This is a genomic window from Gordonia sp. B8661-1, assembly GCF_059427765.1.
In genome coordinates, this window is record NZ_JCAHRL010000011.1 from 1 (window position 1) to 115,343 (window position 115,343).

At 66.8% G+C, this 115,343-nt stretch carries 99 protein-coding genes, 1 tRNA gene and 2 riboswitches (1 of these 102 running past the window's edge); of the genes, 54 read left to right on the forward strand and 46 right to left on the reverse strand.

The genetic code is table 11. The features are described 5' to 3' along the window. Positions 1-129 precede the first annotated feature (129 nt). A complete protein-coding gene (locus tag AC4JJG_RS18850) occupies positions 130-555 on the forward strand; it encodes an HAD family hydrolase (protein ID WP_495405801.1) in 426 nt (141 codons plus the stop codon). Positions 556-635: 80 nt separating this feature from the next. Here AC4JJG_RS18850 and AC4JJG_RS18855 read toward each other — a convergent pair whose 3' ends face one another. Genes AC4JJG_RS18855 through AC4JJG_RS18865 form a run of 3 tightly spaced genes read right to left on the reverse strand, consistent with a single transcriptional unit; the run spans position 636 to position 4,792 of the window. Continuing rightward, on the reverse strand, positions 636-1,835 hold the full coding sequence (locus tag AC4JJG_RS18855; protein ID WP_495401975.1) for an acyl-CoA dehydrogenase family protein: 1,200 nt from the start codon (positions 1,833-1,835) through the stop codon (positions 636-638). Positions 1,836-1,874: 39 nt separating this feature from the next. Continuing rightward, positions 1,875-3,977 (reverse strand): acetate--CoA ligase family protein, encoded by a 2,103-nt coding sequence (locus tag AC4JJG_RS18860; RefSeq protein ID WP_495401974.1) that lies wholly within the window; start codon positions 3,975-3,977, stop codon positions 1,875-1,877. Next, entirely contained in the window at positions 3,974-4,792 is an 819-nt protein-coding gene (locus AC4JJG_RS18865; RefSeq protein ID WP_495401981.1) for an SDR family NAD(P)-dependent oxidoreductase, read from the reverse strand. Before AC4JJG_RS18865 ends, AC4JJG_RS18860 begins: the two co-directional genes overlap by 4 nt. A 245-nt stretch (positions 4,793-5,037) precedes the next feature. Between AC4JJG_RS18865 and AC4JJG_RS18870 the strand changes: the two genes are divergently transcribed. Then, complete coding sequence (locus AC4JJG_RS18870; RefSeq protein WP_495401973.1) at positions 5,038-5,661, forward strand: TetR/AcrR family transcriptional regulator; 624 nt, start codon at positions 5,038-5,040, stop codon at positions 5,659-5,661. A 21-nt stretch (positions 5,662-5,682) separates the two neighbouring features. Here the strand turns inward: AC4JJG_RS18870 and AC4JJG_RS18875 are convergent, their stop codons facing one another. Next, entirely contained in the window at positions 5,683-6,288 is a 606-nt protein-coding gene (locus tag AC4JJG_RS18875; RefSeq protein ID WP_495401972.1) for an NUDIX hydrolase, read from the reverse strand. A gap of 425 nt (positions 6,289-6,713) precedes the next feature. Between AC4JJG_RS18875 and AC4JJG_RS18880 the strand changes: the two genes are divergently transcribed. Next, complete coding sequence (locus AC4JJG_RS18880; protein ID WP_495401971.1) at positions 6,714-7,463, forward strand: enoyl-CoA hydratase/isomerase family protein; 750 nt, start codon at positions 6,714-6,716, stop codon at positions 7,461-7,463. A 28-nt stretch (positions 7,464-7,491) separates the two neighbouring features. Next, positions 7,492-8,898, forward strand: a complete 1,407-nt coding sequence (locus AC4JJG_RS18885) for an MFS transporter (protein WP_495401970.1) — start codon at positions 7,492-7,494, stop codon at positions 8,896-8,898. 110 nt (positions 8,899-9,008) lie between these two features. On the opposite strand, the gene AC4JJG_RS18890 is transcribed toward AC4JJG_RS18885, so the two are convergent. Continuing rightward, positions 9,009-9,218, reverse strand: coding sequence for a KTSC domain-containing protein (locus AC4JJG_RS18890; protein ID WP_495401969.1), 210 nt, complete (start codon positions 9,216-9,218; stop codon positions 9,009-9,011). A gap of 553 nt (positions 9,219-9,771) precedes the next feature. Beyond that, positions 9,772-12,117 carry an FdhF/YdeP family oxidoreductase gene (locus AC4JJG_RS18895; RefSeq protein ID WP_495401968.1) on the reverse strand — a complete coding sequence of 782 codons (2,346 nt, stop codon included), beginning with the start codon at positions 12,115-12,117 and terminating at the stop codon, positions 9,772-9,774. Between the two features lie 189 nt (positions 12,118-12,306). On the opposite strand from AC4JJG_RS18895, the gene AC4JJG_RS18900 reads away from it, so the two are divergent. The 6 genes from AC4JJG_RS18900 to AC4JJG_RS18925 all read left to right on the forward strand — a co-directional run bounded on the left by AC4JJG_RS18900 (position 12,307) and on the right by AC4JJG_RS18925 (position 18,086). Then, a complete protein-coding gene (locus AC4JJG_RS18900; RefSeq protein ID WP_495401967.1) occupies positions 12,307-12,885 on the forward strand; it encodes a TetR/AcrR family transcriptional regulator in 579 nt (192 codons plus the stop codon). Between the two features lie 122 nt (positions 12,886-13,007). Next, a complete protein-coding gene (locus AC4JJG_RS18905; RefSeq protein WP_495401966.1) occupies positions 13,008-13,970 on the forward strand; it encodes an acetoacetate decarboxylase family protein in 963 nt (320 codons plus the stop codon). Next, positions 13,967-14,659, forward strand: a complete 693-nt coding sequence (locus tag AC4JJG_RS18910) for a type 1 glutamine amidotransferase domain-containing protein (protein ID WP_495401965.1) — start codon at positions 13,967-13,969, stop codon at positions 14,657-14,659. The genes AC4JJG_RS18905 and AC4JJG_RS18910 overlap by 4 nt, the downstream gene beginning before the upstream one ends. Before the next feature lie 120 nt (positions 14,660-14,779). After that, positions 14,780-16,249: a lipase family protein gene (locus AC4JJG_RS18915; RefSeq protein WP_495401964.1), complete on the forward strand. Its 1,470-nt coding sequence runs from the start codon at positions 14,780-14,782 to the stop codon at positions 16,247-16,249. Positions 16,250-16,388: 139 nt separating this feature from the next. Then, entirely contained in the window at positions 16,389-16,721 is a 333-nt protein-coding gene (locus AC4JJG_RS18920) for a nuclear transport factor 2 family protein (protein ID WP_495401963.1), read from the forward strand. 48 nt (positions 16,722-16,769) lie between these two features. Further along, positions 16,770-18,086 (forward strand): low temperature requirement protein A, encoded by a 1,317-nt coding sequence (locus AC4JJG_RS18925; protein WP_495401980.1) that lies wholly within the window; start codon positions 16,770-16,772, stop codon positions 18,084-18,086. Between the two features lie 40 nt (positions 18,087-18,126). Here the strand turns inward: AC4JJG_RS18925 and AC4JJG_RS18930 are convergent, their stop codons facing one another. The 4 genes from AC4JJG_RS18930 to AC4JJG_RS18945 all read right to left on the reverse strand — a co-directional run bounded on the left by AC4JJG_RS18930 (position 18,127) and on the right by AC4JJG_RS18945 (position 22,738). Beyond that, positions 18,127-18,675 carry a hypothetical protein gene (locus AC4JJG_RS18930; protein WP_495401961.1) on the reverse strand — a complete coding sequence of 183 codons (549 nt, stop codon included), beginning with the start codon at positions 18,673-18,675 and terminating at the stop codon, positions 18,127-18,129. Positions 18,676-18,740: 65 nt separating this feature from the next. After that, positions 18,741-19,187, reverse strand: coding sequence for a hypothetical protein (locus tag AC4JJG_RS18935; protein ID WP_495401960.1), 447 nt, complete (start codon positions 19,185-19,187; stop codon positions 18,741-18,743). A gap of 386 nt (positions 19,188-19,573) precedes the next feature. Then, positions 19,574-20,824, reverse strand: coding sequence for an APC family permease (locus AC4JJG_RS18940; RefSeq protein WP_495401959.1), 1,251 nt, complete (start codon positions 20,822-20,824; stop codon positions 19,574-19,576). A 180-nt stretch (positions 20,825-21,004) separates the two neighbouring features. Next, positions 21,005-22,738 (reverse strand): purine-cytosine permease family protein, encoded by a 1,734-nt coding sequence (locus tag AC4JJG_RS18945; protein ID WP_495401958.1) that lies wholly within the window; start codon positions 22,736-22,738, stop codon positions 21,005-21,007. Between the two features lie 308 nt (positions 22,739-23,046). Between AC4JJG_RS18945 and AC4JJG_RS18950 the strand changes: the two genes are divergently transcribed. From AC4JJG_RS18950 to AC4JJG_RS18980, 7 genes are all read left to right on the forward strand, one after another. Further along, entirely contained in the window at positions 23,047-23,778 is a 732-nt protein-coding gene (locus AC4JJG_RS18950; RefSeq protein ID WP_495401957.1) for a GntR family transcriptional regulator, read from the forward strand. Next, a complete protein-coding gene (gene uca, locus AC4JJG_RS18955; protein WP_495401956.1) occupies positions 23,775-27,377 on the forward strand; it encodes an urea carboxylase in 3,603 nt (1,200 codons plus the stop codon). The genes AC4JJG_RS18950 and uca overlap by 4 nt, the downstream gene beginning before the upstream one ends. Before the next feature lies 1 nt (position 27,378). Next, positions 27,379-29,154 carry an allophanate hydrolase gene (atzF, locus tag AC4JJG_RS18960; RefSeq protein WP_495401954.1) on the forward strand — a complete coding sequence of 592 codons (1,776 nt, stop codon included), beginning with the start codon at positions 27,379-27,381 and terminating at the stop codon, positions 29,152-29,154. 73 nt (positions 29,155-29,227) lie between these two features. Next, positions 29,228-29,836: an FKBP-type peptidyl-prolyl cis-trans isomerase gene (locus AC4JJG_RS18965; protein WP_495401953.1), complete on the forward strand. Its 609-nt coding sequence runs from the start codon at positions 29,228-29,230 to the stop codon at positions 29,834-29,836. A 286-nt stretch (positions 29,837-30,122) separates the two neighbouring features. Further along, positions 30,123-30,566 carry a Fur family transcriptional regulator gene (locus tag AC4JJG_RS18970; RefSeq protein WP_495401952.1) on the forward strand — a complete coding sequence of 148 codons (444 nt, stop codon included), beginning with the start codon at positions 30,123-30,125 and terminating at the stop codon, positions 30,564-30,566. Positions 30,567-30,677: 111 nt separating this feature from the next. Continuing rightward, on the forward strand, positions 30,678-32,819 hold the full coding sequence (katG, locus tag AC4JJG_RS18975) for a catalase/peroxidase HPI (RefSeq protein ID WP_495401979.1): 2,142 nt from the start codon (positions 30,678-30,680) through the stop codon (positions 32,817-32,819). A gap of 93 nt (positions 32,820-32,912) precedes the next feature. Next, entirely contained in the window at positions 32,913-33,506 is a 594-nt protein-coding gene (locus tag AC4JJG_RS18980) for a class I SAM-dependent methyltransferase (RefSeq protein WP_495401951.1), read from the forward strand. Positions 33,507-33,516: 10 nt separating this feature from the next. Here AC4JJG_RS18980 and AC4JJG_RS18985 read toward each other — a convergent pair whose 3' ends face one another. Then, positions 33,517-34,224 carry a CPBP family intramembrane glutamic endopeptidase gene (locus tag AC4JJG_RS18985; RefSeq protein WP_495401950.1) on the reverse strand — a complete coding sequence of 236 codons (708 nt, stop codon included), beginning with the start codon at positions 34,222-34,224 and terminating at the stop codon, positions 33,517-33,519. Between the two features lie 287 nt (positions 34,225-34,511). On the opposite strand from AC4JJG_RS18985, the gene AC4JJG_RS18990 reads away from it, so the two are divergent. Both AC4JJG_RS18990 and AC4JJG_RS18995 read left to right on the forward strand, forming a co-directional pair. Then, on the forward strand, positions 34,512-35,480 hold the full coding sequence (locus tag AC4JJG_RS18990; RefSeq protein WP_495401949.1) for an arsenic resistance protein: 969 nt from the start codon (positions 34,512-34,514) through the stop codon (positions 35,478-35,480). 40 nt (positions 35,481-35,520) lie between these two features. Further along, positions 35,521-37,155 (forward strand): alpha/beta hydrolase, encoded by a 1,635-nt coding sequence (locus AC4JJG_RS18995; RefSeq protein WP_495401948.1) that lies wholly within the window; start codon positions 35,521-35,523, stop codon positions 37,153-37,155. A 10-nt stretch (positions 37,156-37,165) separates the two neighbouring features. Here the strand turns inward: AC4JJG_RS18995 and AC4JJG_RS19000 are convergent, their stop codons facing one another. The 3 genes from AC4JJG_RS19000 to AC4JJG_RS19010 all read right to left on the reverse strand — a co-directional run bounded on the left by AC4JJG_RS19000 (position 37,166) and on the right by AC4JJG_RS19010 (position 41,792). Further along, entirely contained in the window at positions 37,166-38,188 is a 1,023-nt protein-coding gene (locus tag AC4JJG_RS19000; protein WP_495401947.1) for a crotonase/enoyl-CoA hydratase family protein, read from the reverse strand. A gap of 24 nt (positions 38,189-38,212) precedes the next feature. Then, positions 38,213-39,853 (reverse strand): acyl-CoA dehydrogenase family protein, encoded by a 1,641-nt coding sequence (locus AC4JJG_RS19005; RefSeq protein ID WP_495405799.1) that lies wholly within the window; start codon positions 39,851-39,853, stop codon positions 38,213-38,215. Positions 39,854-39,965: 112 nt separating this feature from the next. After that, positions 39,966-41,792, reverse strand: coding sequence for an N-acyl-D-amino-acid deacylase family protein (locus AC4JJG_RS19010; RefSeq protein ID WP_495405800.1), 1,827 nt, complete (start codon positions 41,790-41,792; stop codon positions 39,966-39,968). A 102-nt stretch (positions 41,793-41,894) separates the two neighbouring features. Here AC4JJG_RS19010 and AC4JJG_RS19015 point away from each other — a divergent pair, with 102 nt between their 5' ends. Continuing rightward, on the forward strand, positions 41,895-42,455 hold the full coding sequence (locus AC4JJG_RS19015) for a dihydrofolate reductase family protein (RefSeq protein ID WP_495401944.1): 561 nt from the start codon (positions 41,895-41,897) through the stop codon (positions 42,453-42,455). Between the two features lies 1 nt (position 42,456). Here AC4JJG_RS19015 and AC4JJG_RS19020 read toward each other — a convergent pair whose 3' ends face one another. Continuing rightward, a complete protein-coding gene (locus AC4JJG_RS19020) occupies positions 42,457-43,107 on the reverse strand; it encodes a PaaI family thioesterase (RefSeq protein ID WP_495401943.1) in 651 nt (216 codons plus the stop codon). Between the two features lie 107 nt (positions 43,108-43,214). On the opposite strand from AC4JJG_RS19020, the gene AC4JJG_RS19025 reads away from it, so the two are divergent. Further along, the gene (locus AC4JJG_RS19025; protein WP_495401942.1) at positions 43,215-44,042 is read left to right on the forward strand and encodes a crotonase/enoyl-CoA hydratase family protein; all 828 of its coding nucleotides are present in this window, start codon (positions 43,215-43,217) and stop codon (positions 44,040-44,042) included. A gap of 24 nt (positions 44,043-44,066) precedes the next feature. On the opposite strand, the gene AC4JJG_RS19030 is transcribed toward AC4JJG_RS19025, so the two are convergent. After that, positions 44,067-44,546: a nitroreductase family deazaflavin-dependent oxidoreductase gene (locus AC4JJG_RS19030; protein ID WP_495401941.1), complete on the reverse strand. Its 480-nt coding sequence runs from the start codon at positions 44,544-44,546 to the stop codon at positions 44,067-44,069. A 127-nt stretch (positions 44,547-44,673) separates the two neighbouring features. Between AC4JJG_RS19030 and AC4JJG_RS19035 the strand changes: the two genes are divergently transcribed. Both AC4JJG_RS19035 and AC4JJG_RS19040 read left to right on the forward strand, forming a co-directional pair. Then, positions 44,674-45,144, forward strand: a complete 471-nt coding sequence (locus tag AC4JJG_RS19035; RefSeq protein ID WP_495401940.1) for a hypothetical protein — start codon at positions 44,674-44,676, stop codon at positions 45,142-45,144. Between the two features lie 53 nt (positions 45,145-45,197). After that, a complete protein-coding gene (locus AC4JJG_RS19040) occupies positions 45,198-46,157 on the forward strand; it encodes an N-acetylglucosamine kinase (protein WP_495401939.1) in 960 nt (319 codons plus the stop codon). Between the two features lies 1 nt (position 46,158). On the opposite strand, the gene htpG is transcribed toward AC4JJG_RS19040, so the two are convergent. Then, positions 46,159-48,138 carry a molecular chaperone HtpG gene (gene htpG / locus AC4JJG_RS19045; protein WP_495401938.1) on the reverse strand — a complete coding sequence of 660 codons (1,980 nt, stop codon included), beginning with the start codon at positions 48,136-48,138 and terminating at the stop codon, positions 46,159-46,161. 102 nt (positions 48,139-48,240) lie between these two features. Between htpG and AC4JJG_RS19050 the strand changes: the two genes are divergently transcribed. Beyond that, complete coding sequence (locus AC4JJG_RS19050) at positions 48,241-48,996, forward strand: PIG-L family deacetylase (RefSeq protein ID WP_495401937.1); 756 nt, start codon at positions 48,241-48,243, stop codon at positions 48,994-48,996. Between the two features lie 6 nt (positions 48,997-49,002). Here the strand turns inward: AC4JJG_RS19050 and recD are convergent, their stop codons facing one another. Genes recD through AC4JJG_RS19070 form a run of 4 tightly spaced genes read right to left on the reverse strand, consistent with a single transcriptional unit; the run spans position 49,003 to position 58,010 of the window. Continuing rightward, positions 49,003-50,835 (reverse strand): exodeoxyribonuclease V subunit alpha, encoded by a 1,833-nt coding sequence (recD, locus tag AC4JJG_RS19055; protein ID WP_495401936.1) that lies wholly within the window; start codon positions 50,833-50,835, stop codon positions 49,003-49,005. Next, the gene (locus AC4JJG_RS19060; RefSeq protein WP_495401935.1) at positions 50,832-54,194 is read right to left on the reverse strand and encodes a UvrD-helicase domain-containing protein; all 3,363 of its coding nucleotides are present in this window, start codon (positions 54,192-54,194) and stop codon (positions 50,832-50,834) included. The genes recD and AC4JJG_RS19060 overlap by 4 nt, the downstream gene beginning before the upstream one ends. Further along, positions 54,191-57,544 carry an exodeoxyribonuclease V subunit gamma gene (recC, locus tag AC4JJG_RS19065; RefSeq protein WP_495401934.1) on the reverse strand — a complete coding sequence of 1,118 codons (3,354 nt, stop codon included), beginning with the start codon at positions 57,542-57,544 and terminating at the stop codon, positions 54,191-54,193. Before recC ends, AC4JJG_RS19060 begins: the two co-directional genes overlap by 4 nt. A 37-nt stretch (positions 57,545-57,581) precedes the next feature. Then, the gene (locus tag AC4JJG_RS19070) at positions 57,582-58,010 is read right to left on the reverse strand and encodes an acyl-CoA thioesterase (RefSeq protein WP_495401933.1); all 429 of its coding nucleotides are present in this window, start codon (positions 58,008-58,010) and stop codon (positions 57,582-57,584) included. Positions 58,011-58,170: 160 nt separating this feature from the next. Here AC4JJG_RS19070 and AC4JJG_RS19075 point away from each other — a divergent pair, with 160 nt between their 5' ends. Together AC4JJG_RS19075 and AC4JJG_RS19080 are read left to right on the forward strand one after the other, a co-directional pair. Next, positions 58,171-58,824 (forward strand): GNAT family N-acetyltransferase, encoded by a 654-nt coding sequence (locus AC4JJG_RS19075; protein WP_495401932.1) that lies wholly within the window; start codon positions 58,171-58,173, stop codon positions 58,822-58,824. A 96-nt stretch (positions 58,825-58,920) separates the two neighbouring features. Next, positions 58,921-60,432, forward strand: a complete 1,512-nt coding sequence (locus tag AC4JJG_RS19080; protein ID WP_495401931.1) for an NAD(P)/FAD-dependent oxidoreductase — start codon at positions 58,921-58,923, stop codon at positions 60,430-60,432. Positions 60,433-60,442: 10 nt separating this feature from the next. On the opposite strand, the gene AC4JJG_RS19085 is transcribed toward AC4JJG_RS19080, so the two are convergent. Then, positions 60,443-60,919, reverse strand: a complete 477-nt coding sequence (locus tag AC4JJG_RS19085) for a PaaI family thioesterase (RefSeq protein WP_495401930.1) — start codon at positions 60,917-60,919, stop codon at positions 60,443-60,445. Positions 60,920-61,228: 309 nt separating this feature from the next. Between AC4JJG_RS19085 and AC4JJG_RS19090 the strand changes: the two genes are divergently transcribed. From AC4JJG_RS19090 to AC4JJG_RS19130, 9 genes are all read left to right on the forward strand, one after another. Further along, positions 61,229-61,627 carry a BlaI/MecI/CopY family transcriptional regulator gene (locus tag AC4JJG_RS19090; protein ID WP_495401929.1) on the forward strand — a complete coding sequence of 133 codons (399 nt, stop codon included), beginning with the start codon at positions 61,229-61,231 and terminating at the stop codon, positions 61,625-61,627. A 59-nt stretch (positions 61,628-61,686) separates the two neighbouring features. Beyond that, a complete protein-coding gene (locus AC4JJG_RS19095) occupies positions 61,687-62,637 on the forward strand; it encodes a M56 family metallopeptidase (protein WP_495401928.1) in 951 nt (316 codons plus the stop codon). 67 nt (positions 62,638-62,704) lie between these two features. After that, complete coding sequence (gnd, locus tag AC4JJG_RS19100) at positions 62,705-64,186, forward strand: NADP-dependent phosphogluconate dehydrogenase (protein WP_495401927.1); 1,482 nt, start codon at positions 62,705-62,707, stop codon at positions 64,184-64,186. Between the two features lie 9 nt (positions 64,187-64,195). Next, on the forward strand, positions 64,196-65,632 hold the full coding sequence (guaB1, locus tag AC4JJG_RS19105; RefSeq protein ID WP_495401926.1) for a GMP reductase: 1,437 nt from the start codon (positions 64,196-64,198) through the stop codon (positions 65,630-65,632). A 2-nt stretch (positions 65,633-65,634) separates the two neighbouring features. Further along, a complete protein-coding gene (locus tag AC4JJG_RS19110; RefSeq protein ID WP_495401978.1) occupies positions 65,635-67,047 on the forward strand; it encodes a hemolysin family protein in 1,413 nt (470 codons plus the stop codon). Next, positions 67,040-68,116 carry a hemolysin family protein gene (locus AC4JJG_RS19115; RefSeq protein ID WP_495401925.1) on the forward strand — a complete coding sequence of 359 codons (1,077 nt, stop codon included), beginning with the start codon at positions 67,040-67,042 and terminating at the stop codon, positions 68,114-68,116. The genes AC4JJG_RS19110 and AC4JJG_RS19115 overlap by 8 nt, the downstream gene beginning before the upstream one ends. Further along, on the forward strand, positions 68,113-69,000 hold the full coding sequence (locus AC4JJG_RS19120) for a 3-methyladenine DNA glycosylase (RefSeq protein ID WP_495401924.1): 888 nt from the start codon (positions 68,113-68,115) through the stop codon (positions 68,998-69,000). Before AC4JJG_RS19115 ends, AC4JJG_RS19120 begins: the two co-directional genes overlap by 4 nt. A gap of 181 nt (positions 69,001-69,181) precedes the next feature. After that, on the forward strand, positions 69,182-71,389 hold the full coding sequence (locus AC4JJG_RS19125) for a malate synthase G (RefSeq protein WP_495401923.1): 2,208 nt from the start codon (positions 69,182-69,184) through the stop codon (positions 71,387-71,389). A 156-nt stretch (positions 71,390-71,545) separates the two neighbouring features. Then, complete coding sequence (locus AC4JJG_RS19130) at positions 71,546-72,766, forward strand: substrate-binding domain-containing protein (RefSeq protein WP_495401922.1); 1,221 nt, start codon at positions 71,546-71,548, stop codon at positions 72,764-72,766. A 33-nt stretch (positions 72,767-72,799) separates the two neighbouring features. Here the strand turns inward: AC4JJG_RS19130 and AC4JJG_RS19135 are convergent, their stop codons facing one another. The 10 genes from AC4JJG_RS19135 to secA2 all read right to left on the reverse strand — a co-directional run bounded on the left by AC4JJG_RS19135 (position 72,800) and on the right by secA2 (position 83,199). Continuing rightward, positions 72,800-73,039 carry a YgaP family membrane protein gene (locus tag AC4JJG_RS19135; RefSeq protein WP_495401921.1) on the reverse strand — a complete coding sequence of 80 codons (240 nt, stop codon included), beginning with the start codon at positions 73,037-73,039 and terminating at the stop codon, positions 72,800-72,802. Continuing rightward, the gene (locus AC4JJG_RS19140) at positions 73,036-73,458 is read right to left on the reverse strand and encodes a Fur family transcriptional regulator (RefSeq protein ID WP_495401920.1); all 423 of its coding nucleotides are present in this window, start codon (positions 73,456-73,458) and stop codon (positions 73,036-73,038) included. The genes AC4JJG_RS19135 and AC4JJG_RS19140 overlap by 4 nt, the downstream gene beginning before the upstream one ends. A 53-nt stretch (positions 73,459-73,511) precedes the next feature. Further along, complete coding sequence (gene gcvP, locus AC4JJG_RS19145; protein WP_495401919.1) at positions 73,512-76,421, reverse strand: aminomethyl-transferring glycine dehydrogenase; 2,910 nt, start codon at positions 76,419-76,421, stop codon at positions 73,512-73,514. 174 nt (positions 76,422-76,595) lie between these two features. Beyond that, positions 76,596-76,699, reverse strand: a riboswitch (glycine riboswitch). A 63-nt stretch (positions 76,700-76,762) separates the two neighbouring features. Continuing rightward, positions 76,763-77,413, reverse strand: a complete 651-nt coding sequence (locus AC4JJG_RS19150; RefSeq protein ID WP_495401918.1) for a MerR family transcriptional regulator — start codon at positions 77,411-77,413, stop codon at positions 76,763-76,765. Positions 77,414-77,652: 239 nt separating this feature from the next. Further along, the gene (locus AC4JJG_RS19155) at positions 77,653-78,156 is read right to left on the reverse strand and encodes a bifunctional nuclease family protein (RefSeq protein ID WP_495401917.1); all 504 of its coding nucleotides are present in this window, start codon (positions 78,154-78,156) and stop codon (positions 77,653-77,655) included. A gap of 119 nt (positions 78,157-78,275) precedes the next feature. Further along, positions 78,276-78,956: a transcriptional regulator FtsR gene (gene ftsR, locus AC4JJG_RS19160; RefSeq protein ID WP_495401915.1), complete on the reverse strand. Its 681-nt coding sequence runs from the start codon at positions 78,954-78,956 to the stop codon at positions 78,276-78,278. A gap of 46 nt (positions 78,957-79,002) precedes the next feature. Further along, on the reverse strand, positions 79,003-79,458 hold the full coding sequence (gene garA / locus AC4JJG_RS19165; protein WP_495401914.1) for a glycogen accumulation regulator GarA: 456 nt from the start codon (positions 79,456-79,458) through the stop codon (positions 79,003-79,005). Positions 79,459-79,731: 273 nt separating this feature from the next. Then, positions 79,732-80,136 carry a glycine cleavage system protein GcvH gene (gcvH, locus tag AC4JJG_RS19170; protein WP_495401913.1) on the reverse strand — a complete coding sequence of 135 codons (405 nt, stop codon included), beginning with the start codon at positions 80,134-80,136 and terminating at the stop codon, positions 79,732-79,734. Positions 80,137-80,170: 34 nt separating this feature from the next. Continuing rightward, positions 80,171-80,773, reverse strand: a complete 603-nt coding sequence (locus AC4JJG_RS19175; RefSeq protein ID WP_495401912.1) for a CDP-alcohol phosphatidyltransferase family protein — start codon at positions 80,771-80,773, stop codon at positions 80,171-80,173. Continuing rightward, positions 80,770-83,199 carry an accessory Sec system translocase SecA2 gene (gene secA2 / locus AC4JJG_RS19180; RefSeq protein WP_495401911.1) on the reverse strand — a complete coding sequence of 810 codons (2,430 nt, stop codon included), beginning with the start codon at positions 83,197-83,199 and terminating at the stop codon, positions 80,770-80,772. Before secA2 ends, AC4JJG_RS19175 begins: the two co-directional genes overlap by 4 nt. Before the next feature lie 181 nt (positions 83,200-83,380). On the opposite strand from secA2, the gene AC4JJG_RS19185 reads away from it, so the two are divergent. Then, positions 83,381-84,925, forward strand: coding sequence for a hypothetical protein (locus AC4JJG_RS19185; RefSeq protein ID WP_495401910.1), 1,545 nt, complete (start codon positions 83,381-83,383; stop codon positions 84,923-84,925). Here AC4JJG_RS19185 and AC4JJG_RS19190 read toward each other — a convergent pair. Continuing rightward, a complete protein-coding gene (locus AC4JJG_RS19190) occupies positions 84,916-86,046 on the reverse strand; it encodes a hypothetical protein (protein ID WP_495401909.1) in 1,131 nt (376 codons plus the stop codon). The two genes, AC4JJG_RS19185 and AC4JJG_RS19190, sit on opposite strands and share 10 nt — an antisense overlap. Positions 86,047-86,087: 41 nt before the next feature. Here AC4JJG_RS19190 and AC4JJG_RS19195 point away from each other — a divergent pair, with 41 nt between their 5' ends. The 5 genes from AC4JJG_RS19195 to AC4JJG_RS19215 all read left to right on the forward strand — a co-directional run bounded on the left by AC4JJG_RS19195 (position 86,088) and on the right by AC4JJG_RS19215 (position 90,188). Next, entirely contained in the window at positions 86,088-86,597 is a 510-nt protein-coding gene (locus AC4JJG_RS19195) for an META domain-containing protein (protein WP_495401908.1), read from the forward strand. 61 nt (positions 86,598-86,658) lie between these two features. Next, positions 86,659-87,660, forward strand: coding sequence for a malate dehydrogenase (locus AC4JJG_RS19200; RefSeq protein ID WP_495401907.1), 1,002 nt, complete (start codon positions 86,659-86,661; stop codon positions 87,658-87,660). Between the two features lie 59 nt (positions 87,661-87,719). Further along, positions 87,720-88,580: a polyphosphate kinase 2 gene (ppk2, locus tag AC4JJG_RS19205; RefSeq protein WP_495401906.1), complete on the forward strand. Its 861-nt coding sequence runs from the start codon at positions 87,720-87,722 to the stop codon at positions 88,578-88,580. A 27-nt stretch (positions 88,581-88,607) separates the two neighbouring features. Continuing rightward, on the forward strand, positions 88,608-89,849 hold the full coding sequence (locus tag AC4JJG_RS19210; RefSeq protein ID WP_495401904.1) for a polysaccharide pyruvyl transferase family protein: 1,242 nt from the start codon (positions 88,608-88,610) through the stop codon (positions 89,847-89,849). A gap of 42 nt (positions 89,850-89,891) precedes the next feature. Further along, complete coding sequence (locus AC4JJG_RS19215; RefSeq protein ID WP_495401903.1) at positions 89,892-90,188, forward strand: DUF503 domain-containing protein; 297 nt, start codon at positions 89,892-89,894, stop codon at positions 90,186-90,188. Here AC4JJG_RS19215 and AC4JJG_RS19220 read toward each other — a convergent pair. Further along, complete coding sequence (locus AC4JJG_RS19220) at positions 90,169-90,753, reverse strand: mismatch-specific DNA-glycosylase (protein WP_495401902.1); 585 nt, start codon at positions 90,751-90,753, stop codon at positions 90,169-90,171. The genes AC4JJG_RS19215 and AC4JJG_RS19220 overlap by 20 nt on opposite strands. A 47-nt stretch (positions 90,754-90,800) precedes the next feature. After that, entirely contained in the window at positions 90,801-91,154 is a 354-nt protein-coding gene (locus AC4JJG_RS19225) for a VOC family protein (protein ID WP_495401901.1), read from the reverse strand. A gap of 130 nt (positions 91,155-91,284) precedes the next feature. Here AC4JJG_RS19225 and AC4JJG_RS19230 point away from each other — a divergent pair, with 130 nt between their 5' ends. The 3 genes from AC4JJG_RS19230 to poxB all read left to right on the forward strand — a co-directional run bounded on the left by AC4JJG_RS19230 (position 91,285) and on the right by poxB (position 94,780). Next, on the forward strand, positions 91,285-91,668 hold the full coding sequence (locus AC4JJG_RS19230; RefSeq protein WP_495401900.1) for a PIN domain-containing protein: 384 nt from the start codon (positions 91,285-91,287) through the stop codon (positions 91,666-91,668). Positions 91,669-91,765: 97 nt separating this feature from the next. Next, on the forward strand, positions 91,766-92,890 hold the full coding sequence (locus AC4JJG_RS19235; protein WP_495401899.1) for a baeRF11 domain-containing protein: 1,125 nt from the start codon (positions 91,766-91,768) through the stop codon (positions 92,888-92,890). Between the two features lie 144 nt (positions 92,891-93,034). Further along, positions 93,035-94,780, forward strand: coding sequence for a ubiquinone-dependent pyruvate dehydrogenase (gene poxB / locus AC4JJG_RS19240; protein WP_495401898.1), 1,746 nt, complete (start codon positions 93,035-93,037; stop codon positions 94,778-94,780). Here the strand turns inward: poxB and AC4JJG_RS19245 are convergent. Further along, positions 94,747-94,944: a hypothetical protein gene (locus tag AC4JJG_RS19245; protein WP_495401897.1), complete on the reverse strand. Its 198-nt coding sequence runs from the start codon at positions 94,942-94,944 to the stop codon at positions 94,747-94,749. The two genes, poxB and AC4JJG_RS19245, sit on opposite strands and share 34 nt — an antisense overlap. Positions 94,945-95,063: 119 nt before the next feature. Further along, positions 95,064-97,472 (reverse strand): Tex family protein, encoded by a 2,409-nt coding sequence (locus AC4JJG_RS19250; RefSeq protein ID WP_495401896.1) that lies wholly within the window; start codon positions 97,470-97,472, stop codon positions 95,064-95,066. 121 nt (positions 97,473-97,593) lie between these two features. Beyond that, positions 97,594-97,656, forward strand: a riboswitch (guanidine-III (ykkC-III) riboswitch). Positions 97,657-97,677: 21 nt separating this feature from the next. On the opposite strand from AC4JJG_RS19250, the gene AC4JJG_RS19255 reads away from it, so the two are divergent. Both AC4JJG_RS19255 and AC4JJG_RS19260 read left to right on the forward strand, forming a co-directional pair. Continuing rightward, on the forward strand, positions 97,678-97,992 hold the full coding sequence (locus AC4JJG_RS19255; protein ID WP_495401895.1) for a DMT family transporter: 315 nt from the start codon (positions 97,678-97,680) through the stop codon (positions 97,990-97,992). A gap of 172 nt (positions 97,993-98,164) precedes the next feature. Beyond that, positions 98,165-99,094, forward strand: a complete 930-nt coding sequence (locus tag AC4JJG_RS19260; protein WP_495401893.1) for a LysR family transcriptional regulator — start codon at positions 98,165-98,167, stop codon at positions 99,092-99,094. On the opposite strand, the gene AC4JJG_RS19265 is transcribed toward AC4JJG_RS19260, so the two are convergent. After that, positions 99,078-99,539, reverse strand: a complete 462-nt coding sequence (locus tag AC4JJG_RS19265; RefSeq protein ID WP_495401892.1) for a DUF8821 family protein — start codon at positions 99,537-99,539, stop codon at positions 99,078-99,080. The genes AC4JJG_RS19260 and AC4JJG_RS19265 overlap by 17 nt on opposite strands. A gap of 64 nt (positions 99,540-99,603) precedes the next feature. Beyond that, the gene (locus tag AC4JJG_RS19270) at positions 99,604-100,572 is read right to left on the reverse strand and encodes a DUF5996 family protein (protein ID WP_495401891.1); all 969 of its coding nucleotides are present in this window, start codon (positions 100,570-100,572) and stop codon (positions 99,604-99,606) included. Positions 100,573-100,757: 185 nt separating this feature from the next. Here AC4JJG_RS19270 and AC4JJG_RS19275 point away from each other — a divergent pair, with 185 nt between their 5' ends. After that, positions 100,758-101,117, forward strand: coding sequence for a DUF2568 domain-containing protein (locus tag AC4JJG_RS19275; protein ID WP_495401890.1), 360 nt, complete (start codon positions 100,758-100,760; stop codon positions 101,115-101,117). Between the two features lie 10 nt (positions 101,118-101,127). After that, complete coding sequence (locus AC4JJG_RS19280) at positions 101,128-102,180, forward strand: fused (3R)-hydroxyacyl-ACP dehydratase subunits HadA/HadB (RefSeq protein ID WP_495401889.1); 1,053 nt, start codon at positions 101,128-101,130, stop codon at positions 102,178-102,180. Positions 102,181-102,286: 106 nt separating this feature from the next. Here AC4JJG_RS19280 and AC4JJG_RS19285 read toward each other — a convergent pair whose 3' ends face one another. Then, a complete protein-coding gene (locus AC4JJG_RS19285; RefSeq protein ID WP_495401888.1) occupies positions 102,287-103,045 on the reverse strand; it encodes a DeoR/GlpR family DNA-binding transcription regulator in 759 nt (252 codons plus the stop codon). Positions 103,046-103,054: 9 nt separating this feature from the next. Beyond that, positions 103,055-105,046, reverse strand: a complete 1,992-nt coding sequence (locus tag AC4JJG_RS19290) for a PTS mannitol transporter subunit IICBA (protein WP_495401887.1) — start codon at positions 105,044-105,046, stop codon at positions 103,055-103,057. A gap of 193 nt (positions 105,047-105,239) precedes the next feature. Here AC4JJG_RS19290 and AC4JJG_RS19295 point away from each other — a divergent pair, with 193 nt between their 5' ends. From AC4JJG_RS19295 to AC4JJG_RS19315, 5 genes are all read left to right on the forward strand, one after another. Beyond that, a complete protein-coding gene (locus AC4JJG_RS19295; RefSeq protein ID WP_495401886.1) occupies positions 105,240-106,298 on the forward strand; it encodes a zinc-dependent dehydrogenase in 1,059 nt (352 codons plus the stop codon). 202 nt (positions 106,299-106,500) lie between these two features. Next, positions 106,501-107,574: an iron ABC transporter substrate-binding protein gene (locus tag AC4JJG_RS19300; RefSeq protein WP_495401885.1), complete on the forward strand. Its 1,074-nt coding sequence runs from the start codon at positions 106,501-106,503 to the stop codon at positions 107,572-107,574. Further along, positions 107,564-109,093 (forward strand): ABC transporter permease, encoded by a 1,530-nt coding sequence (locus AC4JJG_RS19305; RefSeq protein ID WP_495401884.1) that lies wholly within the window; start codon positions 107,564-107,566, stop codon positions 109,091-109,093. Before AC4JJG_RS19300 ends, AC4JJG_RS19305 begins: the two co-directional genes overlap by 11 nt. Then, a complete protein-coding gene (locus tag AC4JJG_RS19310) occupies positions 109,090-110,118 on the forward strand; it encodes an ABC transporter ATP-binding protein (RefSeq protein ID WP_495401883.1) in 1,029 nt (342 codons plus the stop codon). The genes AC4JJG_RS19305 and AC4JJG_RS19310 overlap by 4 nt, the downstream gene beginning before the upstream one ends. Positions 110,119-110,207: 89 nt before the next feature. Further along, the gene (locus AC4JJG_RS19315) at positions 110,208-110,831 is read left to right on the forward strand and encodes an alpha/beta hydrolase (protein WP_495401882.1); all 624 of its coding nucleotides are present in this window, start codon (positions 110,208-110,210) and stop codon (positions 110,829-110,831) included. Between the two features lie 43 nt (positions 110,832-110,874). Here AC4JJG_RS19315 and AC4JJG_RS19320 read toward each other — a convergent pair whose 3' ends face one another. After that, complete coding sequence (locus AC4JJG_RS19320; RefSeq protein WP_495401881.1) at positions 110,875-111,693, reverse strand: DUF1206 domain-containing protein; 819 nt, start codon at positions 111,691-111,693, stop codon at positions 110,875-110,877. A 457-nt stretch (positions 111,694-112,150) separates the two neighbouring features. Here AC4JJG_RS19320 and AC4JJG_RS19325 point away from each other — a divergent pair, with 457 nt between their 5' ends. After that, entirely contained in the window at positions 112,151-112,360 is a 210-nt protein-coding gene (locus tag AC4JJG_RS19325) for a hypothetical protein (protein WP_495401880.1), read from the forward strand. Positions 112,361-112,489: 129 nt separating this feature from the next. Here the strand turns inward: AC4JJG_RS19325 and AC4JJG_RS19330 are convergent. From AC4JJG_RS19330 to AC4JJG_RS19345, 4 genes are all read right to left on the reverse strand, one after another. Then, a tRNA-Pro gene (locus tag AC4JJG_RS19330) sits at positions 112,490-112,563 on the reverse strand. Positions 112,564-112,698: 135 nt separating this feature from the next. Further along, on the reverse strand, positions 112,699-114,147 hold the full coding sequence (gene der, locus AC4JJG_RS19335; protein WP_495401879.1) for a ribosome biogenesis GTPase Der: 1,449 nt from the start codon (positions 114,145-114,147) through the stop codon (positions 112,699-112,701). Then, positions 114,144-114,836: a (d)CMP kinase gene (gene cmk / locus AC4JJG_RS19340; RefSeq protein ID WP_495401878.1), complete on the reverse strand. Its 693-nt coding sequence runs from the start codon at positions 114,834-114,836 to the stop codon at positions 114,144-114,146. Before cmk ends, der begins: the two co-directional genes overlap by 4 nt. Next, positions 114,836-115,343, reverse strand: partial view of a pseudouridine synthase gene (locus AC4JJG_RS19345; RefSeq protein ID WP_495401877.1) — the 3' portion only. It continues 470 nt past the right edge of the window; the window shows 508 of its 978 coding nt (coding positions 471-978); its start codon lies beyond the right edge, outside the window — the gene reads right to left on this strand; its stop codon occupies positions 114,836-114,838. Before AC4JJG_RS19345 ends, cmk begins: the two co-directional genes overlap by 1 nt.

The window sequence follows — 115,343 nt, forward strand, 5'->3', positions numbered from 1 at the left end:
ATCATCAACACAGCCGCCTCAGCGGCATGACACCGACACTGTCACCCGATCGTGCAGCAGTCCCGATTGCTCGAACGCGGACACAACCATCGAGAAGCCTGGCAGTTGCTCGGCGTCGATCCCCCGGCGGTGCCGCAGTCGATCACTCGGGCCGACTTGTACCCTGACGCCCTGGACTGTCTCCAGTCGGTCCGGGATGCAGGGCTGGTCGTCGGAATTGCCGGCAACCAGCCGAGCAGCTCGATGTCAGAGCTGCGAAACGTCGGACTGGCGGCGGATTTCGTTGCGTCGTCGGCAGATTGGGCAATCGCCAAGCCGTCACCGGAGTTCTTCAACAGAGTCATCCTCGCCACCGGATGCGAGGCGGCCGAGATCATGTACGTCGGCGATCGTCTGGACAATGACATTCTTCCCGCCCGGGCAGCGGGTATGCGGACCGCTCACCTACGCCGTGGTCCCTGGGGCCATCTCCACGCGGTACGCCCGGAAGCTGCGCTGGCCGATCTACACCTGGATTCGCTGGAGCAGATCACGCGGGCTCTGCCCGAGTCGTGAGTCGGTTTCCGACACATGGGTGGACAGGAAGGACGGTGGCCGCCAGGGGGTGTGGCGACCACCGTCCGTACCGTTCCTTCTCAGGCCTGGTCGGCGGGGCCCTGGAAGGAAGTCATACCGGCGAGGCCGCGCTTCTTGGCCTCGTTGGCAATGACGAGCCGCTGGATCTCGGAGGTTCCCTCCCAGATCCGGTCGACGCGCAGTTCACGCCAGAGACGCTCCACCGGGTAGTCGCGGATGTATCCGCGGCCGCCGAAGATCTGCAGGGCGCGGTCGGCGACCCGGTTGGACGCCTCGCTGGCCGCCAGCTTCACCGTTGCCGCCTTGGCGTGCAACGTCTTCCGCACCTCCGGGTCGGTCAGGTCCGAGTTATCGAACTCCCACGCGACCTGGTGTGTCAGTGCGCGATTCGTGGCGATGTCGGCGACGGAGTCGGCGATCATCGCCTGGATCATCTGGCGGTCGATCAGCGCCTCGCCACCCTGGACGCGGTTCTTCGCCCAGTCGATGGCGAGGTCGAGTGCGCGCTCGGCCGCTCCGATGGTCCGTGCGCCGATCATCAGACGTTCCTCGGTGAACCAGTCGCGGGTCAGGTCCAGGCCCTCACCGATACCACCGAGCACCGCGTCCGCTCCGACGTGGACATCGGTGAAGGTGAACTCGGGGTGCTCGTAGACGAAGGTGTGGGTGTAGCGCGGGACGTTGGTGATCTCCACACCCGGTGTGTCCGTGTCGATCAGGAACATGGTCGGCGCGTGGTCCGGCTCGACGAAGGCAAGCACGATGAGGAAGTCGGCGACGTCACCGACGGTGACGAACCACTTCTCCCCGTTGATGATGTAACCACCCTCGCCGTCGGGAGTGGCGGTCGTCTTGGCCGACGAGAAGTCGGATCCGGCATCGGCATCGGAGATGGCCACGGCGTCGCGACGGTCACCGCGGGACTCCGGAATCAGGTAGCGCTCACGCTGTTCCGGGGTCGCGTGGGTGAGCGGGTTGGCCGGGCGCCACACTGCATCCCAGAGTGCGTTGGTCAGCTTTCCCAGCTCGTCCTGCACGACAACCTGCTCGAGCACGGACAGGCCGGCACCACCGAACTCGGTGGGCGTATTGATGGCCTGGAGTCCCGCGTCGAGCACCGCTTCCTTGATGACGGCGTGCGATTCGTCGGAGATCCCGTTGTTGTGCTCGCATTCGAGCTCGAACGGCATGATCTTCTCGGTGAGCGTCCGAGCCCGCTCCTTCAGTTCGACGAGGCGAGGCGTGTAGGCGAATTCCATGATGTGGGTCCTTTCAGATCTTCGATGCGTGGTGCGGATTCAGTTGTGGTTGGCGTCGGGAGTGCTCGTGGAACCCAGGACGATCCGGGCATCGAGGGCGATGGTCCGGGTGGGGGTTGCGAGCACGGGATTGAGTTCGAGCTCGACGATCTCGGAGTGCGAGGCCGCGATCTCGGAGACCGCGACGATGGTGTCGACGACGCGGTCGAGGTCCACCGGGAGTCGGCCCCGAACTCCGTGAAGTACTGCGGCCGTGCGTAATTCCGACAGCATTCGACGAGCCGTCGCACGGTCGACCGGTGCGAGTGCGAACGCGACGTCGGAGAGGATCTCGGTGAGCGTTCCTCCCATGCCGACCATCACGAGCGGCCCGAACCGGGGATCGGTCTGGGCACCGACGATCAGCTCGACACTCGACGAGTCGATATCGGCCATCTGCTCGACGGTGTACGCAGGCGCTGACAGACGATCCGCCATGTCGGTGAAGGCATTCGACAATTCTTCCGAGTTGTCCAGTCCGACTGCGACTCCCCCGACATCGGACTTGTGAAGGAGTCCCATGGCCTTCAGCACGACGGGATACCCGATCCGCTCGGCAGCCGCGAGCGCTTCCTCCTCGCCGGTCACCAGGGCTGCGTCCGGGAACTCGATCCCCTTGCCGGCGAACAGCTCTCGCGCCGCCCAGTATCCGTCGTCGGTCATCGTTGCCCCATCGGAGGGCGCCGTACCGATGGCAACTCGCGGCGCAGGCGTAGCGGCGAGTACGCCGAGTGCGCCGACGGCGTCATCGACAGCGGCGTACACCGGCACGCCGTGCTCGACGAGAGTCCGGGCTGCGGGGCTCTGCGCGTGCATGGTGTGGACCACGACGGGCTTCAGCGAGTCCTTCGCGATCCTGGCCATGGCGACAGCGGTTTCGATCTCGCGGTGAGCGAGCTCCGGTCCGTATGCCTGGTAGCCGCCGAAGAATCCGGTGAGCATCACGGCGTCGACGTTGTCGTCCTGCAGCGCGATCTCGAGCACCCGGGCGAACGAACTGATGTCCTGCTCCCCCGCACCGGCAAGATCGATGGGGTTGGCCACGCCCGCCGAAGGGGGCAGCTCCGCGCGAAGTCGCTGCTGAGTGTCTGCGCTGAACTCGGGGACGGCCAAGCCATCCCGATCCGCGGTATCGGAGCCGACGCCGGCATGTCCTCCACCGTCGGCGATCACGGCCACCGATCCGACGCCGACGTCGGCGCGTGCGGTCAGCAGGAGCGCCGCCAGATCGGCAAGTTCACGTGGCGTGTGCACACGGTAGATACCGGCGTCCTTGCAGGCCGCGTCGATGACGGCCGAGTCCGAGGTCAGCGCGCCGGTGTGCGATTTCGCACCGCGGATCGATGCCTCACTGCCGCCGACGGTCAACAGGATCACCGGTTTGCCTGCCGCCCTTGCCGTTGCCGCCGCGTCGACGAAGTCACGTCCGTCTCCGAAGTCCTCCGCGTACACCGCGATGACCTCGGTTCCGTCGTGGTGGGCACATGAGCGGATCAGATCAGCCGCGGTGACATCCGCCTGATTGCCCAGAGAGGCGAAGCGCGAGAACCCGAGATGGTGTCCTTCGAGGAACTCGCTCACCTCGAGAGCCATGTTGCCGCTCTGCGAGAGAAGCGCGACATTGCCTGCGGGCAGCGGGTTGCTGGCGAGAGTGAGCCCGACTGTCGAGTCCAGTACTCCGAGGCAGTTCGGGCCGAGCAGCACGACGCCGGCATCCTGCACACGCTTCGCCACCCGATCCTGCACCGCTTTGCCTTCCGGCCCGAGCTCGGCGAATCCTGCGGTGACGCCGACGATTGCCCGCGCCCCGGCTGCGATGCTGTCCTCGACCGCCTGCTCGAAACCGGCTGCCGGAACGCAAATCGCCACCAGGTCAATCGGTTCGGGTGCGTCGGCCAACCGCGCGATGGTCGGCTGCCCCAGTACGTCGGTACCGTTCCGATTCACCAGGTACACGGTGTGGGTGTCCTGCATCCGCAACGCCTGGACGCTGATCCAGTTCCCGTACTTGCGTTCGTCATTGCTGGCGCCGAGGATCGCGACGGTGCGGCCCGTGAAAAGCGAGTCGGCGTTGGACAAGTCGTTCGTGGTGTCGGTGATCATGCTTCGGGTCCTTCCAGACGTGGTGCCGGATAGCCGGTCCCCCACGCATCGACGCCGCCGTCGACGACGATTGTTGTGCCGGTGATGTAGCTGCCTGCAGGAGACGCGAGAAAGGTGATGAGGCCGGACACATCCTCTGATGTTCCGAGACGTCCCAGCGGAACCGCCTGCGCCCAGCCGGCGCGCTGTTCGTCGGTGTAATTCTCTTGCAGCCCTTCGGTATCGATCGTGCCGGGCGCGATACAGACGGTGCGGATGCCGTACCGACTCCACTCCAGCGCCAGACCGGTCGCGAGGTTCTCCAGCGCCGCCCGGGCGGAGGTCGCGTGGACCATGCCGGGTATACCGCGACGGGGCGAGAACGCCATGAAGAAGATCGCACCGGACCTCTGCGGGATCATGGCCCGTTCTGCCACCTCACGAGTCAACGCCCAGGCAGCATCCACGGCCAGACGATGGACTGCGCGAAAGCCTTTCAGACTGATCTCCTCCGCGGGAGCGGCGAATTGGCCGCCGGCATTGTTGACGAGGATGTCGATCCGACCGAACCGCTCGATCGCCCGGTCCACCAGCGACGTCACCTGTTCGGGTTCGCGGATATCCCCGGGCACGGTCAGAACCTGACCACCACGCGCGATGACCTCTTCCGCCACATTCTCCAGCGGCTCGACGCGACGTCCGGCCAGCACCACGTTGGCGCCACAGGCAGCGAGTTCCAGGGCCACCGCCCTGCCCAGGCCTGTGCCCCCACCGGTGATCAGGGCGACCTGACCGTTGAGGAGGTCCTCGGCGAACGTTCCACGCCGCTGCCCCACGTCGGGTCCACTCTCGGTGGAAACTCTCTCGGCCACCTCGTCCCCTCTCTGTCGCTTCCGTAGCGTCATGTCTAACTGATCCGTCAGTCAACACGTGAGTCACGTCCAAGTCAAGGCAAAACGTGAATTGGATCTCTTAGCGAACTGCGATTCGCCGACGCGGCACGCACAACCGGCCTGTTCTCACACGATGTGCGATGATCAACTGACTGGTCGGATGAACACCACCGAACGAAAGGTGCCCGATGCCTGCGAAGATCGCGACTGTCGACGGCGGCCCCAAAGAGGCGATTCTGGACGCGGCAGCGCGCCTGATCGCCGAACGCGGGTACCACTCGGTGCGGATCGCCGACATCGCCCGGGACGTCGGTACGAGCACCGGAACAGTGCACTATTACTTCCCCGGCAAGACCGACGTCCTGACCGAGGCTTTACACCATGCCCTCAACCGGGCCTTCGATCGACAGACGGTCGAGCTGAAGCAACTCGACAGCGGACATGCCCGTCTGCTGAAACTCATCGACATGCAGCTCCCCCGACTGGGCAACCTTCGTGACGAATGGGCCATCTGGATGCAGTTCTGGGCGGAGGCGACGATCCGCCCGGAACTCCGCCCCGCGCACAACGATTTCTATTCACGGTGGCGCGACACGGTCATCAAGATCGTCGAACGTGGTCAGCGACAAGGTGAGTTCCGCACGGACATCGACCCCCAACTGATCGCGTTGCAGTTGACGGCGATGACCGACGGCACGGCGATTCAGGTCCTCACCGGCGCCCCCGACATGAGCGTGTCGACCATGCGCGAGGTGCTGATCAGCTTCATCAACAGCAACCTGCTGATCGGCGCGGCAGCTACCGGGGGCTGATCCACCCCCGCCCGCCACGGCCTACTTCCACGCGAACACCGGCTGCTCGAATTCGGCCACCCGCGTGACCCGTTCGCGGATCACCAGTTCGGCGAACTGGTACAGCAACGCCCCGGTCGGAGCGTGGATCAAGTCGCCGACGATCGGCATCTGGATGACCGAGCGATCCGATTCCGGGATCTCGACGAACCGTGGCCGGACAGCGAGCTCCTCGAACGTCACGAAATGCACCCTGGCCACTTCGGCCGGATTCAGTACAAGTTCCTCCCGCACCTCACCGGCCCAGAAGACAACGGGACTGATCACGAAGCCCGATCGTGTCTCGTAGTCGTCCAGCAGGCCCAAGCAGTCATCGACCCGAAGGCCGATCTCCTCGTGGGTTTCGCGGGCAGCCGCTGCCACCGCGTCTTCGCCCTCATCGAGCCGACCGCCCGGAAGTGCGAACTGTCCGGCGTGTCTGCGCATCGTCGACGCCCTTTCGGTGAGCCAGATCCCCCGTCCGGCAACGCTGTCGGCGACCACGATGGCGACCGCCGCCGATGCACGCGAACCCGCGGCCGGCTCGATAGCCACACGGTCCAGTGCGGCGATCCTCGATGCGACGTCCTTACGACTCAGTTGCCTCATATGCCGAACACCCTCCTGATTCAAGGTCCGGATTCCCGTCCGAACCAGTCGACCTGATTTCCCAGTCAGTCTGAATCTGCACTGAACCGAGAGTCAAGCCTCAACGTTCGTTGAGGGTGAATTCGAGCAACAATACCTCCCAACGCCGCAGGTTACGGCGGTGCAATGCTCTTCGGACGCAGTCCGACCAGTTTTGACTCGGCCGTCGATTCTCGGCGAATCCCTTGACATCGACTCAGTTGACGCGATATGACTGACGCATCGGTTGATACGTGAGCCAAGCCACACACCACAGCTATTCGGGGGAGCATCACATCGTCTTCGCGTCGCGTATCCGATCGTCCCCGCGCCCTCAGCCGATCCCGGGTGCGGCCCCGCGACTCGAGCGTTCACCAGGCCCCTGCAACACGTGCTGAAGGAGAGTCATGACCCGCACTTCCACGGACGAATCCGGCACCGTCGACGTTCGCGTCGATCGCGACGTGGCGATCGTCGAGATCAACCGTCCACGGAAACTGAACGCGCTCTCGACCAGGATGGAAGGACTGCTGCTCGACGCCTTGCAGGAACCCCGTGTTCGAGCAAGCGCCGCGGTGGTGGTGACCGGTGGAGACACGGTGTTCTCGGCCGGCGCCGACACCACGGAGCTGACCGACATGACGCCTGAGGCGATCGCGGAGTACTACCGCACGACCGGAGCCGTGTACGAAGTCCTGGCGAACATGCCCCAGCCGACGGTCGCGGCCATCGCCGGGTACTGCATCGGCGGCGGGTTCGAACTCGCCCTCGCCGCGGACTTCCGGGTGGCCGATCCGTCTGCTCTCTTCGGTTTCCCCGAAGTGGGCATCGGCATCCTGCCGTGCTCGGGCGGCGTCACTCGCATCAGCCGCGTGGTCGGCGCAGGCAGAGCACGCGACCTTGTCCTACGCGGACGCCGCATTGACGCCGAGACCGCCGAGAGCTGGGGCGTCATCACCGAAATCGCCCCGGCCGGCGCACATCTCGATCGCGCACTGGAGATGGCGCACGAGGTCATCGAATTCGCCGGCTCACCTCTGACCCTGTCGATCACCAAACAGGTCCTCGACACCGCGCTCGACAGCAACACCCAGACATCGCTGATCGCCGAGCAACTCGCGTACGCGGCACTCAAGAGCGTCAGCGACAAGGCCTGACCCGGCCCCGAGAAGGAAGTAACAGAGCATGACGAACCCCTTGGACACGCTGGACCGCCCCGCCCGGCGCGGATTCCACGCCAAACTCCTCGTCGCGTGTTGCGGCGGACCGTTCCTCGACGGCTACGTGATGAGCATCATCGGTGTCGCGCTGATCGGCATCAACGAGCAGCTCAATCCGAGTGCCACCGAATCCGGCATGATCGGCGCGGCGTCGCTGGTCGGTATCTTCTTGGGCGCCACCATTTTCGGCTTCCTCACCGACCGGATCGGCCGGGAGAAGATGTACGCGCTCGACCTGGTGGTACTCGTCGTCGCGTGCGGGTTGTCGGTGTTCGTCCAGGAGGCCTGGCAACTGATCATCCTGCGCTTCATCATCGGCGCGGCCATCGGCGCCGACTATCCGATCGCCACGAGTCTGCTCACCGAGTTCACCCCGTCCCGCAAACGCGGAGCGATGGTGGGAATGTCCGCGGTCGCATGGTCTGCCGGTGCGGTCGCCGCCTACATCGTCGGCGCGCTGTTCATCGGCCTGTCCGGCGGCAACGATCAGTGGCGATGGCTGCTCGGTACCAGCGCCATCCTCGGCGTCATCGTCATTCTCATCCGCCGCGGGATCCCGGAGTCGCCCCGCTGGCTGCTGAAGAGCGGACGCGTCAAGGATGCGGAGGACGTGGTCGAGCAGATCTACGGCACCCGAATCGATCTCAGCAACGTCCACATCGATGACGAGAATGTGCCGAAGACCGACCTGCGGATCTTCCTCCGAAAGATCTACCGTCGCCGACTCATCATGTGCTGCGTCCTCTACCTGGCCGTGGTGACACCGCTGTACGCTCTGCTGACCTTCCTGCCCAGCATCCTCGACGGCTTCTCCATCTCCGGAAGCGGCTCCACCGGATTGATCGTCGAGACCGTCATCATCGGTCTGATTGTCGCCGGCTCGATCCCGTCCCTGTGGCTCGTGGAACGTTGGGGCCGTAGGCCTCTCGCCATCGTGCCCCTCGGGCTCATGATCCTCCCGCTCGTCGGCCTCTGGCTCTGGGCCGACGGACCGCTGTGGTTCATTGTCGCGGCCTTCTGCGCGTACGCCTTCATCTCCGGCGGTCCCAGCATCCTCGTCTGGATCTATCCCAACGAACTCTTCCCCACCGAGGTCCGCGCGACCGCCGTCGGAATCGCCACCGGTGTCAGCCGCTTCGGCGCCGCCACCGGCACCTACCTCCTGCCCATCAGCATGAGCTCGCTGGGCACGGGCGTCACGATGCTGTTCGGTGCGATCCTCACCGCGATCGCCTTCGTCGTCTGCATCTTCTTCGCCCCGGAGACCAAGGGAAGAACTCTGGAAAGCGTTGCTTCCGAGGAAGATCACACCATCGAGATGGTGACGGTGCAGATCGAATCGACGTCGATCAGGAGGACCACAATCGCCTGAGCGACAACATATCTGCGGGGCGATCCCGCCGCAGACAGGGCGCCGGACGTATCGGAAGATGCGTCCGGCGCTTCGCTGTGAGCGGTCCGTGATCTGTCGACTGGGCCACCTCAGAGGTGCTCGTAGGGATAGACGTCGCGGACATGACGCCCGAAGTATCGGCCGATACTCGCGGCGTCGAGGAGTTCCCGATATACGGACTCGGGGACGAAGAAGTAGCGATAGACCTCCCCGCTGACGAACTCGACTTCGAGTATTGAGCCACCGTGGTCGTAGCCAACCGACGTCAGACTCGTACTGGTGACGGGCTCTCGTTTCATATGGGCACACTCATGCCGGTCGCTCCCGAAGCTCCGTCTGCACCACCAGCGCTCTTCCCCGCATGGTGCGGCGTCGCGACGAATGTGCCATACGGCGATCCTGACAGCCACGTACCGCTCGAGCAATGAGACAGCACGCCGAATCCGCGGCGACGACTGACTTCAGTCGCTCGGACGCAATTGCAGAAAAGGTAGCCACTGAGACGGCTTCGCATGTATCGTCTCACCCGTGGACGGGCGGGGAGGCCTGATCCATGCGATCGGAGGGGAACCGCGCGTCCGCACCTCGGGGTTCGGGCCGACAAACACGCTACCGGCAACGATAGGTTCGGCTCGGGGACCGGTTCCTCTCCGTCGTGTACCTGGTTGTCGGTGGCACCGGTAGACCGTTGCCGCGCAACGACTTTCGACGGGGGACCCAGGGCGTACCCGCGCCCTGGGTTACACACCGCGGAACGATCGACAGTGAACACCGGTGCGTCGGCACGTTCGCAGGGTGCGGCCGACGCTGTTCATCGGTGACAGCTGTGGACCGCCGGCCCGACCAATCGTTTCAACGCTTCCGCGTGATCAGCACCTTCAAGTCTTTCATCAGCGGCTGGTCGCTCTGCTCGCTGTAGTCGGCGGGTCCGATGAGAACATTCATCTCGGGCATGTAGCCGGCGGCACTGCTGCGCGGGATGTCGTATTTGACCGCCCGGAATCCCTCGAGCACGCGACGCGAGCCGTCCTTGGAGAAGGCCTCGATGGTGACGACATCCCATTCGGATATGCCGCGCTCGGCCATGTCCTTCTCGTTCATGAACACCAGGGTGCGCAGGTTCTTGACGCCCCGGTAGCGGTCGTCGGCGGAATAGATGGTTGTGTTCCACTGGTCCTGCGACCGGAATGTCTGGAGCACCAGCATGTCCGGATTGGCCGGAACCACGTTGTGCAGCACCGGAACCGAGAACTCTGCGCGGCCGCTGTCGGTGTGGAAGATCCGGTCACGGGCCGCCTGCAGGACCCGGAAGCCCATGGGACGCCGGACTTTTTCGTTGTAGCCGGTGAGTCGAGGAATCACCACGGCCATCGCGTCGCGGATGCGGTCGTAGTCGGCGACATACCAATCCCAGCGAACGGCGGTCTGCGGCACTGCGGCTTTCGCCATGCCCGCGACGATTGCGGCCTCCGACATCAGGTCCGGCGACGCCGGCTCCCGGGAACCCTTGGACAGCTGCACGGAACTCATCGAGTCCTCACAGCTCACCGACTGCTGGCCGCCGGCCTGGTCATCACGTTCGGTGCGGCCCAGGCACGGAAGGATCAGTGCATCCTTTCCGTGGGCGAGGTGGCTGCGGTTGAGCTTGGTGCTGACCTGAACGGTCAGGTCGCAGTTGCTCAGCCCCTTCTCCGTGTAGTCGGGATCCGGTGTGGCACGGGCGAAATTGCCGCCCATACCGACGAACACCTTCATATCGCCGTCGTGCATGGCCTTCATGGTGCCGACGGTGTCCAGCCCCCAGTTCCGAGGTGGCTCGAATGAGAAGTACTCCCCGAGCCGATTGAGGAACTCGTTGTCCGGCCGATGATCGATTCCGCAGGTCCGGTTGCCCTGCACATTGCTGTGGCCACGGACCGGCGACGGTCCGGTGCCCTCGCGTCCGACGTTGCCGCGCAGGAGCAGAAGATTGACGATCTCCCGCACCGCGTCGACGCTGTGCTCGTGCTGGCTCACTCCCAGACACCAGCTGACGACCGTGTTCTCGGCTTTCAGATAGATGTCGGCGGCCTCGCGGATCTGCTTCTCGCTGAGCCCTGATTGACGCTCGAGCTCAGGCCATTCGGTCGCCTCCACCGTTGCCCGGTAGGACTCGAATCCGTGCGTGTGGCGGTCGAGGAATTCCTGGTCCAGGACGCCCGGATCCTGTTGCGCCGCTTCGAACACCGCTTTTGCCATGCCGCGCATGAGGGCCATATCCCCTCCGGGCCGCACCTGCAGGTTCAGGGTGCTGGTGTCGGTGGCATGGAATGTCGCCATGTCGAGAATCTCGTGCGGGACGATGGTTCGTGTAGCACCGGCCTCGACGAGCGGGTTGACGTGCACGATCTGCGCGCCGCGCCGATATGCCTCGGCCAGCGTGGTCAGCATCCGGGGTGCGTTGGATGCGACGTTGACGCCCATGATGAACAAGGCGTCGGCCTTGTTCCAATCGTCCAGATCCGCGGTGCCCACGCCCGTCCCCAGCGAAGCCGTCAGCGCGCGGCCCGAGGCCTCATGGCACATGTTCGAGCAGTCGGGCAGATTGTTGGTGCCGTACTCGCGCACGAACAACTGATAGAGGAACGTGGCCTCGTTACTCAGCCGGCCCGAGGTGTAGAAGGTCGCCTGATCCGGCGTCACACGTCGGAGATGATCACCGATGAGAGCGAATGCCTCTTCCCAGCCGATCGGGACATAACGGTCGGTCGCACCGTCGTACCGCATGGGGTGGGTGAGACGACCCTGGTCCTCCAGGTCGAAATCGGTCCAGCCGCGCAACTCTTCCACGGTGTGTTCGGCGAAGAACTCCGGCGTTGCACGTTTGGGGGTCATCTCCCAGGTGACGTGCTTGATGCCGTTCTCGCAGATGTCGAGAGTGACGCCCGGATCGTCCGGCCACGCACAACCCGGGCAGTCGAAGCCCGTCTTCGGATGATTCATCGTGAACATCGCCCGCGTCCCGCGAATCGGTTCCCGTTCGCGGACAAGGAATTTCATCACCGACAGCGCGGCTCCCCACCCGGCGGCCGGATGGTGATAATTGTGCTGACTGAATTTCTTGTCGTCACGCGGGCCGTATCCGCCCTGCCCATCGGAGTAGAAGACGTACGGTTCGTCATGCGCGTCTGGCAACGACTCATGGGTGCGGTCGGTCATCGCGAAGCCTCCGAGATGCAGTTCGGTCGATTCGTTGACCCCCGCATCTCACTGTACAAGCTGCGCCTGCCACGGCAACGGGAGCGGCGGTCCCTGGCGAGCCGGGCCCATGGTAGCTGGCCACAGAGCACCCGCGAGCGGTAAGTTGACATCGCTCACATCGCGGCGGGACGGAAGGATACGAGTGCAGTGGCAACCTCGACGAAGGCCGGTTATCACCACGGCGATCTGCGCCAGGCGCTCCTGACCGCGGCCATGCGCGCCCTCGAAGCCGGCGAGGTGTTTTCGATGCGGTCCATCGCCCGTGATGCGGGCGTCTCACCGACGGCTCCCTACCGGCACTTCGCTGATCGCGATGCACTGGAGTCCGCGCTTGCCGCGCAAGGTCTTCGAGACCTGACGGACGAACTCACCAAGGGACGCCGACTCCCCGAAACGCCGGACGAGCTCCGCGAATTGGCGGTTGCCTACGTCGAGTTCGCGATGAACCGGCCGGCGTTGTTCCGTCTGATGTTCGGCAACGCGTGCGACACGGGCAGCGCCGAACGCGTCGCGGCCGCCGACGCCATTCACGAACTCCTCCGGGCGGCGATGGCGCAGGTCTACCCGGAGTCGGACGCCGGCGCCCTGGCCTCCGCATCCTGGGCACTGGCACACGGCATGGCCTACCTCTACATGGACGGCAAGCTCCACGCCGACTCCACGGACGCGATCGCCGATCATGTGCGCGCGGCGTTCACCGCGATGACGTCGGTCAAACGGCCGTAGCGGGATCCCCTGCACGGGAACCGGCCTCCCACAAACGTGGGTACCGAATGTTGACATCGCTTACATAGCGTCGTAGCGTTCCCCAATGTTAGCGTCGTCAACATCGAGGGAAGTGACCCGACATGACCGCACCCACAAATTCCACCGTCACCGTCGACCTGGGTGGACACCTCGTCGAAGTGCCCACAGACGGCCTCTACAACAGGTTTCGGATGGCGCCGGACCTGGATGTCATCGCCGCGGATCCACGCGTACCCGGAGTCGAATTCTTTCGTGACTTGCCCAAGACGAAGATCGACTCCCCCATCGGCCCCACCTGGACGCCGAATTTCTACTACCTGATGTCGTCCGCACGGCTGACGATGATCGCCCCGTCGTCGGCGATCCGGCGTCGCCTGCCGGCGAATCTGTCACCGCTGGAAGTCGCCCCGGGCCTCGGGCTCGTATCGGTCATGTTCTTCCGGTACGACGTGTGCGACGTCGACTTCTACACCGAAGCCGCCGTCGGGGTGGCCGTTCGACCAGCCCGCCATGGCGGTCCCGGCGTCATCGATCTGTTGTCCGCGCTCGCCGACGACCACCTTCACACCTACGTCCTGTCCTTGCCGGTCAACACCGAGGTCGCGCAGGTTCGGGGTCGGTACGGATATGGATTGCCCAAGTGGGTCACCGAGATCGACGTGACCATCGATGCGCAGCGGACACAGGCGCGGGTCGCGAACGACACCGGCGGCGTCGACGTCGCTCTCACCGCGCCCACCCCCGGTCAAACCGGTTACGCCACAGGCGATCGCGTATCCAGCCTCACGTCGTACAGCACGATCGACGACGACTGGCTGGCCACACTGAGCCAAACCAATATGCTGAAGACGGGAACGACTCGTTTCCCACGCAAGGCGCAGCTGGACCTGGGCTCCGGACGAATGACCGATGATATCCGTTCACTCAAGCCGCTCAAGACGATTCAGCTCGATGTGATGACCGAGGGCCAGAACGCCCTCCACATGCCGGTGCCCATCTCGGTTCGGAACCGGCAGGTCGGGGAACAACCGGAAGCTCGAGCGACCGAAGGAGTTCTTTCATGACACATCCCAAACGCATACTCAACGTCGTCACCAACGTCGGCCACTACGACGACCCGGAGCACCACCCCACCGGGCTGTGGCTGTCCGAGCTGACCCACGCCTGGGAGATCTTCGACGACCACGGATTCGAGCAGACCATCGTCAGCCCGGCAGGCGGACCGTCCCCGCTCGAACCGCGATCGCTCAAGTTCCCGAACTATGACAAGACGGCGAAAGCCTGGCGGGCCGATCCGGCGAAGATGGCATTGCTCGAGAACACCGCATCCCCCGACCAGATCGATTCCGCCGACTACGACGCCATCTACTTCACCGGTGGCCACGCGGTCATGTTCGACTTTCCCAACAGTGAAGGACTGCAACGCATCACGCGGGAGATCTTCGAACGGGGCGGCATCGTCTCCTCGGTCTGCCACGGCTATTGCGGACTGCTCAACACGAAGCTGACCGACGGCTCGTACCTCATCGACGGCCGCAAGATGACCGGCTTCGCCTGGCAGGAGGAGATCCTCGCGCGCGTCGACAAACTCGTCCCCTACAACGCCGAGGAGAAGGCCAAGGAGCGTGGGGCGCTCTACGAGAAGGCGATCCTGCCTTTCGTGTCGTACACGGTCGTCGACGGCAATCTCGTGACGGGCCAGAATCCGGGATCGGCCAAGGCAACGGCCAAGAAGGTCGTCGAGCAGCTCTGAGTCGCCCCTGAAAACGTTGTGGCATCGACGCTTTCGCGATTCCTCGGACGGGTGCGGCTGTCGGCACTACCTTGAGACGAATCAGCAGGTGTGTGTCACATCGGTTTCTGGGGGGCTCGTATGGGGACGGTCAGGCATGTCGATCACGACGGCATCGAGGCAACGCCGTCCCGGCGACAACACCACCACGGTCGACTGCGCGTGGTCGCGGCGATCCTCACGATCATCGCCATCGCGGCAGGCCTCGGTCTCGTGACCACGGGACCGGCACACGCGGCCCCGGCGTCTCCACGCGCGATGAGCGACGCCGACTTCTTTCAACGTCCCCCCGACATCTCGTCGTACGAACTCGGCGACATCGTCCGCAGCAGACCCGTGCGCGTGCGCTCGCTGCAGCTGCTGCCGATGGCCGTCGACGCCTACCAGTTGATGTACCGGACGACCAGCGCCAAGGGGCCCGACGTCGCCGTCACGACGGTGATGACCGCACGCGGCGTCCGCCCGACAAAGATCATGTCGCACCAGACAATGATCGACGCGGTGGATCCGTCATGCCAACCCTCCCGAAGTCTGCTCAGCGCAACGCCTGTCGACTTCACCAAGCGCGGTGGTCCCCTCACGCTCAGCATCCCCGGCGCCGAAACGGTGCTCATGGCCTACGGATTGTCCAAGGGCTGGGCCGTGACAGTCCCCGACTACACCGGCATCGATTCGAACTTCCTGGTGCCACGCGAACCGGGCTTCCTGGTGCTCGATGCGATTCGGGCGACCACCCGGTTCGCCCCGCTGCACCTGTCCGCGAAGGCTCCGGTCGGATTGTTCGGGTACTCGGGCGGCGGGATGGCGACCAGTTGGGCGGCTGAGGAACAGTCCGGCTACGCCCCCGAACTCAACATCCGCGCGAACGTCATGGGTGCACCGCTGCGGGACGTGGACGCTGCGCTGCGCCGGGTGGTCGGTTCCCCGGTGTCCGGGTTGTTGCCGATGGGATTGGCGTCGCTCAGCAAGTATTCGCCGCGATACGACCGGGCCCTACGGAAATATCTGAGCCCCATGGGGGTGGCCGAGATGCAGGCGGCCAAACATCAGTGCACAGCACAGTCCGTTCTCCAGAACCTGTGGCTCCGTCTCGATTATCGCCAGTACACAACCGCATCCATCGGGGCCATCCTGAATGACCCGGTCATCAAGGCGGCCATCGCACCCCTGAATGTCAGCGGACGGACCCCGATGGCTCCGACGTACATCTTCAATGCCGTGAGCGACGAGATCGTCACCGTTCAGGCGACCGACCGACTCGCACGCTCCTATTGCCGCGGACCGTCGACGATCACCTACCGTCGGGACGAGTTGCCACCCAACCCGATTCCACCGCTCAATTCGCCGCACGTGATCGAACTGATCGCCGGCGGCTCGGCAGCGCTGGTCTGGCTGACCGATCGGATGAACACCGCGGGCAACCCCGAACGCGCGTGCGACATCCGTACGCAGTTGTCCACGGGACTGGAACCCCGTGCGCTGCAAGGTCTCCCGCCGGTGATTGCTTCGGCACTCGAATCCGCCTTCGGACTGCCGATCACGCGACGCTGATCTCGCGCCGCCATCGTGCACCATCCGTCGGCACGTGTGGCCCCGCACCGGACATCACACATCGGGCCGACAGAAATCCATACCTTGTGGCATGGTGGGAATACGGGTCGGGAACAACCACAACTGCAGGGAGAACCTGGTGACTGCTTCCGAAGATCTCGCCGACCGCTTTCACACCGCGCTCCTGGCCGGCGACGCAGAGACCTTGAATTCGATTCTGGCCGACAACGTCACGTTCGCGGGCCCGGTGGCCTCGACGACCGGTCGCGACGAGACGGTGTCCGGCTTGGTCGAGATGTCCAAGATGACCACCAGCGACGAGGTCGCGGTACGTCTCGCCGACGACCAGAACGCGCTCATCTGGTCGGTGATGACGACCACCGCGGGACCGGCCACCCCGGCGGCCACCTGGCTCCAGATCACCGGAAACGAAATCTCGGCAATCCATACGGTTTTCAGCGCCGGACGCTGATCCCCCACCCGTCCGCGATCGCGCGTTCGCACCTATTCTCGTGAGGTGATGAACGAGCCGATCGCGGACGGGCGCGGCGATGACGCCCCGGCCGAGGGCACACACTCTCGAATAGGTCTGCGCGCCATGCGCGGCCGATCCGGCGACGAGTTCGGTCGCGGTGCGTCATCGACCGAACTGATCCTCGATCTGACGGTCACCGCGGCATTCGGCGTGGCAGCCGCGCAGCTCGCCGACGGCCTGGCCGACGGACATTCCGGACGCGCCGTTCTGGCGTTCTGCGCCGCCGTTCTGGCCATCGTTCTCGCGTGGACCAACTACACCTGGTTCGCTTCCGCCTTCGACACCGACGACTGGCTCTACCGCCTGCTGACCTACGTTCAGACCGGCGGTGTGATCGTAATGGCGATCGGCATTCCGGGCATGTATGACGCGGTGTACGAAGGACATTCGTTCACCAACGTCGCGCTCGTCGGCGGATACGTGTTGATGCGGGTCGCACTCGTCGCGCAGTGGGTGCGCGCCGCTGTCGGCTCCCGATACACCAAAGTCGCGGTCCTGCACGCGGTTCTGATCACGACTGCACAAGTCGGCTGGGTACGGCTCGCGATCACCACCCAGGGGCTCGCGGTGGCGCTCCTTGTTGCGGCGCTGCTGTGGCTGATCGAGTTCGCGGGCCCCTTCGTGGCCAATCATCTGGGCCACCGGTGGCAGTCGACGGCACCGCCCTGGCACGCCGGCCACATCACCGATCGATACGGGACACTGACGATGATCTCGCTGGGCGAGACGGTCGTCGGGACCCTGGCCGCCGCATCCATCATCTCCGGAAACGGGCATTGGACGATCGAGACCGGCGCGACCATCGCCTTGGGTACCGCTCTGACGTTCAGTCTGTGGTCGATGTACCAGTCACTTCCGTCGAGTCGCGACATGCTGGACCGACGTCGCCGCCGATCAGGACCGTGGACCTGGGTGCACGTCCCGATCTTCATGTCGGTGGCCGGCGTGGGCGCCGGATTGCATGTGCTCGGATATACCTACGAACATCAGAACGCCGCGACGGTCCACCTCTCGGTGGTCGCGCTCGCCGTTCCCGTCCTGGTGTTCACACTCTCCTGCTTCTGCCTCCGCGCACTCGTCGCCGAGGACGACGGAGACCGGCGCGCACTCCTCGCGATCACCCTGTGGGGAGTCACCATGCCGATCCTCGGCATGGTCGTCGCGCGCGGAGCGTCGGATGCACCTCTGTGGATCGGACAGGCCATCGTGCTCGCCGGTCCCATCGGACTGCTCCTCGGCAACGCTCTCGTGGTGCGCAGGAAACAGAGCCACACGCGTCGCGGCGCTTCGCAGACCGGCTAGACCGAGTCGACACCGTGTGTCACCGTGGCGTAGGCCTTGCTCACTCCCGGTGGCGTCGCCACAGCAGACGGGCCGCCTCGGCGTCGCCCAGGGAATCGTCGATCACCACGAAGGACAAGTCGTCCACCGGAGTGCCGTTGACCTCGGTCTCGTACCGCAACCCACGACCGACGTCACGCACCCACGAGGTCAGACGTCGTCGACCCAGCGTCGACCCACGTGCGTCGACGACCACGATCAGCCGGCATCGGGCCAGGGCCGTCGATGTCCCGACGACGAGATCCGTTGCGCGAGCGAGTCTCGTACCGGCCGCCACGCGGTCGCGCCAGGTGGAGAGGGCGAAGCGGTGCGACACCGGTGCGGGCGGGCGCACCACAACGGCATAGGTCTGGAAGTCACGTCCGGAGAACACATCCGCGAGTGGCTGGCCCGACGTCGACAGCTGATCCGCCATCGGCAGATTCGGGTTGACGACATCCACCGGCGTACCGCCCGGGGCGGCCGCGAGAATCTCCACGGCCAGGGGTGTCGGCTCCGATACCAGGGCCACGGGGTCGGCCACCGATCCGTCGGTTCCCCGACTCCTCATGATCACGCTCATCGGCGCACTCATGTCATAGCTCCGTTCTCCGCGCCACGGATTCGCGACGCCTGTCAGTGCACCTCGGCAAGCATGGGCGAGGTGAGATCCCGCATCCGATGACGGATCGACAGCGCACGCCGGGCGGCCGCATCCGGATTGGAGACCAGGGTCAGGATCCACGGAACGGTCTCGTCGGTCGATGTCCGCCGTGGACCCTCCAGGTTGGCCAGGATGTCGCGCGACAGGCTTTCCAGCCGGGCGGCCGTGAGATGTCCCGACCGGTCCGCGAAGACCCAGCTGATGTCGCTGACCGTCGGCGACGCCACCGGCTCCGAGGTGTTCGCACTCTCCCACTGCCTGCGGAGCAGCATCGATTCGCCGTCGGTGACATCACGCGACCACTGCACCCGCTGTGAAATGCGTGCGGAAATCACCGCATCGGCCTGGTCGAGAAAAAACCGCAAACGCTGCGGCGACGCACAGAGCCGCACCCGGCATTCCATGACGTTGGTTTTCACGACGCACCCATCCTTTTCTTGACTGCGCACTTTTCTAGACTGCGACGTTACCCCGACCATAGCCCAGAAAAAATAAAAGTCCAGCGGGTCCACCGACCACCAGCACACTCCCGTCAGAACCATGTCGCCTGGTCAGGCTCCCGCGCGGACAGTGTCCACACCGCACCTGACGCAAACGCGGCGAGACTGGACAAAAACAATTTCTTGGCTATGGTCCACAGGTATCGAGCACGGCGAACATTTCCACAGAAAAGGAGACACAACAATGTCGGAACGAAATTCGAGCGGAAAGAAGAAACGTGCGGCGCTGAAGGCTCAGCGTGAGCGAAAACGCGCGGCCGCGGACGCGACTTTCATCCCGCGCCGTAAGGGCGCGTGACTCACCGTCACCGGCGGCCGGCCGCCGTGCGCAGGCCGTATACGGCCGCGCCGAGCACGATGACCGCGGCTCCGGCCAGCACAGATGACACCGGGAGGGTAAAGGCGAGCGCCACGCAGCCGAGGCCGCCGGCGATCGGGATCACTCGCGCCGGCGCCCCTTCGGAGGCACGCAACGTAGCTGCCGACGCATTGGCGATGCCGTAGTAGACGAGCACGCCGAAGGAGGAGAACCCGATCGCACCGCGCACGTCGACGGTGATCGCGAGGACCGCGACGATCACACCGATCGCGACCTCTGCGCGGTGCGGCACCCGGAATCGCGGATGGACCGCGGCCAGGGCGGGCGGTAGATGACGATCGCGCGCCATGGCCAGGGTCGTCCGGGACACCCCGAGAATCAACGACAGCAACGACCCCACGGCAGCCACCCCGCCCGCGATACCGACGGCCACCGCCAGACCCGGAACTCCCCCGTTCTCCGCGACGTCCACGAGTGGTGCGTTCGAGGCCGCCAGGGCATCGGGACCGAGGACCCCCAGAGCCGTGACCGCGACGATCGCGTAGACGACGAGGGCGACGCCCAGTGCGATAGGGATGGCTCGCGGGATCGTCCGCGACGGATCGACCACCTCTTCACCGAGCGTCGCGATCCGTGCGTAGCCTGCGAACGCGAAGAACAGCAGTCCCGCGGCCTGGAGCACTCCGTACGCCGACACGTCCGTCGATATCGCCAATCCGTCGGCATCGACCGCTCCCGCGCCGATAACGGCGATCACGAGCGCGGCGAGTACCGAGAGCACCACCGCGACAACAGCTCTGGTCAGTAGTGCCGACTTCTGCACACCGCGATAGTTGACCGCGGTGACCAGCACCACGGCACCTACCGCCACCGCACGCGCCTGGGACGGCCACAGATAGGCCCCCACCGTCAATGCCATGGCCGCACACGACGCGGTCTTGCCGACGACGAACCCCCACCCCGCCAGATAGCCCCAGAAAGGCCCGAGCCTCTCGCGGCCGTAGACGTACGTTCCGCCAGACTGCGGGTACCGCGCCGCCAGACGCGCGGACGAGGTCGCGTTGCAATAGGCCACGATCGCGGCGAGGATCAGTCCGATCAGCAGTCCGGATCCGGCCGCGGCCGCCGCGGGCGCCAGCGCGGCGAAGATCCCGGCGCCGACCATCGCACCGAGCCCCACGACCACCGCGTCGCCGACACCGAGTCGCCGCTCGAGACCCGACTCACCTGCCGACACGGCGCGACCTCCCCACGAGGAGCACACGGTAGTCGATGACCAATGTCTCCGATACGGTTGTCGCCCCACGGACGCGAAGAATTCATCCCAAGCACCGGGCGGACCCACGGATCACGGTCGTGTGGACAGCACGAGACCGGTCACCGACGAGCCGCCGGTGACCGGTCTGCGTGCGTTTTCCTACTTCTGTTCGGGCAGAACGTGTTCGCCGGTCTTGTCACACGACAGCGCCAGCGAGCTGATGTACTGCTTTTCCCCGTTCGGCCCGGGCTTCGCCGATGCGATCATGTCCGGCCGCTCGAAGTCGATACCGGTGACACAGCACGTCAGACGCACATCGGTGGGATTCCCGTGCTCGTCGTACATCGGGATGTCGATGCCGTCGTCGGTACGTCGCAGGTAGTACCGCCCCTTGGTGGCCAGGGCGATGATCGGCGGGAGCACCAGCGCGAGCACCAGCGCCACGAGCGGCGAATAGGGCTGGATGGCATCACCGAAGACGTGGAAGTACACCAGGATGGAGGCGCCCGCCGCGACGATCACGGAGACGAAGCCGACCGGGTTGACGGCGTAGAGCATGCCGCGCCGGAATTCCGGCTGCTTCGGCGAGATGCCGAGCAGATACTTATTGATCGCGATATCCGACGCCACGGCGACGATCCACGCGATACCGCAGTTCGCATAGAAGTTGAGGAGGTTGTTCAGGAAGCTGAACATGTCCGCCTCCATCAGCACGATCGCGATCACCACGTTGAAGACGAGGAACACCAGGCGACCGGGATAGGTCTTCGTCACGCGGGTGAAGCTGTTCGTCCACGCCAGCGACCCTGAGTAGGCGTTGGTCACGTTGATCTTGATCTGACTGATGACGACGAGGATGACGGCAAGGGTCAAGGCCAGCCAATGCGGCAGGAAGTCCTGGTAGACCTCCACGAACTGATGCACCGGCTGATTCGCGATGCCCGCGTTGTCCATGGTGATGCCGATGAGATAGACGGCGAGGAACAGGCCGACGACCTGCTTGATCGCACCGAAGAACACCCAACCGGGGCCGGCGGTCAGCACGGCGGTCCACCAGCGACGCGAATTCTCCGGGGTCTTCGGCGGCATGAAACGGAGGTAGTCGATCTGCTCGGCGATCTGCGCGATCAGCGAGAGACACACGCCGGCAGCCAGCATCGTGCCCGCGAAGCTCACGCCCTTGTTCAGATGCTCACCGGTCGCCGTGTCGACACCACCGAAGGCGAAGAAGTCGCCGATGGCGTCCGGATGACGAAAGACCAAGTACGCGAACGGGAGAACCATCATCACCAGCCACAGGGGCGTGGTCCAGACCTGGAGTTTCGCGAGGGTGTTCATGCCGTAGATGACCAGTGGAATGATGAGGACCGACGACACCAGGTAGCCCAGCCAGAGCGGTATCTTCAAGCCCAGTAACAAGCCCTGGGCCATGATCGAGCCCTCGAGCGCGAAGAAGATGAACGTGAACGACGCGAAGATGACGTTCGTGAGCACCGAACCGTAATAGCCGAATCCGCTTCCGCGCGTGACCAAGTCGAGGTCGATGTTGTAGCGGGCCGCATAGTAGGCCAGCGGATATCCGGTCAGGACGACGACGATGGCGAAGAATCCGATGCCCAGCAACGCATTTCCGGTGCCGTTGGCGATACCGACATTCGCGCCGATCGCGAAGTCGGCGAGATAGGCGATACCACCGAGTGCGGAGATGGCGACGACGCCCGGGCCCCATTTGCGGTAGCTCCGGGGGGCGAACCGCAATGTGTAGTCCTCCAACGTTTCTCGCATCGCGGCGGCCGCGGCCCCGGTGGCGATGATGGAGTGTTCGGCGTTTTCGATGTCACCGACATCATCGGTGAATTCCTCGACCTGATCCTTGATCGATTCGTTAGACATGGGCTTTCCTTCATCTCGGACGACCAGCCCGCATCATCGCGGCGTGGACTTGGGCGCAAACGCTAAGAACGGTCTTTGTCACGGCAACTACGGCACGGTTTCCGGTCGGTAACGCGCGAGACGGTGACGCGGGGACGGAGCACTCCGCGAGGACATCAGCCCAGGTCGCCTCGGTGTGACCAAGCGCACAATCGGGGCGCGGGCACCGACTGCATGCTGCACTTTGTCACGCAACCGAAACGGGCCGACATCATGCCGGAACGTCACCGCAATTTCGACAACATCACTGGTCAATAGCGTCCACAGGCATGTCGACGCAGCTGTACACAGGCACCGCCGCGCCCTCGCGCGGGGACCGGGTGCACGACGAACTCCGACGAGCGTTGCTCGACGGCGAGATCGGTCCCGACGCCCGGCTCACCGAACCGAAGGTCAGCTCCTTCTTCGGGGTGTCCCGGACTCCGGTGCGCGAGGCGCTCGGTCGCCTGCACGCGGCGGGACTGATCCGGCGCTGCGAGTTCGGATTCGCACCGGTCCGTCCCACGCTCAGGGGCGTCCGGGATCTGTACGAGTTACGACTGGCCGTCGAACTCGCCGGCATCCGCCGGGCCATCGACAATCCCGACGTCGCGCATGACCGGGATGTGCTTGCCGCCGAGCGTGATCGGTGGATCGCGTTCTCCCTGGAGGCCCCGGAACAGGAACCCGGCTTCGTGCTGGAGGACGAACGGTTCCACCTCGAGGTGCTCCGTGCCTCGGGCAACCGCGAGATGGTGACGACGCTCGAGTCGATCAATCTCCGGATCCGACGGGTCCGCATGTACGACTTCATGGTCAACATGCGCATCGAGGTCACCATCGACGAACATCTCGCCATCGTCGACGCCCTGCTCGACGGCCATCTGCTGCGCGCAGAAGACCTGCTCCGCAATCACATCGGTGCGTCACTGGATGTCGTCATCGAACGCGTCCAGGCCGCGATGTCGGCGATGGACCGCACCGAACCCGCCACCACCGAGATGGGACGAGCCTTCCGATGACCACTTCTCACACCACCGGCCGGCAGTGCCTCGGCTACGACACCGTACTGATCGCCAATCGCGGCGAAATCGCCTGCCGCATCATCCGTACCGCACGACGGATGGGTCTGCGGACCGTGGCCGTGTACTCCGATGCCGACAGTGACGCACTGCACGTGCGGCAGGCCGATACGGCCGTGCACCTCGGCGGCAGTGATCCACGCGATTCCTACCTCGCGATCGACAAGGTCCTCACCGCGGCGAAGTCCTCCGGCGCCGGAGCTATTCACCCCGGCTACGGGTTCCTGTCGGAGAACGCCACATTCGCTGCTCGCGTCGAGGACGCCGGCATCGCGTTCGTCGGGCCGACGCCCCACCATCTCCGGGTCTTCGGCGACAAACACACCGCCCGGGAGGCGGCACGGGCCGTCGGTGTGCCGCTCGTGCCCGGGACCGGACTGCTGGAGGGGCCCGACCACGCGGTCGACGAGGCGTCCCGAATCGGCTTCCCGGTGATGGTCAAGGCGGTCGGCGGCGGTGGCGGAATCGGCCTGCAGGTATGCCACGACGGGGAACAGGTCCGCGACGCCTTCGCCCGCGTACAGCGCCTGTCCGGCAGTCATTTCGGCAGCACCGGTGTCTTTCTCGAACGCTACATCTCCCGCGCGCGCCACGTGGAGGTGCAGGTCTTCGGCGACGGCTTCGGCATGGTGGTGCCCCTCGGCACACGCGATTGTTCGCTCCAGCGCCGTAACCAGAAGGTGATCGAGGAGGCTCCCGCCCCCGGTCTGTCTTCCGACGTCGAGGCGCAACTCCTGTCCACGTCCGTCGCGCTCGCCCGGTCGATCAACTACCGATCCGCGGGCACCGTCGAGTTCGTCTACGACGTGGATCGTGGTGAGGCGTCCTTCCTCGAGATGAATACCCGTCTCCAGGTGGAACATCCGGTGACCGAGACCGTCACGGGCATCGACCTGGTCGAGTGGATGTTGCGGACCGCCGGCGGCGACTCGGGTCACCTCGCCCCGTATGCGACCACTCCCCCGGCCATCACCGGTCATGCCATCGAGGCCCGGGTCTACGCCGAGGATCCGGCCGACGACTATCGCCCGTCACCCGGAGTCATCACCGCCGCCGGATTCCCCGACGACATCCGCGTCGACACCTGGATCGAATCCGGTAGTGAGGCAAGCCCTTTCTATGATCCACTGCTCGCCAAGCTGATCGTCGGTGCGGCGGACCGCTCCTCCGCTCTCGCCTCATTGAGCCGATCCGTGGCGAACACCGCGCTGTTCGGCATCACCGCCAACGTCGGGCAGTTGGGCGAGGCACTCGCGCTCCCCGACTTCGTCGAGGCCGTCCACACCACCCGCACTCTCGACGGCACCCGCGGAGATCGTGGCCGGATCGATGTGGTGCGCGCGGGCACGTCGACCACCCTGCAGGATCTGCCCGGACGTCTCGGTTTGTGGAACGTCGGCATCCCGCCGTCCGGCCCGATGGACGACCGTTCCTTTGCCGCAGCCAATCTCGCGGTCGGAAACCCGGCGGGCACCACCGCCATCGAATGCACACTCACCGGCCCCAGGCTCCGCTTCGTGGATTCCGTTCGGGTGGCCGTCACGGGCGCACCCACCCGGGTGCGCATCGACGGCGACGAGGTCCCCATGGGAGTGGCCGCACAGGTACCGGCCGGCGGCATCCTCGATGTCGATGCCCCTGGCGACGCAGGACTGCGCACCTATATCGCGATCGCAGGCGGCATCGCGGCGCCCGACTACCTCGGCAGCACCTCGACCTTCACTCTCGGCGGATTCGGTGGCACCGTCGGACGGGATCTGCGCGATGGCGACACCCTGACTTTGGCCGGCGGCACGGTCGGCGCCGAAGAACCTGCGGCACAAGCGGTTCAGTGCAGCCACACCTGGCACGTCGCGGTGACCCCGGGCCCCCAGGCATCGGCCGACTACTTCACGGCCGCCGATCTCGAGCAACTCTACGGACATCCGTGGCGGGTCGGCGGACATGCGAATCGCACCGGAATCCGCCTGGAGGGCCCGAAGCCGGAGTGGTCGCGAACCGACGGCGGAGACGCCGGACTGCATCCGTCGAATCTGCACGACAACCCGTACAGCGTCGGCGCTCTCAACGTGTCCGGCGACACCCCGATCCTGCTCGGTCCGGACGGTCCCAGTCTCGGTGGTTTCGTCTGTCCGGTGACCGTCGTCTCCGGTGAACGCTGGAAGCTCGGCCAGATGCGGCCGGGGGACACGGTCCACTTCGAGCCCGTCTCCGATGCCACCGCCCAGACCTTGCGACGTGGCCCCGAGATCGTCGGCAGGCGTGCCTCCATCCCCGACGACGGCACCCTGGCCCGGCTGCCCGGCACGGCCGACCGTCCGGAGGTGCGTTATCAGCGCGCCGGGGACGACAACCTTCTCGTCGAGTACGGCGACATGACACTGGATCTGGCGCTGCGCATGCGGGTACACGCACTCACCGCGGCGATCGACGAGGCCGGTGTCCCCGGCATCATCGACGCCACACCCGGTGTGCGCACACTGCACCTGCATATCGACCCCGACACGATCGGACAGCGTCAGCTCGTCGACGCGCTGACCGAACTGGAGGCCGGAATCGGTGGCGCCGACGACCTGTCGGTGCCGAGCCGGCAGATCCGGCTGCCGTTGAGCTTCGACGATCCGTCCATCGCCGAGGCGATGGACCGATATCGCAGCGGGGTTCGGTCGGAAGCACCGTGGCTGCCGTCGAACACCGAATTCATCCGGCGGATCAACGGTCTCGACTCGATCGACGACGTCCGGGACACCGTCTTCGATGCGGAGTATCTGGTACTCGGACTCGGCGACGTCTATCTCGGTGCGCCACTGGCGGTCCCCCTGGATCCACGTCATCGGATGGTCACCACCAAGTACAACCCGGCCCGCACCTGGACACCGTCGGACGCCGTCGGCATCGGCGGCAAGTACCTCTGTGTCTACGGGATGGCATCACCCGGCGGCTACCAACTCGTCGGGCGAACGCTGCCGATCTGGTCGACCCACGCCCGCACCCCGGCGTTCCACGACGGAAAGCCCTGGCTGTTCAGGTATTTCGACCGCATCGTATGGGAGCCGGTGACACCCGATGAACTCACCGAACTCCGCGCCGCGGCACGCGCCGGACGCTACGTACCGGAGATCACCGACGGCACGTTCGTCCTGGCCGATCACATGCGTTTCCTCGACGAGCACGCCGAGGACATCGCCGCCGTCGACCGGCGTCGAGCCGCAGCCTTCGACGCGGAGAAGGCGGCCTGGCGGGCATCCGGCGAGTTCGACCACGAATCCGCGGCGCCGGACGTGGCCGCGCCGGTCGCCGACATCGACGTCCCCGAGGGCGCCACACTCATCCGGGCACCCATGGCGGGCAACGTCTGGCGCGTGGAGGTGCGTCCCGGAGAGCGTGTCCCCGGCGGGGCGACCATCGCCATCCTCGAAGCCATGAAACTCGAATTGCCCATCACCGCACCGGATTCCGGTGAGGTGCTGGACATCCTCGTCGAACCCGGGACACACGTCGCCTCGGGTACCCCACTCGCAGTGATCGGAGCCTCCTGACATGACCATTGAGACCCTGCCCGCCATCGCCGACCTCCGTCCGGTCGACCGTGTCCACGCGGCATTCGACCGCATCGACGAGGTGGACCGTCCGGAGATCTGGATCGGCCTCCGGGACCGCGCCGCCGTTCTGGCCGACGCCGAAAGGATCGAGGAGTTGCTCGCCGGTGGGGCCCACCTCCCCCTCGCGGGCGTCCTGCTGGCGGTGAAGAACAACATCGACGTGGCCGGACTGCCCACCACCGCGGCGTGCCCCGGGTTCGCTTACGTACCGTCGTCATCGGCGACCGCGGTCGACCTGCTGACCGCGGCGGGCGCCATCGTCATCGGCACCACGAATCTCGACCAGTTCGCGACCGGGCTGGTCGGCACCCGCAGCCCGTACGGCGCGGTGCGCAACGCATGGCATCCCGACTATGTCAGCGGCGGCTCCAGTTCGGGCTCGGCGGTGGCCGTCGCGCTCGGCATCGCCGACATCGCACTCGGCACCGACACCGCGGGTTCCGGGCGGGTGCCCGCCGCACTGAACGAGATCGTCGGGATCAAACCGACTCTCGGTCTGGTGTCCACCCACGGCGTCGTACCGGCCTGCGTCGACTACGACACCGTCACGGTGTTCGCACGCTCGTTGCCGGAGGCGACCACCGCACTCGGTGTGATCGCCAGGACGGATTCCGAGGATCCGCGCAGCCGCGCCTTCCCTGCCGAAATGACGGCGGCGGCACCTGCACGACCGAGTCTCGCCGTGCCCCTGGACCATCAGCTCGACGCGTTGTCCGCCGACTATCGCTCGGCGTGGCAACGAACCGTCGACGCCGCGCTCACGGCGGGATGCCGGGTGACCCCGGTCGACATCTCCGTTCTCCTCGATGCCGCTCGATTGCTGTACGACGGCGCCATCGTCGCCGAACGCCATGCCGCCGTGGGCGACTTCATCTCCGCAGCCGCCGATCGCGCCGGGCTCGACCCGACCGTCGCGGCCATCATCTCGGATGCGGCGGGAGCATCCGGGGCAGAGTTCGTCCGCGATCTCGACACGCTGCGCACAGCGACCGCGCACGCGCGGGACCTGCTCCGAGCATTCGACGGTCTGCTGCTGCCGACCACCACCGAACATCCGACCATCGCGGCGGTCAACGACGACCCGCTCGGCATCAACCGGCGCATGGGCACCTTCACGAACTTCTGCAACCTGCTGGATTTGTCCGGTGTCGCGGTGCCCGGCCATCGCACCGCCGAGGGGATGCCGTTCGGCGTCATGGTGATCACGCCGGCCTTCGGTGATCAGGTGGCCCTGGACATCGCCGAACGGATCGTCGCGGCAACGGGATTCGCCGAAGCCGGCCAACCGGATTCCGGTGACATGATCGCTCTGCCCGCCGACGTGACCGGCACCGTACCGCTCGCGGTCTTCGGGGCACACCGGCGAGGCGCGCCACTGCATCATGAACTCGAAGCCATCGGCGCGCGCTATCTCGGCGAAGTGGATACGACCGACGACTACCGGCTCTACGCGCTGCCGACGACGCCCCCGAAACCCGGCCTCGTGCGCGTCGAACCCGGCACGGGACAGTCGATCAACGGTGAGTTGTTCGCGGTCTCCCCCGCCGGACTGGGTACCTTCCTCGCGGCTTTGCCCGCGCCCATGGCCCTCACCTCGGTCGAACTCGACGACGGGCGGTGGGTCCCCGGTTTCAGTTGCACGCACGACGTCGTGGCCGACGCCGAGGACATCACCGAGCATCGTCACTGGTTGAGATATCTGGCCTCGCGTTAGCCGCGCGACCGTCGGCCACCGGAAACCGGCGTGACGGTCGGACGGCCGTTACCGGTCTTGTAGCGTGACGTCCGTGAAGACGAAACTCGGTGTACTCCTGTCCGCTGCCGCCCTGACCGTCGGCCTCGCCGCCTGCGGCTCCGACGACAGCACCGCGTCGTCACCGACCTCGGACACCCTCGCCACCGCTCCCGCCGAGACCACCGCGTCCGATGCGGCGACCACCTGCCCGCAGGCCGAGCCGAGCAAGGACGTCAAGCCCGAATGGGAACACGCCGGCACATCGGGAAGCGTGCGCGTCACCGGCTCCACCGACACGGCCGCACCCCGGGTCGACCTCGAGACGCCGTTCGCGGTGACCGAGACCCAGGTGCACACGCTGAAGGCGGGCACCGGTGAGATCGTTCCGGAAACCGCCACCGTGAGCGTCTGCTACCTGGGCGTCAACGGCCGCGACGGCAAGGTCTTCGACAACAGCTATGAACGCGGCAAGCCCGCAGAGTTCCCGCTCGACGGAGTCGTCACCGGTTTCCAGAAGGCCATCGCCGGCCAACGTGTCGGCTCGACCGTCGCGGTGGCGATGCAGCCGTCCGACGGCTACCCCGAGGGCAACCCGGAAGCAGGTATCGAGAAGGGCGACACCCTGGTGTTCGCCATCAAGATCCTCGGCGCCACCGGCTGATCCCGCTCGATCGGCCGCCGCACGACCGCGGCCGATCGACAACGCCTGCGGATAGCGATGACCGCCCATCGCCGAAGACCGGATCGTGTGTTCGGCCCACTCGTCATGGCCGTCGACCGCGATGCTCGCTGCCATGTGGCCGAAAGGCCTATCGCGGCAGCAATTTTCGACGATTCACCGCATCGCCCGGAACCCTGTGGCACGATCCCATGCACACGCCCGTGAGTTACCGGGCAATTCACGCAGAATCTTGACTGAGTCCAGAAAAGAGCGTAATACTCGAATCGTGCCCGCTTCGTCCGACCACACCGAAAGCCTCCGGTCCGCGAATCTCCGCGTGACCCGGCCCCGGTTGGCCGTACTCGACGCGGTGTACGCCAATCCCCACGCCGACACCGACACCATCGTCGGCGTGGTCCGCGACGATCTGCCCGACGTCTCCCGGCAGGCCATCTACGACGTCCTTCGCGCGTTGACGATGTCCGGTCTGGTGCGTCGGATTCAGCCGTCCGGTCACGTCGCCCGCTACGAATCCCGCGTGGGCGACAACCACCATCACGTCGTGTGCCGATCCTGCGGGATCATCGCCGACGTCGACTGTGCCGTCGGCGAGGCACCCTGCCTCACCCCGTCGGACTCCCACGGCTTCCTGCTCGATGAGGCCGAGGTCATCTACTGGGGTCTCTGCGCGGATTGCGCAGCCCAGCACACTTCGGGATCACACCCGTGATCGCAGCCCGAATCACTCACTCCCGGAAGGAATGTCGTGACTGACCCATCGAATCCGCCCGCACCCCCCATTGCGGAAGCCAATACCGAGCCGGCCGAGACCGCCTGCCCCATGCACATCAACCCGCCGGTCGAGGGCGGCAGCAACCGGGACTGGTGGCCCAACCAGATCAACCTGAAGGTGCTCGCGCACAACCCGCAGGTGATCCGACCGACCGCACCCGATTTCGATTACGACGCGGCACTCGAGAACCTCGATGTCGATGCCCTGACCGCCGACCTCACGGCGCTCATGACCGATTCGAAGTCCTGGTGGCCGGCCGACTTCGGTCACTACGGCCCCCTGTTCATCCGCATGTCGTGGCACTCCGCCGGAACGTATCGCGTGGAGGACGGACGCGGCGGCGCCGGTGCGGGCATGCAGCGGTTCGCACCGCTCAACAGCTGGCCGGACAACGCGAGTCTGGACAAGGCACGCAGGCTGCTCTGGCCGGTCAAGCAGAAGTACGGCGACGCTCTCTCCTGGGCCGATCTCATCGTCCTCGCGGGCAACGTGGCGCTCGAGTCCATGGGATTCAAGACCATCGGTTTCGCATTCGGCCGCGAAGACCAGTGGGAGCCCGAGGATGTCTACTGGGGCCCGGAGGCCGAATGGCTCGGCGACAACCGGTACACCGGAAACCGTCAGTTGGAAAACCCGCTCGCCGCCGTGCAGATGGGTCTGATCTACGTCAATCCCGAAGGCCCCAACGGCAAGCCGGATCCGGTGGCATCGGCCATCGACATCCGAGACACCTTCGGCCGCATGGCGATGAACGACATCGAGACCGCCGCACTGATCGTCGGCGGACACACCTTCGGCAAGACGCACGGTGCCGGCGACGCCGACCTCGTCGGTCGTGAGCCCGAGGCCGCGCCGCTCGAGGAGATGGGCCTCGGCTGGAAGAGCGACTTCGGCACGGGCGTCGGCAAGGACGCCATCACCAGTGGCCTCGAGGTCATCTGGACCGACACCCCGACCACGTGGGACAACAGCTTCCTGAAGATCCTCTACGGCTACGAGTGGGAACTCACCAAGAGCCCCGCGGGCGCCTGGCAGTGGAAGCCGAAGGACGGCGCCGGTGCCGACACCGTCCCGGAGGCCTTCGGTGACGGCCGGACCCATCCGTCGATGCTGACCTCCGACCTCGCACTCCGGCAGGACCCGATCTACGAGAAGATCACCCGCCGCTGGCTCGATCACCCCGAGGAGCTCGCCGAGGAATTCGGCAAGGCATGGTTCAAGCTCCTGCACCGCGACATGGGCCCGGCCGTTCGCTACCGCGGACCGCTGGTGCCGAAGGAGACCTTCCTCTGGCAGGACAATGTGCCCGCCCATGAGGGACCAACTCTGTCGGACGCCGATGTCGACAGCCTCAAGGCGCAGCTGCTCGACTCCGGGCTGTCCCTCGGCCAGCTCGTGTCGACGGCGTGGCGGGCCGCGGCGACGTTCCGCGGCAGCGACTTCCGCGGCGGCGCCAACGGCGGTCGAATCCGCTTGCAGCCGCAGGCCGGCTGGGAGATCAACGAGCCCGATGAGCTCGTCGGGATCATCGCCAAGCTCGAGGCGATCCAGAACTCGTTCAACGGTGAGTCCGGCGCCAAGGTGTCCTTCGCCGATCTGGTCGTCCTCGGTGGCACCGCAGCCATCGAAAAGGCCGCCAAGGATGCCGGACTCGCGGTGAGCGTGCCGTTCACCCCGGGCCGCACCGACGCCACCCAGGAGCAGGTCGACGTCGAGTCGGCCGCGTACCTGGAGCCCACCGCCGACGGCTTCATCAACTACGAAGGCAAGGCCAGCCAGTTGCCCGCCGAATACCGGCTGCTCGACAAGGCGAATCTGCTGACCCTGTCGGCGCCGGAGATGACGGTCCTCGTCGGTGGTCTTCGCGTGCTGGGTGCGAACTACCAGAATTCCCAGCTCGGCGTTCTGACCGACCGGCCCGGCCAGCTGACGAACGACTATTTCGTCAACCTGGTGGACATGGACACGAAGTGGGTTCCGGCACCGGCCGACGACGGCACCTACATCGCGACCGAGCGGGACTCCGGTGAGCAGAAGTGGACGGCCACCCGGGCCGATCTGGTCTTCGGCTCCAGCTCGCAGTTGCGTGCCCTGGCCGAGTCCTACGCTCAGGACGACGCCAAGGAACGGTTCGCGAAGGAGTTCGTCGCGGCGTGGACCAAGGTCATGGAGCTCGACCTGTACTCCTGACACCGCCCGAACACGACGGCGCCCCTTCGTCTTCGGCGGAGGGGCGCCGTCGTGTTCGCACACCCACGCCCCGATCGATGCCAGGATGGACCGATGACGACACGGTGGAACGACTCCCCCGTCCCGCGCGGCGACGACTACGACGCACGCTGGCAGGAGATGGCCGCAGCGGGTCAGAACGTGCACGGCGAAGCAGATCTGGTGCAGGCCTTGCTCACCGAGTACGGAGGACGCTCCGTGCTCGACGCCGGATGCGGCACGGGCCGGGTCGCCATCGAACTGAACCGTCGTGGATACGACGTCGTCGGCGTCGATGCCGACGACCGCATGCTCGCGTCCGCGAACGCCAATGCTCCCGCGCTTCGATGGGTCCATGCCGACCTCGCCGCGCTCGATCGTCACCTCGACGACTCCTTCGATCTGGCGGTGCTCGCCGGGAACGTGATGATCTTCGTGGAGCCGGGCACCGAGGCCGCGGTGCTCGATCAGGTCGTCCGGCGACTGGCACCGGGTGGACTGCTGGTTTCGGGATTTCAGCGCCGTCCCGGACGCATCGACATCGACACCTACGACTCCCACGCGGATGCGCTGGGGCTCGAGGCGGTCGCCCGCTGGTCGACGTGGGATCGCGAATCGTTCACCGACGCATCCGACTACGTGGTGGCGGTACACCGCCGCCCGTCGTGACCGGCGATGGTCATGAGGGCAGATGCCACGCCACCGCGACACCAATGGCGCCCGTCGCGTTGAGTGCCCAGTGCAAGGCGATCGGGGCCAGCAGACTGGTCGTCCGATGACGTAGCCAGGCGAGGACGAACCCGGCGACGGACGTCGCCAGGACGGCGGCCACGACCCCCACCGCCGTGGCGAGAACACCCGACCCGACGACGTCGCGGAGTCCTGCGTTACCCGCCGTCAGCCCCAATGATGATGCGATGTGCCAGAGACCGAAGAGACCCGCACACAGGACCAGAGTCGTTCGCACACCGAAGACCCGGTGGGCGGCCCCCTGCAGCACGCCGCGGAACATGAGTTCTTCGGGCAGCACGGTCTGCAACGGGATCACCACGAACGCGGCCAGCAGCGCCTCGGATGCGCTGTCGTAGCGGTCGGAGAGAAAGAACTGCCGGGTCGCGGGCACCGCCACCGCAACCGACACGACGGCGAACACCACGATCGCCGCACCGAGCGCGTACGGAATACCCGCCCGTAACTCGGATCTCGCCAGACCTATATCCGCCCACCGAAGGCCCGCCGCGTAGGCAAAGGCCAGCAGGGCGACGGCGCCGAGCGGTACCGCGAGCATCCCGGTCCAGCGACCGGTGAAATGGGCGAGCAGGTTGATGCCGACCAGAATAAGCACGACCGCGCACAGCAGCAGGATCGAACGACGACGCGACGGCACCTGACGACTGTATCCGGGCATTGGTCTCGATACGGGCGGGCTCGCTGCGCTCACTCGCCCTACTCGACCGGCGTCCCATCGCTGCGCTGACTCGCCCTACTCGACCGGCGGTCCATCGCTGCGCTTACTCGCCCTACTCGACCGGCGTCCCATCGCTGCGCTCACGCGCCCTACACGGTTGGCGTGCCACCCCCGCACCTAATCGACCGGCATCCCATTCGACCGGCATCCCATTCGAGCGTCAGCCGGACGACCGGGCGGACGACGCGTGCCCCAGAATGAAGCTCGTGCGACTTTCCGGGGCAGGCGACGTCATGGAACGCCGTCAGGTCCCGATCTATCTCGGCGCCATCGCCGTCGGCGCGCTGGCCGGATCGCTGTGGCCGCGACTCGGCGGTTCGCTGGAGCCGGTGATCGCCCCGGCGATCGCGGCGTTGCTGTTCGTCACCTTCCTTCAGGTGCCGGTCGCCGCCATGCTCGGTGCGCTTCGCGACATCCGGTTCATGGCGACACTGCTCGTCGCGAATTTCGTGGTCGTCCCGCTGATCGTCGCCGCGATACTGCCTCTGCTGCCCGACGACGACGCAATGCGCTTCGGTGCCCTGCTGGTGCTGCTCTGTCCGTGTATCGATTACGTGATCGTCTTCAGCGGTCTTGCGGGCGGCGACAATCGGAGGTTGCTCGCCGCCACGCCCCTGCTTCTGCTGGCGCAGATGCTGCTGCTCCCGATCTATCTACGTGTGTTCCTCGGAAATGCCCACGCCGGGCTCCTCGATTCGGGGCCGTTCGTCACTGCGTTCGTGACACTGATCGCGATACCGCTAGCGCTCGCATGGCTCGTGCAGGCTCTCGGGCGGCGTTCGCCCGCCGTCGACGGGTTCGCCTCCGGATGCGCCGTCCTGATGGTCCCCCTGATGGTCGTCGTACTGGCCGTCGTCGTCGCCGTGCAGATCCCCGCGATCGGCGACCACCTCGGAGATGTCGCGCGACTCCTTCCCGTCTACGTGCTGTTCCTGTGCGTGGCAGCAACTCTCGGACTGGGTCTCGGCGTACTGGCCGGACTCCCGCCCGACAGCCGTGTCGCCGTGGCGTTCTCCGCGGCAACACGCAACTCTCTGGTCGTACTGCCGCTCGCGCTGGCACTGCCCTCCGACTACGACGCCGCGGCATCGGCCGTCGTGCTGCAGACCCTCGTCGAGGTGGTCGGCATGGTCATGCTGGTGGCCGTGTTCAGGCGGCGCACCTTGATACGCTGACGCACCCGACCGCTGACCGAACGGACAACTCAGGAGAGCAATGGGAATCGACAGCCGCGCTCGCTATTCGTACGGTGGCAGCGTCGTCGCGCTCGCCTTCCTGTGGCTGTCCATGACGCCGTCGCTGCTGCCCCGGGACGCGCTGTTCCAGGGCGTGGTGAGCGGGGCCTCGGCTGCCGTCGGCTACTGCCTCGGCGTCTTCATCACGTGGCTGATCCGCTACATGTTCTCGCGCGACGATCCGTGGCGCGCCGGTACACGGACCGAGTGGTTCCTGTTGATCCTGGTGGCCATCGGCGGGACGATCGCGATGCTCGTGTGGTTCTCGGTGTGGCAGAACGAGATCCGAGATCTCATGAACGTGGACCATCTCCGCTGGAGCGCCTATCCGACGGTCGCCGCCGTCGCGCTGATCATCTTCACCGCCCTGATGTTCCTCGGCAAAGCATTCGCCCTCGCCGTCGGCTGGGCCGTGCGGCAGGTCAACCGCTTCGCGCCGCCGCGCATCGCATCCGTCGTCGGCGCGGTGGCCGTGGTCGTCCTGACGATCTACGTTCTCAACGGTGTCGTCGCGAACTATTCGATGCAGGCACTCAATGCGTCGTTCGCCGCGGCCAACGACGAGACCACGGCGGAATCGTCGCCCCCGGTGTCCACTCTGCGATCGGGCGGACCCGGCTCGCTCGTCAGTTGGGACTCCCTCGGACGTGAGGGACGCGTCTTCATCTCGCGCGGCCCCGACGTCGGCGCGCTGACCCAGTTCAACGGCGCCCCGGCCACCGAGCCCATTCGCGTCTACGCCGGACTGGGTTCCACCGACAGCGCCCGGAAGAACGCCGAACTCGCCGCCGACGAACTCGAACGCACCGGCGGCCTGAAACGCGAGATCGTCGCCGTCGGGTTCACGACCGGTTCCGGCTGGCTCAACAAGGCCACCGTCGACTCACTCGAGTACATGTACAACGGCAACATCGCCACGGTCAGCATGCAGTACTCCTACCTGCCGAGTTGGCTGTCATTCCTGGTGGACAGCGAGCGTGCACGGCAAGCGGGAATCGCGTTGTTCGAAGCGGTGTCCGAGCGGGTGCGGGCGATACCGGAGGCCGAACGCCCGAAACTCGTCGTCTTCGGTGAGAGCCTCGGTTCCTTCGCCGGCGAGGCACCCTTCGGGACGATTCCGACGGTCGCGGCACGCACGGACGGCGCCCTGTTCAGCGGCCCCACCTTCAACAACAAGCTCTGGGGAGACACCACACGCGACCGCGACAGCGGCAGCCCCCAGTGGTTGCCCATCTACGACAACGGCACCCAGGTCCGTTTCATCGCGTCGGAAGACGATTTGCGGAGGCCCGACAAGCCGTGGAAGGCACCCCGGGTGGTGTATCTGCAGCACGCGAGCGATCCCATCTCCTGGTGGAACCCCGACCTCATCCTCGACGAACCGCAGTGGCTGACCGAGGCGCGTGGCCGTGACGTGCTGTCGTCGACCCATTGGATCCCGTTCATCAGTTTCCTCCAGGTGTCGGCGGATATGGCCGTTGCCGCCACTGTGCCCGACGGGCACGGCCACAACTACCTGTCGGCGATCCCACACGCGTGGGCCGCCATTCTCGATCCGCCCGGGTGGACCGAACGCAAGACCGAGGCGCTGCTCCCCCGACTCACGCGCGACTAGGGTTTCGGCCCTAGTGCCGTGTGGCCGAATGCTTCCAGTCGCCGAACGGTTCGTCGCGATCGCGCACGGCCTGCCGGAAACCGTGGGTCGCCGCATGCTGCTGGAATGCATAACCCTCGCGGGTGTGCCGGGATATGCCGTCGAACACGGTGCTGATCATGCCCGAGTTCATCACGCCCTGATTCAGCAATGCCGAGTTCATCGCGAGTTTCACCATCATGAGTTGGTTGACCGGCATTCTGGCGATCCGCGACACCAGTTCTTCTGTGCGAGAGTCCAATTCGTCGGCCGGGACGGACTCCACCGCGAGTCCCCACTCGGCGGCCTGCCGCCCCGAGATGCAGTCACCGGTGAACAGCAGTCGCTTGGCCTTCTGGTCACCGATCCGGTGGGCCCACATCCCTGCTGCGGGAACACCCCACACCCGCGTGGGCGGGTAGCCGATCTTGGTGTCGTCGGCACAGATGATCTGGTCGGCGAACAGCGCGATGTCGCTGCCGCCCGCGACGGCGAACCCGTGCAGCTTCGCCACCGTCGGCTTGTTCGCGTGCAGTAGCGATGCGAAGCCCCGATTGAACCGGCTCATCATCGCGTAGTCCAGCATCGGATCCCAGGTGCCCGCAGGATCATGATTGCGGGCCTGCACCACCGGATCCAGCACGGTGCCCTCCGGTGACTCGCCGGTCACCGGATTGTCGAGACCCTCGGCGAAGATCGACAGGTCGTACCCACCGCAGAATCCCTTTCCGTTGCCCGACAACAGGATCACATGGACATCGGGATCGAGGTCGGCTCGCTCGACGGCGGCGGCGAGTTCCACCGGGGTGTCGGACGTGATGGCGTTCCCATGCTCGGGACGGTTGAAGGTGATGCGGGCGACGCGGTCGGTGACCTCGTAGGTCAGGGTGCGATAGTCGTTATCCGCCTCGCGGCGGTGCCTGCCCCGAAAGACGCCGTCGGCGTCCTCGGTCACCCCGCGGTACCAGGGTGCGTGCTCCGCCGTCCGCTCGGTACGGCCCTCGGACTCGGTCATGTCTTCTCCTGGAACTCGGGTCCGTCAGGACAGCTTGGGCGTGACGCGGGCGATGATGGTTGACACGTCGACACCCGTTGGCAGCGTGCCGAATACGTCACCTCGGTCACCGCCGAGCCGGCTGATCGCGAAGGCCTCGGCGACGGCCGGATGCCCGTACCTCAGCATCAGTGATCCCTGGAGAGCCACCGCCATGTCGCCGACGATGCGCCGGGCCCCGTATTGCGCCGCATCCACGTCGCCGATGCCGGCGAAACTCTCGCGCAGCTTCCGGACCGCATCGTCGAGGGTGCGGTCGGCACCGGTCGTCGAATCGAGTTCGGCGAAGAAGGCCTCCAGCGTCTCCGGTTGCTTCACGATCGCCCGCAACACGTCGAGTGCCGCGACGTTACCCGAGCCCTCCCAGATCGACATCAACGGCGCCTCCCGGTACAGCCGGGGCATGCCCGATTCCTCGACATATCCGTTGCCGCCCAGGCACTCCAGGGCTTCGGCCGCGTGGATGGGCCCCCGCTTGCACACGTGATACTTGCTGACCGCGAGCGAGATCCGCCGCAGCGCGTCGGCCTGCTCGTCACCGGTCGTCGCCCGGTCGGTGAGTTCCGCCAGCCAGAGCGCGACGACGGTGGCGGCCTCGGCCTCCACCGCGAGGTCGGCGAGCACGTTCCGCATCAGCGGCTGTTCGCTGAGCTGGGCACCGAACGCGGAACGGTGAGCCGCATGATGTGCGGCGGTCATGACGCCCGTCCGCATCGATGTCGCACTGCCGAGCGTGCAGTCCAGTCGCGTGAGGTTGACCATCTCGATGATCGTCCGGACGCCCCGGCCCTCCTCCCCGACCAGCCAGCCGAGCGTGCCGTCGTACTCGACCTCGCTGCTGGCGTTGGAGCGGTTGCCCAGCTTGTCCTTGAGGCGTTGCAGGGCAAAGGGATTCCGGGTGCCGTCGGGCAGCACGCGGGGAACGAGGAAGCAGGACAGACCACCCGGGGCCTGGGCGAGAACGAGGAAGACATCCGACATGGGCGCGGAGGTGAACCATTTGTGTCCGGTGATGCGATAGGAACCGTCACCGACCGCCACGGCCGCGGTCGAGTTCGCCCGGACGTCGGAACCACCCTGCTTCTCCGTCATGGACATACCGGCGATGAGGCCCGACTTGGTCAGCGGTGGACGGAGTCCCGGGTCGTACCGCGACGCGGTCAACAGCGGCTCGTACAGGTCCGCGAGTTCCGGGTTCGCCCGGAGCGCGGGCACCACCGCGTAGGTCATCGAGATGGGGCAGAGATGTCCCGCATCGGAGGCGCCCCACACGCTCATCTTCGCGGCTCGGGTCAGATGACGATGAGGTTCCGGGTCCGCCCACGGCGCCCCATGAAGTCCGAAACCGACTGCACGACACATCAATTCGTGATACGCCGGATCGAAGTCGACCTCGTCGATCCGGTTGCCGAAGCGGTCGTGGGTTCTCAGAACCGGCGGATGCGCCTCGGCGCGAGTGCCGAGTTCGGCGACCTCGGCGGAACCGGCCTGCCGCCCGATCTCGTGGAGTTCGTCGAGGACGTGTTCGGCACCGACGCGCGCGATCGCCTCCTGGATCACCGGTTGCTCGGCCAGATCGACGTCGACCAACGGCGGGACCTGATTCGTCACCTCATGGGTTGCCACTGCACGTCTCCCTGATTCATGGCGCACACCGATGCGCACCGACATGCGCCCAGTATTACATGATCGAAACAGGCAAATCTATCATGTAATACGCCTGACGGACGTAGCCGGCTCAGACTCCCGACATCCGCACCGCGGGCGCACGGCCACCGAAACGGAGAAACTGACCCGTGCGGGTGCTGCCGACGATGTCGGTCGGTTGTCCCCGTTCCACGACCTTGCGCCCGCCCACGTACACGGCGCGCACGGTGTCGTCATTGCGATTGACCATGCGGTTCAGGCCGCCGTACGCGGGCACCGTCGCCTCACCGTAGGCATCCAGGGACTCGTCGAGGCGATCGGGATCGATGATCATCAGGTCCGCCCGGTCGCCCACGCGCAGGTGCCCCGCGTCCAGCCCGTACCAATCGGCGAGTTCCCCGGTCAGGCGATGCACCGCGGTCGCGAGATCCATGAACGGCGAGCCCGCGAGCTTGGCCGAATACACGTGCCGCAGCAGGCGCAACCCGAAGTTGTAGAAGGCCATGTTGCGCAGGTGTGCGCCGGCATCGGAGAAGCCGATCTGGATTCCGGGATCGGCCGCGAGCTTCTTGAGAACCTCCGGCCGGTGGTTGGAGATAGTGGTCCGCCACCGCAGCCGTGTGCCGTGCTCGACCACGAGATCGAGAAATGCGTCCACCGGATGCAGGCCACCCCGATCGTCGCCGACCTGACCGAAGGATTTGCCGATGACCGAGGCATCCGGACAGGCCACGATCTCGGCATCGAAGAAGTCCCGATGCCAGACCCGCAGACCATATTTCGAGTCGTAGTCCTTGCGGAAGCGACGCCGGTAGGCCTCGTCGCGAAGCAGTTCGTCACGGGCAACCTGCTCCTGTAGGTGCAGCGCGGCCGCGCCGGAGCCGAATTCCTCGAAGATCACCAGATCGATGCCGTCGGCGTACACCTCGAACGGCACCGGCAGGTGCTGCCACCGGAAGTCTCCGCCGAGCCGATTCACCAGCGCCGCAAGGGGGCCCATGATCGTGATGGCCAAGGGATTGGCCTTGATGTCGGCCGCCGAGAGCAGACTGGTCCGCAGCCGTGGACGCAGGAAGCCGATCGCCGCCGCGATCTGCGACGCGATGTTGAGCGGATTCTGGATATCGGGTCCCGATTGCAGCACCCGGCCCGATCGCCGCAGCAGCGACTTGAGCCTGCGCAATTCGCGAGGTTTCGCGTAGGTCGACGGCAGTGTCCGGGACCGGCACGTCTCACCGTCGAGTTTGTCGAAGAGCAATTGCTGCGATGACATGCCGACGAAGCCCGCGTCCAGCGCATCGCGCAGCCAGTCCTCCATCTGCTTCTGCTCGGTCTTGCTGGGCCGCACGGACTTCCGCGTGGCCCGATCCAATCCCATCGCCGCGGTCCGCATGTCGGAATGTCCGATGAATGCCGCCACGTTGGGGCCGAGCGGGCGCGACTGCAGCGCTTCGACGTACTCTTCCGGCGACGACCACGTCTTGTGCTCGTCGATCGTGGCGATGACGTGATGGCGCGGAATGGCCTCCACCCGGCCGAACAGGTCCCCGGCGTCGACGCCGTCGACGTGGATGGTGGACAACGAACACGACCCGACGAGCACCGTCGTCACACCGTGACGCAGGGATTCGGTGAGTGCGGGCTGCGCGAGGACCTCGATGTCGTAATGCGTGTGCACGTCCACGAGGCCGGGCAACACCCACAATCCGGCGGCCTCGACCACCTCGGTGCATTCCGCGGCACCGAGCGGTTCCGCACTCACCGCGGTCACGTGACCGTCACTGATTCCGATGTCGCGGATGGCGCCGGAAGCACCGGTGCCGTCGAACCAGAGAGCATCCCGGATGATGGTGTCGTAAGTCACTCGCTTATTAGAATGCGCAGGTAGATCGCTGTCAACGACTTGGTAGACATTCATGAGATTCTGTACACCTGACCCACATCGGCGTCCTGATCTCCGCGGATTGTCGGTGGTCGCCGATACCGTGCGACAGTTCGACGATCCGGGACGGAGAACCGCATGACACGCTTCCGCTACTACACCGCGACGACGCTCGACGGTTTTCTCGCCGACGACGCCGACTCACTCGACTGGCTGCTCACCCAGCCCATCGACGAGGACGGTCCGATGAACTATGCGGAGTTCATCGCCGACATCGGCGCACTCGTGATGGGCTACACCACCTACGACTGGGTGATCGCCCACGAGGCGGAGTCCGGCGGGCAACCCTGGCCCTATGAGATCCCGTCGTTCGTCTTCACGCATCGGACCCCGACCCCGGTGGCCGAATCGATTCGGCTCGTCTCCGGGAGCCCCGGGGAACACCGCGATGCTCTCGTGTCCGCGGCCGGCGGCCGCGACGTCTGGATCGTCGGCGGCGGCGATCTGGCCGCGCAATTCGCCGAGGCCGGCATGCTCGACGAGATCATCGTGTCGATCGCGCCGGTCACGCTCGGCAGCGGACGACCACTCTTCCCCCGTAAGTACGACCTGGAATTGCTTGAGCTGAAACAGAATCGGGCATTCGCATGCGCCCGCTACGCCGTCGTCGGCCCGCGAGAAACGGTCACGCCCCAGTAGGTCAGTCGCCGACGGTCGGTGGCGGGACGTCGAGTTCGCGCGCCCAGCGCGGCATGATGAAGATGCCCTCGGCCTCGGCACAGACGCCGTCCGCGGTCGACAACGTGCCACGAATGAAGGTCTTCACACCCTCCGTCCGGTCCAGCCACGCCTCACTGCGCACCGCACCGAGTTTTGTGCCCTGGCGATACCGGATCGTCAGGGTGCCGGTCATGCCGGGCGATCCCGCGTGCTCGCCCGCCGACCCGAGCACCTGATCCATGATCAGTGCGATCACACCTCCGTGAACCAGCCCCGGCGGCCCTTCGTACTGCGGACCGAGCTCGAACTCAGCCCAGGTCAGGGCATCGTCGTAGTGCATCCGCACCGGCGGGGCGATCGGATTCCGGATCCCCTCGACCGCATTGCCCCAGTTGCGCCGGGCGCCGTCGGCATTGAATCGCACCCCGAACGACGTGTCGATCTGCGATCGTCCCACGATCGCGGTGGCCGCCCGGATGAGTCGGCGCGCTTCGGCGATGTCCGCCTCGTCCGCATCGGTGACCACCGTTGCCGCGATGAGGTGGCGCACATCGCCGGCCAGGCCCTCCGCGATCTCACTCAGTCGGGCCAGTTCCTCCGGTGATACATCCTCGGCGATATAGCCGCTCATGGCGTTGCACCTCTCCATTCGCCCGGCGAACCGTCCGGTCCGACACCATCAATATAGAATCTATTTCAGTTACCTCCAACGGCGCCCCACGCGGTAGCCTCAGCCGGGTGAGCGATCAACAGTGGAAAGCGTTCGAGGTCACCGTCGCCGATCATGTCGCCGAGGTGACACTCATCGGCCCCGGCAAAGGTAATGCCATGGGACCGGACTTCTGGCGGGAGCTGCCGGAGATCTGCGCCGAACTCGATCGCGACGAGGACGTCCGGGCGATCGTTCTCGCCGCCAAGGGCAAGAATTTCTCCTTCGGCCTGGATCTCGCCGCGATGGCGGGGGACATGGCGCCGGTTCTCGCCGACAACGCGAAAGCCAAGCCCCGCACCGAGTTCCACGACACCATCCGCCGCCTGCAGGCAGCCATCACCGCCGTTGCCGACTGCCGCAAGCCCGTGGTGGCGGCCGTATCCGGCTGGTGCATCGGTGGTGGCGTCGACCTGATCAGCGCCGCCGACATCCGCTACGCCAGTGCCGATGCGCAGTTCAGCGTGCGCGAGGTCCGCGTGGCGATGGTCGCCGACGTGGGCAGCCTCGCCCGCCTGCCGCAGATCATCGGCGACGGACACCTCCGCGAACTCGCCCTGACCGGCAAGGACATCGACGCCGCACGCGCCGAACGCATCGGGCTCGTGAACGACGTGTTCGAGACCCCCGAGGAGACACTGGCCGCCGCTCGGGCGACCGCCGCGGAGATCGCGGCCAATCCCCCGCTCGTCGTCCAGGGCGTGAAGACGGTGCTCGATCACTCGCGGTCCGCAACTGTGGCCGACAGCCTCCGTTATGTGGCCGCATGGAATTCCGCGTTCCTGCCGAGCGAGGACATCGGAGAAGCGGTGGCCGCGATCTTCGAGAAGCGCGATCCTCAGTTCAAGGGCGCCTGACCGGCACCCCGGCGCGTTCGACGATCACACGGCCGCAACGGGTTCCAGCAGGAACACCGGGATGACCCGTTCGGTCCGTGCCTCGTACCGTGCGTAGTTCGGCCACACCTTCAGCATGCGCGCCCACGCCTCGGCACGCTCGTCGCCGCTGAGTTCGCGCGCGGTCACCGTCGTCGCCACGCCCTTGACGATGACCTCAGCGGTATCCGCGGCACGCAGATTGAAAACCCAGGCCGGCATCCGGGCATCCCCGAAGTAGGACCCGGCGATCAGCCATCGTCCCTCCCCGGCGGGCACCGCCAGCAGCGACGACCGGCGGATCTCGCCACTCCGGCGACCGACGACCTGCAGGACCACGTTGGGCAGATCTCCGAGGTCCAGCAGCCCCAATCGACCGCCGGTGAGCCGGTGCAGCGCGGCGTCGCAGGCGACGATCTGCGGAAGCAGCCGTGGCATCCACGGAATCGAGCCGAGTTTGACCGCAACCGGTGTCAGGATCCCCATACCGCACAGTCTCTCATCCGTGGGCCCACCGACCTGAATCGGAGGATTGTCAAGCCGTGTATCCACAGGTGACCATCCCTGTGGATGGCCGTCCCCGCACACGGTCTCCGGCGCGCATGCTCGATCCATGGCACCCGAACAGCATCCCCACGCGACGTCCGTCGATACGGCCATCCCGTCCATCGACACCGTCGACGAACCGATCCTCGGCCCCGACGACCTCCGGCAGCGCTGGCGCGCCCTGATGGGACCACTCGGTTTCTCCGAGTCCCTCATCTGGTTCGCGCTCATCGATCCCGAGCACCGCATAGCCCCGCCGCTCACCCAACTGCCGCTCCCCCTGCGGCCCGACGAATTCGTCGCGAACCTGCTGATGAGCCGGTTCCACGAACTTCTCGACGGCCTTCCCGGCTTCTCGGTCGCCTGCCTGCTCAGTCGTTCCGGTTCCGACGGCGTGTCCGACGACGACACCGCGTGGGCCCGCATGCTGACCGACTTCGCCCGCCGTCATCAGGTCGCACTCCGGCAGGTGCACCGCGCCAACGATCGCGACATCGTCACCCTGACCATCACCCGGCACAGCGCGCAGGCCCGGTAGCTTGTGCGCAACGGCCGTGCGCCTGCCACGGCACCGAGGAGGTCGGAACAGTCATGGTCACGCCACTGCGCATCCTGGTCGACGGCGGGCAGACGGGCACGCGTGTGCGTCTCGTCGGCCCCGACGAGGCGGACGCCGGGCCGGACATCGAGGCCGACGCCATTCACACCGACCGACCGGTCGGCGATCAGGTCGCCGCCGTCGTCCGGCAGATCCTGCAGAGCACTGCCGGTGCGCCGCGACGGACAGTCCAGCTCGCGGCCGGCGTCTCCGGGCTCACCCCGGACGGCACGCGTCCCGCCGACCTGCTCGATGCCCTGCGGGATCTCGGCGTCGAATCCGTTGCGCTCGCCCATGATTCGGTATCGGCCTTCCTGGCGGCCAACCGATTCGAGTGGGGCACCGTCACCGCGGTCGGTACCGGTGTGGTGACCCTGGGAGTCGGTCCCGAGGGCGTGGCGCGGGTCGACGGATGGGGGCACCTGGTCGGGGATGCCGGAAGCGGATACTGGATCGGTCGCGCCGGACTCGATGCCGCACTCCGCGCCTACGACGGACGAGGGGCCGACACGGAACTGATGGTCGCCGCACGAAGCGAGTTCGGTGACCTGGCCGAGCTGTACATGGTGCTGCAGGGCGATCCGGATCGTGTCTCGCGCACCGCGGCGTTCGCCCGGGTCGTCGACGACTGCGCGCGCGCCGGTGACACGGTCGCGCGTGACATCAACGACCGCGCCGCCGACGAACTCGTCACCTCGGTCCGGGCAGCGCTGGATCGCAGCGGGCACGACGGCAGCGACAAGCCGGATCAGCCGGCGCGCGTGAGCTGGATGGGCAAGGTGCTGACCCACAACGACCAGATCCGCTCACGGTTCATCGCATCGATCGAGGCGAGTACGACCAACACCACGGCCGCCGAGCCACATGGCACGCCACTCGACGGCGTGGGCCTGCTCCTCGACCTCCCCGCCGATCACCCGCTGGCGACGTCGGTGGGCCGGGCATCGACCTGACTCAGTCGTTCCCGGGCGAGCTCTCCGGCGCCAGCGACGACGTCAACTCACCGGCGAGCAGTTTCGCGAAATCTGCCGGGTCGCCGAGGTCGCCGCCCTCGGCGATGACCGCCATACCGTGCAGCAGTTTGGCCCTCGGCACCAGTTGATCGTGATCGCCGTCGGCGCGGAACGCCTCGTTGAGACCGGTGATGAGGGGATGCCCACCGTTGAGTTCGAGGATCCGCTTGGTCTTCGGCACCGGCTGACCGGAGGCCCGGTACAGCTTCTGCAACTGAGGAGACATCGAGAAGGTGTCACCCACGAGGCACGCCGCGGACTCGGTCAATCGCGTCGACAGCCGGGCTTCGGTGATGTCGTCCGCGAGAACCTCGCCCAGCCAGCCCAGCAGGCCGGAGAACTCCTCCGACTGCTTCTCCTTGTCGGCCTTGGCCTCCTCGCCCTCGTCCCCGTCGATGGCGTCGAGGTCGACCGCCCCCTTGGCGATCGATGTGAAGCCCTTGCCCTCGAACTCGAGGCCGTTGCCGACCCACATCTCGTCGACCGGATCGGTCAGCAGCAGGATCTCGATGCCCTTGGCCCGGAACGCCTCGAGGTGCGGTGAGTTCTCGATCTGCTGGCGCGATTCGCCGGTCATGTAGTAGATCGTGTCCTGGCCGGACTTCATCCGCCCGACGTAGTCGGCGAGGGAGGTCACCTCGTCGGCCGAGTTCGTCGACGAGAACGACGATGCCTTCAGGATCGCATCGACATTGTCGGGATCGTTGACGAGCCCTTCCTTCCAGACGCGGCCGAAGTTCTCCCAGAAGGTCCGGTAGTCGTCGGGGCGGGCGTCGCGCATCTCGGTGACGGTCGAGATCACCTTCTTGGTGAGCCTGCGGCGGATGGCCCGGATCTGCCGATCCTGCTGGAGGATCTCGCGGGACACGTTGAGGGACAGGTCCGCCGCATCGACGACACCCTTGACGAAGCGGAGATACTCGGGCATCAGTTCCGCGCAGTCGTCCATGATGAAGACGCGTTTGACGTACAGGTTGATCCCGGTGTTCGCATCGCGCATGAACAGGTCGAAGGGCGCCTGCGACGGGATGAACAGCAGCGCCTGGTATTCGAACGTGCCCTCGGCCTTCAGCGTGATGACCTCGAGCGGTTCGTCCCAGGCGTGGCTGACGTGGCGGTAGAAGTCGTTGTACTCCTCCTGCGTCACCTCGTCGGAGTTCTTGGCCCACAACGCCTTCTGCGAGTTGATGGTCTCGGAGACGATCTCCGTGCGCGGTTCCGGCGCCTCTTCTCCGTCCGCGTCGTTCTCCGGGGTGATCGTCTTTTCGACGTCCATCCGGATCGGCCACGCGATGAAGTCGGAGTACCGCTTCACGAGCTGGCGGAGCTTCGCCGGATCGGCGTAGTCGAAGAGGTGATCATCGTCGTCGACGGGTTTGAGGGCGAGCGTCACCGAGGTGCCCTGCGGCGCATCGGCCACCTCCTCGATGGTGTACGTACCGTCGCCGGTCGATTCCCAGCGGGTGCCGACGCCGTCTCCGGCGCGACGGGTCACCAGGGTGACCCGGTCGGCCACCATGAACGTCGAATAGAACCCGATGCCGAACTGTCCGATCAGCTCCTCCGACGCCGCCGAATCCTTCGCCTCGGCCAACTTCCGGCGCAGCTCGGCGGTGCCGGAACGGGCCAGCGTACCGATGAGGCCGACGACATCGTCGCGAGACATACCGATTCCGTTGTCGCGCACCGTGAGTGTGCGATCGTTCGCGTCGGGTACGAGTTCGATGTGCAGGTCGCCGGTGTCGACGTCGAGCGACTTGTCCTGAAGTGACTCCAGCCGCAGTTTGTCCAGTGCGTCGGACGAATTCGAGATCAGCTCGCGCAGAAAGCTGTCCTTGTTCGAATACACCGAATGCACCATCAGATCCAGCAACTGCCGGGTCTCGGCCTGGAACTCGTGAACCTCGGCTTGACCACTCATCGTGAACCTCCCGTTGGGCGCCTGTGACCGTGCCGGATACTACCGATACTTCGGCCCGCTACGCTGAAGTGGGTCGATCGCCACAGAAAGGCAAGACTGGGCATGTCCGCACCACGGCTGCTGTTCGTCCATGCGCACCCCGACGACGAGTCGCTCTGGACCGGCGGCACTCTCGCCCGGCACATGGCCCACGGTGGTGAGGCCGACCTCGTCCTGTGCACCTGGGCGCCGGGGACGACGCGGCATACCGAATTCCTCGAGGCGGTCCGCATCCTGGGCCTGACCAGCGAACCCATCTCTCTCGGATACGCCGACGATCATGTTCCCGAGTCGGCGCCGGACGCAGAGCGATTCTGCCTCGTCCCGTTCGACGAACCGGTCCGCTCGCTGGCGACCCACATCCGGCGCCTCCGCCCGCACGCCATCGTCACCTACGACGCCAACGGCATCTACGGGCATCCGGACCACGTGCACGCCCATCGGTTGTCCGCTGCCGCCGCGGATGCCGCCGCCGACCCCCATCTCTACGGCGCCGACGGCGATCCGTGGCAGGTGCGGTCCCTGTATTTCGTGACGATCTCGGAGTGGATGGTCGAGGACGTGCTCGGCGACGTCTTCGCCGGCACTCCCCGTCGCTTCCTCCCCGGCACCCCGGACGCCGCCATCGACCTCACCGTCGACGTCTCGGAGTGGCATGACGCGAAACTGGCCGCCATCGAAGCGCACCACACCGAGATGAAGCGCAGCCGTTCCCTCAGGGCGTTGCTCGGCTTGCCCGCCGACCGTCGCCGCACACTGCTCAGCACCGAATCATTCCTGCGTCGTGACCTCGTTCCCGGCGGCCACGATCTGAGCTGACCGCGCTCAGCGGACGTCGACCGTGGATCGCAAACCCGACGCACGCCGCACGCGACGCCCGATCGCCGCGGCGAGCACCTCGGGCGTTCCGATGATGCGCACCGAGCTCTCGGCACGGGTGACCGCGGTGTAGAGAAGTTCGCGGCTGAGCAACTCGGACCCGGGCGGCGGCAACACCACGGTCACCCCACCGAACTGGCTGCCCTGACTCCGGTGGATCGTCATCGCATAGACCGGGTCGGCCGCGGCCAGTTGCGTCGGATGCAACCGGCGGACGTCGTTTCCGCGGCGCAGGGCCACCTGCAGGGCCTGCTCATCGGCTCCCGGCGAACTCTGCCCGGTCTCCCGGATCACCACGCCGGTGTCGCCGTTGAACGTGTCCGTCTGACGATCGTTCGCGGTGATCAACAGGGGCTGCCCCGGATACCGCACCGGCGAATTCGGCACCACGACAGGATGATCGGGCAACTCGCTGATCCACTCCGACACCCGCCGGGACCAGCCCTGAACTCCCCAGCCGCCCTCGCGGTGCGCACACAGCACACGATGCCTGCCGAGGACGTCGAGTGCCGTGTCCGCGTCCGACGCCAGGGCGGCGGCGCGAAGGTCGCGCGCCCACCCGACGACGTCGGCGTGCACCCCGCCGAGTTCGGTGTCGGGCACGAGTTCGACATCGGTGACCGCCGGATCGGTGAGGAGGTCGATCGCGGTCCCGGCATCGCCACGATTGATCGCCGCCGCCAGCTCACCGATTCCGCCGCGGAAGCGATGTCCGTGCGTCAGCGTCACCACACCGTGGGCCACGCGTCCGGGATCGACCTGCCCGGCCGCCGCATCCGTGACGATTCCGGCCGGTAGCGGGGTGACCGCCACCGCCTCGGTGCGCTCGACGAGGTCGGCGAGCACCGCGCCGGCTTCCACCGAGGCCAGCTGATGCGGGTCACCGACGAGGATGATCCGGGCATCGGGGCGGATGGCGTCGAGGAGCGCGCTCATCGCCGTCATGGACAACATCGAGGTTTCGTCGACCACGATCACGTCGTACGGAAGTGTGTTGCCACGCCCGAACCTCGGGGTCGAGCCCGGCCGCCAACCGAGCAGGGAATGCACCGTGACGGCCCGCACCGACGGCGGCGCCACCCCGGACGCGCCGACGGCGGCCTGCAACTGGGCGGCCGCTCGTCCGGTGGGTGCGCACAGACCGATACGCGCCGTCCCCTCGGACAGCCGGTCCAGGACGCCGAGAATCCGTGCCACCGTGTACGTCTTGCCGGTGCCCGGTCCACCGGCGAGCACCACCGTGGCGCTGACCGCGGCGACGCGGGCGGCCAGTCGCTGCAACGCGTTCTCCGGCGTCTCGGCCTCGAAGACCTCGTCGACCGCGGCGTCGAGCGCTTCGAGGTCCGCGGTCGGACGGCCGGCCGCGCGCTCGGCCAGGACCTCGCGAATCCGCTCCTCCTGACGAAAGTACTTCTGCAGGTACAGGAGTGGACCGTCGACGGATTCGGCCAGAACGAGTGGACGCAACGGACCCGCTCCCGATCCACGTACCAGTGGACTGCGATCAAGTGCCGCGACGAGGTCCGCCGTGTCCGGGAGCAGTGCCGCGATGTCGGGGTCGTCCCCCGCCAGATCGGACACCTGATCCAGTGCGAGACAGGTGGATCCGAAGCGGACCGCTCGGACAGCCAGGGCCGTGGCGATCTGCGCGGTCTCCTCGACGGGTTCACCGCACAGGCGCACCATGCGGGCTGTGACGTGCACGTCCGCGGCGTCGAGCACCCCCGCCTCGTTGAGGGCGGCCATCGTGCCGTCGGCTCGTGTCGCGAGGAATGTCATCGGCCCTCCCCCAGCAGATCGGACAGTTCGACCACCAGTTCCGGCGGAATCGCCCAGTCGAACACCCCGCAGCCCGCGGGTGTCGACGGGCCGACCATGCCGCGGACGAAGTGGTACTGCGCTCCGCCGAGATGTGCCGCCGGATCGTATCCGGCCATCCGCCATCGCAGATATCGATGCAGGGCAACGGAATACAGCAGCGCCTGCAGCGGGTAGTGGGCGGCCATCATCTCGGCCGCCATGGCCTCCCGGTCGAAGTCCTCCGCCACGAGGTCACCCGGTCGCAGCCGATTCGTCTTGTAGTCGACGATCACGAAGCGGCCGTCCGGGGTACGGAGCACCGAGTCGATGCTGCCGGTCAGGAAACCGCGGAAACGCTGTGCGGGCAGCGACCGCAACCTCTCCGCGTAGGGCGCGAGGACATCGCCGTCGGGCAGGTGACGATCGAGGACATCGGCGATCGCCGTGGTCGTGACCGATCGCGCCGTACCGCCGTCTGATTCGGCTCCAGCGGCGAGCGGGAATTCGAACTCCATCTCCGCCAGACGGTTGCGCGGCGAGACGGACCACAGGTCACCGAAGCCCAGCGGTGTGGTCAGCACACCGACGAGCGCCGCCGTCAGTGCGTACACATCGATGTCGATCATTCGCTCGGCGATCGCGGTCGCACATAGTGCGCGCACATGCTCCGTGATGTCTTCGGCCGCGGTGTCCACATACTCGAGGACCTCGTGCACCAGCGTGCCGAACGCCGCACCGAAGGGCATGCCGTTCATCGGAGACGGATTACCGTCCCGCATCTCGTTCTCGCCGGGTTCGCTGACACCGGCCTCGGTGGCCGCGGTGGGCTCGTCGTCCACGAGATCATCGGGCCGCTCGCTCCCGGAGGCCAGCACCACCGACGGTCCGTGGGCGGCACCCGCGACGATCGCCGAATACGATGTGCGCCGCCACGTCTGGTCGATCACTCGATCGAACGGCGCGATCTCCAGCCGGGTCTCCGCCGGCGCCTCCTCCGCGGGGACCATGTGGCGGGTCCGCTGACCGCCCGCCCACTCCACGCGCACCCGGCCATCCGCGGCGAAGCCGTTGAGCACTGCCGCGCACCCGTCGTCGTCGGGGATGTCCACCGATACCGGCACCGACGACGCACCGTCCCGGCGCCCGAACAGCATGCGGTGCAGGGAGGAATCCGTGGTGAAGGCCGTCGGCGCCCACCACAACGTGACCTGTGACCGGGCCCGGGTGAGAGCGACGTACAGCGAACGCAGATCGTCGCCCGCCGACTCGGCACGGTGGCGGGCGCGACGTTCGCGATGCCCGGGAGCACTCTCTCCACCGACATCGAGATGCCGCGCACCCGCGTCGTCGTGGAAGGTGAATGTCGCCCGCTGGCTGTTGCGTGTGCCGTCCCAGGCGAAGGGCACGTACACGATCGGGAACTCGAGTCCCTTGCTTTTGTGGACCGTCATGATCTGCACGGCGTGCGCGTCCCGGTCCAGACGTCGAGTCTGTTCCTGTTGTCGCTGAATCGGATCCGCGATGCGATCGGCCAGCCACTCCGACAGCCCACCCAGCCCGTACTCACGCCGTGCCACCTCGGCGTTGCACAGTGCGGCCACCTGGAGCAGGTCGGTCATGAGTCGCTCACCGCCGACGCTGCCCAGGACCCGCTCGGTCACGGTCAGGCGGCTCATCAGACGCTGGGCCATCGCGGCGAAACCCGCGTCCTCGAAGACCCGCCCGAATTCCTGCAGTTGCGCCGCCAGCCACGCCTCCGACGATCCGTCGTCGCCGGCGAGTTTGTCGCCGGTCCAGCCGATGAGTGGCCCCAGTGCGGCGATGCGGACCAGGTCGCCGCGGGCGGGCTGCTCCACCGCACGCAGGACCGCCAGCCAGTGCCGCGCCGCCGGGGTGTGGAACACGCTGGTGCCCGCGCCCATCACCGCGGCCACGCCGTGCTCGGCGAGGCGCTGCTGCAACGGCTCGATCGTCTTGTTGGCGGTCACCAGCACCGCGATGTCCCCGGCCGTCACCGGTCGCATGTCGCCGTCGGCCCCCTCGATCATCGTTCCCGACGACAGCAGTCCGGCGATGTCCGCGGCGACATCGGCGATCACCGCGTCCCGCGCATCCCCCACCGTCGGCAGACCGAGAGAGTTGGTGACCGTGAACGAATCCCGCCGGAACGCACGCAGACGCACGGAGGGCACACCGGGTACTCGGCTGCCCGGCCGTGCCGCTGCGACATCACGGATCACGATATCGGGATGGCCGAGTTCGGCGCCGCCGTACAACCGGCCGAGACCTTCCACCAGATCGCCGTCCGACCGCCAATTGGTGTCGAGGACCCGCAGGTTGTCGGCGGAGGCCACCGCCTGCAGATAGCTCAGCACATCCGCGCCGCGGAACCCGTAGATGGACTGCTTCGGGTCGCCGACGAGAACCAGGTCCCGATGACCGTGGAAACACCGGCGCACGATCTCCCACTGCTGCGGATCGGTGTCCTGGAACTCGTCGACGAGCACGACCCGGAAGCCGGACCGGATTCGCTTGCATGCCCGGTCCCCGAACTCGGGATCGGACACGATCTCGGCCAGCACCGACTGCAGGTCGTCGTATGTCCGCAACCGCGACAACCGTTTCCGGCCACGGATCACCTCCCGGATGCGCTGCGCGAAGCGGACCCGCGTGCCGGCGACCACGGCGGCGTCGGCGGAGGGGTCCGGGAGTTCCTCGTCCGTGGGACTCAGGACGGCAGCCGGTTGCCGCACCGCGTCCCGGGCGATGGTCGCCGCATCGTCGGCCGACAGGTCCGGCTCACGTCCGTTGGCGTAACCGCGCAGATACAGGTCACGGGCGGCCTCATCGACGAGATCGTCGACGTCCTCGACGAGTTCCCGTACGAGTTCGCGTTCACCGAGGAATCCGAGCGCGTCCAGCATCTTGCTGCAGAAGGTGTGCGTGGTCGCGATGGTCGACGCATCGAAGTCCGACAGTGCACGCAGGAGTCGGTCACGGCGGATCCCGGTGTCCTCGGGTGTACCGGAGGCGAGGTGGCGGACCAGAGGATCCGGATCCTCCGCATGGGCATCCGGATTCCTCAGGGCGGCAGCGAGATCGGCGATCCGTTCGCGCATGCGCTCCCGCAGCTCCGCGGTCGCCGCCCGACTGAACGTCACCAGCAGCAGAGAGTCGATCGGCACGCCCTCGGCAATGAACCGTGCCGCGAGGCCGACGATCGCGTAGGTCTTGCCGGTCCCCGCGCTCGCCTCCAGCACGGTGGTCCCGGTGGGCAGGGGCGCGGTGATGTCGAACGGCAGGACCGGAACCGTGCCGGTCTCCGGAGGTGGGGTCATGACGGCGTCTCGTGTTCGATGAGTGGTGTCCACACCAGTCGGGCGAGTCCCGCGAATGCCGGATCCGTGGATTCGCCGGGCAGGACGCGATCGCACCAGTCGGCCGCGTCGGCCACCGTGTCGGTGAGCAGGTCGTCGAATCCGACGTCGGTGCCCACGTCGCCGCCGAAGGCGAGCCGAACGTAACGGTCGGTGTGCGCACCGAAGTTCCGTTCGAAGGAGGATCGGGCAGCGACCAGTGCGCGGTCGACTCGTCCACTGCGCGCGAGGTGTTCGGCGAAGTCGGCGGCCGGGTCGAGAGGTAATGGCAGCACCCGGCGCAGGCCTGCGTCACGGATCGCCACGAGATCGGCCAGAACCGCCGTGGGGTTTTCCGGCACCGCCAACAACGAGCGCGCGATGCCTCCGCTGCGTGCGGGCCGCCGCGCGACCACCAGGCCGCCGGGCACACCGTGCCCGTGTCCGGAGGGTCGGGCGGCCTCCGAGGCAGCCAGTGCGAGAAGTCGCACCCACATCGAGATCCGTTGTTTGGCACGGAGCTTCGAGTAGGTGACGGTGACCGGGGAGCCGTTGAACACGTCACCGACCGTGCCGTGGACCCGCCTGCCGTCCGGCAGCGGCACGACCACGTCGACGGTGGTCGCCTCACCGGTCCGCGCCGCCGAGGCCGCGGCGAACAAGGCCGCCACATCGGCCGATATCGACTCCAGTTCGCGCGTGCCGAAGGCGAAGGGCGGGAGACTTCCCCGACGTAGTTCGGCGGCCTGACAGTCCACGAGTTCGGCGCCACCCAGCATGCGGGACAGGAAGCGGTCCCCGATGGCCCACTGGTCCAGAGGGTCCAGCGCCAGGTCGAGCTGATCGGGATGCGGTCGGTCCTCGGCCGGCAGGCGTGCACCGAGGCGCTGACGGAGAAACCCTTCGGCCGGGTTCACGAGGAAGGTGACCAGTGCGTCGAGATCGATGTCGTCGGCATCGGCCTGATCAAGACGTAGGTCCGCCATCCGGGGCGCGGCCACCGGCGCGCGGTCCAGAGCCCGCACGCCTGCCAGCGTCGCGGCGTCGTGCCCGAACGGTCCCGGTATGCCCGCGACGGCGCCCGGGGTGAAATTGGCACGGTCGAAACCGTGCAGCGTGTGCCGGCGCACCACATCGCCACCGCCGGTGATCGCGGCGACCGCGTCGACGAGTTCACTGACCACCATGGCCGGCGGAATCCGTTGTCCGGTCACCGGATCCGCGCCGCTGTAGAGCACGATCAGATTGTCGGTGGCGGCCCCGACGGCATCGAGGAACACCTGCCTGTCCTCGTCGCGGGGATGACGTTCACCGATCATCGGCGCGCGACCCAGGATGTCGTCGCCGTCGATGCGCTGCGCGCGCGGGAAGGCCTCGGCGTCGACACCGAGCAGCACGATCACCCGGTGCGGGACCGAGCGCATCGGCACCATCGAACACACCGTCAGCTCGCCGGTGCGGAAGTTCGAACGGGTCGGCGCGGTGGCCAGCAGTATCGAGAACAGGTCACGGATGTCGCCGGGACGAAGTTCGGTTTCGGGTGCGCCGTCGCGCAGATGCCCGTCGAAGATCTCGGTGATCGATCGGATGGCCTGCGCGCGTTGCCATTCCTCGTCCCGATCGGTGAGCAGCAGGCTGTCGACGACGGCGAGGAGTTCGTCGAGCCAGCGTCGTGGCGGGTGCGTGGCCGACACCGTGTCGACCGCCGTGGTGAGCCGGTCGACGAACTCCGCGAATCGTCCGGCGAGGTCGATCTCGGTGCTCTCCACACCGGGCAGCGGGAGCGCCGTGCCGAGCCACTGTCCGTCCGTCTCGTCGGCGACGGCACCGAGTGCGATGCGGTCCAGGCCGGACTCGAATGTGCCCTGACCGAAGCCGGTCAGCCCGAATCGGGCGCGCTGGGTGCCGTCGAGCGCCCAACGGATGTTGCTGCCCGCCAACCATTCCCGGATCATCTCCAGATCGTCGTCGGTGAACTCGAAGCGGTTGCGCACCGGCCCACGGGCCAGGAGGTCGAGCACGGCACCGGCCGTGATGCGTCCGGCGGCCAACTCGACGATGGCCGCCAGTGCGTCCAGGATCTCGTTGGTATGCCGTAATCCGCGGTCGGCCAGTCGTACACGGAGATCGAAGGCGGGCTGATCGAGCCCCGGCTGACCGAAGGCGCCACGGATGAGTGGCGCGAAGGTCTCGACATCCGGGCACATCACCAGGACGTCGCGGGGTTGCAGCGTCGGATCGTCGGCGAACAGGTGCAGAAGACGGTCGGCCAGCACCTCGACCTGCCGTTCCGGCCCGTGGCAGGCGTGTACCTCGACGGAGTTGTCCGGCGCGACCGTCGATTCCGTCGGGCGATCGGTGCGCAATTCGTCCTGCAGGATGGAGAGCACGGTCACGGGTGCCTCCCGCGCCGGCAGATGTTCGACGGTGTCGGCCATCGGCGCGAGCCTGCGCTGCAGTTCCTGGACGTCCCGGGACTGGCCCGCGAGCAAGGGGTGTCTCGGCACCGGCGGCGCCGACGGGTCGCGCGGGACCGGCCGGTCGGTGGATGCCGCCTCGGCGGTCGCGTCGACCGCCGACCACAGCGCCGGTCCGGGATGCGGGAGGTAGAGGTGCACATCGCGATGAGCCGACACGGCGCCGATGACCTGTCGGAACGATTCGGTCACCCGGGTCGGACCGAATACCGAGATCCGTTCCGGCAGATCGAGTGTCGCGGTGCCGGAACGGATCTCGGAACAGGCCGCGGGAAGCGTCTCGGCGGGGTGGGGCACCCCGATGTCCGACCGGACGGCCCGCCAGAAGTCCGGCTGCCATGCCAGATCATCGTCGACGAGTCCGCCCGCCCCGTCCGAATCGTCGCCGGCCGCCCACGCGGCGAGCATCGTCGGCCGTTGCCTGCCGTACGACTCGAACAGGCCCGCCAGGTGCCGCGCGGTCGCGTACCGGCGATCGCGCCGGTCGTCGGCCCCGCCCGCACCGAGATGACGCGCCAGCACCGACATCCCGGGATCGTCGAGCCGCTCGTCGAGCACCCGCAGGATCGCCCAGGTGACCGCCGGAGTGCGCCACGGTCCACCGCGCGCGGGTGCGCCCAGCACCCGGTCGGTGAGCGCAGCGGGCGACGTGAACTCGATATTGGCGGCAACGCCGTCCCGGGCCCCGGCCGCACCCAATCGAAGTGCCAGGTGCTGGTGCAGCCAGCGCTCCACCCCCGGTGCGGGGATCACGATGACCTCCGCGGTCATCGGATCATCGAGCGGCACCGACAGTAGTTCGGCGAGCGCGTCGGCGAGGACGTCGGCCCTTTCCGCCCGATGAATGTGGAACATGTTGCGGCCCAATGACTGTGGGTTCGGCTGCGACCGGTCAGTCCCGCGCGGGAATGCCGGCGTCCGGAGTGTGATGGGCCTCGAGCACCGTGCGCACCTCCGCGGGGAAGGCGTCCGGCGCACCCGCGGCGTCCACCGACACCATCGTGGTCTCGGCGATCGCACAGGTCGTGCCGTTCGGGTCGACGAGCGTCAGTGCCATCACGAACGAGGTCGTCCCGATGCGCTTCACCGACGTGCGGATCGTGATGGGCTCGGCCGAATAATGCAGGACGGCCGTGAACACGATGTCCTGCCGCACCACCAGCATCGAGAATCCCGTGGGCCACGCGTCGAGCCAGTCCCGGAAGGAGCGCACACGGCTCTCCTCGAACAGCCGCGCGATCTGCACGTTGTTGACGTGATGATTGATGTCCATGTCGCCCCAGCGGAGTTGTACGGACACTTCCAGGAATTCGTCGCTCACGAACGCAAACCCTATCCGTTGACGCCGACACGGCAGCCGGGTCCGGTGACGATCGTTGAGCCCGGCAACACGCAATCGCTCCTGCCGGTCCGGGGTTGCCCCTCGCCGTAGACTCTCCGCAGAGATGAGCTCGGTCCGGAGATGCGACGGGAGGCAACACATGATTGTGGAGACCGCCCGCCTGCAGCTGCGACCGGTCACCGAGGCCGACGCCGACGCACTCGTGGCCCTCGACAGCGACCCCGCGGTGATGCGGTACGTCAGCGGTGGCAGCGCCACCCCCCGGGAAGTGATCGAGGACTGGGTGCTCCCCCGCGCTCTCGCCGAACAGCGATCCCACGGCACCGGGATCTGGGCCGCACGCGACCGCCGCAGCCTGGCATTCGCGGGCTGGTTCTCCCTGCGCACACCTCGCCACAGCAGCAGTTCCGAACTCGAACTGAGCTACCGGCTGCGCCGCGACGCCTGGGGACGGGGGCTGGCCACCGAAGCGGCCACGCGACTTCTCCAGATCTCCTTCACGACCATCGCGGCCGACCGCGTCTTCGCGTCGACGATGGCCGAGAACATGCCGTCGAGGCGCGTCATGGAGAAGATCGGCATGCGAATGAGCGCCATTCACCTCTCCGACGACGACATCCACGCCGGCGCCGGCTTCGGCGAGGTGGAATACGAACTGCTGCGCCACCATTGGGAAACCGCGACGATGTCGTGGTCGGCGGCCACCTGGTCGGCACCCGCGTGGTCGTCCCCCGCACTCTCCGCGCGGTCGTGGCCCTCACGCGCCTCGGGTGTCCACGACCTGACCGCCTAGGCGAACTCCGTGCTGCGCGCGACCGAGCGCGGATGATTGACTACCGTTGAGACCGCGCGGCCAGCCCACCTCCGATCGACAGGGGAGTTCCTCACGATGACCAGCACGCCCACCGCTCGCCCGCACGTCGTCATCGTCGGGTCCGGCTTCGGCGGACTCTTCGCCGCCCAGCGTCTCGCGAAGGCCGACGTCGACGTGACACTCATCGCGCGGACCACCCACCACCTGTTCCAGCCGATGCTGTATCAGGTGGCCACCGGCATCATCGCCGAGGGTGAGATCGCTCCCGCGACGCGTGTGATCCTCCGCAAGGAGAAGAACATCACCGTGCTGCTCGGCGACGTGTTCACGATCGACCTCGAGGGCAAGACCGTCAGCTCGCAGTTGCTCGAGCGGGTCACCGTGACGCCGTTCGACAGCCTGATCGTCGCGGCGGGCGCCGATCAGTCCTACTTCGGCAACGACCATTTCGCGGAGTTCGCTCCCGGCATGAAGACCATCGACAACGCCCTCGAGCTCCGTGGACGGATTCTGGGCGCCTTCGAGCAGGCGGAACTGTCGAAGGATCCGGAGGAGCGCGCGAGGCTGCTGACCTTCGTGGTCGTCGGCGCAGGCCCCACCGGTGTCGAACTCGCCGGCCAGATCGCCGAGATGAGCGACAAGACACTCAAGGGCACGTTCCGCCACATCGATCCGACCGAGGCACGGGTCATCCTGCTGGACGCCGCGCCCGCGGTGCTGCCGCCGTTCGGGGAGAAACTGGGCAAAAAGGCCGCCGCGCGCCTGGAGAAGCTCGGCGTGGAAGTACAGCTGAACGCGATGGTCGTCGATCTCGACTACGACGGACTCGTGGTGAAGGACAAGGACGGCACCACGCGCCGCATCGAATCGCAGTGCAAGGTGTGGTCGGCGGGTGTGCAGGCCAGTGGCCTCGCCAAGCAGCTGGCCGAGCAGTCCGGAGCGGAACTCGACCGGGCCGGCCGCGTGAAGGTGCAGTCCGATCTCACCGTTCCCGGCCATCCCTACGTGTTCGCCGTCGGCGACATGGTGGCCGTCGACGGTGTTCCCGGGGTCGCACAGGGCGCCATCCAGGGTGGCCGCTATGCCGCCGACGCGATCATCGCCGGTCTACGCGGGCGGACCCAGGCCGACCGGAAACCCTTCAGCTACTGGGACAAGGGGTCGATGGCCACGGTGTCCCGGTTCAGCGCGGTCATGCAGGTCCCGATCCCCGGCACCAAGTGGACGTTCGAATCCGCCGGCTACTTCGCGTGGCTCGGCTGGCTCGCCCTGCACCTGGTGTACATGGTCGGTTTCCGGAACCGTCTGAACACCCTGATCAACTGGTTCTTCGCCTTCACCACACGTGGCCGCTCGCAGCTCGCGATCACCGAACAGCAGGTGTACGCGCGTACCGCACTCGGTGCCCTCAGTGAGCTCGAGAAGAAGTCGGTGCCCGACGTCGAGGCGATCTCGGCCGGCGATCCGTTCGCCATCGAGAACGCGAAAAAGCAGGATGCGGCCGAGAAGGCCCACGAGAAGGCCGAGAAAGCAGAGAACAAGGCTCAGAAGGAGGAGTCGCCGGCCTCGAATGCCGAGGCCGGCTGACCCCGGCCGCTCAGGACGCGCCGGGAACCTCGGCGTCGGCCGGCAATTCGATGTTCTGCAGGCGCACCTGTGACGTGGCCACGGGCTTGCCCTGCTCGTCGGTCATCAGCACCCGCCACAGCTGCTGACGCCGGCCACGGTGCACCGGCTCCGCCGTGACCGAGATGGTCCCCGCACTGACCGACCGCAGGAAGTCGGTGTTGTTGTTGACGCCGACCGCCGTGCCACCGATACCGCTGTCCTGCAGCCAGACGAAGGCGGCGCAGCTGGCCGCCCCCTCGGCGACCGCGCAGTACACACCGCCGTGCACGATGCCGAACGGCTGGTGATGCTTCGGCGTGATCTCGAAGTGTGCGAGCAGGCGGTCCGCTCCCGCCTCGTCGATCACCACCCCGAGAGCCGCCGTGTCGAATCCGCGACCGAAGGTCGACGTCATCAACGCCTCGCGGTCGTCCGCCGTGGTCTGGTTTCCGGTGTCATCGCTCATGCACCGAGCGTGCCATGACGGCACCCGATCGAACACGCCAGGTGCTCCGCGACGACACGCCGAAAAGAATCGCGGCGGGCCGAAGAGGCACCGAGGAACCGATGGGCCCCACACTGCGTTGCATCAGTGTGGGGCCCATCGTGCGTGGACCGGGGGTCTCTGCAGCCCTCAGGACTCTCGCGCGGTCCGACGTAACAACAACGTAGGGTAGCCTTACCAATGTTGTCAAGGCGGCACGGACGGCGTGGCGGTATTCGATGGGCGACGACAGATGACGGGCGAGTGGGCAAACCGGCGAAGGTAGGTAAAATGCGAAAGATGAATGGGTTGGGCGATCTCGAGCGTGCGGTGATGGACTCGTTATGGGCGAGTCCGGAACCGCAGACGGTCCGGCAGGTGCACGCCGAACTGTCCCGGGACCGCTCCCTCGCGTACACCACGGTGATGACGGTGCTGCAGCGTCTGGCGAAGAAGAAGCTGGTCTCCCAGCTCCGCGACGACCGCGCCTACAAGTACGTGCCGACCCACCCGCGCGAAGACCTCGTGGCGAGCCTGATGGTCGACGCACTGAGCGAGGCGGACGCGCCCGGATCGCGCCACGCCGCACTCGTCTCGTTCGTCGGGCGCGTCGGCGCCGACGAGGCCGCCGCCCTGCGGCTGGCCCTCGATGAACTCGAAGCCGCCCGCGGCACCACCGAGAAGGGATAGATTCTCACCGACCACCTGAGCAGTTCCCCGCCCACCAGCCCACGCAAGGAAACACCGCGATGACCGCGCTGCTTTTCGGCATTCTGACCCTCGTTCTGGTCGGACCCGCCGCCGAGGTGTTGTCCCGTGCGTCCTGGCCGACGAAGGCCCCGCGGGCGGCGATGACGCTCTGGCAGGCCATCGCACTTGCCGCGGTGCTGTCGGCATTCAGTTGCGGTCTGGCCATCGCGGCGAACCTGCTCGCCCCCGGTCCCGACGGTGCACCGACGACCAATCCGCTGCATGAGATCGAACGGCTCGGGTTCCCCCTCTGGCTGACCTTGGTCGGGGTCTTCGCGCTCACCCTGATGGTCGGCGCGCGCCTGATGTACACCGTGATCCGGGTGGGAGTCCGCACCCGCGCCCGCAGACACGCGCATCGCCGTCTCATCGACATCCTCGACCGGTGCGACCGCTCGGACGTCACCCATCCCCTGTTCGGACGCGATGTCCGGATGATCGACGTCGAGCAGCCCCTCGCCTACTGTCTGCCCGGTCTGCGTCAGCGCGTCGTCGTCAGCGAAGGTGTCGTCGCACGCCTGTCACGCGACGAATTGACCGCGGTCATCGCCCATGAGCGTGCCCACCTGCGCGCACGGCATGACCTGGTACTCGAGGCGTTCATCGCCCTGCACGAGGCGTTCCCCCGCTTTGTTCGTAGTCAATCCGCTTTGGGCGCAGTCGAATTGCTGGTCGAGTCGCTCGCCGACGATCAGGCCGTCCGCGCCACCACCCCGACGACCCTCGGACGCGCACTCGTCGCCTGTGCCGACGCGGTCGCCCCTCGTGGCGCCATGGCGGTGGGCGGTCCGACCACACTCGCCCGCATCCACCGACTCCGCGACGACCGGCCCGCGCGACTGATCGCGACCATCGCGTACATGTGTGCGGCAGCCGTACTCGTCGTCCCCACGCTGGCCGTGGCCATCCCCTGGCTCACCGAGCTGAGCCGTCTCGTCAGTTCGGCGTAACGCCCACCGGATCCGCGTGACGGTGGCCGCGCACGACGGCCGTGGCACAAACCAATAGTCTGGTTTCATGACTACCGCTACCGGCACCGCCAACACCTCCGGCCCGGCCGATTCCTCATCCGGCAAAGCCCAGATCGGTGTCACCGGTCTGGCCGTCATGGGCTCGAACATCGCCCGCAACTTCGCCCGCCACGGCTACACCGTGGCCCTGCACAACCGCAGTGTCGGGAAGACCGACGCGCTGCTCGCCGAACACGGTTCCGACGGGAACTTCGTGCGCACCGAGTCGATCAAGGAGTTCGTCGACGCGCTGGAGCGGCCGCGGCGGGTTCTCATCATGGTGAAGGCGGGCGATGCCACCGACGCCGTCATCGACGAACTGGCCGATGTCCTCGAAGAGGGCGACATCATCATCGACGGCGGCAACGCGCTCTACACCGACACCATCCGCCGTGAACACGCACTGGCCGAGAAGGGGCTGCACTTCGTCGGTGCCGGCATCTCCGGCGGCGAGGAGGGCGCGCTCAACGGTCCCGCGATCATGCCCGGCGGCCCGGCGGAGTCCTACGAATCGCTCGGCCCGATGCTGGAGTCCATCGCCGCACAGGTCGACGGCGAGCCGTGCTGCACGCACATCGGCCCCGACGGCAGCGGCCATTTCGTGAAGATGGTCCACAACGGCATCGAATACGCCGACATGCAGCTCATCGGCGAGGCCTACGACCTCATGCGCAATGTGCTCGACATGCCGGTGGCCGAGATCGCCGATGTCTTCCGCGAATGGAACACCACCGAACTGGAGAGCTACCTGATCGAGATCACCGCCGAGGTGCTCAGTCAGGTCGACGCCGAGACCGGCAAGCCCCTCGTCGACGTGATCGTCGACGAGGCCGGACAGAAGGGCACCGGTCGTTGGACGGTCAAGTCCGCACTGGATCTGGGGATCCCGACGACCGGCATCGCCGAGGCGGTGTTCGCCCGTGCGTTGTCGTCCGCGACGGACCAGCGCAAGGCAGCCAACGGCCTCGCCTCCGGCACCCTCGGTGAGGCCCCCACCGATCGCAAGGCCTTCATCGAGGACATCAAGAACGCGCTCTACGCGTCGAAGGTCGTTGCCTACGCTCAGGGCTTCGATCAGATCGCGGCCGGCAGTGCCGAGTACGGATGGGACGTCGACCCCGGTTCACTGGCCACCATCTGGCGGGGCGGCTGCATCATCCGGGCCACGTTCCTCAACCGCATCCGCGAGGCCTACGCCGAGAATCCCGAGCTGCCGAGCCTGCTGCTCGACCCGTTCTTCCGTGACGCCGTGGAGACCGGCCTCGACAGCTGGCGTCGGGTGGTCGCGACCGCGACGCTGCTCGGCGTACCGGTACCGGCCTTCTCGTCGTCGCTGAACTACTACGACGCGCTGCGGGCGGACCGGTTGCCCGCCGCACTCACCCAGGGGCTGCGCGACTATTTCGGCGCCCACACCTATCGGCGGGTGGACAAGGACGGCTCCTTCCACACGCAGTGGAGCGGGGACCGCACCGAGGTCGAGGCGTAGTCTTTCGCCGTGCGTTTCCTGGAGGGGCACCGACCCGATCACGACCTGACCTACGACGACGTCTTCGTCGTCCCGAACCGCTCCGACGTCGCCTCACGGTTCGACGTGGACATCTCGACATCGGACGGCACCGGGACGACCGTACCGATTGTGGTCGCGAACATGACGGCCGTCGCGGGCAAGCGGATGGCGGAGACCGTCGCCCGGCGCGGCGGGCTGGTGGTGCTCCCCCAGGATCTCCCGTTGTCGGCGGCGGCCGAGTCGATCGCCTTCGTGAAATCGCGTGATCTCGTCGCCGACACACCGGTGACGCTGACCGCCGACGATTCGGTGACCGATGCGCTGGCCCTGCTGCCCAAGCGGGCCCACGGTGTGGCGGTGGTCATCGACGACGATCGCCGCCCGATCGGCGTCGTCACCGAGAAACGGTGCCGCGACGTCGATCGATTCTCGCGGGTGCATGACGTTCTGGATCCGGACATGCTGCTGCTCCCGTCGGCCACGGATCCCCGCGAGGTGTTCGACGCCCTCGGCGATCACTATCTCGGACTGGCCATCCTCGTCGATCACGACGGCAGACTGGCCGGCGTGCTGACGCGGGTCGGCGCCCTGCGGCACGGCATCTACCGGCCGAATACCGATGACGACGGACGCCTGCGGATCGCGGCCGCGGTCGGTATCAACGGGGACGTCGTCGGGAAGGCCGCGGCGCTGGTGGAGGCCGGGGCTGATCTGCTCGTCATGGACACCGCCCACGGCCATCAGGAGAAGATGCTCACGGCTCTGGCCTCGGTGGCCGCCACCGAGCCCGGTGTGCCGATCGTCGCCGGCAACGTGGTGTCCGCGGACGGCACCCGCGATCTGATCGAAGCCGGCGCGAGCATCGTGAAGGTCGGCGTGGGTCCCGGAGCCATGTGCACCACCCGGATGATGACCGGTGTCGGGCGCCCACAGTTCTCGGCGGTCGCTGAATGCGCCACGGCCGCAAAGGAACTCGGCGGTCACGTGTGGGCCGACGGGGGTGTGCGGCATCCGCGTGACGTCGCACTGGCCATCGCCGCGGGAGCGTCCAACGTGATGATCGGGTCGTGGTTCGCCGGAACCTACGAGTCGCCCGGCGACCTGCATTCCGACGCCGACGGCCTCTACAAGGTCGGTTTCGGGATGGCGTCCAAACGGGCCGTCGCCGCGCGATCGGCCGATGACGGCGCGTATGACCGCGCGCGCAAATCGTTGTTCGAGGAGGGCATCTCGAGCTCCCGCATCCGGATCGACCCGGAGCGTCCGAGCGTCGAGGACCTCATCGATCAGATCTGCGCCGGCGTGCGCAGCACCGCGACCTACACCGGCGCGCGTACCCTCGCCGAGATGCACGAGAAGGCCGTCCTCGGTATCCAGTCGGCAGCGGGCTTTGCCGAGGGACGACCGTTGCCGGGTGGTTGGTGACCGTGGAGATCCTCCTCCTCGTCGCGAGCCTCATCGGGTTCATCGCACTGACCCTGGGCACCGCCCTGTTCGTGGCCGCCGAGTTCTCGTTGACCGCGCTGGAGCGGTCGGCGATCTCCGCCGACGTGGCCGAACGCGGCGACCGCCGGTCCCGTCTGGTCGACCGCGCTCATCGCACGTTGTCCTTCCAGTTGTCGGGTGCCCAACTCGGCATCACCATCACCACCCTCATCACCGGCTACATCGCCGAACCGGTGCTGGCGAAGATCATCAAACCGCCGCTGACCTCACTCGGCCTGTCCGAGTCGGTCGCGAGCGGGACCACCCTCGCCCTCGCCCTCGTGCTGGCGACGTCGCTGTCAATGGTGCTCGGCGAGTTGATCCCGAAGAACCTGGCCATCGCCAAGCCACTGGCCGTGGCTCGTGCGACGGCCGGCCCGATGACCATTTTCTCCGCGGCGTTCCGGTGGGCCATCGTGGGTCTCAACGGCACCGCCAACTGGATCGTGCGCCGTCTCGGCATCGAACCCGCGGAGGAACTGCGATCGGCCCGATCCCCTCAGGAGCTGGAGTCGCTGGTCCGGAACTCGGCGAAGCAGGGCTCGATCGACGAGGAGACCGCCACCCTGGTCAACCGGTCGCTGCGCTTCGGTGAACTGACCGCCGAAGACCTGATGTCCCCGCGCGTCACCGTCGAATGCCTCGATCGCGACGCCTCGGTCCGCGATCTGATCCTCGCGTCGTCGACCACCGGACACTCGCGGTTCCCCGTGGTCAACGACGGTGACCTCGACGACCTGCTCGGCGTGGTGCACATCAAACAGGCGTTCACCGTGCCACCGGAACGTCAGGCCACCACTCCGGTCGTCAACCTCGCGCGTCCGGTCGCCCGCGTACCGGGCAGCCTCGACGGCGACGCACTGATGGAACGCATCCGCGCGGACGGTCTCGAGGTGTGTGTCGTCGAGGACGAGTACGGCGGCACCGCGGGAATCGTGACCACCGAGGATCTCATCGAGGAGATCCTCGGTGACGTCACCGACGAACACGACGACGAACTCGCCGACATCACGCCCGACGGAGACGGCTTCCTGTGCTCGGGGCTTCTGCGCATCGACGAGTTGTACGCGGCCACCGGTTATCTCGCGCCCGACGGTTCGTACGACACGCTGGGTGGTCTGGTCATGTTCGTCCTCGGCCGGATACCGCGGACCGGGGACAGCGTGGAACTGCCCGCCCGATCGGTATCGGACGATGAGGACGAGGAGGACACCCCGATTCCGTCGACCGATTCGACGACCTGGCGGGCCACGGTGACCCAGATGGACGGCATGCGAATCGATGTGGTGTCACTGCGTCCCGCCGAGACCGATGGATCGACCGACCAGGATGGCGAGGTGACCATCGATGGGTGACATCTGGGCGGTCGTACTGGCCGTCGCCCTGCTGGCGGGGAACGCGTTCTTCGTGGGTGCCGAGTTCTCCCTGATCTCGGCGCGCCGCGATCGGCTGGAGGCCCTGGAGCAGTCCGGGAAGAAGCGGGCCCGGACGGTGATCCGCGCGGGCGAACATCTGTCGCTGATGCTCGCCGGTGCCCAGCTGGGCATCACGATCTGTTCGATCCTGCTGGGTCGAGTCGGTGAACCCGCGATCGCGCATCTGATCGAGAAGCCGCTGCACCTGGTGCACGTGCCCGACGCACTGCTGCACCCGATCGCCTTCGCGATCGCGCTGGCGCTGGTCGTGGTGCTGCACATCCTGCTCGGTGAGATGGTGCCGAAGAACATCGCGTTGGCGGGCCCGGAAGCGTCGGCGATGTTGCTGGTCCCGGTGCACCTGGCATTCATCCGCCTGGTGCGCCCGCTGATCGCCTTCTACAACTGGCTGGCGAACATCTCGCTGCGGCTCATGCGTGTCGAACCGAAGGACGAACTGGCGTCGACGGTGTCGTCGGTGGAGCTGGCGCAGATGCTCGGCGAGTCGAAGCAGGAGGGGCTGATCGACGCCGAGGAGCACGAACGTCTCACGCGCGCACTGTCGTCGGTGGACCGCTCGGTCGCGGAGGTGATGATCCCGCTCGACAAGACGCGCTCGGTCACCATGCAGGTGGATCCGCGCACGGGCGGTGTGGGACCGACCCTGGGCGCGGTCGAACAGGCCGTCAGCGAGACCGGCTTCTCGCGCTTCCCGGTGCGCAGTCCCAACGGCACCATCACCGGGTACCTGCACCTCAAGGACGTGCTCGACGAGATTCTCGACGAACAGATCGGCCCCGACACCATCATCGGCGTGGACAAGATCCGCACACTCCCGGTCATCGACTCGAACACACCCCTCGACGACGCGACGACCATCCTGCGCCGCACCAGCTCGCATGTCGGCGCGGTCGTCAACGACACCGGGACGACCATCGGCATCGTCACGCTCGCCGACATGGTCGAGGAGTTCGTCGGCACCGTTCTGGACGGGACGCATCGGGTGTGAGCACGGCCGCGGCACCGACCACCCGACTGTCGGGTGCGCAGTGGCGTGCTCGCCGGGCAGCACATCGGGAGTCCGTCGATGAACTGATCGGCCCGTATCTGCGTGCCCGTCGCGACGGCCGGCGGCATCCGGTGATCGACTTCCTGTTCACCTACTATTCGTCGCGGCCGTCGCATGTCACGCGGTGGCATCCCGGGTACGGCGTGGTCCTCGAGGACGCGGACGAGTACCTCGGCCTGCGCGGCTACCGCGCCCGCGACGACGGTGGTGTGGAGGTCGCCGACGATCATCTGCGTCACCGGGCGACCGCTCTCGGCGCGGCGCGGGGTCTGCTGCGCGCGACGGCGAGCAGACCGGCTCGCGTGGGCTGCTTCGGACTGCACGAGTGGGCGATGGTGTACCGCACGCCGGAGACCCGGCACGAGATCCCGCTGCGCCTGGGGACTGCCGGAACCGACGCGGTCGTGGAGTCGATGCCCGTGCGCTGCACCCATTACGACGCGTTCCGGTTCTTCACCCCGGACGCGCGACCACTCAACGAGAAGCACCTCGACCGGAACGAACGCACCACCGACGAACAGCCCGGTTGCCTGCACGCCACGATGGACCTCTACCGGACGTGCTTCACACTGTCGCCGCTCATCGACTCCGACCTCACCTTCGCCTGCTTTGCTCTCGCCCTGCGGGCACGAGAACTCGACATGCGGGCCAGCCCGTACGACTTGTCCGGACTGGGATATGCACCGGTCGCGATCGAGACCCCCGCGGGCCGCGCCGAATACGTACGTCACCAATCCGCCATCGCCGCCGACGGCGCGATCCTGCGCGCCGCGGTGGCCGAGCGCTGCGACCGTCTTCTGGCGCAGGCACCGCACCGTCGGTGACACCGGCCACGCAGCACGCCGATTCCGGTCTCGCACACATCGCACGACGGACTATTTGCCCAGCTTCTGGCCTCGCAGACTGTCCAGACCGCCAGTGTCCGGGCGAATTACCGCCGAGTAGCATGGAGCCGTCTCGCGGTGACGCACCGGTGCGCCACCGCTCCCCCGAGGAAAGGCAGCTATGTCGGACCGCACCACCGTCAACGGGTTACAGGTCGCCACCGTCCTGTACGACTTCATCAACAACGAGGCGCTGCCCGGCACCGGTGTGGCGCAGGACGACTTCTGGTCGGGCGCGGCGAAGGTCATCGCCGACCTCGCACCCCGCAACCGCGAACTGCTCGCCGTCCGCGACGATCTGCAGACCAAGATCGACGAATGGCACCGCGCCAACAAGGACGCCGACTTCGCCGACTACAAGGCCTTCCTCACCGAGATCGGCTACCTGGTCGAGCCGCCCGCCGATTTCGAGATCCGCACCGCGAACGTCGACACCGAGATCACCGACACCGCGGGCCCGCAGCTGGTCGTCCCGATCCTCAACGCCCGCTTCGCGCTCAACGCATCGAACGCCCGCTGGGGTTCGCTGTACGACGCGCTGTACGGCACCGACGCCATCCCGGAGACCGGCGGCGCCGAGAAGGGCACGTCCTACAACAAGGTTCGCGGCGACAAGGTCATCGAGTTCGCCAAGGCCTTCCTGGACAAGGTCGTGCCGCTCGAGCACGGTTCGCACGCGGATGCGACCAAGTACGTGATCGACGGCGACACCGTGACCGTCGTGCTCGGCGACGACACCGACACCACGACCTTCGCCGATCCGTCGGTGTTCGCCGGCTACCGTGGTGACGCCCTGGCGCCGACCGCGATCCTGTTGCGCCACAACGGTCTTCATCTGGAAATCCAGATCGATGCCGACTCCCCGATCGGCTCCACGGACGCCGCAGGCGTGAAAGACGTCCTCGTCGAATCCGCGATCACCACGATCATGGACTTCGAGGATTCCGTCGCGGCCGTCGACGCCGAGGACAAGGTGCTCGGCTACCACAACTGGCTCGGCCTCAACAAGGGTGATCTGTCGGAGGAGGTCAGCAAGGGCGGCAAGACCTTCACCCGCGTGCTGAACCCGAACCGCACCTACACCGCACCCGACGGTTCGGAACTCGAACTGCCGGGCCGTTCCCTGCTGTTCGTCCGCAACGTGGGCCACCTGATGACCAACGACGCGATCCTCGACGCCGACGGCAACGAGGTCCCCGAAGGCATCATGGACGGCCTCATCACGTCCCTGATCGGCATCCACGGACTGTCGGGCGCCGGGAGCGAAGCGAGCGGGCCCAATGGAGCACGAGCGGAAGGGCTGCAGAACTCGCGGACCGGCTCGATCTACATCGTGAAGCCGAAGATGCACGGCCCCGATGAGGTCGCCTTCACCGTCGAATTGTTCGATCGGGTGGAGAAGGTCCTCGGCCTGCCGGAGAACACCCTCAAGGTCGGCGTCATGGACGAGGAACGCCGCACCACGGTGAACCTCAAGGCCGCGATCAAGGCCGCCGAGGACCGCCTGGTGTTCATCAACACCGGCTTCCTCGACCGCACCGGCGACGAGATCCACACCTCGATGGAGGCGGGTCCGATGGTGCGCAAGGGCGAGATGAAGAAGCAGACCTGGATCGGCGCCTACGAGAACTTCAACGTCGACACCGGCCTGCACGCGGGTCTGCAGCACAAGGCCCAGATCGGTAAGGGCATGTGGGCGATGCCAGATCTGATGCACGACATGCTCGAGCAGAAGATCGGACACCCGCAGGCCGGCGCCAGCACCGCATGGGTGCCCTCGCCGACCGCCGCCACCCTGCACGCACTGCACTACCACGAGGTGGACGTGTTCGAGCGCCAGGACGACATCGCCAAGCGCGACCCGGCCTCCGTCGACGACGTGCTGGCGATCCCGCTGGCCGCGAACACCGACTGGTCGGACGAGGAGAAGCGCGAGGAACTGGACAACAACTGCCAGTCGATCCTGGGCTACGTGGTCCGGTGGATCGATCACGGCGTCGGTTGCTCCAAGGTGCCCGACATCCACGATGTCGCCCTGATGGAGGATCGCGCGACCCTGCGCATCTCCAGCCAGCTGCTGGCCAACTGGCTGCACCATGGCATCGTGACCGAGGAGGACATCGTCGCCTCCCTCGAGCGCATGGCACCCGTGGTGGACCGGCAGAACGCCGGCGATCCCGACTACCGGCCGATGGCTCCGGACTTCGCCTCGAACATCGCGTTCCAGGCGGCGAAAGAGCTTATCCTCGAGGGTGCGAAGCAGCCGAGCGGCTACACCGAGCCGATCCTGCATCGCATGCGGCGCGAGTACAAGGCCGCCAACGCCTGACCGGTTCGGTGAGCCGGACCGGGTGTTGGATACGGTCCCAGCTTGACGACGCCCGGTCGCCGATGATGTCGGCGACCGGGCGTTTCGCTATGGTCGGTCGGTGAGACCGGCGTCAGTGACAAGCGAGCGCCGCGTCACGGACGAAAGGCTGGGTGCTTGGCACACCATCGGAGCGCGGACACGGGTGCGGGGATCCGTGGTCGGGGAATCAGTCGCGGGCTCGTCGGCACACTGCTGTCGATTCTGCTCGTCGCCGCCCTGGTCGTGGTCTGGCTGCAACTCGGTGACCGCATCGACAAACAGGGGGATCAGGCCGCCTCGACCTGTGTCGAGGGCAAGCTCGCGGTCCCGATCGTCGCGGCACCGTCGGTCGCCGAACCGCTGAAGTCGCTGGCCGAGAAGTTCAACAAGACCGGGCCGGTCGTCCGCGACCACTGCGTCGAGGTGGCCGTTCGACCGGGCGACGCCAAGGTGACGTTGGACGGTCTCGCGGCGAAGTCCTGGGATGCCCAGGCCATGGGCGCCCGTCCGGCCGCATGGGTTCCGCAGTCGTCGATCTGGTCGGCCGAACTGTCCACGGCACGCCCGGATGCCGTCGACGGCACACCGGACTCGCTGGTCACCTCCCCCGTCGTGCTGGCCACCGCGCCGTCACTGGCCGAGGCGATCACGGAACGCTCGGTGGGCTGGGGCCAGTTGCCGACATTGCAGCGCCGCGACGGCAGCCTCGCGGATCTCGGGCTCCCGGCGTGGGGTTCGCTGCGGCTCGCGACTCCCGTCGGGGCCGATTCGGATGCCACCGTGCTCGCGGCGCAGGCAGTCGCGATGCAGGTCACGCGGAGCAGCGGGATTCTGGCCGAATCCGACGCACGATCACCTCGCGTGTCGTCGAGTGTCTCGGCTCTTCTCGCGGGTGCACCGCAGTCGCCGGACGGCAGTCCGAACGGCGCCGCGAAGACCATCGCGGAGGCCGAGGATCCGGCCGCATCGCCGATCCATGCGGTCGCCATCACCGAGCAGGCGCTGTATCAGCTGACCCGATCGGACGCGGAGAAGCGACTGGCAGAGGTCGTACCGTCCGGCCCCACGCCCATCGCCGACTATCCGATCATCAGGCTGTCCGGGGACGACCTGACACCCGCGCACGCGGACGCGGTCGCCGACTTCTTCGACTACGTCCGCGAGCCCGCGCAGCTCCGAGCGCTCACGTCGGTGGGTTTCCGGGGTGATGCGCCGCGCGCACAGCCGACCGCCACCGTCTCGTTCCCCGACACGGACAATCCGATGGCCACTCCGGAGCCCGCGGCCGTGGTCGCGATCAACCGGCTGGTCTTCGGCCCGGACTCGGGTCCGCGGACCAGTCCGGCCGGAGGCTGACCCCACGACAGCCACCGGCCGGACACCCGACGGTCAGGAGGCGTTGCCCGACAATGCCTTCCGTCCGTCGAACGGTCCGCCGAAGAGCACTGCGGGCGGGCACACATTGGCGGCACCGACGGTCGTGAGGACGGCACCGACCGCGATCAGGACGATGCCGAGGGCCATGCTGCTGCCCGCGAGAGCGACGAGACCCCCGATGATGAGCGCCACCCCGGCGACGATCCGGATCCCCCGGCCGAACGGTGTGGCCATGAAGCGTGCGAATTTCATTGTTCCCCTCCTGTGCGTCGATCGGTCCGGAGCGACGGGTCGTCCTCCGGCGTGCTCGCCGTGCGGCATACCGCGCAGCGGCCACGAATCACCAGGCCGCCCTCGGCGAGATGCGTGCCGAGTTGAGCCTGGATGGCATCCAGCGCGGATGCCGGGATCTCGATGTCGACGATGCCGTCGCACACCGTGCAGATGAAGTGGTCGTGGATCTCCGGACGGATGTCGAGGACCACGTTGCGCGACGAGGTCGGCACCGAACCGATCACCCCGCGATCCAGCAGTCTCGCGGTGATCCGGTGCAGCGAGGTGAGCGACACGTCCGGGAGCACCGCCGAAAGCGTCTCGTGCAGTTGCAGATTGGTCGCATGCCCGCGCCGCCGGAGAGCGTCGAGGACGGCGCGGGTCTGCAGGGTCGCCATAGCGGAGACCTTAGTGTGAATAATTAACCTTCGTCAACAATTGACGAAAATGATCAGCTGCTGAATGCCTCGATCGGCGGGCAGCTGCACACCAGGTTGCGGTCACCATAGGTGCCGTCGATCCGACGCACCGCGGGCCACACCTTCGCCCGTCCACCCGCGGACGGCAGGCCCTGCGGATAGACCGCGATCTCCCGGGTGTACGGGTGATCCCACTCCCCGACCAGCGCCTCGGCGGTATGCGGTGCGCCGCGCAGCGGATTGTCGTCAACCGGCCACTCCCCGGCCGCCACACGGTCGATCTCCTCGCGGATCGCGATCATGGCATCGCAGAAGGCGTCCAGTTCGTCGAGGTTCTCGCTCTCGGTGGGCTCCACCATCAGCGTGCCGGCCACCGGGAAGCTCATGGTCGGGGCATGGAAACCGTAGTCGGCCAATCGTTTTGCGACGTCATCGACGGTCACGCCGGTCGCCTTGGTGAGTGGGCGCAGATCCAGGATGCACTCATGGGCCACCAGGCCCGTCTCACCGGTGTAGAGGACCGGATAGTGATCGGCCAGGCGTCGCGCGATGTAATTGGCCGAGGCGATGGCGGTGAGCGTCGCGCGCCGCAGCCCGTCGGCACCCATCATCGCGACGTAGGCATACGTGATCGGCAGGATCGATGCCGAGCCGTAGGGCGCCGCCGAGATCGTGCCCTCGTCCCGCAGATCCGAGGCGAGGGGATGTCCCGGCAGGAACGGCGCGAGATGGTCGCGCACCGCCACCGGTCCGACGCCCGGTCCTCCGCCACCATGCGGGATGCAGAACGTCTTGTGCAGGTTCAGATGGCTGACGTCGCCTCCGAAGCGCCCCGGGCGGGCGACCCCGACCAGCGCGTTGAGATTGGCGCCGTCGACATAGACCTGACCGCCTGCGTCATGAACGGCCGCGCAGATCTCCTCGATGTCGTGTTCGAAGACCCCGTGGGTGGACGGGTAGGTAATCATGATCGCGGCCAGCTGATCGCGGTGCGCATCCACCTTCGAGCGCAGATCGTCGACATCGACGTCGCCGTTGTCGCGGCAGGCGACGACCACCACGCGCATGCCCGCCATCACCGCGGAGGCGGCGTTGGTGCCGTGCGCGCTCGACGGGATCAGGCAGACGTCGCGGTGATCGTCACCACGGCTGCGGTGATAGCCGCGGATCGCCAGCAGACCCGCGTATTCGCCCTGGGAACCCGCATTGGGTTGCACACTGACGCGGTCGTATCCGGTGATGGCGACGAGCCAGTCCTCGAGGGTCGAGATCAGCTCCCGGATGCCCTCGGAGTCCGAGTCGGGGGCGAACGGATGAAGTCCGGCGAAGCCGGGCCAGGTGATCGGCTCCATCTCGGCGGTCGCGTTGAGTTTCATGGTGCAGGACCCCAGCGGGATCATGCTGCGGTCGAGCGCAATGTCCTTGTCCGACAACGCACGCAGGTATCGCAGCATCGCGGTCTCGGTGCGGTACCGGGTGAACGCCGGGTGCGTGAGGTACTCGGTGGTGCGTGTCTCGATCGGCTGCGCGAACGGCTTGGCCCGGACGCCTTCCGCACTGAATGCCCGCAACACCGCGTCGATGTCGGCGGGGCCGGTGGTCTCGTCGCAGGCGATACCGACGGTGTGTTCGTCGATCTGCCGCAGGTTGATGTTCTCGCGCTTGGCGTTCTCGACGATCGCCGCGGCCTGGCCGTCGGCGCGCACCGCGATGGTGTCGAAGAAGTTCGCATGATCCACGGAGTACCCGGCCGCCACGAGACTGTCGGCGAGGTGTGCCGCCGCCGCGTGCGTACGTCGCGCGATGGCCCGCAGACCGTCGGCGCCGTGGTACGACGCGTACATCGCCGCCACGATCGCGAGCAGCACCTGCGCCGTGCAGATGTTGCTGGTCGCCTTCTCCCGGCGGATGTGTTGTTCACGGGTCTGCAGCGACAACCGGTACGCGAGGTTGCCCGCCTCGTCCTTGGAGACGCCCACCAGTCGCCCCGGCAACTGTCGGGCGTGTGCGGCATGAACCGACAGGTACCCGGCGTGGGGGCCACCGAAGCCCATCGGCACTCCGAAGCGCTGGGTGGTGCCGAAGCAGACGTCGGCGCCCTGCTCCCCGGGGGGCGTGATGAGAGTGAGGGCGAGCAGGTCGGCGCCGACGGCGACGAGTGCTCCGCGGTCGTGTGCCGCCTCGATGATCGGGGCCGCGTCGACGATCCGTCCGGAGGCGCCGGGCACCTGCAGGATGACCCCGAAGAAGTCGCCGTCGGGCAGACCGTAACCGGGCTTGTCCGGGTGGAGCGACGCCTCGACGACCTCGATGCCGAGCGGTTCGGCCCGCGTTTCGATGACCGCGCGGGTCTGCGGGAAGAGGTCGGCGTCGACGACGATCCGGGCGGACTTCGACTTGCCGGCCCGCCGCATGAGGGTCATCGCCTCGGCCGCCGCGGTGGCCTCGTCGAGCATGGAGGCGTTCGCGACCTCCATCGCGGTCAGGTCCGCGACCATGGTCTGGAAGTTCAGCAGCGCTTCGAGGCGTCCCTGACTGATCTCCGGCTGATACGGCGTGTAGGCGGTGTACCAGGCCGGGTTCTCCACCACGTTGCGCAGGATCACCGGCGGCGTGAGGGTGTCGTAGTAGCCGAGGCCGATCATGGAGCGCGCCACCACGTTCCGGCCGGCCAACTCCTCCAGCGTGGCGCGGATGCCGTGTTCGCCGACGGGCGCGGGCAACGCGTCCAGTCCGTTCGCATCCCGGTCGTCGGCGATGACCGCGGGCACGACGCGTTCGGCGAGTTCGTCGAGGGTGGACACCCCGATCGCCGCGAGAATGCGAGCGGTCTCCTCGGCATCGGGACCGACATGGCGGTCGGCGAAGACCGCGGCGACGAACTCCTCGGCGGACCATTCGGGGCCGGTGGAAGCAGGGATGATGGGCTCTGGGGACGTCATGGCGGTCAACCTCTCGGCGATCGGCGGCCTCCCCCTCTGTCATGTCCACGGATCCGCTTCGGATCCCGGACGCCTGAGAGATTCGGCCACATTCGCGTCGCGCCGAGACGCTCCTGCGAATGAACCTTTCACCGTGGGCGGACCCGGATTTCCGGGTCACTTTCCAGAGACGCCGGCAACTTCACGGTCCTGGGTGCCTGAGAGTTTGACGAGGAGGTGTTGCTCCTTCGGCGGTCACCGTGATAACCCGTTCGGTGACTCTCTCCCGTGACATCGCGACGTGCGATCAGTATAAACGCACGCCTGGGCGGTTTCGCGCACCGTGCGTGCGACGCGACGTGTCAGCCCGTGCGGCGCGTCCGGTTCTTGCGGCGTGCGGCCAATTCGTCCTCGGGTGCGGTTTCGGTCACACCACCGTCGGCGCGTTCGCCCGGGAAGTCGGCGATGGTGCCGGTGAGTTCCCGCATGGCACCACTGACCGCGATGCCGAAGACGCCCTGGCCGCCCTGCAGGAGGTCGACGACCTCTTCGGCAGAGGTGCACTCGTACACCGTGGTGCCGTCGGAGAACAGGGTGATGCGGGCCAGGTCCTCGACGCCGCGCTGCCGGAGATGGTCGACGGCGACCCGGATGTTCTGCAGTGAGATCCCGGTGTCCAGAAGTCGTTTGACGATCTTGAGGACCAGGATGTCCTTGAAGGAGTACAGACGCTGGCTGCCGGAGCCGGCCGCACCGCGGATCGAGGGCACCACGAGCGACGTGCGGGCCCAGTAGTCGAGCTGGCGGTAGGTGATGCCGGCGATCTGGCAGGCACTCGGGACCCGGTAGCCGACCAGTTCGTCGGGCACCGTGTCGTCCGGGAACAGACCGGGAGCGATGTCGTCCAGACTCCCCTGCGTCGCCGACGCGCGTGGTCCCGTCGAGTTCGGACCGTCGTGCGGTCCCGACTCCGACGGTGACGTCACCTCGTCATCGAACGGCTGATCGCCCACTACTGACTCCTCGCCACACCGTGGATCGCCCCGGCCGGACATGCTCCGAGACGCACCCTTGCGGATCTGCCTCGACTTTACGCGCCCGAACGCGATCTTCTCTCCATCACCGCCGAAACCCGGCGCGATGTCATGAACGGTAGGTGCCCGCCCGGGGCCGATCAATGCGACACACGGCAAAGACTCAACCTCAACTTGAGATTGACCGAACCGTTATCTACCGGCGCCGAAGACCCGGCCTACGAGCCCTCGCCCGCCCGGAAATCATCCGGTGACACGTTGTCGAGGAACTCCTTGAACTTCTCCACCTCGTCGTCGCCGGCCTCCGAGGCGTCCGACGGCCCGTCCTCGTCCGGGATCAGCAGACCGGCTTCGTCGAGGACCTCGTCGTCGGCGATGATCGGCACCCCGGCACGCATCGCCACGGCGATCGAGTCCGACGGTCGCGCGGACACGCGCAGGTCGTCGTCGAAGACCATCTCCGCGTAGAAGGTGCCCTCCTGCATGTCGATGATCCGCACCTCGACCAGAGTACGTCCGAAGTCTCCGATGAGATTCACGATCAAATCGTGGGTGAGCGGCCTCGGAGGTTCGATCCCCTTCTGCCGCAACGCGATCGACGCCGCTTCGCTCTGCCCGATCCAGATCGGGAGATAGCGCTCGCCCTCGACCTCACGCAGTAACAGCACCGGCTGGCTCTGCGGGGGCTCGACCCGAATGCCCACCACGCGCATCTCGCCCATCGGCATTCGCCTCCTCATCACACATCGAACCAGATTGTTTCCCCGGAACCGATATCGACGCTACACCGGTCACGGTCCGTCCACCGGTCCGAATCGGCCGGTCGCCACCGAGGTGAACGTCAGTCGAGGACGCCGCGAACCGCCGCCTTCACCAGCTGCGTATGCAGAGTCACCGACAGCGCGGCGATCTCCCGGACCAGTTCTTCGGCACGATCGCGCGCGCCTGTCCCCTTGCCCTTCGCGATGGGATTCGCGATCTGCGCGACGAGCCCCGCCTCACGGTCGGCCGAGACCTTGAACGCGCGCAGGTGCCGCGTCTCCACGCCGTAGTTGGCGAGCGCGGCCGCCGCCTCCACCAGACGCACGGCATCCTCGTCGAAGAAGCCCGCCGGGCCCGGGGTGAGCAGACCGTTGCGCTGGAGTTCGGTGACGAAGGCCGAATCGACACCGGTGCGTTCGATGAGTGCCTCCCGCGACACCCGACCGCCCCGCGAGCCGAAATCAGTCGCGGGCGCGACCGCACTGCGCGCCGAGGTCAACAGCCGCGGACCCGACGCCCCGCCGTCGCCACGGTCGATGGCCTCGAGTTGCTCCTTGATGACCTTGAGTGGCAGATAGCGATCGCGCTGCGCGGTGAGCACGAACCGCAGCCGATCGCAATCGGCCGAACTGAAACGGCGGTAACCCGAGGGTGCCCGTTCGGGCGTGATCAACCCCTCCGCTTCGAGAAAGCGGATCTTCGAGATCGTCACATCCGGGAAGTCCTCCCGGAGCAGCGAGAGGACCGATCCGATGGACATCGCCCCCTCGCCGCGTTGACTCGCCGACGATGACGCAGTCACGAGATCAGGCGCCTGCCTGCCCGTCACGCGGGCCGCTCAGGAACACCAGCCGGAATTTGCCGATCTGGACCTCGTCGCCGTTGCTCAGCTGCGCGGTGTCCACCGGCTCACGGTTCACGTACGTGCCGTTCAGGCTGCCCACGTCGACGACCTGGAACTCGTTGTCGCCCAGACGGAACTCGGCGTGGCGCCGGCTGACCGTGACGTCGTCGAGGAAGATGTCGCTGTCGGGATGCCGGCCGGCCGAGGTGGTCGCCTGGTCGAGCAGGAAACGCGAGCCCGCATTGGGGCCGCGCTTGACGACAAGCAGCGCCGTTCCGGGTGACAGTCGTTCGACCCCGGTGTCGGCGGGCTCACTCGAGGTGCTCGCGTTCGCATCGAGCTCGTTGATGAACTCCTCGCGGAACACAGAGGTGGTCTCCACTGGCGCCTCGATGTCCTTGTCGTTATCGCTCACCATCTCTCCTTCGTCTGTCACGGTGCCCCTTGATGTGGCACCCACGCCCCCGCGATCGGACCCGCCACACGGTGGTGTGGCGACGCCGTCGGTGGCGAATGGTCGTCTGGCCTCGAACATCCGGCTGCCCTGAGTGCGGCTGCCGGAGCGGTTCTATGACCGTACCGTGCGACGGGTGTCGCGCGGATGGTCGAGTCGATCTGAACATCGTCAAGCATAGTCGCCACGATGCCGTCGACTCCGTTCAATGGCGGTTGTACTCGCGCCTCGGGGGCATCAGCCCGCGATGACCTCGCGATAACCGTCGGCGTCGAGCATCCCGCCGAGCGCGGACTCGAGGGCCGCCTCGTCGGCAACGGTGATCTCGACGAGCCACCCGGCTCCGTACGGGTCGGAATTGACCAGATCCGGCGAGGCGTCGAGCGAGTCGTTGACGGCGCTCACGGTGCCGTCGAGGGGGCCGTAGATATCCGACACGCTCTTGGTCGACTCGACCTCGGCGAAGGACTCACCCGATGTCACCGCGTCGTCGGCCGCGGGCAACTGGACGAAGACCACGTCACCCAGGGCGTCCTGGGCGAAGTCGGTGATGCCGACTCGGACCGTCGTCGGGCCGGTCTTCTCGATCCACTCGTGCTCGGCCGTGTAGCGCAGTGCCACCGGCACATTGGAATCCGTCACGGACCCACCTTTCTGATCAATTCGGGACTACAGATTACGTCGTGCCCGGCAGCGATCGCGCCGGGAGTCGACGCACGACCAATACCGTCTGATAGGCGTACAACACCAGGGACCACACGTACATGGCGACACCCCAGATGAGGAACGCCCAGCCAACCGGATACGCGATGGTGCCGACGACCGAATCGAGCTGTCCGGCGAGCAGCCACGGGAACGCACTCATCAGTGCGAAGGTGGCCGCCTTGCCGATGTAGAGCGTCGGCAGGGCGAGAATGCCGCGCGACCGGAGCAGCGGCGCGATGGCGAACAGTGCGACGTCGCGCGCGATGATCACCCCGATCAGCCACCAGGGCACGAACTCCCGGATGCCGAACGCGATCGGGATGATGACGATGTACAGGCGATCGGCGGCCGGATCCAGCAGCTCACCGATCCGCGAGTACTGATCGAGCCAGCGTGCGATCTTGCCGTCGGCCCAGTCGGTGAATCCGGACACCATCAGCACCACGAAGGCCCAGCCGTCGGCCTTCTCCACCAGCAGCAGCCAGATGAACACCGGAATCAGCACCAGCCGCAACACGCTGAGTGCGTTGGGCAGCGTCAGCCACCGATCCGACGCCACCGGCTGTTCGGTCACCGGAAGATGCCGATGATGCCCTGGAGCGTCTTCGCCCCGCCGGACGAGAACAGATTGTCGTGCACCATGTAGGTCCACGTCGACATGGCCCGATGCAGATCCGCGGTACCCAGATCGACGCCCTCCGAGGTGATCTCGGCTTCCCGGAAGGTCTTCCGCGCATTCTCCGTCGCCTCCGCGGGGAGATCGGCGAAAGCATCCAGGATCAGTTTGTGGAACTCGTCGAGCGGGCTTTCCTTGCCCAGGGACCTCAGATGAATACTCGACCGGACATCGGAGACGAAGGCGAGGTGATCGGTCCATCCGCGGTCGAGGTGATACAGCATGATCTCCCGCGCGGCCTGCGACAGGACGTCACGGTCGACGGGCTCGACGACAGTCACCCTCTCGGTCACCGCCTCGGCGGCGCCGGAGTCCTCGGCATCCGCCGCCACCGCGGTGGCCGCTGTGGCCGTGGTGTCGGAATCGGCGTTCTCCGTGGACTTCTCGGGGGTCGCGGCACCGGTCAGCTCCGCGTACCGATCCGCCTCCTTGTCGGCGAGTTCGTCGAGGGCGACGTCGCTGTTCAGCACCTCCATCCGTCGCTGGACGACGATGTCCCGCTGCTGATTGACCAGCTTGTTGTAGCGCCAGGTGTTGGCATGCAGTTCCAGCATCACGCCCTCGGCGATGCGCTGGGCCTGCTCGATCAGGTCGATACCCTTGGATCCCATCGAACCGTCGTCCGACTGCGATACCGGATCGCGTTTGAAGGCAACGTTTTTCGTCACCAACGGGTCTTCGAGGCTGGAGAAGAACACCGAGCGTCCCGGGTCGCCCTGACGCCCGGCGCGACCGCGAAGCTGACTGTCGAGTCGCGCCGTGTCGTACCGTCCGGTACCGACCACACACAGACCGCCCAGTTCGACGATCTCCTCGCGCGCCGCGTCGTCGGCACCGGAGCCGCCGAGCCGGATGTCGGTACCGCGGCCGGCCATCTGCGTGGACACCGTCACCGCGCCCCGCGTGCCCGCCTCGGCGATGATCTGGGCCTCCTCCGCGTCGTTCTTCGCGTTGAGCACCACCGAGGGCACGCCCGCCTTGTCGAGGAAGTACGCCAGTTCCTCGGATTCGGCGACGTCGTGGGTGCCGATGAGCACCGGCTGTCCGGTCTCGTGGATCTCCTTGACGTAGGCGACCACCGCCTCGACCTTGTTGGCCTTCGTGTCGTACACACGGTCGGGTTCGTCGACCCGGATGTTCGTGGCGTTCTGCGGGATCTGCGACACCAGGAGGTCGTAGAACTGCCGGAACTGCTCACCCGCGGCGAGTGCGGTACCGGTCATGCCGCAGACGGTCGGATAGCGGCCGATGAGCGCCTGCACGGTGATGGTGTCGATGACCTCGCCGGAGTCCGTCTGGTCGAGGCCCTCCTTGATCTCCACGGCCGCCTGCACGCCGTCGGGCCAGCGCTGCAACTGCGCCACGCGGCCGCGCGACGCGTTGATGAGGTGCACACCGCCGTCACGCACGATGTAGTGGATGTCGCGTTCGAGCAGGAACTGCGCATGCATGGCGACATTGACGTGGACAAGTGTCGTGCCGACGTGTTCCTCGTCGTAGAGGTTGATGTCACCGAGTTCGGATTCGACGAACTGCGCGCCCTCGTCGGTGAGCGACACGTTTCGGCCCTCGGTGTCGATCTCGTAGTGCTTGTTCTTCATCCGCGCGACCACGTCGTGGATCTTCGCGTCCGGTACGGCGGCGTCCGTGGAGCCGGCCAGCACCAGCGGGATCAGGGCCTCGTCCACGAGGACCGAGTCGGCCTCGTCGATGATGGCGACGTCCGGCTTCGGTGCGACGAGTTCGTCGGCCGACTGGGCGAGCTGATCGCGCAGGACGTCGAAGCCGATCTCGTTCACCGAGCCGTAGGTGACATCGGCCGCGTAGGCCGCGATGCGTTCGTCGCGGGTCGAGTTCTCCGAGACCGATCCCACGACCACGCCGAAGGCCTTGAAGAGCGGTGCCATCCACTCCGCGTCACGGGTCGCGAGGTAGTCGTTCACCGAGATGACGTGGACCTGATGTCCTTGCAGCACATAGCCGATGGCCGCGATCGCACCTGCCAGGGTCTTGCCCTCACCGGTGGCCATCTCCACGACGTCGCCCTCGAGCAGCCGCAGCGCCCCCTGCAGCTGGACGTCGAAGGGCCGCAAGTCGAGCGAGCGGTCGGCCGCCTCCCGTACGAGCGCGAGGAACCTGGTCAGGTCGTCGCGGGAGGACCCGATGTCCAGCTTCTCCGCCTCGGTCCGGAATGCATCGTCGTCGAGTCCGGCAGCCCAGTCGGCGTGCTCATCGGCCTTGCCGATCTGTGCCACGGACTTCGACTGGTTGCGCGACGACTGGGAACCCAGAAGCCGCCACATGCTGTTCGTCAGCTTTCCCACCGAAACTCTTCTCCTGGATCACTCGTCGGTTGTCCTGCGAAACGTCTGGACCGGGCAGTCACCGCCGGCCCGGTCGAACGCCGTCCACGGTACGCGGTCGGCCTCGCCACATCACAGTTAACCGCGCCCGGTCCTGCACGAATGCATATGCTTTAGTCGCTCGCGGACGAAAGGCGGGGTCGTGAACCGAACGGGTGGCCGCATTCTCCGCGCGATCGTCGCGGGCCTCGTGATCGCGGCAGGTATCGGCCTCGGCGCCGCGAATTCCTGGTGGGTGGCGCTGGTCTTCGGTGTGCCGCTGGTCGTCGGCGGTATCGCGCTGATGCCCCGGCCCACTCCGCTGTCCGAACTGCCCGCGTTCCGGCGTGCCCCGGCGTCGAGCGGAGTTCCCGTCATCGTCGAGTCGATCACTCGGAGTTCGCGGGCACCGGGCGATACACAGCCCACGATGGTGACCGCCACGATCGAACCGCCCCATGACACCGCATACCGCGCCCGCTGGATCACGACGATGGGCCGCGCCGATTGCCGCGCCGTCATCGACGATCCCACGGTGACCATGGCCGCGACGGACCTTCCCCGCCGCGGGGGGTCGCGCTCCCCGGAGTTCGCCGCGCATCCCGGTATTCGTGCGGTGCTGTATCCGGCCGTCGCGGTGCTGGCCACGGCGGCGCTGCTGCTCGCAGTGCCGATGACGGGCTGGCGGGTGAACACCGAATCGGCCACCGACCGCATCTCCCGCGCCACCGACGCGATGAGCGGACTCGGCGACGACCGGGCGAGCGCCGTCGACCTGAACGCCGAGTTGCGTCAACTCCTCGCGGCGGTTGCGGCCCGCGGCGGCAACGCTTCCGGCAATCTGCTCTCCGTCTCGATCGACCCGTCCGCGGGACGCACGTCGACATCGGCCCAGATCTACGACCCGGGCAACGGCCGGTCCGTCAACCTGTGGAGATCGGGCGACGAGTGGCAGACCTCCGACCCGCAGGACACGGCGAAGCGGCGCCCGGACACCTTCCGCGCCACCGACATCGCATCCACCGACCTGAACACCATGACCGGACAGATGCACACCCGACTGGCCGCCGTCGGCGTCGAACCCGAGGAGCTGACGCGACTGACCATCTCGCGCCCCGATCGAGACGGCGCGGTCCGCGTGGTCGGGTCCTTCGACCGGAAAACCGGATCGAGCGTGGATTTCGAGGGCAGCCCGGACGGCCGTGTGGCCGACTACTGGGATCCCGGGCACTTCGCGGTGTCCTTCGCAATGGCCCGCGCCGTATTCACCGCCGAAAGCCTGCCGAGCGATCAGAAGTTCCTGCGCCGCTTCGAGATTCGCGGGATCAGCCAGGCCACTCCCACGATGTACGCGGGCAACATCCAGAGCAGCGGAGGTGTTCTGATCGAGTATTCGGGACCGCGGTCCAGCGGTCAGATCGTCCTGGTGCCGGGACACTTCCCGAAGGTCCGCAATTACGGGAAGGCATCCCGGCCGGACGGTTTCGCGCTGGACGATGTGTCCGAGCAGGTCTTCGAGGATGTGCGCCGTCAGGTGATGACGCGCGGCCGGGTCGAGAAGTTCGACACCAACGCCGTCGACATCCAGATGACGACCATCTTCCAATTCGACGGCGTACCCGTCATCCAGGTGAGCGTCGGGAGCGACGACACCGCGGCCGGGACGTTCACTCCCGACGGCCGCTTCCTGAAGTCGGGCTACTTCTGACCGTCGCCCGCGGCGCGGAGTTCGTCGACCGCGGATTGCGGGGGATGCAGGGTGCCGCGCTCCGCGAGTCCGGCGACGATGCGGTGGACCCGGGCGTAGTAGTCGGCCTGTGTCGCCGTGCTCGCGCTCTGCTGGGCCCGCCGGAACAGATCGAGCGCGGTCGCGAGTTCGTCGCGCGCGGATGCCGCGAGGTAATCGGTGCCGGACTCGCGTCCCTGCATCTCGCAGGTGCGCCAGGCATCGCCGAGCGCATTCACCGCCTGCAGATAGGTGTCGGCACGTTGCCGATCGCGCGGATAGGCATCGGTTCGCAGGGCCATCGCGTCATCGAGTGCGCGGTGGAATCGCTGCACCGCCGGCAGCCCGACATCGGTGACGCCCGGATACCGGAGCAGAAGGTCCGGTTGCAGTTCGTAGTCGCCGTACGCACCGAGTACCGCGTCGTGGCGACGCGTCGCGTCCTCCCAGAGGCGTTCGGCGGCCTCGTCACTGCCCGCATCCAGGATGCTCGGCCCCGCCGTTGCACGATCCACCGGGCCCGGATCGTCGGATGCGGCCTCGGCCGGCGCGTGACGCCGCAGGCGCGCCACCACTTCCGCCGCCGCGGGATCGCCGTCGAAGATCGCGACGCGCCAGCGAAGGATGTCCCGGGCGATCGAATCCGGATCGTCGGTGCGCGTCGAGCCATCCGGCTCGACCGTGATCCTCAACACCTGAGCACCGGCGACGGTCAGATCGGTGGGATCACCGGAACGCGCTGCGCCGGTCGATGCCGACGGTCGCTGCGTGTCCACGGCGACCTCACGGATGGCCGTGAGCGGGTAACCGACGATCTGGCGGCGCTCGTCGCCCAGGTACAGGGTGGTGTCGTCGACGGTGATCAACACCGCGCCGGGCTCGCCCAGACGGCCGACCGCGGCACAGGCGAACGCAAGCACGATGCCGCCACCGACACACATGGCGATCGTCACGGGCGCCATTCCCGCGACGTTCAGCGCCACCAGTGCGATCAACGACACGATCATGCAGAGCAACGCCGCCCGCACGGCGACCCGATGACGCGGACGCGGATACTCCGTCCGGCAACTCACCGCGACCTCCGGCAGCTCCGTCTGGGTCATCGTTCATCTCCCGTTCGGGCCGCTGGACTACGTTTGGGGTCATGCACCGTCATGATCATCGCATCTTCCGCGCCGATCGGGTCCTTCTCGGACTCGTCGCGGCGTGCATCGCCGTTCTGCTGGGCGCGACCGCCGCACCTGCCTCTGCCGCGCCCGCTCCGGAGCCGAATCCCGCGGTCGGTCCCGTGTCACCGCAGTCGGTGAAACCGCTGATCCCGTTCGGCGGCAAGGAGTACTCGTCGGTGGGAGTGATCGGCGGCGCCATCCCCGGCGGAGGTCCGCTGAAGGTCTCCTTCGGTCGCGACGGCCGGGTGTCCTTCGACGCCGGATGCAACATCCTGATGGGCACGGCACGTATCGCCGGTGACCGCCTCACGGTGTCGGGACGGCTCGCCCAGACATTGATGGCCTGCCCGGGACCGAAACGCGGCGCCGACGACTGGGTCCGCAGCTTCGTGTCGGTGCCACTCACCTGGCGTCAGGTGGGCCCGGCGCTGTTCCTGTCGAGCCCCCGTCAGACGGTCGTCCTGATCGAGGCCGCGGCTCGCTGACCCACCTGCGGCGGGGATCATCCGCACCGTCCGCATCCTGATCAACCCGGAAGGATCTTTCATGGCAGCACCGTCCAGCGACTCCCCCGCCATCGTGACCGTCACCGGTGCGGCGGGCCATATCGGCTACGCCGCCCTGTTCCGCATCGCCGCGGGCGCGATGCTAGGCCACGATCAGCGCGTGCGGTTGCGGCTGCTCGAACTTCCGCAGGCCGTCGGCGCGGCGGCCGGCACGGCCATGGAGATCGACGACGGCGCCTTCGAACTCCTCGACTCCGTCGACGTCTACGACGATCCGCGACAGGCCTTCGACGGCGCCAACTATGCACTGCTGGTCGGTGCCAAGCCCCGCAGCAAGGGCATGGAGCGTGCCGATCTGCTGCAGGCCAACGCGGCGATCTTCGCGGCCCATGGCGCGGTGCTGAATGACGTTGCCGCCGAGGACCTTCGAGTCATCGTCGTCGGCAATCCGGCGAACACCAACGCTGCCATCGCCGCGGCATCTGCGCCCGACATCCCCGGCGAGCGATTCACCGCGCTGACGCGCCTCGATCACAACCGTGCGATCGCTCAGTTGTCGCATCACACACAGTGTCCGGTGAACCGGATCAGCCGGGTCACGGTGTGGGGCAACCATTCCGCGACGCAATACCCCGACATCTTTCACGCCCGCGTCGGCGACCGCAGTGGCGCCGAGTTCGCCGAGGACCGCGACTGGCTGGTCGACGACTTCATCCCGACCGTCGCCAATCGCGGAACGGCCATCATCGAGACCCGGGGCGCGTCGTCGGCGGCGTCGGCCGCGAACGCGACCATCGATCACGTCCACGACTGGGTGCTCGGCACGCCGGGTGACGACTGGACGTCGGCATCGCTGCCCTCCCCGGGCGTCTACGGCGTCCCCGAAGGTCTCGTATGTTCGTTCCCGGTCCGCTCCGTCGACGGACGCTGGGAGATCGTCGAGGGGCTCGACATCAACGAGTTCTCGCGCGCACGCATCGATGCGTCGACCGCCGAACTCGCCGCCGAGATCGACGCGGTCCGTAACCTGCTCCCCCGCTGAGTCGCATCCGGTGGACCCGTACCGGGTCCGGCCGCCGGGCGTCACCGTAAGCTGCGTCCATGGCGAAAAAGGCGAGCAAGGGGTCGGGCAAGTCGTCGAAGAACGGTTCCGGCCGGTCGAAGGTCTCCAACGACGTCTACGAGGCCGAGTTGTTCCGGCTGCAGACCGAGCTCGTCAAACTGCAGGAATGGGTGCGGTCCAGTGGCGCCCGGGTCGTGGTGGTCTTCGAGGGCCGCGACGCCGCGGGCAAGGGCGGCACCATCAAGCGCATCACCGAATACCTGAGCCCGCGCGTCGCCCGGGTCGCGGCGCTGCCCGCCCCCACCGATCGCGAACGCGGTCAGTGGTACTACCAGCGCTATGTCGCCCATCTGCCGGCCCCCGGCGAGATCGTGCTCTTCGACCGGTCCTGGTACAACCGCGCGGGAGTCGAGAAGGTGATGGGATTCTGCACTCCGGAGGAACACACCCGGTTCCTGCGACAGACCCCGATCTTCGAGCAGATGCTCATCGACGACGGAATCCTGTTGCGCAAGTACTGGTTCTCGGTATCCGACGACGAACAGCTCAAGCGGTTCCGTGCACGCATGGACGATCCGGTGCGGCAGTGGAAGCTGAGTCCCATGGACCTGGAGGCGGTGTACCGCTGGGAGGACTACTCGCGTGCCAAGGACGAGATGATGGTGCACACCGACACCGCTCTCAGTCCGTGGTTCGTCGTCGAGTCGGACATCAAGAAGCACGCGCGGCTCAACATGATCTCGCACCTGTTGTCCACCATCGACTACCACGATGTCGAGCGACCCTCGGTGGAGTTGCCGAAGAAGCCGATCAGCAGCGGCAACTATCGCCGGCCACCGCGCTCCCTGTCCAAGTACGTACCGGATCACGTCGCGACCCTGCTCGGCGACGATAGTTGATTCCGGACATATCGGTACTATCCGGAGATGCCTACGACCCCCGCCCGCGTCATCGGCCGTGCTCGTGATCGCCTTCGCACCGAGGAGATCATCTATCTCGTCGCGCCCTCGGGTCACCCCAATTTCGGCGACGAGCTCATCGCCCGGGCGTGGCTGACCTACCTCGCGCGGGCGCGGCCGAGGGCCACCGTGGTGGTCGATTGTCACTCACCGGGACAGGCCGCGCTGCTCCTGCGTGGCGCGCATCCACGTGCGATGTTCACCGACACCCTCTGGCAGCTCAGTATCTATGCGGGCCAGGTGGCGGGAGGCACCGCGGAGAACGCCGACATCGACCCGGAACGACCATGGGAGTGGGTCGCTCGTGCGGCCACCCGGTACGGCCCGGCACCACGTCTCGCCGAAGGTGTGGCCATGCTCCGGAGTGCCACCTACATTCACCTCCTCGGCGGTGGCTACGTGAACAACGTGTGGCCACACCACATCTCGCTGGTTCTCGCCGCGGCGGCCCTGGCCCGCGACACCGGCGCCATCGCCTATGCCACCGGGCAGGGCCTCGTGCCCGCCGTCGAGGGCGAGGCGCGCGACGCACTGCGCACGGCGATCGAGGCATTCGCCGTCTTCGACGTCCGCGACGAACCGAGCGCGAACCTGCTGTCCGGCCTCGCAGCCCGGCGTGTCACCGGCGACGACGCCTGGCTGTCACTCGATCCCGCCGTGCCGCACAGCATTCCGGCACCCTCGGGGCGGGTGAATCTCTGCCTGCAGTCCGATCTGGTCGACGACTTCGCGGCCGGTGATCGCCGCGGCACCGCGGCCCTGGCACACGTCGTCACCGATCTTCTCGATGGCTGGGGTGTCGACGGGGAGTCCGTCACCGTGGTGGAATGCATTCCCGGACAGGACTTCACCGTTCCGGAGATGCTCGGCGACCGAATCGCCGGCGCCACCGTTCTCCCCTTCTTCGACGTATGGCGCGACGGGCTGCCCGTCGGCCACGGGGACACCTGGATCAGTACGCGTTTCCATCCTCATCTCATCGCCGCCGCGGCAGGAGACTCCGGAGTGGCGATCGTCCCCCGGCCGGACTACTACTCGACCAAACACCAGTCCCTGGTCGATGCGGGTTCCCGGTGGACCGTCCTCGCCGATCCTGCCGTCCTACCGGATCGTCCGGATGCGGGTGGGTTCGGCGCATCCGATCGGACCCGCGCGATCGCCATCAAACGCGCCCTCGCACGGCAGTTGTATCCGTGGCGGCCGAAATGATCTCGACCGTGCAGGCGGTGCACCGCTAACATCGCCTGCACCATGTGGATCGGTTTCGCGGAATTCGACTATCTCCTCGGCGACGTGCACTCGCTCAAACACAAACGCTCGGTGGTGCGTCCGATCATCGCCGAGATTCGCAGGCGTTTCTCCGTCTCGGTCGCCGAGGTCGCTCACCTCGACGCCCACCGACGCACCGTCATCGGGGTCTCCGTGGTCTCCGCCGATCGCGCTCACGTCATCGATGTGCTCGATGCCGTGGAACGGCACGCGGCCGCGCGCCCCGACACCGAACTGCTGTCGGTCCGTCGACGAGTCATCACGTCCGAGGACGTCTGAACAGCGACAATCCCGCGGCCACAGCGACCTCCGCGTACGCGTCCGCCAACGTATCCACGGTCTCGTGCGCGTTGAGTCCACTCGGGTTCGGCACCACCCACACCTGTGCGCCCTCCCAGTCCTCCGGCTGACGACCGGTCGTCGCGCGCGGCAAACCGAAAGCCGTCCGGTACGCCGTGATCCCGGCGACCGCGACCACGGCGGGCGACACCTCACGGACTCTGGCACGGAGTCGTTCGCCACCGGCCCGCAGTTCGTCGGCGGACAGTTCGGCGGCCGTGGCGGTCGCCCGCGGCACCACGTTGGTGATTCCGATTCCCCTGTCCGTCAACGCATCCCGATCCTCAGCCGCCATGCCTGCCGAGGCGTCGATGAGGTGATCGACGATGCCCGCCCGGTAGAGCGCCGGATAGAAACGATTGCCGCGCCGCGCGAAGTGCGCATCCACCGCCGCCGTCCACAGACCGGGGTTGATTCCCACGAACAACAGCCGGCAGTCATCACCGATCAGGTCGTCGACCTCGGTGTCACGGAACGCGAGCAGTTCGTCCCTCGTGAATCCCACGGCCCGTCACGCCCCGGTGGACGTCAGGGCCCGAATGCCGCGCGGCATCAACGGGCCTGGGCCACGCAGAATTCGTTGCCATCCGGATCGGCGAGCGTGACCCATCGGAATGCACCGCCGGGGGCTTCCCGATCGCCGATCTTCGTCGCGCCCGCCTCGACGAGCCGCGCGACCTCGGCGCCGACATCCGTGGCGGCCAGGTCCAGATGCATCCGATTCTTTCCCGGCGTCGGTTCCTCGACCAACTGGAAACCCAGGCTCGGTGCGCCATCCACGGCCACCACCACGAAGAACCCCTCGTTCTCGGCAACCACCTGCCCGTTCACCTGGTCCGCCCACCAGCGGCCGAGCCGGACCGGATCGACGGTGTCGACGCTGATCATCCCCACGGAAAGTGTCATGACCGGCACGCTACCTCGCCGTCACCGGCGTCATCGAGCAACGTTCGCGTGAGAATCCGGCACGGTATCCGAAGGGCCACACGCAGCCCGGCATCCCGCACGGCGGCCGGACTTGTGGCTTGATGGAGTGATGGACGACAGCACACACACCGAGAAACCTCTTGTCATCGTCGATGCGGCCAACGTGGTCGGGTCCAAGCCGGACGGCTGGTGGCGCGATCGGCGCGGAGCCAACGAACGGCTGCGCGATCGTCTGGCGAAGCTCTCCGAGACCGGGCTCGCGTCCGCGCCGGGGCCCGTCGACGTCCTGCTCGTCGTCGAGGGGCAGGCGCGCGGGGTGACGTCGTCGCCGACGGTGACCACGGTCGAGGCGCGCGGTTCCGGCGATGACCGCATCGTGGAGGTGGTGGCCGAGAACCCCGGTCGCCGACTTGTGGTGGTGACGTCGGATCGTGAGCTACGCGAACGGGTTTCGGCACTGGGAGCAGAGGTCGTCGGCCCCTCCGCGCTGTGACGGTCCCGACAGCAAACAGATCTCGACCCTAGGTCCGTGCGTCCGGTAATACCATCGGTGACGGGGGTTGTTCACGGGGGCCGAGAAAGGACCAACGATGGCCCGGTACGACCTGCCCACGATGACGGACCTGCGGACGCTGAACGCTCCGCACCGGAACGCGATCACGATCTACGCGCAGACATCGCCCGCTCCGGATCAGCGCGACGCGGCCCAGCTCGCCGTGAAGAGCGCCTTCGATGCCGCCATCCGCGAACTCCGTGCGGCAGGTATCCGGCACAACGACGAGCAGGCACTGCGCGATCGCTGGGAGAAGATCCGCACCGAGGACATCTGGATGGCTCTGTCGCAGTCGCTCGCGGTCTTCATCGCCGACGACGTCACCGAGGTCTTCGTCCTGCCGAACCGGCTGGAGAACCAGACCCAGGTCGGCACTTACTTCGACCTCGGACAGCTGATCCGGGCGGTCACGACCCCGCAGTCGGCATTCGCTCTGACCCTGTCGGGCAGTGGGTGGAACCTGTGGCGCGCCACCGCGACAACGGTCGCCGCAGAGGTCGAGCTCGCCGGTGAGCACGCGGTCGACGTCGCCGACGCCACCAACCGTGCGACCATCCGCGACCGCGCGCACGTCCGCAGACTCGTCGGCGACGAAGGCAGGAAGGTTCTCCTGGAACAGTATGCAAGGCGCGTCGCGGAGGCAGTGAAAGCCGAAGTGGGACAGCTCGATCCGAATGGCACCCGACCGTTCTTCCTGTTCGCCACCGATCCCCTGGTCGACATGTATCGGGCTGCGGACCCCGATCGGCGGATCGTCGCCGTCCACGGCAGTCCCGACGAACTCCGCGCCGACGAGATCGACGCCGCGCTGCGCCCGAGGCTCGCCGAACTGAACGCGGCGCATGCGAACTCGGTCGTCGACGGGATCACCGACGGCACCGCGCGGGGCCTCGTCGCCACCGATCTGGTCGACATCAGTCGCGCCGCCGCAGCCGGCGCGGTCGGCACCCTGGTGTACGACTTCACCGTCGACGTCCTCGGCACGATGGACGACGCGACCGGCGACCTCACCTTCGACGACAAGGGTTACGACCTGCTGTCGCGGATCGCCCTGACCGTCCTCGACCGGGGCGGCGAGGTCATCGCGGTGCGACCGGACGAGGTGACCGCAGATGCCTGGCCGGGTACCGCGATCGCGGGCTTGCGACACGCGTTGAGCTGACGCCTGCACCCGACCACCCGCGCCGCATCACCCGCCTCCGGGTGATGCGGCGCGGTGTTTGCGAGCGGAAATGGCCCTGCCATATTTCTCCGCGTACCGTTGACATGAATCCCAGCCGTCGCACGCGAGTTCTGAGGAGGATCAGTGCCAACAGTTGCCGAAGATATCGTCCGGATCATCAAATCCGCAGGGGTCGAACGGGTTTACGGAATCCCTGGCGACTCCCTCAACGGCTTCACGGACGCTCTCCGCGCCGACGGCGGCATCACCTGGGAGCATGTGCGGCACGAGGAGGCAGCGGCCTTCGCGGCATCGGCCGACGCCGCCCTGACCGGCGATCTCGCGGTCTGCGCGGGCAGCTGCGGTCCGGGCAACCTGCACCTCATCAACGGACTCTTCGAAGCGCATCGCAGCCGCGTCCCGGTGCTGGCGCTCGCCGCACAGATCCCCGCGGACGAGGTGGGCAGCAACTACTTCCAGGAAACCCACCCGGAGCGCCTCTTCACCGAGTGCAGCGCCTACTGCGAAGTCGTGACCACCGCCGATCAGATGCCGCGACTGCTCGACATCGCCATCCGCACCGCCGTCGAGCAACGCGATGTGGCGGTGCTCGTGATCCCGGGTGAGCTCTTCCTGACGAACCAACCGAAGAATGCCTTCTCCGACCCGAAGCGCGGCGCACCCATCCGGTGGATCGACCGGGTGCTCCGTCCCACCGAGACACAGCTCGACCAGGCTGCGCAGCTTCTCAACGACTCGGAAAGGGTGACCATCCTCGCGGGCGCGGGCGTGGCCGGTGCCCACGACGACGTCGTGGCGCTCGCCGCCGCCCTGCAGGCACCCATCGTGCATTCGCTGCGCGGCAAGGAGTACATCGAGTACGACAACCCCTACGACGTGGGCATGACCGGCCTGCTGGGTTTCACGTCGGGATATCGCGCCATCGAGAAGTGCGACACGCTGTTGATGCTCGGCACCGACCTGCCGTACCAGCAGTTCTATCCGTCGAAGGCCACGGTGATCCAGCTCGATGAGCGCGGTAGCCAGATAGGCCGGCGCACCCCGGTCGACCTCGGATTGGTCGGCACCGTCGCCGACACGGTGCCCGGGCTGACAGAACGCATCCGCTCCGGCCGTGACCCCGAACATCTGCGAGCATCGTTGCGCCACTACGCCTCTGCGCGCGAGAACCTCGACGACCTGGCGACCAACGACCACCGGGCGCCCATTCACCCGCAATACTTGGCCCGGCTGGTCAGTGATCTGGCCTCCGACGACGCGGTGTTCATCCCCGATGTGGGGTCACCGGTCGTGTGGGCGGCACGGTATCTGCGGATGAACGGCCGCCGACGGCTCATCGGGTCGTTCTCGCACGGCACGATGGCGAACGCGTTGTCGCAGGGCGTCGGTGCACAGAGCGCCTACCCCGGGCGGCAGGTGATCGCGCTGGCCGGCGACGGCGGTCTCGCCATGTTGCTGGGCGAACTGCTGACCCTGGTCCAGAACAAGCTGCCGGTCAAGGTCGTGGTGTTCAACAACTCGTCGCTCAACTTCGTCGAGTTGGAGATGAAGGCGGCCGGTTTCGTCACCTTCGGCACCGATCTCGAGAACCCGGATTTCGCGAAACTCGCCGAGTCCGTCGGCATCTACGGCCGCCGGGTCACCGAGCCCGACGACCTCCAGAGTGCCCTCACGGACTTCCTCGCCCACGACGGCCCGGCGCTCCTGGACGTCGTGACCGCCCGCCAGGAACTGTCGATCCCACCGACCATTTCGGCCGCGCAGGCGAAGGGCTTCGCCCTGTACGCCCTGCGCACGGTGATGTCGGGACGCGGCGACGAACTCGTGGATCTGGCTCAGACCAACGTGATTCGGCGCCTGTTCGACTGACTCGCCTCAGCCGCCGGCCACGCCCGCACCCCGGACACATCCGGCAGCACGTCGGCCGTGAACTCCGGGTCGCGGCCGACGTCGACCCGGGAGTCGTAGTGGCGCAGCACTTTCAGTGCGATCGGAGCGAGCATCAGCATCGCGGCGATGTTCGGAAACGCCATGCATCGCTACGTTGCCGAGTGCACGTTTGCCGAGAGGACGGGACCCATCCGCCGATGTCGACCTCCCCGTAGAAGCTACCGAACGCACAGACCTTGCCGGGGCCGGTACGCGACGCCGATCAGCGACCGAAGCCCGCGTCGCGGAGAGCCTGCGCCATCGACCCGGCGGGCTCGTCACGACGCCCGCGGTCACGCCCCTTGCCGTTGCCCTTGCCGCCGTTGCCACCCTTGCCACCGGTGTTCGCGTTCCCGCGGGGGCCCTTGCCCCGATGCCCGTTCCCGCCGCGGTCTGCGGACGTACCGCCGCCGGCATCGCGTGCTCCCCCACCGGCGGACCGTTTGGCCTCGTCAGTGAGCCGCAAGGTCAGTCCGATGCGCTTACGTTCGACGTCGACGTCGACCACCTTCACCCGGACGACCTGCCCTGACCGGACGACCTCGTGCGGATCCGAGACGTACCGGTCGGACATGGCGGAAACGTGGACGAGACCGTCCTGGTGGACACCCACGTCGACGAATGCCCCGAAGGCGGCGACGTTGGTGACCACACCTTCGAGCACCATGCCGGGCTTGAGATCGGAGACCTTCTCGACTCCCGCGGCGAAGGTCGCGGTCTCGAAGGCCGGACGCGGATCGCGCCCAGGCTTCTCCAGCTCGGCCAGGATGTCGGTCACCGTCGGCACGCCGAACCGGTCATCGGCGAAGTCGTCGGGGCGCAATCCGCGGAGGGTTCGGGTATCGCCGATGATCTCGGCGACGGCCAGCCCGCTGCGGTCGGCGATCTTGTGTACGACCGGATACGACTCGGGATGCACCCCGGAGGAGTCCAGCGGATCGTCGCCCTCGCGGATGCGGAGGAAGCCCGCACATTGTTCGAAAGCCTTGGGCCCCAGTCGCGGAACGTCGAGCAGCTGGGTCCGGCTGCGGAACCGACCGGTGCCGTCGCGATGCGCCACGATCGCGGCGGCCAGTGTCGGTGTCACCCCGGACACCCGCGACAGCAACGGTACCGACGCCGTGTTGAGGTCGACGCCGACCGCGTTCACGGCGTCCTCCACCACAGCGTCGAGACTGCGGGCCAGGGTCGCGGGGGTGATGTCGTGCTGATACTGGCCCACACCAATGGATTTCGGATCGATCTTCACCAGTTCGGCGAGCGGATCCTGGAGACGTCTCGCGATGGAGACCGCACCCCGGAGCGAAACGTCGAGCTGCGGCAACTCCTGCGAGGCGTATTCGGAGGCCGAGTACACCGACGCACCTGCCTCACTCACCATGGCCTTGACGGGTGGACGGGCACCCGCCTTGCCGATGTCGGCGATGAGTTCACCGGCCAGCGCATCGGTTTCGCGGGAGGCGGTGCCGTTGCCCACGGCGACCAACTCGACACCGTGGCGGGCGACGAGCGCGGCCAGGGTGGCCTTGGCCTGATCCCACTGGTTCTGCGGTTGATGCGGATAGATCGCACACGTATCGACGACCTTGCCGGTGGCGTCGACGACCGCGACCTTGACACCGGTGCGGAATCCCGGATCGAGTCCGAGGGTGGTGCGGGTGCCCGCCGGTGCGGCCAGCAACAGGTCGCGCAGGTTGGTGGCGAAGACTCCGACGGCCTCGCCCTCGGCGCGCTGCCGCAAGCGGATTCGGGCGTCGATCGATGCCGACACCATCAACTTCGTGCGCCACGCCCACCGTGCCGTACTCAGTAGCCACGGGGTCGCGGGACCGGCCTTCGAGGCGTCGATGCCGAGCGTTGCGGCGACGAGTGCCTCGTAGCCTTCGTCCTCGCCGCCGTCCAGGGTCAGCGTCAGCGCCTCTTCCTTCTCACCACGCAGCACGGCGAGCACCCGGTGGGACGGCATCGAGTCGAGCGGTTCGGCGAAATCGAAGTAGTCGCGGTACTTCTGCGCCGCCGGGGTGGCGGCCGCCGACTCGGAGCGGGCCGCGGTGCGCATCGTCCCATCGGCCCAGAAACGTTCACGGATGGTGCCGACGAGTTCGGCATCCTCCGACGCACGTTCGACGAGAATCTGCCGAGCGCCGTCGAGGGCCGCTGCGGCATCGGACACGTTCTCGCCCACGAACCCGGCCGCGACGTCCTCGGGCACCAGCGACGGATCCGCGAGCAGGCGGTCGGCCAGCGGTTCGAGTCCGGCCTCGCGGGCGATCTGTGCCTTCGTGCGGCGCTTCGGCTTGTACGGCAGGTAAATGTCCTCGACCCGGGCCTTGGTGTCGGCGCGGTACAGCGCCGTCCGCAGTTCGTCGGTGAGCTTCCCCTGCTCCCCGATGGAGGCCAGGACCGCGTCCCGCCGCTCGTCGAGCTCCCGGAGGTAGCGCAGACGCTCGTCCAGGGTGCGCAACTGGGCATCGTCGAGACTGCCCGTCACCTCCTTGCGGTAGCGCGCGATGAACGGCACGGTGGCGCCGTCGTCGAGCAATCGGACTGCTGCCGCCACTTGATTCTCACCGACGGACAGTTCGTCGGCGATACGGCTGTTGACGGATTTCACGGGTGCACTCGAATCCACCCGGTGGACCCTACCGAAGCCCACGGACAGTGTGGCGGAAGAGATCCCGGCACTGTCGTTACGTCGGCTAACGATGGCACTTGAACTGGCATTTCAGTGTGCTAGCCTGGCCACGTTCTGAATTTTGGTCGAACCGACCACCGGACGAGCCCACCGTACCCGGCCAGCGACAAGACGGTGTTGTTCCAAGGAGGTACGGACAGACATGGCATGGATCGTTCTCGTCATTTCCGGCGTTCTCGAGGCAGTGTGGGCCACCGCGCTCGGCCGCTCCGAGGGATTCAGCAAACTCGGCCCATCGGTACTCTTCGGTGTCGCGCTCCTCGCGAGCATGGGCGGTCTCGCCTACGCCCTGCGTGATCTTCCGGTCGGTACCGCGTACGCGGTGTGGGTCGGCATCGGCGCCACCCTGACCGTCATCTACTCCATCGCGTCCGGCGACGAATCGGCATCCATCATCAAGGTGCTGTGCATCGTCGCCATCGTCGGCGGCGTCATCGGACTGAAGTTGGCGCACTGACGCGGTCACCTTGCGCGAGAACATGATTCGTACGTCCGGAAATGGACATGGTTGACTTTACGTGACCACGGAAGTACTTTAGCTCTCCAAACAATGGTTGCGCGCGGGTCGCCGTGATCGCGCTGCGTAGGTGGATCGGGGGATCACCATGCCGATGGGGCGAGTCATCGGGATGACGGAATCGCTTCCCGACGACTCCCCCATCGACTCGCATCGGCTGAGGCAATTCGTGGTGACCATCGAGGAGCCGACACTGGCCGCCGCGGCGCTCGCGCTCGGCACGACACCACGGGCACTCTCGACAGGAATCCGCCGACTGGAACGCCAACTCGGTGTACGGCTCTTCGAACACACCGGCCACCTACTGGAGCCGACACTCGCGGGCCGCACCCTGTACGCCGGTGCGCGCGCTCTTCTGTCGAGTAATACCTCACTGGCACAACAGGTACGGAAGGCGACGGCCGACCCTGCACTACCGATGTCGGTCGGCTACACCCCGGACGTGTCCTTGCTCACCGTGCACCGGGTACTGACCTCGATCAACTGGTCGCGATGTGAGAGCGGACGGGTACGCACGCACGTCATCGAACCGGCCGCGGTCCTGCAACCACTGCTCGCCGGCGACCTCGACGTCGTCCTGCGTTCGAGCGCTCAGCATGTGGACGGATTCGAAACGCAGATGGTCGGCGTCGACGTCGCGCGGGTGGCATTCTCCGTCGAGAGCCCTCTGGCCTCGTCCACCGCCATTGATCTCACCGATCTACGCGGCGTTCCGATCATCGTGCCCGCCCCGGAACACGTCTCCGCTTTCACTGCTGCGATCGCCACCGCATGCCGCGCCGCAGGCATCGAACCTGACCTGAGGCAGGCCGCGGTTCAGGGGCTGCCTCTCCCCGTCCTCGCCATCGACGATCCGTCGGCCGCGGTCTTCACCACTGCGGCGGCGGGGTTCCACTGCGACGGCGCCGTCGTCGTACGGCCCCTGCGACGCGACATCGCGATTCCGATTCAGATGATCTGGCTGACCGGCGCCGTGCCGGATCTTCGATGCGCGGTCACGTCCCGGATTCCCGGCGACGAACCGCTCAGTAGTGGCCTTTGATCACGAAGTACGAGCCGCGGATCTCGCCGGCCAGCTTGGATTTCTGCCGCGCGAACTTGAACGCTCCGAGTTCCTCCGGCACCTCCATGCCCTGCGACAGCTTGAACCCGACTGCGCGCTTGCCGCCGTCCTCGATCGCGTACATCACGTTGATCGACAGCCCCGACTCGTAGAACACGTACGACATGTGCAGGCCGTCGACCTCGAAGTCGCTGACCTCCAGGGCAGGCGAGGCGATCGTGATATCCCGCTCCTCGGCCAGGATTCGCTCGATGCGTGCGAGCACCTCCGGGGCATCCGCCGCGGGCACGACCGTGAACACGTGGTCGTACTTGTTCTTGTAGTACCTGGCCTCGTTCGCACGCAGCCCGGCCAGTGCGTCGACGACCGGCGACGACTCGAGGCCCTGTGTGGATACATCCGTGAAATCGACTACGTAAGCCATGCGGACCCCCGGTTTGCCAAGCACGTGACGGACCCGATGATCCTACGCCCCGATTCTCGCAGGATCAGGGGATCGGATCCGGCCGCACCCGCGGATCGCCGTTGTGGCGGTAGATCTGCTCATCGAGGCGATGTGGATCGACTTCGAGGAGCTTGCGGTCCCACTTCCCCAGATCCGCGGCGAGCACGTAGGTGTTCTCCAGGAACGCCATGAGCGTCTTGTCGGGATCGGCGCTGGTGCGGACCTCTTCGTACGGCAGCACCCACTCGCCCAGCTCGTTGTCGAATCGCCCGGGACTGATCGACGCCTCCCGGTAGCCGTCGGGCTCGGGGTAGACGTAGGCGTAGAACGTCCCCTCCTCCGATCCGCCGGGCCAGAATCCGGCGGCGTTGTTCTCCCGCGACTCGGCCTCCGCCATCACCCACGGCGGGCACGACGGCGGATTCCCGGTGTGCGGCGGCGCCCCGCGACCGGAGAATCGCGCGCAGGAGAGGTCCATCGACCCCCAGAACAACTGCACCGGACTGTCTTTGCCCGCGAAACCGGCTCGCCATTCGGAGAACACATGGTCGGCCGCGAGCATCTGCCGGAAGTAGGTGTTCACCGCGGTCGCGTCGTACGACTTGTGCTCGGTGTCCTCGGCGAACGGAATCGCGGGTGCCACCTCGTTGGGGCTCGCGACGATGGCCCGGTCGATCCCCAGCTCACCCAGCGCGGCCTGCACCTCGGACCAGAACTGCGCCACCGTTTTCGGGGCCAGGTCGACGGTCCGGGTGCCGCCGTTCGTCGCGCGGAAGACCAGGACGTGATCCACCAGATCGAACTCGGCGTCGAAGGTCGAGTTGGTGCCCCGCATCAGGCGGGTGCGGAAACCACGTGCGCTCAACGAATACGAGACGTTCCACCAGTGGTTGATCAGCGAGGTCGACACCATTTCGATCTTCCCGACGATCTGCAACCACATGTGCAGCGTCACCCTGGTGTCTTCCCAGTCGGCCAGTTTCAGCGCCGGCCACGCATCGGATTCACTCATCGAAGGGCTCCTCTGCTCTCCATACCTGTCACCTGACAGCCTGACATGAATGCCCACCAGCGGCAGACCAAACCTTCGGCCCCACCGCGAGAGCACTGCTCTTGCCATTCCGGGCCACGCATGCTTGGGTAAATCGAGAGCACCGCTCTCGTTGTGCGCCGACGGCAGCGATACGGGGACCGGATATGACACACGACGTGAACGCGAACGACGTCGTCGCCTTCTTCGTCGAGATAGGCGCCCTGGCGATCCTGGGTATCGCCGCCTGGCACATCGCGCCGAACCAGATCTGGGCGCGCCTACTGACGACGTTCGCGATCATCGGCTCCGCCATCGCTTTGTGGGCGTTGTTCGCATCGCCGCAGGCAACCTTCGACGTACCGATACTCGCGCTCGCCGTGAAGATCCTCGTCCTCGGCGGAAGTGTGGTCGCCGCGTACCTGCTCGCCGGACATGTCGCCTGGCCGACGGTCTGGGCCGGTGTCGTCATCGTCAACACCGTCCTGCTCTACGTCGGTCCCTTCGCCCGTCAAACCCACCAGTAACGTGTTCAGCGTGACCGACACTTCAGCCGCAGCGACGACCTCCGCCGACAGCCCCTCGCCGATCGTGTCCCGCGTGGGCCATTACTACGCCGTCGACGACACCTACGATGTCGCCCGCGAGAAGGTCCGCGAATACGCCCGCGCAGTGCAGGACTACCACCCCGCCCACTGGGACGCCGAAGCCGCTGCCGCCCTTGGCTATTCAGGCCTGGTCGCACCGTTGACCTTCACCTCGATCCCGGCGATGGCGGCCAACCGTCACCTGTTCGAGTCGGTGATCGTCGGGTACGACACCTACGTGCAGACCGAGCAGGTCTTCGAGCAGCATCGGCCGATCGTCGTCGGCGACAAGCTCATCGCCGACGTCGAACTGTCCAATGTGCGTCGGATCGCGGGCAAGGATCTGATCACAGTGACCAACACGTTCACCGACGAGGCCGGTGAACGAGTCCACAGCATGCACACCACGGTCGTCGGCGTAACGGCCGACGAGGTCGATCCCGCGATCACCGAGGCCGTGCGCAAGGTGATGATGCATGACGTCAGCATCCTGAGCCAGGATGCCGCCGACGAAAGCTACGAGCGCTCGGTCCGCCCGGACGGAGCCATCACGGTCGCCGACGATGCCGGACGCACGCCCGGCACCCCGTCCTTCGACGACCTGTCCGTCGGTGACGTGTTGCCCGTGCATCATGCACGGCTGTCGCGAGGTGATCTGGTCAACTACGCCGGAGTCGCCGGTGACGCCAACCCGATCCACTGGGATGAGGAGATCGCCAAGCTGGCGGGCCTGCCGGACGTCATCGCGCACGGCATGCTCACCATGGGCCTCGGGGCCGGATTCGCATCGGCGTGGTCCGGCGACCCCGGTGCCGTCACCCGTTACGCCGTCCGCTTGTCGCAGCCGGCGATCGTCTCGGCCGCCGATGGCGGCGACATCGAATTCAGCGGTCGCATCAAGTCACTGGACCCCGAGACCCGCACCGGTGTCGTCCTGGTCACCGCCAAGTCCGGCGGCCGCAAGATCTTCGGACTCGCGACGCTGACGATCCGCTTTCCCTGATCGTCGACTCCTCAACGCCCACATAAATTTCCCCTCACAGACGGAGCGACTGGATTATCCAGTTCGTCGAGCTGTGAGGGGAAATTTATGTGGGCGGATCTCGATGTCAGACGCGCAGCACGGTCGGCCCGAGTTCTTCGACGGCGCGGGCATCGGTGAGTCCGAGTTCGGTACCGGTCACCACGGCCTCGAAATCGGCGATCTCGGCGAACCGGCAGAAGTTATTCTCCCCGAATTTGGAGTGCGCCGCAACGAGAATCGGCCGCTGCGACGACCGGATGGCCGTCGCCTTCACCGCGGCGACCGCCGGATCCGAGGTGGTGAGTCCGTGCTCCAGCGAGATCGCGTTGGTCCCGATGAACGCGACGTCGATCACCAGGCCGCGCAGCATGTCCACGGCCCAGTGATCGACGGTCGCCAGTGTCCGCCCGCGCATCCGGCCACCGAGCAGCAGAACGGTGACCGTCGAACTGTGGGCGAGCGCTTCGGCGGCGAGAAGCGACGATGTGACCACGGTCAGCGATCGATCCGCGAGCTTCTCGGCGATGAGCCGGGGTGTGAATCCCTCATCCAGATAGACCGTGTCGGCGCCGTGGAGCAGGTCGGCCGCCGCTGCCGCGATCCGGTGTTTCTCCGCGAGGTCGACCTGACTCCGATACTCGAGTCCCGACTCGAATGCGGCCGTCTCCGTGGGCACCGCGCCGCCGTGCACCCTCTTGAGCAGCCTGCGCCCGTTGAGTGCCTTGAGATCCCGGCGGATGGTCTCCGTGGCCACACCCAATTCCTCGGCGAGCGCAATGACCTCGACTCGTCCACGCGTGCGCGCGAATTCGACGATCCGGTTCTGGCGGGTATCGGAGTCCACGGACACAAACTACTCGTCCCCGGACAGCAGGATGTCCCGCACCTCCTCGGCCGTCCGCGCCTGTCGCAACCGTTCGACCTGCGCGGAATCCACGAAGATCCGGGCAATTCGGTTGAGCAGCGCGAGATGGTCGTCGCCCGCGCCCGCGATGCCGACGACGAACTCGGCGGGCTTCCCATTCCAGTCGACGGGATCCTCGAACCGCACGAACGACATGCCGGTACGGCGGATCGAGGTCTTCGCCTCATTGGTGCCGTGTGGGATCGCCAACCCGTTGCCCATGAACGTCGAGACCGATTTCTCGCGATCATGCATCGCGTCGACGTAGGACGCGTCCACCGCACCCGCGGACACCAGCAACTGTCCGGCGGCGTCGATCGCGTCCGCCTTCGACGCCGCACTTCCGTGCAGCACAATCGATTCGAGAGCCAGGACCTCGCCGGATGAGTCGCCGGGCGCGACCGGCACGTCGGCGCCCGCACTGCCCGCACCCGCCGGAACGGTCTCCCGCTCCCCCAGCAGTTCGACGATCTCGTCGTACCGCGGGCTGCTCATGAAGTCGTCGACCGACACATGCGCCGCGGACGGCGTGGATTGGCGCGCACGCTCGGTCAGGTCGCGGTGCGTGACCACCATGTCGAAGGTGTCGGTGAGACTGGCGATCGATTGGTTGACCACGGTGACATCGGGGTGGCCCGCCTTCTGGATCTTGCGGCGCAGCACCGACGCACCCATCGCCGACGACCCCATACCGGCATCGCAGGCGAACACGATGTTCTTGATGGGCCCCTGTCGCGTCGAGCCGGTCAGGGCACCGGCCACACTCGACTTCTTGCCCTTCATGGCCTCCATGTCAGCAGTTGCCGCGGCGAGATCGTCCTCGTCGGTGGAGCGGTCGGTCTTCAGCAGCACGGCCGCGACGGCGAAGGAGACGGCCGCCGCAGCGACCACCGACAGGGTGACGCCGAGGATGCTGTCACCGGGGGTCTGCGCGTAGATGGCGATGATCGAGCCCGGAGCGGCCGGAGCACGCAGGCCCGAGCCGAACAGGACGTTGATGAAGACCCCCGTCATGCCGCCGGCGATCGCGGCGAGGATCAGCCGGGGCTTCATCAGGACGTACGGGAAGTAGATCTCGTGGATGCCGCCGAAGAACTGGATGATCGCGGCACCCGGAGCGGATGAGCGCGCCATGCCGCGCCCGAAGAAGGTGAACGCCAACAGGATTCCGAGGCCCGGTCCGGGATTGGCCTCGAGCAGGAACAGAACCGACTTGCCGGTCTCCGCGGCCTGCGCGGTACCGAGCGGCGTCAGGACTCCGTGATTGATCGCGTTGTTGAGGAACAGCACCTTGGCCGGCTCGATGAAGATCGACGTCAACGGCAGAAGATCGTTGTCGACCAGGAAATCGACGGCGTTGCCCGCACCACGGGTGAACGACGACACGATGGGGCCGATGCCGAAGAACCCGATCACCGCCAGGATCAGTCCGAGGATGCCTGCGGAGAAATTGTCGACCAGCATCTCGAAGCCGGGCTTGATCTTCCCCGCCCACAGCGCGTCCATCTTCTTCATCAACCAGCCGCCCAGGGGGCCCATGATCATGGCGCCCATGAACATCGGTACGTCCGCGCCGGCTACGACACCGACGGTGGCGATGGCGCCGACGACGCCTCCCCGGGCGCCGTAGATCATCCGGCCACCGGTGTACCCGATGAGAATCGGAAGCAGGTACGTGATCATCGGGTTGACGATGCCGCCGTCGGCGTAGTCGCCCCAGCCGCCGATCTCGGCGACCCAGCCGCCCGGATCCTTCAGAGATCCGAAGATTCCGGTGAGCCAACCGGCCTCGATGAACAGTGCGGTGATCAGGCCCCAGGCGATGAACGCGCCGATGTTGGGCATGACCATGTTCGACAGCGCGGTGCCGAGTTTCTGCACGCGGACCCGCAGGCCGGATCGCGCCTGCCCCTCCGCCGGAGTGGTGGTGGCCTGTGACATGAGAACCTTCGCTTTCCCCTATGACTTCTACCGACGCAACTTCCCCGAAGTGATGCCGATCACTATCAGTAGACCGCAGAAGTGGGCATGAGCGCAAGCAAACGGGCATAAATGGTCATCGTGTTCGGTGGATTTGTGCCCGCTTTCGCGTTATGGTGCTGAAGAGCACGTTGCTGACCGAGAGGACTCACCCATGAAGGCACTGCGCTTCTACGCACCAGAGGATGTTCGCCTGGAGGACGTCCCCGAGCCCGAGTGCGCGCCGGACGAGGTGAAGCTGAAGATCCGGAACTGCTCGACCTGCGGCACGGACGTGAAGATCTTCTACAACGGTCATCAGAACCTCACGCCGCCCCGGACCATCGGTCACGAGATCGCCGGGGAGATCGTCGAGGTCGGCAGCGACGTCAACGACACATACGGAAGCGACTGGAAGGTCGGTGACCGCGTACAGGTGATCGCCGCCGTGCCGTGCGGCGAATGCCATGAGTGCCTCAAGGGCTGGATGGCCGTCTGCCAGAACCAGACCTCGATGGGTTACCAGTACGACGGCGGGTTCGCCGAATACATGATCGTGCCCCGGCAGGTGCTCAAAGTCGATGGGCTGAACCGGATTCCGGACAACGTCGGATTCGACGAGGCGTCGGCTGCCGAGCCCTTCGCCTGCGCCATCAACGCCCAGGAACTCCTCGGCATCGAGGAGGGCGACACCGTCGTGGTCTTCGGCGCGGGTCCCATCGGCTGCATGCACATCCGGATCGCACGCGGTGTTCACAAGGTCGGACCCGTGTACCTGGTGGACGTGAATGCCGAGCGCCTCAAGATGTCCGCCGACGCCGTGCAGCCCGACGAGACCATCAACGGCGCCGAGGTCGACGTCGTGGAGCGTGTCATGGAGCTCACCGGCGGCCGCGGAGCCGACGTCGTGATCACCGCGACTGCCGCGAATGTCGCTCAGGAACAAGCCATTTCGATGGCGGCACGCAACGGCCGGATCTCGTTCTTCGGCGGGCTGCCGAAGACCGACCCGACCATCACCTGCGACTCGAACCTGGTCCACTACCGCCAGCTGCACATTCACGGCGCCAACGGGTCCGCCCCGGAGCACAACAAGCGGGCCCTCGAGTACATCTCCAGCGGCCAGGTGCCGGTGAAGGATCTGATCACCCGGCACATCCCGCTCGACGATGTCCTCGAAGCCTTCCAGATCGTCAAGAACGGCGAAGCCATCAAGGTCACCGTCGAGCCCTGACCGTCACCGTTCGGACGGCCCTCCTGCCGATCCAGCAGTCCGAAGCGCCAGCCCTCCCGGCGATCGAGTAGCCGTGAGGCGCCAGCCCCCGTTGATCGAGTAGCCCGAGGCGCCAGCCGAGGGCGTATCGAGATCCGACGCCACGCCGCGGAACTAGGCAACGCTTACCTAATGTCCGGTTCGTCGGGTATCTTCCGTGCATATGCGAACACTTCGGTATGCGAAGAAGGAACAATCGACCATGGGCGGACTGCGCAGGATGGCCGCGCTCGGCGGCGCTGCGGTATTGATCGCCGGCGCCCTGGCGGCGTGCGGCACGAGTGACGATACGTCGGATGCCGAATCGGCCTCTGCCTCCGACGGTGCGATCACGGTGTACTCGGGCCGCTCGGAAGAGCTGGTCGGCCCGCTTGTCGACCGTATCGGCGGCGACGTCGCGGTCACCGTGGCCTACGACAAGAAGGCCAATCAGATCCTCGAAGAGGGCTCGCGCAGTCCCGCCGACGTGTTCTTCGGACAGGACGCCGGGGAGCTCGGGGCTCTGGCCGATGCGGGACTGCTGGAACCGCTGCCCGCCGACATCACGGAGCGCGTCGACGAACAGTTCCGCGCACCCGAGGGAGCGTGGGCGCCGACGTCCGCCCGTGCCCGGGTCCTCGTCTACAACCCGCAGCAGATCCCCGAGACGGATTTGCCCACCGGTATCGACGGTCTGCTCGACCCGAAGTTCAAGGGCAAGGTCGCCTACGCCCCCACCAATGCGTCGTTCAAGTCGTTCGTCACCGCACTGCGTGTGATCCGCGGCGAGGATGACGCGAAGAAGTGGCTGGAGGGCTTCATCGCCAACGAGCCGAAGAAGTTCGAGAAGAACGGTCAGATCCTGGACGCCGTGAATGAGGGCACCGTGGCCTCCGGTCTGATCAATCACTACTACTGGGCGCAGGCGGTCAAGGAGAAGGGTGAGGCCGCGGTCCCGTCACGGCTGGCCTTCTTCAAGAACGATCCCGGTGGCCTGGTGAATCTGGCCGGTGCGGGCGTCCTGAAGAGTTCGGACAACAAGGAACAGGCCTTCGAGTTCGTACGCCAGCTGCTCAGTGAGCCGTCGCAGGAGTACTTCGCCACGGAGACAGGCGAATACCCGGTCGTCGGGGGCGTGCCGTTCAGTGTTCCGGGACTGCCCGCGCTGAACACGCTGTCGCCGCCGAAGATCGACTACGACAAACTCGCCGACACGAAGGGCACCGAGCAACTGCTCACCGAGGTGGGTGCGCTCTAGGCGGGGCGTCGCGGCGCCGGGGACGGCGATCCTCGCCCTGGTCTGCCTGGCCATCGCCGCGGTCGTCCTGCTCCCCGTCGTCTACCTGCTCATCCGTGCCTCCGAGCTGGGCGCCGAGGAAATACGCACCCTCCTGGTCCGTGCACGGACCGTCGAGCTCATCGGCAATACCGCCGGCCTGGCCGTCGTGGTCACGCTGCTCGCGACCGCCCTGGGTTTCGGGCTCGCCATGCTCGCGGCACGGTGCGGACGGAGCCGGTGGCTGCTGCTCACGCTGCTCGCCACTCCCCTGGCGATTCCGTCGTATGTTGCCGGGTTCGTCTGGACACGGCTCATCACCGGCTTCGAAGGTTTCTGGGCGGCGGTGCTGGTGCTGGTCCTCGCTTCGTATCCGCTGGTGATGTTGCCGGTCGCCGCGGCACTGATCTCGGCGGGACGGGCCCGCGAGGATGCCGCTCGCACGCTCGGCCTCGGCCCGGCGTCGGTCGTCGTGCGGGTGACGCTGCGACGGGTCTGGCCGTCGAGCGTCGGTGGCGCGCTGTTGGTCGCCCTGTACGCGATCAGCGACTTCGGCGGTCCGGCGATGGTCCGCTACGAACCGTTCACGGTCGGTATCTACAACGCCTATAACGGGGCTTTCGACCGCAGCACGCCCGCGGTGTACGGCTGCGTGCTCGTGGTGGTCGCGGTGATCCTGGTGCTCGCCGAACGGCTCATACGCAGGCCTACGGAGTCGACGGCCGCGGTGGACCGCGCACCGCACGGCGGGCGTACCGGTGTCGCCTGGACAGTCGGCACATTGGTCCTGATCGTCGCGGTGGTGGTGCCCGTCGTCGGCCTCATACGCGACATCGCCCAGTCGCAGCGCCTCGGGTTCGCCTCCGTCGGTGACGCCGTCGCCTGGGCGTGGCCCGATCTGCAGGCGACCGCGTCGCTGTCGCTCACGGCGGCCGCCGTCATCGCTGCCCTCGCGCTGCCGGTGGCCCTATACACGGCGCGACCGGCGGGCCCGGGGTCGGGCATCATCGAGAGCGCCACGCATATGGGGTATGCGCTGCCCGGTATCACCGTCGCGCTGGCGATGGTGTTCGTCGGTATCCGACTGCTCCCACAGTGGTACGGCAGTACCACAATGCTGATCGCCTGTTACGCGATCCTGTTCCTCCCGGTCTGTGTCGGACCGATGCGCCAGGCCTTCGATGCGATACCGCCCGGCATCCCGGACGCCGCGCGCAGCCTGGGGGCGTCACCGGCCGGCGTCCTTGCGCGGGTGCAATTGCCGCTGGCGCTTCCGGGAATTGCCGCCGGTGCCGCACTCGCCGCACTATCCGTCGCGAAGGAATTGCCGGCGACGTTGATGCTCGCGCCGATCGGCACCTCGACGCTGGCGTCGCATATGTGGAGCCTGAACAATGACCTCGCCTATGGCCGCGCCGCGATTCTGGGACTGATCCTCATCGCGGTGTCATCGTTACCGACGGTGCTGTTGTCGGCACTACTGACCCGGAGGATTCGATGAGCGATCCGGCTGTACAGGTACGTGAACTGTCGGTGCGTTACGGGCACCAGACGGTGTTGCACGACGTCGACCTGGATGTCCCACAGGGCTCGATCACTGCCGTTGTCGGCCCATCGGGTTGCGGGAAGACCACGCTGCTCCGGGCAATCGCGGGTCTGGAGCCCGTCGCGTCCGGCACCGTCATCGTCGGCGGAAAGACGGTCGCGGCGCCCGGGCAGCATGTCCCCGCCGAGCGTCGCCGCGTCGGCCTGGTCCCACAGGAGGGTGCGCTCTTCGAACACCTGACCGTCGCGGGTAACGTCGGATTCGGGTTAGGGCCGTGGTGGCGACCGAACCCTCGCCGGTCCGGCCGTATCCACGAACTTCTCACCGCCACAGGCTTATCCGAACTCGTCGGACGCAAGCCGGCACAGCTGTCCGGTGGACAGCAGCAGCGTGTCGCGCTGGCCCGCGCGTTGGCGCCGCGGCCGACGGTCATCGGCCTCGACGAACCGTTTTCCGCACTCGACACCGCGTTGCGCACCCGACTACGTGAACACGTCAAGAGCGCCCTGCGCGCCGAGGGTGCATCGGCACTCCTGGTGACACATGATGCCGAGGAGGCCATGTCGATGGCGGACCAGATAGTCGTGCTCTTCGACGGCCGGGTACGCCAGACCGGCACCGCCCGAGAGGTCTTCCGGTCACCGATAGACAGTGCCGTGGCCGGAATGTTCGGCGACGTCACCGAGATACCCGCCAACGCCACGGGCGACGTCGCAGACTGCGTCATCGGCACCGTGTCATTGCGGTCTCGGCACACCGGTCCCGTGACGACCCTGGTGCGCCCCGACGAACTGACGGTCGAGCCGGGCGAGGGCGCCGAGGTGGTGTCGTCGCGCTATCTGGGCAATCGAGTCGCCCTGGATGTCCGGATCGGATCCATCACCGCACGCGTCGACGTATCCGCCGAAACTGCTCCCGCGCAAGGAAGTTCGGTGTCGGTACGTGCCACCCGTCCCCTACACGCCGTCGACCGGGGGTAGCCTCACGCCGGTGTGCGGAGCAGAATCGACCCGGTGATCCCCCAACATGCCACCTGGTTCGTCTCGGCCGATGCCACAGGCTGCGGCCGATGACGACTGAGACGCATCACTATCGGTGGCGTGACGGTGATGATCCCGAAGCGCCGCCGGTCGTTCTTCTGCACGGCACCTACGGGAACGAGGACGACCTCATCGATCTCGCCGGCCGACTCACGCCGCACTCAGCAACATTGGCCGTCCGCGGCGCAGTCGCGTTGGAATATGGATTCGCGTTCTTCCGGCGCTTCCCCGATCGACGAGTCGACCACGTGGACGTCGCCGCACGATCGACGGTTCTCGCCGACGTCGTCGAGGCCGTCATCGATGACCACGCCCCCGGCGCCAAGCCTCTGCTGATCGGTTTCTCCAACGGCGCGATCATGGCGACGGCCCTCGTCCTGACCCGCCCCGAACTCTTCTCCGGCGCAATCCTTTTCCGGCCGTTACGTCCGTTCGAGGACACGACCTCCATTGATCTCACAGGTTTTCCGGCCCTCGTCATCGAGGCTGCGGCGGACACGCGCCGTTCCGTAGGAGATGGCCGTCGAGTTGCCGAGGATCTGTCGGAGGCCGGCGCCACCGTCACGTACGAACTACTCGATGTGGGGCATGCCGTCACCGATGCCGATGTCAAGGTGGCGAAGGCATGGCTTCACACCACAGTGAGCACGTGAGTCCAGAGAACTGGTTGGCTCGCACCGGACGCGCGGACGCGAATCACATACGCGCGTAGCGAGCGAGCCAGTAGCAGAACACGCCGTAGGCCGCGATACCGATCGCCGCGAGGACCATCAGAATCTGTCCCGCCGGGGCTCCGGAGAGCGACTTGACCGCGCCATCGATACCGGTCGCCTTGCTCGGATCGGAGGTGAACACCGCAACGATCACCAACAGACCGGCACCGAAGAGGACCGCCCCTTTGCCGACGTAGCCGATGACTCCGGCCACGGTCGCCGCTTTGTCGTCCGAGATCTTGAGATCCTCGAGGAACTTCCGGGTGACGCCCTTGTACACGTGATAGCCCCCGACGGCGATGATGATCAGACCGGCGACCACCAGGACGAACTTGCCGCCCCCGGATTCCATCAGTTTCGCGGTCATGCCGGCGTTCTGCTGGCCACTCGACTTGCCCTGCCCCATCGCGAAGTTCGCTGCGGTCCAGGCGAAGCCGGCGTACACAACCGCGAGTGCCACCGATTTGCCGCGATCGAACCACTGCTCGGCGCCGTCACTCTCCTGGCCCGCCTCGGTGGCATGCTGCCCGACGATGGCCTCGGCGAGACGCCACAGCGCGAGTCCCGCAAACGCAACGACCATCACCCACAACGCGATTCGGCCGCCCGGCTTGTCGGCGAACATTCCCAGCGCGCCCGACTGGTCAGCCGAGCCCCCCTTGCCGAAGGCCAGTCGCAGAATGATGTACGCCATCAGCAGGTGCACCACACCGCTGACCGCGTGGCCTGCCCGCGCCACACGCTCGAACCATGGACTATCCGTCGCGCGATCGACTGCGCCCGTGACGTCGTTGCGGCTCATGTTTCCCCTCCACCTGTTCGTCGCCTGCTCCGACCGCCCCGCCGATCGATCGCCTCGACATTACGGTGCGAAGTACCCGAAATGGTGCATTTCGGGACGCAAACTAAGCATGTCCCGCGCCTCCGCGCCCGCGGCTTCCGCCAGCTGTCATCGAGACGCTGCTGGAAACATCCTCCTCAGAGGCACCCGAGGGCAATATGCCCTCGAACCGGTCTGAGGGCGACGTTTTTCGCAGCAGTTTCGGACTCAGATGTCGTCGACCATCGCGGTCAAGCCACCACCCGCGGTGCCCGTGCCGAGTTGGGCAATGCGCTTCGGCGACCATTGTTCGGAGAACATGGAGCGGCCCAACGATTCGAGTCGCGCGCCTGGGCCGCTCCACTGTCTCTCGGATCGACACTGTCTCTCGGATCGACGCGGTGGTCAGCTGCGCCCCATCAGCGGATGATGGTGTGTTGTGACTGAAGAGAAGCTGGCGCGCCGAACACCGGAACACAGCCCATCCGACTTGGCGATTGCGCACCGGGAGTTGATGTCCCTCCTCGCCAAGTGCGAGGCGATCGACCTTGCCAGGCTGAGCGATGGCCGACGAACCCTCATGATCAACCGCATCGCTGCCCTGAGAACGGCGCTGTCACTCGTCGCCGAAGCGGCAGAAACGCGTTGATACGCGTCGTACTTGCTGGACTCCGGCTATTGCCAGTCGCATCTCAGTCAGCAGCGACGTGCCCATGGCCATCACCTCCCGGTGACGAGAAAACCCCTTCCGAAGCCGGTCGGAAGGGGTTTTGCACTGTCGGGCTGACAGGATTTGAACCTGCGACCACTTGACCCCCAGTCAAGTGCGCTACCAAACTGCGCCACAGCCCGTTGTCCCGTTGGGGACCTCCGAAATCCTAGCCGACGAGCGGGAGTTCGAACCAATCGGCTGGTCAGCGGCCTCCCGCTACCCCGTTTCCGAGACGCTTATTGGATCCGATAAGCGGGAGGGAAACGGGTGAGTGTCTAACGCTTCGAGCGTCGGTGTTCACGCTTGTCGCGGACGCGGACGTTGATACGCACGGGTGAGCCGTCGAAGTTGAACTCCTCGCGCAGGCGGCGTTCGAGGAAGCGGCGGTAGCCGGCCTCCAGGAAGCCCGTGGTGAACAGCACGAAGGTCGGCGGGCGGGTCGCAGCCTGGGTGGCGAACATGACGCGCGGCTGACGCCCGCCGCGCAGCGGCGGCGGTGTGGCGGCGATGACTTCCTTGAGCCAGTTGTTGAGCCGGCCGGTGGATATGCGCTTGTCCCACGATTCCAGTGCGCCCTCCAGTGCGGGCACCAGCTTCTGCACCGATCGTCCGGTCTCGGCGGAGATGTTCACCCGGCGCGCCCAGGGCACGCGGGCGAGCTCACGGTCGATCTCCTTGTCGAGTTGGTAGCGACGGTCCTCGTCGACCAGATCCCACTTGTTGAACGCGATCACCAGGGCACGGCCGCTCTCGATGATCATCGACAGCACGCGGAGGTCCTGCTCGGTGATCGGCTCGGAGGCGTCGATCAACAGGATCGCGACCTCGGCCGCATCCAGCGCAGCCTTGGTGCGCAACGACGCGTAGTACTCGTGGCCGCTGGCGGTGCGAACCTTGCGCCGAAGACCTGCGGTATCGATGAATTGCCATGTCTTGCCGCCGAGTTCGATCAACTCGTCGACCGGATCGACAGTGGTGCCCGCGACGTTGTCGACCACCGAGCGTTCCTCGCCCGCGAGCTTGTTGAGCAACGAACTCTTACCGACATTCGGCTTGCCGACGAGGGCCACGCGGCGCGGACCGCCCAGCGTCGCACCACCTTCACGAGGCGTCTCGGGGAGCACCTTGAGGATCTCGTCGAGAAGATCGCCCGCGCCACGACCGTGGGCGGCGGAGATCGAATGCGGCTCCCCCAGCCCCAGCGACCACAATGCGGCTGCCTCGGCCTCGGCGCGTTCACTGTCGATCTTGTTGGCCGCCAGGATGACCGGGGTCTTCGAGCGGCGCAGCACCCGGGCCACGGCCTCGTCGGTCGCGGTGGCTCCGACAGTCGCGTCGACGACCAGCACGATGGCGTCTGCGGTGCGCATGGCCAGTTCGGCCTGCGCGGCGACGGCCTGCTGCAGTCCCTTGGCGTCCGGTTCCCAGCCGCCGGTATCGACGACGGTGAACTTTCGGCCGGTCCAGCTGGCCGAATAGGAGACGCGGTCGCGCGTCACACCGGGGATGTCCTCGACGACGGCCTCGCGGCGGCCGAGGATGCGGTTGACGAGAGTGGACTTGCCGACGTTCGGCCGTCCCACGATGGCGACGACCGGCATCGGGGTGGCGTCGACGGGATTGCCTTCGGCGTCGAGTTCACCGATCTCCCAGTCGGTTTCATCCGACCAGGTGCCGTCTCCGGGCATCGCGAGATTGCCGTCGGTCGTCGGCGTATCCGTCATGATTGCACTCCGATCCGCGTGTCGATCAGGTTCACGAGAGCATCGACGACCTCAGCCAGTGTGAGGTCGCCGGTGTCCACGATGATGGCATCGTCGGCGGGCCGCAGAGGCGACATCGCTCGTGTCGAGTCGAGATGGTCCCGGCGGTTCACACCGGCCAGGACGTCGGCGAGATCGCTGTCGCGACCTGCCTGAATGTTCTGTTCGTGCCGCCGCTGTGCACGCACCTCGGGTGCCGCGGTCAGGTAGATCTTCACCGATGCGTCCGGGAAGACGACCGTGCCGATGTCGCGGCCTTCGACGACCACGAAACGTCCTCGCGCCGCTTCGCGCTGCACCGCAACGAGAATGGTGCGCACCACGGGTACCGCGGACACGGCCGATACCGCGTCGGTGACGGCGTCGGTACGGATCTCGCTCGACACGTCCGTCCCGTCGAGCCGCGTGACCGATGCGCCGCCGTCGAAGTCCTGGCGGATCTCGACCGTCTCCACCAACCGGCCCACGGCATCCGAATCATCCACGGAGACACCCGCGTTCAGCACCGCGAGGGTGGCCGCGCGGTACATCGCACCGGTGTCGAGCATCTGCGCGCCCACTCGTTCGGCGACCAGCGACGACACCGTCGACTTACCGGTTCCCGCGGGCCCGTCGATGGCGATGACACCGACCCGCGTCGACACGACCATCACAGCCCGACCGCCTTGTACAGTTCGCCGATCTCCTTGTTGCCCAACACGCGGAGACTGCCCGGACGCTGCTCCCCCAGCGACACCGCTCCGATATGTGTCCGCACCAGCGCCTGCACCGGAAAGCCGACCTCCTCGAGAAGCCGCCGCACGATGCGATTGCGTCCCTCGTGCAACGTGATCCGCACCAGCGACTGGCCCTCGTGCACGTCCATGACGGTGAAGGCGTCCACGGCGACGGGACCGTCCTCGAGTTCCACACCGGCGCGCAGCGTACGCCCGAGGGAACGCGGCACCTCGCCGCGCACCGTCGCCAGGTAGGTCTTGGGCACCTCGAACGACGGGTGCATGAGGCGGTGCGCCAACTCGCCGTCGTTGGTGAGCAGCAGCAGACCTTCGGTGTCGGCGTCCAGACGCCCCACATGGAAGAGCCGCTGGCCGGCCATCACGCGCTCGGCGACGATGTCACCGACGCATGGCCGACCCTGGTCGTCGGACATGGTCGAC

Bases quoted from the DNA above. Each gene is read 5' to 3' on its own strand.
- AC4JJG_RS19040 (WP_495401939.1), top strand. From the start codon at position 45,198: ATGGTCACGCCACTGCGCATCCTGGTCGACGGCGGGCAGACGGGCACG.
- AC4JJG_RS19035 (WP_495401940.1), top strand. From the start codon at position 44,674: ATGGCACCCGAACAGCATCCCCACGCGACGTCCGTCGATACGGCCATC.
- AC4JJG_RS19075 (WP_495401932.1), top strand. From the start codon at position 58,171: ATGATTGTGGAGACCGCCCGCCTGCAGCTGCGACCGGTCACCGAGGCC.
- AC4JJG_RS18930 (WP_495401961.1), bottom strand. From the start codon at position 18,675: ATGAGGAGTCGGGGAACCGACGGATCGGTGGCCGACCCCGTGGCCCTG.
- AC4JJG_RS19050 (WP_495401937.1), top strand. From the start codon at position 48,241: ATGTCCGCACCACGGCTGCTGTTCGTCCATGCGCACCCCGACGACGAG.
- AC4JJG_RS18855 (WP_495401975.1), bottom strand. From the start codon at position 1,835: ATGGAATTCGCCTACACGCCTCGCCTCGTCGAACTGAAGGAGCGGGCT.
- AC4JJG_RS19135 (WP_495401921.1), bottom strand. From the start codon at position 73,039: ATGAAATTCGCACGCTTCATGGCCACACCGTTCGGCCGGGGGATCCGG.
- AC4JJG_RS19000 (WP_495401947.1), bottom strand. From the start codon at position 38,188: ATGACCGAGTCCGAGGGCCGTACCGAGCGGACGGCGGAGCACGCACCC.
- AC4JJG_RS19230 (WP_495401900.1), top strand. From the start codon at position 91,285: ATGGACGACAGCACACACACCGAGAAACCTCTTGTCATCGTCGATGCG.
- AC4JJG_RS19270 (WP_495401891.1), bottom strand. From the start codon at position 100,572: ATGAGTGAATCCGATGCGTGGCCGGCGCTGAAACTGGCCGACTGGGAA.
- gnd (WP_495401927.1), top strand. From the start codon at position 62,705: ATGACTACCGCTACCGGCACCGCCAACACCTCCGGCCCGGCCGATTCC.
- AC4JJG_RS19125 (WP_495401923.1), top strand. From the start codon at position 69,182: ATGTCGGACCGCACCACCGTCAACGGGTTACAGGTCGCCACCGTCCTG.
- AC4JJG_RS19255 (WP_495401895.1), top strand. From the start codon at position 97,678: ATGGCATGGATCGTTCTCGTCATTTCCGGCGTTCTCGAGGCAGTGTGG.
- uca (WP_495401956.1), top strand. From the start codon at position 23,775: ATGACCACTTCTCACACCACCGGCCGGCAGTGCCTCGGCTACGACACC.
- AC4JJG_RS19140 (WP_495401920.1), bottom strand. From the start codon at position 73,458: ATGGCGACCCTGCAGACCCGCGCCGTCCTCGACGCTCTCCGGCGGCGC.
- AC4JJG_RS18950 (WP_495401957.1), top strand. From the start codon at position 23,047: ATGTCGACGCAGCTGTACACAGGCACCGCCGCGCCCTCGCGCGGGGAC.
- AC4JJG_RS19030 (WP_495401941.1), bottom strand. From the start codon at position 44,546: ATGGGGATCCTGACACCGGTTGCGGTCAAACTCGGCTCGATTCCGTGG.
- AC4JJG_RS19260 (WP_495401893.1), top strand. From the start codon at position 98,165: ATGACGGAATCGCTTCCCGACGACTCCCCCATCGACTCGCATCGGCTG.
- recD (WP_495401936.1), bottom strand. From the start codon at position 50,835: ATGACATTCCTCGCGACACGAGCCGACGGCACGATGGCCGCCCTCAAC.
- AC4JJG_RS19115 (WP_495401925.1), top strand. From the start codon at position 67,040: ATGGGTGACATCTGGGCGGTCGTACTGGCCGTCGCCCTGCTGGCGGGG.
- AC4JJG_RS18945 (WP_495401958.1), bottom strand. From the start codon at position 22,738: ATGTCTAACGAATCGATCAAGGATCAGGTCGAGGAATTCACCGATGAT.
- garA (WP_495401914.1), bottom strand. From the start codon at position 79,458: ATGGTGAGCGATAACGACAAGGACATCGAGGCGCCAGTGGAGACCACC.
- AC4JJG_RS19200 (WP_495401907.1), top strand. From the start codon at position 86,659: ATGGCAGCACCGTCCAGCGACTCCCCCGCCATCGTGACCGTCACCGGT.
- AC4JJG_RS19085 (WP_495401930.1), bottom strand. From the start codon at position 60,919: ATGAGCGATGACACCGGAAACCAGACCACGGCGGACGACCGCGAGGCG.
- der (WP_495401879.1), bottom strand. From the start codon at position 114,147: ATGACGGATACGCCGACGACCGACGGCAATCTCGCGATGCCCGGAGAC.
- AC4JJG_RS19090 (WP_495401929.1), top strand. From the start codon at position 61,229: ATGCGAAAGATGAATGGGTTGGGCGATCTCGAGCGTGCGGTGATGGAC.
- AC4JJG_RS19060 (WP_495401935.1), bottom strand. From the start codon at position 54,194: ATGACCCCACCTCCGGAGACCGGCACGGTTCCGGTCCTGCCGTTCGAC.
- AC4JJG_RS19020 (WP_495401943.1), bottom strand. From the start codon at position 43,107: ATGAGCGGCTATATCGCCGAGGATGTATCACCGGAGGAACTGGCCCGA.
- AC4JJG_RS19320 (WP_495401881.1), bottom strand. From the start codon at position 111,693: ATGAGCCGCAACGACGTCACGGGCGCAGTCGATCGCGCGACGGATAGT.
- AC4JJG_RS19095 (WP_495401928.1), top strand. From the start codon at position 61,687: ATGACCGCGCTGCTTTTCGGCATTCTGACCCTCGTTCTGGTCGGACCC.
- AC4JJG_RS18995 (WP_495401948.1), top strand. From the start codon at position 35,521: ATGGGAATCGACAGCCGCGCTCGCTATTCGTACGGTGGCAGCGTCGTC.
- AC4JJG_RS18885 (WP_495401970.1), top strand. From the start codon at position 7,492: ATGACGAACCCCTTGGACACGCTGGACCGCCCCGCCCGGCGCGGATTC.
- AC4JJG_RS18915 (WP_495401964.1), top strand. From the start codon at position 14,780: ATGGGGACGGTCAGGCATGTCGATCACGACGGCATCGAGGCAACGCCG.
- AC4JJG_RS19210 (WP_495401904.1), top strand. From the start codon at position 88,608: ATGCCTACGACCCCCGCCCGCGTCATCGGCCGTGCTCGTGATCGCCTT.
- htpG (WP_495401938.1), bottom strand. From the start codon at position 48,138: ATGAGTGGTCAAGCCGAGGTTCACGAGTTCCAGGCCGAGACCCGGCAG.
- AC4JJG_RS19215 (WP_495401903.1), top strand. From the start codon at position 89,892: ATGTGGATCGGTTTCGCGGAATTCGACTATCTCCTCGGCGACGTGCAC.
- AC4JJG_RS19310 (WP_495401883.1), top strand. From the start codon at position 109,090: ATGAGCGATCCGGCTGTACAGGTACGTGAACTGTCGGTGCGTTACGGG.
- atzF (WP_495401954.1), top strand. From the start codon at position 27,379: ATGACCATTGAGACCCTGCCCGCCATCGCCGACCTCCGTCCGGTCGAC.
- AC4JJG_RS19155 (WP_495401917.1), bottom strand. From the start codon at position 78,156: ATGGGCGAGATGCGCGTGGTGGGCATTCGGGTCGAGCCCCCGCAGAGC.
- AC4JJG_RS19275 (WP_495401890.1), top strand. From the start codon at position 100,758: ATGACACACGACGTGAACGCGAACGACGTCGTCGCCTTCTTCGTCGAG.
- cmk (WP_495401878.1), bottom strand. From the start codon at position 114,836: ATGGTCGTGTCGACGCGGGTCGGTGTCATCGCCATCGACGGGCCCGCG.
- AC4JJG_RS18890 (WP_495401969.1), bottom strand. From the start codon at position 9,218: ATGAAACGAGAGCCCGTCACCAGTACGAGTCTGACGTCGGTTGGCTAC.
- AC4JJG_RS19010 (WP_495405800.1), bottom strand. From the start codon at position 41,792: ATGAATGTCTACCAAGTCGTTGACAGCGATCTACCTGCGCATTCTAAT.
- AC4JJG_RS18895 (WP_495401968.1), bottom strand. From the start codon at position 12,117: ATGACCGACCGCACCCATGAGTCGTTGCCAGACGCGCATGACGAACCG.
- AC4JJG_RS19195 (WP_495401908.1), top strand. From the start codon at position 86,088: ATGCACCGTCATGATCATCGCATCTTCCGCGCCGATCGGGTCCTTCTC.
- ppk2 (WP_495401906.1), top strand. From the start codon at position 87,720: ATGGCGAAAAAGGCGAGCAAGGGGTCGGGCAAGTCGTCGAAGAACGGT.
- gcvP (WP_495401919.1), bottom strand. From the start codon at position 76,421: ATGACGTCCCCAGAGCCCATCATCCCTGCTTCCACCGGCCCCGAATGG.
- AC4JJG_RS18880 (WP_495401971.1), top strand. From the start codon at position 6,714: ATGACCCGCACTTCCACGGACGAATCCGGCACCGTCGACGTTCGCGTC.
- AC4JJG_RS19225 (WP_495401901.1), bottom strand. From the start codon at position 91,154: ATGACACTTTCCGTGGGGATGATCAGCGTCGACACCGTCGATCCGGTC.
- AC4JJG_RS18980 (WP_495401951.1), top strand. From the start codon at position 32,913: ATGACGACACGGTGGAACGACTCCCCCGTCCCGCGCGGCGACGACTAC.
- AC4JJG_RS18905 (WP_495401966.1), top strand. From the start codon at position 13,008: ATGACCGCACCCACAAATTCCACCGTCACCGTCGACCTGGGTGGACAC.
- AC4JJG_RS18925 (WP_495401980.1), top strand. From the start codon at position 16,770: ATGAACGAGCCGATCGCGGACGGGCGCGGCGATGACGCCCCGGCCGAG.
- AC4JJG_RS18875 (WP_495401972.1), bottom strand. From the start codon at position 6,288: ATGAGGCAACTGAGTCGTAAGGACGTCGCATCGAGGATCGCCGCACTG.
- AC4JJG_RS19015 (WP_495401944.1), top strand. From the start codon at position 41,895: ATGACACGCTTCCGCTACTACACCGCGACGACGCTCGACGGTTTTCTC.
- AC4JJG_RS19295 (WP_495401886.1), top strand. From the start codon at position 105,240: ATGAAGGCACTGCGCTTCTACGCACCAGAGGATGTTCGCCTGGAGGAC.
- recC (WP_495401934.1), bottom strand. From the start codon at position 57,544: ATGTTCCACATTCATCGGGCGGAAAGGGCCGACGTCCTCGCCGACGCG.
- AC4JJG_RS19245 (WP_495401897.1), bottom strand. From the start codon at position 94,944: ATGGCGTTTCCGAACATCGCCGCGATGCTGATGCTCGCTCCGATCGCA.
- AC4JJG_RS18870 (WP_495401973.1), top strand. From the start codon at position 5,038: ATGCCTGCGAAGATCGCGACTGTCGACGGCGGCCCCAAAGAGGCGATT.
- AC4JJG_RS19235 (WP_495401899.1), top strand. From the start codon at position 91,766: ATGGCCCGGTACGACCTGCCCACGATGACGGACCTGCGGACGCTGAAC.
- AC4JJG_RS19315 (WP_495401882.1), top strand. From the start codon at position 110,208: ATGACGACTGAGACGCATCACTATCGGTGGCGTGACGGTGATGATCCC.
- katG (WP_495401979.1), top strand. From the start codon at position 30,678: ATGCACATCAACCCGCCGGTCGAGGGCGGCAGCAACCGGGACTGGTGG.
- AC4JJG_RS19080 (WP_495401931.1), top strand. From the start codon at position 58,921: ATGACCAGCACGCCCACCGCTCGCCCGCACGTCGTCATCGTCGGGTCC.
- AC4JJG_RS18860 (WP_495401974.1), bottom strand. From the start codon at position 3,977: ATGATCACCGACACCACGAACGACTTGTCCAACGCCGACTCGCTTTTC.
- AC4JJG_RS18910 (WP_495401965.1), top strand. From the start codon at position 13,967: ATGACACATCCCAAACGCATACTCAACGTCGTCACCAACGTCGGCCAC.
- AC4JJG_RS19290 (WP_495401887.1), bottom strand. From the start codon at position 105,046: ATGTCACAGGCCACCACCACTCCGGCGGAGGGGCAGGCGCGATCCGGC.
- AC4JJG_RS19300 (WP_495401885.1), top strand. From the start codon at position 106,501: ATGCGAACACTTCGGTATGCGAAGAAGGAACAATCGACCATGGGCGGA.
- ftsR (WP_495401915.1), bottom strand. From the start codon at position 78,956: ATGTCCATCGGATCGGTCCTCTCGCTGCTCCGGGAGGACTTCCCGGAT.
- AC4JJG_RS19265 (WP_495401892.1), bottom strand. From the start codon at position 99,539: ATGGCTTACGTAGTCGATTTCACGGATGTATCCACACAGGGCCTCGAG.
- AC4JJG_RS19190 (WP_495401909.1), bottom strand. From the start codon at position 86,046: ATGACCCAGACGGAGCTGCCGGAGGTCGCGGTGAGTTGCCGGACGGAG.